The following is a 115,343-nucleotide window of genomic DNA, read 5'->3' as shown; positions in this document are numbered from 1 at the left end:
AGTGACGACGCGGCGACCCCGGCGGCTGCAAGTGCAGTTGCGACGCGGGTGCGGATTGTGTGTCGATGATGCATGGTGTAGTCCTCGATCGGGTTCCGGATGCGAAACGTTGGCGGGAACGCCGCCGCGTCGGGATGTGCGGCGATGCACGACGGTTAATTCGGGCAATACGGCCGAATCGTTAGCTGGAATTGTGAGCTGTGACACGACCGTGACGTGGCAAGCTGAGACCATTCGGCGTCAGCAGCGAGATGAAGGTGGGCGCGACGGGGATGACGACAGAATGAACGCAGACGGGGGCGACGGCGGGCAGTCGGCGGGCAATGAGCGCGATCTGAACCCGAACGTCGTGTGGCAGGCCAGCAAAGTGTCGCGGGAGCAGCGCCCCCACCGTGGTGGGACCCTGTGGATCACCGGATTGTCGGGCTCTGGAAAGTCTTCTGTGGCAATCGAACTCGAGCGTCGACTGGTCACGCAGGGGCGACCTGCGTATCTGATGGACGGAGACAATCTCCGACACGGCCTCAACTCCGACCTCGGTTTCGGCGACGACGATCGGCGCGAGAACATCAGGCGCACAGCAGAAGTCGCGGCACTGTTCGCCGATTCCGGCTCCGTCGCGATTGTCTCGCTGATCTCGCCGTTCGCGGCGGAGCGTCAGCGTGCCCGCGAGATTCACGACGAACGCGCACTGCCGTTCTACGAGATCTTCCTCGACACGTCGTTGCAGGAGTGCGAACGCCGCGACCCCAAGGGCCTGTACGCCCGTGCACGGCGCGGTGAGATCAGTCACTTCACCGGGATCGACTCGCCCTACGAGCGGCCCGAGAAACCAGATGTCGTGATCCGGCCGACCGACGGGCTGCCAGCGGAGACGGCTGCCGCTGTTCTCGAACTTCTCGGGCTATGAGCGCCGAGCTCTCGGTCTACGATCAGCAGGCGTCGGCGTGGCCGGCGCGCGCAGGCGCATCCCGGCGCCTGGGCGAGAGGGTGGAAGGGGCAACGAGTGGACGACCGCAGCCTTGCCGGAGAACTGGCGACCGCAGCAGGTAAACTGCTTCTCGAGATCCGCGCGAACAGCGGCCTGACCGGCCGCGCGCTCGGCGACGAGGGAGATCGACGCTCCAACGACTTCCTGCTCGCCCGCCTCGCCACCGATCGCCCCGACGACGCTGTCCTCTCGGAGGAGTCGACGGACGACAAAGCCCGGCTGATCTCGCCGCGCGTCTGGATCGTCGACCCCGTCGACGGCACACGGGAATACGGGGCCGTCGACGAATCCGGTGAGGGCCGGAAGGACTGGGCTGTGCACGTCGCGCTCTGGTCGTCGACCGGCGGCGGCACGCTCATCGCCGGTGCCGTCGCGCTGCCCGCGCTCGGGATCACCTATGTCGACGACGAGACGCCCGTGGCGCCGACCGAGGGTCTCGCCGAGGTTCCGCGCGGTGACGCCCCGCGCGTCGTCGTCAGTGGCTCTCGTCCGCCCGCTTTCTCGCAGGCCGTCGCCGACGCGATCGGCGGCGAGGTCGTGCAGATGGGTTCAGCGGGCGCGAAGGCGATGGCCGTGGTGCGCGGTGAGGCCGACGCCTACGTGCACGCGGGTGGGCAGTACGAGTGGGATTCCGCGGCACCGGTTGCCGTCGCTCAGGCAAAAGGTCTGTGGTGCAGTCGAATCGATGGCTCGCCGCTGGTCTACAACCAGGACGACACCTATCTGCCCGACCTCGTGATCTGCCTGCCGGAGTTGCGCGACGCGATCATCGAGGTCACGAGTTCAGAGCCAACCCCGACATCAGAGTCGCGATAGCGGCGCGCACGTCGCTTGCTTCGATCCGCATCAGGTCTTCGGCTGACAGCGAGCCCAGATCGCCTGCGGTGAGCCGATATTCGCGCTCTTCCTCGGCAGATTCGACGATGTTCCGCACAAAGCGGCCGTTACCCGCGAGGTCGATTCCCCGCCGCGTTCCCGCACCGGCTTCGCGTACATCCTCATAGAGCGGTGCACACGCCTGCTCGATCTCGGCCGCAGCTTCGGGGGTAAGTATCGAATCACGGCGCCGCGCGAGGTAGTCGCCGATGCTGGCCAACTCCCGCGGGGTGTACGACTCGAAGCGGATGCGTCGGGCGAATCGTGACGCGAGGCCGTCGTTGGAGGCGAGGAACCTGTCGATCTCTGCGTCGTAGCCCGCGATGATCACCACGAGCCGGTCGCGGTTGTCCTCCATGCGAGCCAGCAGGGTGTCGACGGCCTCGCGTCCGAAGGCGTCGCCACCGGAGAGTCCTTGCTGGACAAGGGTGTACGCCTCGTCGATGAACAAGACGCCGTCCATGGCCGAGTCGATCAGCGCCGACGTCTTGATGGCTGTGCTGCCCAGGTGTTCGCCGACCATATCGCGTCTGGTGGCCTCGATGACCTTGTCGGACTTGATGAATCCGAGCCCGCAGTACATCTTGGCGATCACGCGCGCGACAGTTGTCTTGCCGGTGCCGGGCGGCCCGGTGAACGCCAGGTGCAGGCTGCGCGCCGACGTCGAGAGACCCCGGTCGGCGCGGATTCTGGCGACCGTCGCCGCCGACTGCAGTTTGGCGACCTGCTCCTTGACCGATGTCAGTCCGATCTGGGCGTCGAGCTCTGCCTGTGCGGCACTCACCAGATCTTCCGCGGTCTGCGACGCCTCGTCGGACTTGTCCGGTGATGTGAGTGTTGGTGGAGTCGTCGGGGCGGACGCGGGATCCCACGGATCGGTCCGCGCCGCGATCTCGTCGGCGGTGGTGACGGTCAGTCGCGTCGCGGGCGACCGGAGTGCGTCGGCAGCCGCGGTCAACGAGGGATCGCTGGCGAAGGCCTGCTCGAGCATCGATGTGGCCTGCGCCTGTTTGCCCTCGCCGCGCAGTGTGAGCCCGTAGGTGTACATCGCCCGGCTCGCACATGCGGGAATGGCGCATGACATGGCTCGTTCGAGGCGTCGAATGGCTTCGGCGCTCATTCCGAGCTGCGCGCAGGCGGTGCCCGTCAGATAGTCGGCGACGGCGCTCATGTGGGGGTCGTGCCACTGTTCTGAGCGCGCGAGCGTCGACAACACGTCCGGCCATCGCCCGGTGCGGAAGTAGAGCACGGCTTCGATGAACGTCACGATCGGAGTTCGACGCTGCTCGGCAATCGCGTCGACGACGTCACGTGCTCCCGCGAAGTCGTCGCCCGCGATCAGGGTCGCTGCGTAGGCGGCCGCAGCCTCGACGGCGTCGGTAAGCGGGTAGTCGAGGAACATGCCGGTGTACCACCGCCCGACAAGCGTTCGGGGCGGCAGTCCGAGTCTGCGTTGCTCCGCTCCGATGCGGTCGCTGTGTCGATAGAGCGCGAAGAGCACCTCGTTCGACGCGTCGCCGCAGGCCAGGCGACCGAGCCAGGCGTCGGCCATGGTCGGGTCCCACTCGCTGGCGCGCGTGAATGCCTTTGTTGCCTGCGCCTTGTTGTCGACCGGGTCGGTGCCCTCGACGGGGATCCCAAGTGAGAGCACCCCGAGCTCGAAGAGCTGCCGCGCCTTGCGGACGTCGGTCATCATCCCCCCCAAAAGTCCGATTGAACCGCTTCGCGTAGATCAATCACCGTAGCCGTTGTGTCGTGCGCTCGGGTCGCGGTCGACACAGTCCGAGCCCGATGCGGGCCGGGCGGTAGAATCTGGCAGGTGAGCGATCCTGTGGAGACCGTGTCTGTGGATTCAACGTCTGTGGATTCAATCGAACGGGCAGTCGACAGCCCCGATCAGCCCCAGCCCTACAAGGAACTCGGACTCAAGGACGACGAGTACGAGCGGATCAAGCAGATCCTCGGTCGCCGCCCGACCGATTCCGAACTCGCCATGTACTCGGTGATGTGGTCGGAGCACTGCAGCTACAAGTCGTCGAAGGTGCATCTGCGCTACTTCGGTGAGACCACCACCGAGGAGATGCGTTCGGGCATGCTCGCGGGCATCGGTGAGAACGCGGGTGTCGTCGACATCGGCGATGGCTGGGCCGTCACGTTCAAGGTTGAGTCGCACAACCATCCCAGCTACGTCGAGCCGTATCAGGGCGCAGCGACCGGTGTCGGTGGCATCGTCCGCGACATCATGGCGATGGGTGCCCGCCCGATCGCGGTGATGGACCAGCTCCGCTTCGGCAGGGCCGACGCCCCCGATACGCGACGCGTGCTCGACGGAGTGGTCCGCGGTGTCGGCGGCTACGGCAACTCGCTCGGACTGCCCAACATCGGCGGCGAAACGGTCTTCGACTCGAGTTACGCGGGCAACCCCCTGGTCAACGCACTGTGTGCGGGTGCGCTGCGCACCGAAGACCTGCAACTGGCCTTCGCGTCGGGAACCGGGAACAAGATCATCCTGTTCGGTGCTCGCACCGGACTCGACGGCATCGGCGGTGTGTCGGTGCTCGCCTCGGAGACCTTCGACGACACCGGCGAGTCCGGCCCCAATCGCAAGAAGCTGCCGAGCGTGCAGGTGGGCGACCCGTTCACCGAGAAGGTGCTCATCGAGTGCTGCCTCGAGCTCTATCACGCGGGGCTGGTCGTCGGTATCCAGGATCTCGGTGGCGCCGGACTTTCATGTGCCACATCGGAATTGGCATCGGCCGGCGACGGCGGCATGAAGATCGAACTCGAGAAGGTTCCCATGCGCGCGGTGGGGATGACACCCGCGGAGGTGCTCTCCAGCGAGTCGCAGGAACGCATGTGCGCGGTCGTCACCCCGGAGAATGTCGACGCCTTCCTCGCCGTGTGCCGCAAGTGGGATGTGCTCGCCACCGTGATCGGCGAGGTCACCGACGGCGACAACCTGGTGATCACGTGGAACGGTGAGACCGTCGTCGACGTCCCGCCGCGGACCGTCGCGCACGAGGGTCCGGTCTACGAGCGTCCGGTCGCCCGCCCCGACTGGCAGGACGGTGTGGTCGAGTCGACCACGGAGGCCCTGCAACGTCCGTCGACTCCCGACGAACTGCGTCAGACACTCCTCGACCTGCTCGAGTCGCCCGCACTCTGCAGCCGCAAGTTCATCACCGATCAATACGACCGGTACGTGCGCGGCAACACCGTGCTCGCCGAGCATGCCGACTCCGGAGTGATTCGGATCGACGAAAAGACCGGTCGAGGAATCGCTTTGGCCACCGACGCTTCGGGGCGCTACACCTTCCTCGACCCGTACCGGGGTGCACAGCTCGCGTTGGCCGAGGCGTATCGCAACGTGGCGGCGTCGGGTGCAACCCCCCGCGCGGTGACGAACTGCCTGAACTTCGGTTCGCCGGAGGACCCGGCGGTGATGTGGCAGTTCCAGCAGGCTGTGCACGGGTTGGCCGACGGGTGTCGCCAGCTCGGCATTCCGGTCACGGGCGGCAACGTCAGCTTCTACAACCAGACGGGGTCGACGCCGATCCTGCCGACACCGGTCGTCGGTGTACTCGGTGTGATCGACGACGTGCATCGTCGACTCCCGACCGACTTCGGTACCGAGCCCGGCGAGACGCTCATCCTGCTCGGCGAGACGCGCGACGAGTTCGACGGCTCGATCTGGGCGGAGGTCGCCTACGACCATCTCGGCGGTGTGCCGCCGGAGGTCGACCTCGACCACGAGAAACTGCTGGCCGACATTCTGACTGCTGCCTCACGCGACGGCTTGGTCTCGGCTGCGCATGATCTCAGCGAGGGCGGGCTGATCCAGGCCGTCGTCGAATCCGCGCTCGCAGGTGAAACCGGTTGTCGCATCCTGCTTCCCGAAGACGCTGATCCGTTTGTGTGGCTGTTCTCCGAATCGTCGGGACGTGTGCTGGTCGCGGTGCCGCGGACCGAGGAGTCGCGGTTCACCTCGATGCTCACCGCCCGACAGATGCCGTGGACGCGTATCGGTGTCGTCGATCAGGGTTCCGACTCGGTGACCGTGCAGGACCAGTTCGAGGTGACACTCGACGAACTGCGCGCCGTGCACGAGGGCACGCTGCCGAAGCTGTTCGGCTGAGACTGCTCGCCGGGCGTTGTTCCTGCTGTCGGGTCTTCGAATGGAATCGACGGCCCGTATAGGGTGTCCGTTGGCCGTGTCCGTTACGCTCCACTCGACCAAACTCGAGAGGAATCCCGATGACCAACCCGTATGACCCGCAGGGCGACCCGCTGAAGAAGGATGGCGGATACGGTCAGGCGCCCTACGGTGGCCAGCAATATGGGCAGCCCCAATACGATCAGCAACAGTACGGCCAGCAACAGTATGGGCAGCCCCAGTACGGTGGCCAGCCTCCATATGGTGGGCAGCCCTACGGGCAGCAGCCCCAGTACGGCTACGGACCCGCGGCACCCGAAAACAACCTGGTGTGGGCGATCCTGTGCACCGTGCTCTGCTGCTTGCCGCTGGGCATCGTGTCGATCGTCAAGGCGACGTCGGTGAACGGCCTGTGGGCCTCGGGCGATTACGCGGGCGCGCAGCAGGCCGCCGATGATGCCAAGAAGTGGGCCATGTGGGGTGCCATTGCGGGCGTCGCGAGCGTCGTCGTCAGCATCCTCATTTATGTCATCTTCTTCGTCATCCTCGTCGCCAGCGTCCCGTCGAGCTCGTACTGACGACCGCGAACTGACAACCACCGCGACACCGGAATGACCGACCCCGTGATGACCGAACGCGAGCCGGCCGACGGCGCCGCGTCGGACCCGCGCCCCGTGCATCCTCCGCGGGAGCGACTTTCCGCCCGCATCGAGCATGCGGTCCTCGGGACGGTCACCACGGTGTCGCGTCACCGCGTTGCCGGACCCGCGGTGGTTGTCGCCGCAGCGGTTGGCTGCTGTACCGCGATCTGGTTCGCCGATCCCACGACGCCGGGCGGGCCGTTGCCGATGTGTCCGACGAAGGCGTTGCTGCACATCGATTGTCCCGGCTGTGGTTCGCTACGTGCGATCTACTGGCTCATGCACGGCAACCTCGGAGAAGCGTTGCGGTACAACGCAGTCGGCGTCGTCGCCATCGCCTTGCTCGGGTGGGCGTTCGTCGCCTACTGCGTGGGTTTGTGGCGGGGCCGCCGGGTGCGCAGTTGGCAGCACCTGCGGTTCGCCCCGATCGTGACGCTGGTCGTCGTGGGCGTGTGGGTGGTGATCCGCAACATCCCCGTCGCGCCGTTCGACGCGCTGCGGGTCTGACCCACCGTTCGCCGCTGGTCCGACCCTCGGATCTACTCCGGCCGCTCGGATTCGGGCGCGTTCGCGAAGAGTTTCTCCGCGAAGAAGCCCTCCGGATCGTCGGTGGTGATCTGGTCGGCGCCACGTTCGACGAGCCGCGTGAACCTGGCCATCGACGACGCATCGGCGCGCGCGAGGGTGTAGACGTCGACCTCACGCTTCATCGCGTGGAATGCCGCGATCAGATCTGCGGCGCGGAGTACGAGTTCCTGGTCCAGATAGATGATTTCGGCGCGCGATGAGTCGCGGCAGGCGGTGAAGACGAAGCCGCGGAAATCCCCCGAGTGCAGTACACGGCCGATCGCGCCGCGGTGGCACGGGTCGTAGCCCACGTGGATGTCGGGCGCGGCGTCGCAGAGGGCGGTCACGGCGTCGGCGTCGCCGCACGAGAGGATCGCGTTGTCCGCGAAGGGTTCGACGGCCCGCGCGAAGATGCTGAGCGCCTCGTCGTCGAGGGCCGCTGCGTCTTCCTTGAAATCGAGTTGCAGCATTGCGTCGTCGGCTATCTCGATGCCGTCGAGCATGGTCGCGAGGTCTTCGAGGAGCACGACGCTGTCGTCCGTCGGGTCGCCGACATTGTCGGTCAACGTCAGTCCGCGCAGATACGCCGCAGAAGCGTGCGAGACGTCTCCGCGCCCCGTCGTCGAGTGCGCGAGGTCGCGATCGTGCAGCACCGCGAACCCACGCTCGGCATGGATGAGAAGGTCGACTTCGACGCTCGCACCGACCCGCATCGCCTCGACGATCCGCGATGCCGTGAACGGGGTGTCGGATGGTCGTCTCCGTGCCCGATGCCACTTGAGCCTGGTTCGACGGCCCGCGTGCGTGACCGCGATGGGTGGCGGGGCGGATGCGGCGGAGTATTCGGAGCTCGACATCGATGCCGACATTACGCCCGGCAGGGCATTGCCCGAATACCGTCCGCCGATGTGGAACGTGTTCTAGTTTGGTGGGCATGAGTCTGCGCGTGGTCGAGTGGTCGACCGGAACCGTCGGAAAGCATGCGATCGCCGGAATCGACGCCCACCCCGATCTGGAATTGGTCGGAGTGTGGGTATCCGATCCCGCGAAGGTCGGTCGAGATGCCGGTGAGTTGGCAGGCCTCGGGCGCGAACTCGGGGTCGTCGCGACGTCGGACGTCGACGAGCTGTTGGCTCTCGCTCCCGACTGCATCGTGCACACCGCGATGACAGACGATCGCGTCGTCGAGTCGATCAACGACCTGACCAGGTTTCTCGACGCGGGGATCAACGTGGTGTCGAGCGGGCCGGTCGTGCTGCAATTCCCGCACGGCATCCTGCCGGCGTCGATGGTCGAGCAGGTCGAGGCCGCGGCAGCCCGCGGAGGTGCAACGCTGCACGTCAACGGTATCGATCCGGGATTCGCCAACGACGTGCTGCCGCTGTCGATGACGAGCCTCGCGCAGCGTATCGACGAGGTCCGGTGCATGGAGATCGCCGACTACTCGACCTACTACCAACCCGTCGTTATGCGCGACCTGTTCGGATTCGGCCAACCGATGGACAGCACGCCGCTGCTGCTGACGCCGGGTGTGCTGTCGATGGCGTGGGGGAGTGTCGTCCGGCAGCTCGCGGCGGGCCTGGGCATCACGCTCGACGAACCGCTCGTCGAACGCGTCGAGCGGGTGGCTGCTGATCGTGACTACTCGACGGTGTCGGTCGAGATTCCGCAGGGCACGATGGCAGCACTGCGATTCGAGGTCGCGGGACAGGTCGACGGCACCGACCGGATCGTGCTCGAGCACGTCACTCGCACACATCCCGATCAGTGTCCGGAGTGGCCGAAGCCCGCGGAGGGTGACGGCTCGTACCGCATCGTCGTGTCCGGCGAACCGCAGATGCAGGTGGAGTTCACCCATCACGGGGAGAACGGCGATCACAACGTCTCGGGCATGATCGTGACGGCTATGCGTCTTGTCAACGCGGTTCCCGCTGTGGTCGCGGCGTCGGCCGGTCTTGCTACCGCGCTCGATCTGCCGCTCGTCACCGGGCGCGGACTCGTGGCGGGCCAGCCGAAGGCGGTCACAGTCGGCGCATAGCCGTAGTGGAAAAGCCTTCAGGAAAGCGGCCACGCGTGCACGGGTTCGCCCTCGTGCATCAACGTGACGTAGTCGGCGAGCATGCGGTGCAGCGCCGCGTCGCGACTCTCGCCCGCGGCCTCGCGTGCGGCCACCGCGCGACGTTGCCACACCGCTCCCGACTGGCGGGTGATGCAGCGCCCCTCGATCACGGACAGATACCGCGACCGCGCCTTGTCCGACACCCCGAACGAGCGAAGACCCGACTCGGCCAACGGCAGTAGGCGCCGAAGCGTGAGTTCGTCCGGGCGTATCCACCCGACGCTCGGCCAGTACAGCTGACTGTCGAAGCCCGACCGCGCGCCGGCGTGGAGGTTCTCCGCGGCGGCGTCGAACGACATCTGTGACCACAGGGGCAGATCCTGTTCGACGAGTCCGCGCACCACGCCGTAGTAGAAGGCCGCGTTGGCCATGGTGTCGACGACGGTCGGTCCTGCGGGCAACACCCTGTTCTCGACGCGCAGGTGTGCCTGGCCGTCGACGACGTCGTAGACGGGACGGTTCCAGCGGTAGACGGTTCCGTTGTGGAGCCGCAGTTCGTCGAGCGCCGGGATGCCTCCCGCGTCGAGTGTTGCGAGGGGATCCTCGTCGGACGACACGGGTAGCAGCGCGGGGAAGTAGCGGGTGTTCTCGTCGAAGAGGTCGAAGATGGTGTTGATCCAGCGCTCGCCGAACCACACCCGGGGCCGTACGCCCTGGTTCTTCAACTCGAGCGGTCGGGTGTCGGTTGCCTGCTCGAACACGGGGATGCGGCTCTCGTGCCACAGCGCGGTGTCGGCCAGGAACGGGGAATTGCCCGCCAAGGCGACCTGCACACCTGAAATCGCCTGTGCGGCATTCCAATGCGCAGCGAAGTCCTCAGGTGCGACCCGTAGATGTAGTTGCAGGGAGGTGCAGGCGGCCTCGGGGAGAATCGAATCCGTTGCGGTGTGCAGATGTTCGGCGTCGTGGTGCTCGTCGAGGGCGACCCCGGTGATGTCCAGCTCGATGTCCTCACCGCGTGCGTCGAAGATCTGTCGGTTCAACAGGTCGTAGCGCGGGTTGGCCGAAATCCAATGGTGTGCAAAGTGTTCGGCGCGCAGTGTGGGAAGCATGCCGATCATCACGAGATGGCTGTCGGTGGCTGCTGCCCGCTTCTCGGCCCGGTTGAGCGAGGTACGCAGAGCCTGCTCGAGAGAGATGGTGTCGTCAGTGGTGAAGGGGCGGGGCGAGACGTTGATCTCGATGTTGAACTGGCCGAGTTCGGTTTGGTAGTCGGGGTCGGCGATGGCGTCGAGGACCGCGGCGTTTGCCATCGCCGGATTCATCTCGGCGTCGACGAGGTTGAGCTCGACCTCCATGCCCAGCAGGGGTTCGGGGGGTGCGCCGTGATCGGTGAACAGTCCTTCGGAGAGCATGCGCGCGATCGCCTCGGTACCGCGCGAGACCTGGCGTCGGAAACGGACCCGGTCGGCTCCGGTGAACTTCTGATCGGGCACATCGGTTCCCATGCGGTCAATGGTGCCCGAACCGGGTGCTCGCGCACCGGCCATTCGGGTCAACACTGTCCGAGGGCACCGGGATCGGCGTCGACGCGGCGGGTGCATCATTGCGGGGTGCCTGCGCGAAAACCGATCGACCCCGCGGCCGCCCGCGCGGCGGTCCTCGCTGTCGCGCCCTGGTTGCGCGACGACACCCTGCCCGCACCCGGCCGAGCCGAACTCGCAGCTGCCGTGCGGCTGACCGCGCGCACCCTCGAAGACATCGCGCCGGGAAACTCCGTCGAGGTGCGGGTGCCTCCGTTCGTGGCGGTGCAGTGCATCGAGGGGCCGCGCCACACGCGAGGGACACCGCCCAACGTTGTCGAGACCGATCCGAGGTCGTGGCTGCTGCTGGCCGTCGGGGATGCCGATTTCGGCGACCTCGTCGCGCGCGGCGCGGTCGCCTCGTCGGGTAGCAGGGCCGACGAGGTGGCCACGTGGATGCCGCTCGTTCGGGTGTAGATGTGCGCGTGCGCTGGCTCACACGTGGAATAACCGCAGGTGCCACGCCGCTGCACAATTGGAAATCAGGAGCTACCGGCACGTAAACTTGCCGGTGGTTACCTTCGTCACGCGAAGCCCGTGCCGCCACGTTCAGCCCAGGGAGCCCGTCGTATGCCGGATCTTTCGATCACAAGCGCCAACCTGCTGGCTCCTACCCAGCATGCCTGTCCCGCACGGGACGCAATGGACGAACCCGAGAACGAGCCGCGCGAGGAGTGCGGCGTTTTTGGTGTCTGGGCACCAGGCGAAGACGTCGCCAAACTCAGCTACTACGGCCTGTACGCACTGCAGCACCGCGGCCAGGAAGCCGCGGGCATCGCGGTCGGCGACGGTTCGCAGGTCCTTGTCTTCAAGGATCTCGGTCTGGTCAGTCAGGTCTTCGACGAGCAGACGCTCGGCGCCATGGTCGGTCACGTCGCCATCGGCCACTGCCGCTATTCGACGACCGGCTCGACCACCTGGGAGAACTCGCAGCCGATCTTCCGCACCACAGACGCAGGCACCGGAGTTGCCCTGGGGCACAACGGAAACCTCGTCAACACGGCTGATCTGGCAAGTCGCGCCCGTGAGCTGGGAATCGCCAGCGGAGCCGCGACGTCGGATTCCGACATCGTCGGCGCGTTGCTGGCGCACGGCGCGGCCGACAGCAGCATCGAACAGGCCGCGATGGAACTCCTGCCGACGCTGCGCGGTGCGTTCTGCCTGACCTTCATGGACGAGCACACCCTGTACGCGGCTCGCGATCCACACGGTGTGCGACCGCTGTCGCTCGGCCGACTCGACAGGGGATGGGTCGTCGCATCCGAGACCGCGGCGCTCGACATCGTCGGCGCGTCGTTCGTCCGCGACATCGAACCCGGCGAACTGCTGGCCATCGACGCCGACGGTGTGCGCAGCACCCGCTTCGCAGAGCCGACGCCCCGCGGATGCGTCTTCGAGTACGTCTACCTCGCCCGTCCGGACAGCGTGATCCACGGACGGTCGGTGCATTCGACCCGCGTGGAGATCGGTCGGCGACTGGCCAGGGAGTTCCCTGCCGACGGCGACCTGGTGATCCCGGTGCCGGAGTCGGGTACGCCCGCGGCGGTCGGCTACGCCCAGGAATCGGGCATCCCCTACGGCCAGGGACTGATGAAGAACGCCTACGTCGGGCGCACGTTCATCCAGCCATCGCAGACCATTCGCCAACTCGGTATCCGCCTCAAGCTCAACCCGCTCAAGGAAGTGATCCGGGGCAAGCGGCTCGTCGTAGTCGACGATTCGATCGTCCGCGGCAACACCCAGCGCGCGCTGATCCGGATGCTGCGCGAAGCGGGCGCGGCCGAGATCCACGTACGCATCGCGTCGAGTCCGGTGCGGTGGCCCTGCTTCTACGGCATCGACTTCGCGTCGCCCGCGGAGTTGATCGCCAACGGCATGGAGTCCGAGGAGCACATGGTCGAGGGCGTGCGCCAGGCAATCGGTGCCGATTCGCTCGGCTACATCAGCATCGACGAGATGATCGCCGCGACCGACCAGCCGGCGTCGTCGCTGTGCGCGGCCTGCTTCGACGGCAACTATCCCATCGAACTCCCCAAGGAGACCTCGATGGGCAAGGCTGTCCTCGAGCAGATGCTCGCCAGCGCCGCAGGTGACGGCCGCGTCGATCCGCTGACAGTGCCGAACGACAACGCCAGCGCTGTCCTGCGGCCCTGAACTCATCCTCCTGCGACCGCGCTGCGGTGAACCTCACCCCGTGAGCCCCTCTGTGTGAACTGCTGCCTGTGGCGACTGCTTGCGCGCTCTCCGGTAGCGTGTGATCCGACCATCAGCGATTGCGAACAGGGGTGCGCGCCTACATGTCCGAGAAGGATTCGGTAGCCAACGAACCGAGTACGGGCGACTCGACGCCGACGGATGCCGGAGCGTCGTACGCGGCTGCTGGTGTCGACATCGACGCAGGTGAGCGCGCCGTCGAGCTGTTTGCTCCGCACGCAAAGCGCGCCACGCGACCCGAGGTGATGGGCGGACTGGGCGGGTTTGCCGGTTTGTTCGCACTCAAGGGCAACTACCGTGAGCCGGTCCTCGCTGCATCGAGCGACGGTGTGGGTACCAAACTCGCTGTCGCGCAGGCGGTCGGAAAGCACGACACCGTCGGACAAGACCTCGTCGCCATGTGCGTCGACGACCTCGTCGTGTGCGGTGCAGAGCCGCTGTTCCTGCAGGACTACATCGCCATCGGCAAGGTGATCCCGGAGGTCGTCGCAGAAATCGTCGCGGGCATCGCCGACGGCTGTGTGGCCGCCGGGTGTGCGCTGCTCGGCGGCGAGACGGCCGAGCACCCGGGACTGATGCTTCCCGATCATTACGACCTCTCGGCAACCGCTGTCGGGATCGTCGAGGCCGACGAACTGCTGTCGCCCGAACGTGTCCGCGCGGGCGACGTCGTGATCGCGATGGGGGCGTCGGGGCTGCACTCCAACGGATACTCACTCGCGCGCAAGGTGCTGCTCGAATGGGGCCATATGGATCTCAGTGGCCACGTGGAGGAGTTCGGGCGCACGCTGGGCGAGGAGCTCCTCGAACCGACCCGCATCTACGCGCGCGACTGCCTCGCACTGGCTGCGGAGACCGACGTGCGGATCTTCGCGCACATCACCGGCGGAGGACTCGCCGAGAACCTCTCACGCGTCATCCCCGACGGCCTGGTCGCCGAGCTCGAACGTGGAACCTGGACGCCCGCACCGATTTTCGCGCTCATCGCGCAGCGTGGCCGCGTCGAGCAGGCCGAGATGGAACGTACATTCAACATGGGTGTCGGGATGGTCGCCATCGTGGCGCCCGAGGACACCGACCGTGCGCTGGCAGTGCTGACCGCCCGCCACGTCGACAACTGGGTGCTCGGCTCGATCAAGCGTTCACCGGAACCGAAGAACCACGACGTCCCCAAGGTGACGGTCGTCGGAGAGCATCCCCGCTTCTAGAGCCTGGGAGTAAGCATCGTCGGTGATGCGCACGGGACTGCCGAGCGCATCACCGACGTGACTAAAAGGTCGTGCGGGTTACCGCAGGAGAAGGGACGCGTCAGGCGCGCTTCCACTCCTCCTCTTCGGCCCACTCGTCCACAGGATTCGGACGGTCCGCCGAATCGTCCGACCCCGACAGCTCGCGTTGCAAGCTGTCGAAGTCGGTGTGGGGAGTGGAGTACTTGAGCTGACGAGCAACCTTCGTCTGCTTTGCTTTCGCCCGGCCGCGGCCCATATGGGACCCCCTCGCACAATGACGGGGCGGCCAAACTAGTGGCGGCCCCGTTCTCTAGGTAGTGAATCTGTCGTGCTGACCAGTCTAGCGCGCCCAAACGGATTCTGTGGATTGCCCTGCCTATGCGCGAGCCAGCTTCTTGGTGGCTTCGCGGCGAACCTTGGGTGCGAGGTCGTCGTCGGCCAGCAACGCACGCAGTGAATCGCCGTCGGTCCCGGTGATCAGATGACGCACCCGCACACCGTGGTCGGGGCGGAAGACGACGCGGATGTCGTCGCCGGCGCCGACCGTGCCCGGGTGGAGAACCCGCAGGTAGGTGCCGACGTCTGTGCGGTCGAGGAACCGCTTGATCCACTGGGGTTCGTCAGCCCACGCGGCGAAGGTGCGGCACGGGATACGGGGAATCGTGGTTTCGAGGAGCAGCCCGTCGTCGCCGACGGCCCACTGTTCGCCGACCAGGGCGTCGGTCACGGGGAGGCCGGTGACCCGGAGGTTCTCGCCGAACCAGCCGTAAGGAAGTTCACGCCCGAGGGTCGTCGCCCACTCGTGTGCCTCCGCGTGGTCGTACGCGTAGACGGCCTGATCGAGTCCGCCGTGGTGTTTCTTGTCGCAGACGTGATCGGTGATGAGGCCTTCGTCGCCGACGGCCACCCTGCCCTGCTGGGGGCGTTTGTCGATCGCGCTCACTCCGACACGTCCCAGATCGACGTCGCGATCGGCGACGCAGACCGCCAGGACATGTCCGAGCAGTTCCTGCGGCTGATCGTTCGCCGATGCGCTCATCGGCCGCGCAGCTTGTCGATCGCGGCCCGTCCGGCCTGCACCCGGTCGTCGACCTTGATCGAGTCGGGATCGATGCGGGCGGGCAGTCCATCCCCGACCTCGAGCTCGACGTCGGGGCCGATTCCACTCTTGACCAGGGCCAGGGCGATCGGTCCGAGTTCGAAATGGTCGATGACGGTTCCGAGGCGTCCGACGGTGCGGCCGCCCGCGGTCACGGTGGCGCCCGGCTCGGGCTTGTCGTCGGCGCTGCCGTCGAGGTGTAGCAGGACGAGTCGTCGAGGTGGCTTGCCGAGATTGTGGACGCGTGCCACGGTCTCCTGGCCTCGATAGCAACCCTTGTCGAGATGGACGGCGCCGAACTCTTCCGGGCCGCCGATCCAGTTCAGCTCGTGGGGGATCGTTCGTTCGTCGGTGTCGATCCCGAGGCGGGGGTGCATGCCTGCGACGCGCAGCGCGTCGAATGCCCAGCTCCCGGCGGCACGTGCGCCGGCTTCGATCACGGTGTCCCACCAGCTCACGATCTGTGACTCGGGGACGACGAGGTCGACGACGGGCAGTACGCCTGATGCGTGCGGCCCCTCCGACAGCGGCGGCATGATGCGCCAGAAACCGAGCGGCTCTTCTTCGTGGTGGGCTTCGGGGAGGTCGCCCGCGGTGTACGGCGCGGCGTCGGGGTCGATGTCGAGGACTTCGGCGATCGGTCCGCGCAGCACGTCGGGGCCGATGAGGGTCAGCACCTTCATGTCGGGTCGGGCCGCGGGTGCGACGTCGGACCAGAAGATCATCTTGGTGAAGAAGTCGAGAAGCGGAGTTCCGCGATCGCCCTCGGTGTCGATCCAGGTGACCTCGTCGACGTCGGTGACGACGAAGTGGTCTTCGATGCGCCCGTTGATGTCGAGGGACAGCGACTCGGCGCTGAGTCGATCGGCGAGATGGCTCACATGCTGGCTGCTGATGTTGTGCAGCCAGGCGAGGCGATCGGAGCCGGGGACCTCGATCACCGCACGATCGGAGCGGTCGATGATGACGGCACCGCGCACGGCGGCTCGCTGTTCGCCGAGGGGATCGCCGTAATGCCACGCGAGCGTCGTCGACGAATCGTCTGCGGGAGAGTGCGGGTCAGCGACCGCGCCCTTGGTGGAATACCTGGTCAAGATCGGGGAGGGCGCCACCTCACTGATTCTACGCAGCGAACGCACTAGCCTCGTGGACTATGTCGCACTCGATCCTGATGACCCTCGACGGTGAGCGCCACGAGCCTGACGAACCGTTCCTGCACGCCGACGACCTCGCCGCGGTGCGTGGCGACGGCATCTTCGAGACGCTGCTCGTGCGCGGGGGCCGCGCGCGGTGCGTCGGACTGCACCTCGAGCGCCTCACGCGCAGTGCGGCGATGCTCGACCTCCCCGAGCCCGACGTCGACGCGTGGCGTGAGCTGATCGACGTCGCGGCCAAGCAGTGGACCGCCGATGCGCCACAGGGTGCCGAGGGCCTTGCGCGCCTGGTCTATTCGCGAGGCCGGGAGAGTGCGGGCGCGGACGGTCCGCCCACGGCGTATCTGACGGTGGGACCTGTCGCCGATCGGGTGACGGCGGTCCGACGCGACGGTGTCTCGGTTGTGACGCTCGACCGTGGCTATTCGATCGATGCAGCTGCGAGCTCGCCCTGGCAGCTCCTCGGAGCGAAGACGCTGAGTTATGCGACCAATATGGCGGCACTGCGCCACGCGACGGCACAGGGATTCGACGACGTCATCTACCTGAGCGCGGAGGGTGCGGTTCTCGAGGGTCCGCGTTCGACGGTCGTCGCCGTCTATGACAAGACGTTGGTCACGCCTCCCACCGAAGTCGGCATTCTTCCCGGGACCACGGCGAGGGCCACGTTCGCATTGGCCGAGAAGGAGGGCTGGCGCACCGAGACGCGAATTCTGCGGACCGCGGACCTGATTGCTGCGGATTCGTTTTGGCTCGTGAGTAGCGTCACGTTGGCGGCTCGGGTGACCGCACTTAATAGATACGTAACGCCCGTGGCGTCGAATACTGAGCAGTTCGCCGATTTGGTGGACCGTGCCATCTGCGATGACTCAGAATAGGCAGGTCGGCGGCTTTGCCTTGTTGATGTACTCGTCGAGACGCCGGCGACACTGTGAGACACGGCTCATAACTTCATCCTGACGACGGGACCTTTGGCTGCTTGTCCCCAGGATCGGCCCAGCGTAGCGTCGTCGACAACGAGCTACTACGTGGTGTCGTAGCAAGCTCGTGTTTTCGTACCAGGACGCGTCTCCCAGCCCGGGGGCGCGGCTATGAGATTCGAGACGCGATGAACGCTCTGGATTTGTCACGATGGCAGTTCGGAATCACGACTGTCTATCACTTCATTCTTGTTCCGCTGACCATCGGTCTTGCGCCGATGATCGCGATCATGCAAACGGTCTGGTACAAGACCGGGAATGAGCAGTGGCTGAGGGCCACGAAATTCTTCGGGAAGCTCTTCCTGATCAATTTCGCCCTCGGTGTCGCAACCGGCATCGTGCAGGAGTTTCAGTTCGGAATGAACTGGAGTGAATACAGCAGGTACGTCGCCGACGTCTTCGGTGCGCCGCTGGCACTCGAGGGGCTGATCGCCTTCTTCCTCGAATCGACGTTCCTCGGATTGTGGATCTTCGGCTGGAGTCGTTTGCCGCGGGCCATTCACCTCGCGACGATCTGGTTGGTCACGATCGGTGTGACCGCGTCGGCGTACTTCATCATCGCCGCGAACTCGTTCATGCAGCATCCTGTCGGCGTCGAGTGGAGCGACGAGCGGAATCGCCCCGCCATGAACAACTTCTGGGCTGTGATCACCAACAGCACGACTCTTGCCGCGTTCCCACACGTGATCGTGGGTGCGTGGTTGACCGCGGCAACCTTCGTCGCGGCCATCGGCGCGTGGTGGATGGCTCGAAACATGTGGCGCGCCAAGAAGTTGCGCGAGGCCATCAAGACCGGCGACACCTCCGACATGCCCAAGACCACGTCGCCCAGCCAGATCGACGCCACGCCAGAGGATCTGGAACGAGATGCACGACGTCTCTGGCGCCCGGTCACCCGGTTCGCGTGCTGGGTGGCGATCGTCTCGGGAGTACTGCTGATCATCACCGGCGACTACCAGGCGCAGATCATGTTCAAACAGCAGCCGATGAAGATGGCCGCCGCCGAATCACTGTGTGAGACACAGACGAATGCGGGCTTCTCCGTGCTCTCCATCGGTAGGCAGAACAACTGCGACAACATCGACCACGTGATCGAGATCCCCGGCATGTTGTCGTTCATGGCTACTCATCGCTTCAACCAGACCCTCCAGGGTGTCAACGAGTTGCAGCGGGAGTACACCGAGAAGCTGGCGGGCACTCCCGGCGTCCCACCGAATCAGAACTTCGCCCCGAACCTGTTCGTCACCTACTGGGGATTCCGCGCGATGATCACGTGGGCTCTCGGATCGGTCATCGTCGCGTTCGGCGGACTGTGGTTGACACGGAAGAAGAAGGTGATCAGCTCACGCAAATTCGGTTTGATTGCGCTGTGGATGATCCCAACTCCGTTCCTGGCCAACGCATCCGGTTGGATCTTCACCGAGATGGGACGCCAGCCGTGGGTGGTGGCGCCGAACTGGCAGGACAACCTCGACCCGACGCGAATACACATGCTGGTGCAGAACGGCGTCTCCAATCACACGGCCCCGATCGTCTGGGTGACGCTGATCGGCTTCACGCTCCTCTATGGCGCACTCGGCGTCGTCTGGTTCCTGTTGCAGCGCCGCTACATCATCGAGGGCCCCGGTCCACACGACGACGTCCCGCCGGTGCTCGACAACGATGTCACCGACCACGATGCCGATGGTCCCAAGCAACTGTCGTTCGCGTACTGAGGAGTGGGAGAGATGCTCGGAAACCTCTGGTTCATCATCGTCGCCATTCTGTTCGTCGGATACTTCGTCCTCGAAGGCTTCGACTTCGGTGTCGGCATGCTCATGCCGTTCCTGGGACGCAGTCATACCGGCGGCGACAGCAAGGTATCTGCTGACGACGACGCAGCCGACAACGACAAACGACGTCGCGTTCTGCTCAACACGATCGGGCCGGTGTGGGACGGCAACGAGGTCTGGCTGCTGACGGCGGGCGGCGCGCTGTTCGCCGCGTTCGGCGGGTGGTACGCGACCATGTTCTCGGCGCTGTACCTGCCGCTGTTCCTCATCCTGGTCGGCCTGATCGCCCGTGTCGTCTCGATCGAATGGCGCGGCAAGATTAACAATCCCAAGTGGCGGCAGTGGTGCGACATCGGTATCGGACTCGGCTCGTGGATTCCCGCCATTCTGTGGGGCGTCGCATTCGCCAATGTCGTTCGTGGTCTGCCGATCGACGAGGCGCATCAGTACACGGGCGGGTTCTTCAACCTTCTCAACCCCTACGGTCTCTTGGGTGGACTCACGACGCTGCTGGTGTTCCTCACCCACGGTGCGATCTTCCTCAGCCTCAAGACCGGTGGTGTGCTGGAAGAGGATTCGAAGAAGTACGCCAAGGTGCTCGCCATTCCGACGCTGGTCGTCGCGGCAGTCTTCCTGCTGTGGACTCAGTTCGCCTACGGCAACGGCTGGACGTGGATCCCGGTGTTGATCGCGGCCGTCGCAGCGGTTGTCATGGTGATCGCCACGCAGGCCGAGAGAGAGGGAATCGCGTTCACCGCCAACGCGATTGCCATCGCCGGTACGGTTGCCTCGCTCTTCGCGTGCCTGTTCCCGAATGTGCTGCCGTCGACGACCGATTCGGCGTTCAACCTGACCGTCGAGAACACGGCGTCGAGCGACTACACCCTCACGGTGATGACGATCGCCGCGGTGGTCGTCACCCCGATCGTGATCGCGTACCAGGCCTGGACGTACTGGGTGTTCCGCAAGCGGCTGTCGGTTGACCAGATCCCAGAGTCGATCGGGTTGTCGTCGCTGAAGGCGTGGGAGTAAGCCCGGTGGGCGCCCCGGCAGACAGCCGGGGTGGCCCAGCGGCCTCGGGCGCACAGCGTCGTGGGGGTCCGCCTCTCGATCCTCGCCTGCTCAAATATTCGCCGACGACCCGCCGCTACGTTGCGGTGACCGCGATCTCGGCGTCGATCACCACCGTCGCGATGCTCGTCGCCGCGGCGATGACGGCGTCGATCCTGTCGGAGATCATCGTCGATCCGGCGCGCAGGTCGATCTCGGCGCAATCGACGCATCTGTGGATCCTGGCCTGCGCGTTGGCGGTTCGCGTGATCATGTCGTACGCGCATGACCGGTATGCGCACCGCGCGTCGGCGTCGACCATTGCCGAGCTGCGCGCGCGTGCACTGCGTGTGTTGACCGATCCCGACCGCACCCCGACGCGAGAGTTGGTGCGGCGCAGGGAGCATGCGACGACGGTCTTGCTGCGCGGACTCGACGCCCTGGGGCCGTACCTGTCGGGCTACGTCCCGGCATTGATTGTGACCGTGCTGGTGACCCCGACCGTCGTGGTCGTGATCGCACTTGCCGATTGGCCGTCGGCGTTGATCATCATCATCACGTTGCCGCTCATTCCGTTGTTCATGATCCTCATCGGACTGATGACGCGGGATCGAACCGAGCGCAAGCTCAAGACGATGAGCACGTTGAATTCGCAAGTGCTCGACCTGATCGCGGGTCTGCCCACGTTGCGTGCGCTCAATCGTGCGCAGGCGCCCGCGGCGCGGGTTGCCGAGTTGGGGCGAGAACACAAGCGCAGCACCATGTCCGGGCTGCGGGTGGCGTTTCTCTCCGGTGGTGTTCTCGAGTTCTTGGCGACGCTGTGTGTCGCTCTGGTCGCGGTTGGCATCGGATTGCGGCTGGTGTTCGGCGATATGAGCCTCTACGCCGGTGTCTTCGCGCTCATCCTCGCGCCCGAGGCGTATCTGCCCCTACGCCAAGTGGGTGCGCAGTTCCACAACTCGGCCGACGGGGTCGCCGCGGCGGACGAGGTGCTCGAGCTGATCGATTCCGGCGATGTCACGGCACCGTCGACCTCTCGCCGGACGCGCACGTGCACTGTTGCGGGAGAACCGATCCGGCTTCTCGACGTCGGCGTCCACGGGCGTGATGGCTGGGCGCCCTACGGTCTGACCACCACCGTGGAACCCGGACAGTTCACGTTGTTCACCGGTCCTAACGGTGCGGGTAAGTCGACGGCCGTCGCGACGATGCTGGGCCTGATCGCACCCGACGACGGATCGGTGCTTGTCGGTTCGATCCCGGTCGCAGAACTCGAACCGACCGCGTACCACGAGCAGGTCATCTGGCTGCCCCAGCAGCCGGTCATCGTGCCCGGCACGGTCGCCGAGAATCTCGCGCTGTTCGGGCAGGTGCCGCCCGAATCATTCGAGACGGCTGCCGCGGCAACAGGATTCGACGTCGTCGTGGACTCCTTGCCGAACGGGCTCGACACCGAACTCGGGGCTGGTGGTGTCGGTCTGTCGGCCGGCCAGCGTCAACGACTGGCGTTGACACGTGCTTTGGCGTCGCCGGCGCCGCTGCTGTTGCTCGACGAACCGACAGCACACCTCGACGCGGCGTCGGAGGCATCGGTGCTCGGTGCGCTCGCTCGTCGCGCGTGGGCGGGCGACACCGTGGTCGTCGTCGCGCATCGTCCGGTTGCTCGTGCCTATGCCGACAGCATCGTCGAGTTTCCGGAGGTGATCGGCGTTGGCTGACAACAGGACCGGGTGGCGCAGCGATCCGCTTGTCCGTGCGCTGGGTTTCCTGGATCTGAAGTGGAAGCCGGTTGCGCGGTCGCTTCTGCTCGGAGTCGCCGGTGCGCTGTCGGCGTTGGGCTTGGCCGCACTGTCTGCGTGGCTGATCACGCGTGCCTGGCAGATGCCGCCTGTGTTGTTTCTGTCGGTCGCGATCACCGCGGTACGCGCACTGGGTATTTCGCGTGGTCTGTTCCGCTACCTGGAACGGCTGGCGACACACGATCTGGCGCTCGGCGGCATGGCGACGGCGCGGGAACGTCTCTACCTCGCGCTGGCCACCGGCTCGCCCGCGTACTCGGTCACGTTGCGGCGTGGTGATCTGCTCACCCGGACCGGCGACGACATCGACGAATTGGGTAACGCCCTGATCCGTGGGCTGATCCCGATCGGCGTCGGATTCACCACGTCGCTCGCGGCGATCATCATCATGGCGTTCGTATCCGGTTGGGCCGCAGTCGTGTTGGCGGTGGCGCTCATCGTCAGCGGAGTCGTGGCGCCGTGGCTCGCAGCGCGTGGGTCGGCGCGGGCCATCGCCGACAGTGCCGCCGCAACTACACGGGCTGCCGACACCGCGTCCACCGCACTCTGGCATGCGCCGGAACTCATCGTCGGGCGGCGTCGTGACGCGGTGTTGGCCGACGCCCGTGCCGCGGACGAGGATGCCATCGCTGCTGCCGATCGTGGTGTCCGGGTGCAATCACTCGCAGCAGCGGCCACACCGCTTGCGCTGGGGGTGTCGCTGCTGGCTGGCTGCCTGATCGGTATCCACCTGGCGTCGTCGACGTCCGGTTCCCTCGCCGACGTCGCGAGCGGCCACGGACTGACCCCGATGATCCTCGGCGTGCTGATTCTGTTGCCGCTCTCCGCATTCGAATCGACGGCACCGCTGACCGAGGCGGGCATCCAACTGGAGCGCAGCCGCCAGAGCGCGGCGCGTGTGATGGCGCTGGTCGACGGTGCCCGCGCTGAAGGTGCCGACGTCGACCGTGCTCACGTGGACGTTACGGGGGACGCTGCCGACGACATCGACGTGCCGGTACACGTTGGGCCGGTGACGATGCAGCTCGATCAGCTGAGGTGGGGGTGGCCCGCCACGTCCGACGCCACACCGCCGACGCTCGGCCCTGAACAGGGCATCTCCCAGGTGCTGCCGCCGGGATCGCGACTTGCCGTTGTCGGGCCGAGCGGCATCGGGAAGTCGACGCTCCTGCTGACCATCGCCGGTCTGCTCGAGCCGCGTGCCGGTTCGGTGAGTGCCACCGATCAGGACGGTACTCCTGTCGCATTGCGCTCGGCCGCATGCTATTTCGCCGAGGAGGCTCACATCTTCTCGACGACGCTCGGTGAGAACCTGCGCGTGGCGCGCGGCGACGTGACCGACGACGAGATGCGCGCGGCGCTGGGCGCCGTCGGACTCGGTGAGTGGGTGGCCGGTCTACCCGATGGCCTCGACACGGTACTGACCGGTGGGGCGGAGGCGATCAGCGGTGGGCAGCGTCGTCGACTATTGCTTGCCCGCGCACTGCTGCACCGGGCACCGGTGGTGCTGCTCGACGAGCCGACCGAACACCTCGACGCCGCAGACGCCGAGCAGTTGCTCGCCCGACTGCTGACGCCGGTGGGGGGCATGTTCGGACCCGATCGCACTGTGGTGGTCGTGACGCATCAGCCGCCGCGCGCGGAGTCTGCTGACTTCGTGCGGATCGAATGGGAACCGGTCGGCTCCCAGTAGGTTGGCAATTCTCGGTAGGCGATTGCTCAGTAGGGCGGCGGGTTCTCGTCGTTCCAGCGCTTTTCGGCACGTTCGAGTCGACGACGTTTGGCGTCGTGTGCGGCGTTGATTCGTCGATTGGCCGGGTGATCGGGTGGTTTCAGCCTGCGCAGGCCTCGGAAGAGGTTGAAGCCGGTGAACGCATTGCCGACGAAGGTGTGCCCGGTGGGGGAGACGAACAGAGTTGTCCCCATCACGGTCTGCAGGTCGCGCCAGTTGCCGAAGGTCTTGATCCTGTGGTGAAACCTGCACAGCGGCTTGAGGTTTGCCGCTACGGTGGCGCCTCCAGCCTGCGGATTGCTGCGGTTGAAAGCCTCGCCGTGGTCGACGTCGGCGCGCCACACCGGGTTGCTGCACCCGGGGAATGTGCAGCACAGCTCACCCGAGCGGATCAGCGCGTCGAGCTTCTTGCTCGGCGTGTACCGCAGTGCCGATGAGGCGGCACGCTCGTTGATCGTCGCGGGGTCGAGGAAGTCGATCCCGGCATCCGTGAGTAGTTTTCGAATCGTCTCCGCATCGACGACGCCATGTCCGTCGATGAATCCCGGCTTGTCGTCGTCGCCATTGATGGTCGACTCGTTGACGACGACGTGGATGATCGCCCTCGGCGACGGCGGAATCATCTGTGCCGGTGCGGCGGCTTGGTCGGGCAGGTCGTCGGTTGGTTCGCTTACCGCCTCCGAGAGGTCGTCAGACAGCGCGCAGGCCTCGCACCTACACGTGAGGTGGCTCTCGCCGTGCGCGAAGGCGGTCAGGGCGTCGGCTCGACGTTGTGCGTGAGTGCGCGGGTCGGCGTCGTGAACAGCACGGGCCATCGCGTTGAGCCGAGCGTCGATCATGACACCGGACTCGATGGGAAGCGTCCCGCTGATACGGGACTGTCCCGGCTGGTGCCGGTCGGGCCGTACCTGCACGTCGCGGTCGTGTTCGACGAGCTCGCGCTGCCGTTTGACCGCGGGAGGGTCGAGTTGTGCGACGACGCTGTCGACGAGTGCCTTGAGGCGAGTCGTCGACATTTTGTTGCGCGCCAGCAGTGCCGAGGCGATTCGGGCGTCGACGTCGGCGATGGTGTCGGGTCCGCAAAGGGCGGTGCGCGAAAGGACGATGAGGAATTGGGACAAGTCGAGACGTCCGCACGCCAGTACCGAGCCGGTGAGCGGTAGGCGATAGCGGACGGCATGCCCCGCGGTAATCAGCTCACGCGCCTTGGCGGGCGAGACCGAGAGGACCGCGCCGACGTCGGCGATGGTGCGCTCGAGTCCGTCCGGGCCGAACCGGGCGCGCGGATTACCGCCGGATCTGGCCAGCGTCGCCAGCGCGTGCAGATCCTCCGGGGAATCAGCGGGGCCGGGGTGCGCTTCGCCGATCTCTGAGCCGTAGTCTTCCTCGTGCTCTTCGTGAATCAGGCTGATAGCCTGCAGCATTCGATAATCGGCGCTGGCGCGAACGGACGCGCAATGCGCGATGATCTCGACCAGGTCGGTCTTCGACAGTTCTTCGTCCTCGCACATCTGCTCGACGATCGGCGGCATCGTCGGCGCGCCAAAGCGCTCGGGATCCGACGACGCGCCGGGCGCGCCCGCGCCGGCGTCGAGAGTGGTTTCCAAGGACATGAACCAAACATACATTCGAGGTCTGACAAGAATTCTGAACGCAGATCCGACCTCGGCATACGCAGCGAAAAATGCGTTGCGGGCATGTTGTTGCGGGCGTACTTTCGGTCGTACACGAGAAAGGAGGTGGTCTGAAGTTGTATGACATACGGACACGTGAGGTGGCCATCCGCTAACGGCGGACCGCCTGTGACTTAAGCAGTTTCGCCCGTTGGCGAATACCAGATGGTCACCCGACCCCCGCATCCGGCCGTCCGGCCGATGTGCCCGTGCATGACGGGTGATGCGGGGGTCGTTCCATGTCTCGGGCTGTTCCGTGTCTGGGTTCTTTCGCGGCCTGAGGTAGTGCGGCAGCCTCGGCCTGTCGGGCAATTCCGACAACGAGTAGTGCATTACGCATGCGGCCGCCGAGTCCGGGGAGTGAACTTCGTGTCAGTAGCACACCCGTTACCCGTGATTCGTGACAGCCAGGAGGCCGATGATGAGAACAACCAGCGCGGTCAGATCTCTCCACGCGCGCATGCACGAGTCGTCGAATCGCACTGCCGCGGTGCGCAGCCGCTATCTCACCACCGAGGATCCGGAGTGGACCAACGACGGGCCGACCAATTGGATCATCGGGACGGTGGAGAACCTCGGCTACAGCCGACTCGGTATCGCAGGTGCCGCATCTGGCCACCTTGTCTTGCACAATGACGGCCTCGCCGACCTGGCGATCCTCTCCGCCCCCGGCGTCTGCGGGACCGCCGATGCGCTATTCACCTATTTGCCGCGCGGCACGTCGCGCATCCTGCCCGACACCGAGTTCCACATCCTGCAGGGTGAGCGTCGAGGCGGGCGCCCGGTGCTGGTGGGAGAGATCATCGACGACGGCCCGCTCGCGCTCCAGTTCTTCTTCGACGGCCCGCCGCCGCAACTGCGTGGGTGATCAGGCAGCCAATTCGACGATCAGCTGGCAGCCGCGGCACAGCTCGCGGGGTGCGCTGACTATCCGACGAAACGACGCAGCTTCGCGGACAGGCGCGGCGTGAGGTCGCCGTCGGAGTCGACGCGCTCTTCGACGTAGGCGAGGTCGCCGTCGGGAACGATGCCGTAGAGGCGCTTGGCGTTGCCGGCGGGGGCGCTGGTCTCCGAGCGCACGACGGCGTCGGTGGTGAGATTCCACGACGTCTGATTCAGCGGCCGACCGTAGAACAGCTCGACCCATCCCACGGCATGGGCGAGGAGAAGTTCGATGGAGTCGTCCTCGGTGATCCGCCAATAGCCGGTCTCACGCTGGTCGGGACGCAGGAAGTTGGCGTCCTCGTCGATGACCCAGGAGCGCGACTCCCAGTTCAGGAAGTTCTGCCCGTCATGACTGACGACGATCTGCTGTGCGAAGTGGTAGTCGGTGTGGGTGACGGGATCGTGTCCCTCGCCCTCGCCACGCCACACTCCCACGAGCGGTAGTAGCGCGAGAAGTCCCTGGTGGAGGTCCGCACCGAGCCGCAGGTTGGCGGTATCGGCCTTCAGCGGCAGATCGTCCCACGCGGGTACGTTGCGTTCGCGGCTGCCTGACTCGGCAGCGCGCGAATCGGCCTGGCTGATCGCCTCGTCGCCTGATCTACGGGCGGCGACGGCGTCGTCGGGCTGTGCGTCCTCCGGGGAGGTCACGATTCGTCTGTGACCAGTCGGTAGAGCACGTACAGCGCAAACCAGGTGATCAGGACGGCCGCGAGGACCAGCAAGATTTCGAAGAAGATGACCACGGTTAGATTCTAACTCCGATGCGCGGGCGGTAGTTCACTGAGGTCGACCACACTCGGCTGTGTCGCTTGGCGCCCGCGCCGTCGAGTCGGATCACTGTGCCGTGCCGCGTCCGCCCTGGGCCGCAGACGGTGTTGATGGTGGGTCGGCTCCGACCATGGCCCACGCGGCGACGGCGCTATGGGGCCGGTTGCCGCGCAAGCCATGCGCGAACGGCCGCCGTCACCGCAGAAGGGTCTTCGACGGGCGTGAGGTGTCCGACGTCGTCGAGCACGACGACCCCCGGGTGATCTGGGAATCTGGACTGGAGTTCATAGGCCTGCCCGAGCGGTATCCACGGATCATCCCGACCCCAGCCGATACGAACCGGGCTGCGTGTGGCTTCCAGTCGATTTGCCACTGGGCGGGTGTCCGCTGCGCTGAGTGCTGTGATCTGCCGGTAGAACGCCGCCTGTCCGACGGGGCCGAGCCACTGGGAGGCGAGCGCCTCGACGTCTTCGTCGGGTAACGGCCGAAAGGCTGCTGCGGCAATGTATTCCTTGACCAGTGCCGCATGTAGATGTGCTGGGAGCTGCTCGAAGACATGTGCGTTCTCGGCAACCAGCCGGAAGAAGGGCGACCCCCACGGGTCCAGGGTGACGACGTCCCAGAGGAACACGTCTGCGTACTCGACGCCGTTGAGCAGATGTGCGCGGAGTGCGACGGCGCCTCCGATGTCGTGCGCAATGACATGTGGCCGCTGCAATCCCCACAACTCGATGAGCGAGCCCAGTCGTACGGCTTGCGCGGCCAAGTCGGTCGTGACTGCCGCGCTCTTCTCCGACTCGCCATAGCCGGGCATGTCCCAGAGAAAAACTCGGTAGTCGCGACTCAAGTCGGTGGCAACACTGGTCCAGACCTGAGACGACCATGGCGTGCCGTGGCACAGCACGATGTCGCCCGCCGAGGCCGTTGGGGGCTCGAGAATCCTTGTCGCGATAGAGGTTTCGTCCACGGTGATGATCGAAGCGGTTGGCAGCGGATCGTGTGTCATCATGGCGACACGCTAAAACCTCAGGTTGACCTGAGGTCAAGACGGAAGGTCGTACGGAAAGTGAAGATCGGAGAGGCTTCCAGGCGAGTTGGCGTCGACGACCACGTGCTACGCCACTGGCACGACCTCGGTGTGGTCGTACCCGATCGCGCAGCGTCGGGCCACCGTTTGTACACGGAGGAGCACATTCGTCGCATCCGCATAGTTCAGGCCTGCCAGAGCGTCGGCATGAGTCTTGCCGAGATCCGGCTGGTGCTGCACCGCGACGAAGAAGGTCGTACGGAACTGATCGAGCAGAAGCTCCGATGGATACGTTCACAACGCGCCCAGCTGGCGGACGCGGAGAGTTTCCTCGAACACGTCAACGGTTGCAGGCATGATCTGCTCAGCCGGTGCCCCGACTGCACGCGGTACGCATCGACCTATCCGCCGAACAAACAGGCCCGGCCACCCTGCGGGTGACCGGGCCTGCTCTGCGAATCAGCAGCCTCAAAAGCGTTGCGCTACTTCAGAACTGCGCTACTTCGAGATTGCGACTCTTTTGTCTACTTCGAGACGGTGATGTCCTTGTCGTGAACGCCGGGGCCCTCGGGGCTGACGGTCACGTCGCCGTTGCCGACCGACGAGAGGGCGCGCAGCGTCCAGGTGCCGGGGGCGGCGAAGAAGCGGAAGTCGCCGGTGGGGCTTGCGACGACCTCGGCGGTGAACTCACCGGTCGAGTCGAGCAGTCGCACGAACGCGCCCGCAACCGGGTTACCGGATGCGTCGGTGACCTGTCCGGTCAGGACGGTCTCCTTCTCGACGTCGACGCCCGCGGGCAACTTCTGTCCCTGCTTGGGTGCAGCACACATACTTACTTTCCTTCTCCCAGTTCAACCGGAACGCCGACCAGCGAACCGTATTCGGTCCAGCTGCCGTCGTAGTTCTTCACATTCGTCTGTCCGAGCAGCTCCTGCAGCACGAACCAGGTGTGGCTCGAGCGCTCACCGATACGGCAGTACGCGATGGTCTCCTTCGAGCCGTCGAGGCCCGCTTCCTTGTACAGCTCGGCGAGGTCGTCGTCGGACTTGAAGGTGCCGTCTTCGTTGGCAGCCTTGCTCCACGGCACGTTGATGGCGCCGGGGATGTGGCCGGGACGCTGGCTCTGCTCCTGCGGGAGGTGCGCGGGAGCCAGGATCTTGCCGGAGAACTCGTCAGGGCTACGCACGTCGACGAGGTTCTTCACGCCGATGGCGTCGACGACCTCGTCGCGGAAGGCGCGGATCGAGTTGTCGGGATCGGCAGCCTTGTACTCGGTCGCGGGACGCGAGACGGCGTCGGTCGACAGCGGGCGGCCGTCGAGCTCCCACTTCTTGCGTCCACCGTCGAGCAGCTTGACGTCCTGGTGGCCGTAGAGCTTGAAGTACCAGTACGCGTAAGCGGCGAACCAGTTGTTGTTGCCGCCGTAGAGGACGACGGTGTCGTCGTTGGAGATGCCGCGCTCGCTGAGCAGCGCGGAGAACTGCTCGCGGTCGACGAAGTCGCGACGGACCGGATCCTGCAGATCGGTCTTCCAGTCGAGCTTGACGGCGCCTTCGATGTGGCCGCCGTCGTAAGCGCTGGTGTCCTCGTCGACCTCGACGAAGACGACCTTGTCGTTGTTCAGGTTCTGCTCAGCCCAATCAGCGCTGACCAGGACGTCGGAACGTGCCATGTCTGGTTCCTTCCAGAGGTGGGATTTCTCGGTAAGTGTGTCCGGTCACCGGAGTGATGAGAATGGGCCGGACGTCGGTCGAATGACGGTCGAACGATGACGGCGGCATCTGAGGAGATGCGGACTTGCGATGTCACGAGCGCGCACACTGCACACACCGGCCGTCACCTGTGGTGAGCGTGCCGAGGTGGCGCGATCACCGGACTAGAGACAGCAACAGTCGGCGACGCGACAGAAGTCGATCGCCCGCCGACGGGTGAGCAGAAGCTCACGGCGCAGTTGCATGCCAACGAGGGTACAACAGCCACCCCGTGACACTTCAATAGCGGCCCCCGTGATTTCGACTGCGACGACGAGTTGCGCTGGCGCGCGGCGGCGGAGTTACGCTCGCGCGCTGAATGCCGACGGTGGTCAGAAGTCTCTCGGGCGAAGATCGCGCGGACCGGTGTCGGCGACGAGGAGTACGTCGCTTCCCTCGCTGTGCGCACCCGTGGCAGTGATGCCCCACGGTAGGGGGAGGGGTGGCAGCGTCGTCGAAAATCGTTGCAGCACTTGGGCGCGCAGCGCCGCGTTGTCGGGGCCGTCGAGTTCGGGAGCGCTCTCGTGTTCTTCCGGGCCGTCGTAGAAGTCGGTGGCCTGCAGGTGTAGCCGACCGTCGCGGATCGAGAGGTCGACGCTCACGCTCACCTTTGCTTTGCGACCCCGATATTCCGACGCCGACGGGGTGTCCGCGGGGACGGGCGTGGTCTCGGGTCCTGCGGAGGGCAGAGGACTATCGGATGGGGGCAGGGCGACGGTTCCGGTCAGCAGCACCCCGGATGATCGGTGCAGCAGGCCGTCCTGCGGGCCACCGCCGCCTGCCTTGCCCTCGGGAGCGGGAGTGTTCACCGTGAGGTCGAGGATGCCCAGGAATCGGCCGAGATTGACCGAGTCCAGCCGTGTATACGCGTCGACCGACTCGGTGTGCATCGTGTCCGACGGCCCGATGTTCCACCCGTCGGGCACAGACAGCGTCCCGAGACGGGCGCCGAGTTCTGCGGTACACCCGCGTCGGATCTGGCAGCCGGCCACCGCGACGCCGCGCGCGGTGATGGTCGCACCGGAGAACTCGCCGCGTGACGCGTGTGTCACGTAGGGGAATCCGCTGAGCGTGACCTCGGGATCGAAGGTGATCTGCGGCGAGGCCTGCAACGATCGCGACAGGCGGTACTCGCCGCGCGCGGCGGCGCCGAGATCGGCGAGAAACGCCCCGACCAGCACTACGACGACGACACAGACGCCGACGATGAGTGCGCGACGGGCGCGGAATGTGCCGCGCTCGTGGCTGCCCGACGCAGTTGCGCCACCCCCGTCGGCTGCCTTGTTAACAGCAGAACCCGACATTGGCGCTATTCTGTCATCTATCGCGCACACGGTGGTAAGCCGACGTAAACAATGAGGTTCGTTCGTGTGTGATGCTGACGTCCCGGCGAACTTCTGCCCGGCGGTCGCAGTAGTAGTGGTGGAGTTCAGGGCGGGAAGACGAGATCGGAGTATCACGTGGATCTCTTGTTATTGACAGCCGATCCGAATCCGGAGGCGGTGCTGCCATCCCTGTCGCTGCTCGCGCACACGGTCCGTGTGGCACCCACCGAGGTGTCGTCGCTGATGGAGGCCAGTAACGCCGACATCGCCATCGTCGACGCGAGAACAGACCTCGCCGCGGCACGCGGATTGTGCAGACTCCTCGGCAGCACCGGCTCAGCCGTGCCGGTGGCTGCGGTGCTGACCGAAGGCGGGCTCGTCGCGGTCAACGCCGACTGGGGCCTCGACGAATTCCTCCTCCCGGCGACCGGACCAGCCGAACTCGACGCGCGGCTTCGGCTTCTGGTCGTTCGTACCCGTGGGGTGGGCACGGAGGAGGCGTCCGGCAAGGTCACGCTGGGTGAACTCGTGATCGACGAGGGCACGTACACCGCTCGACTGCGAGGGCGCCCGCTCGACCTCACCTACAAGGAGTTCGAACTCCTCAAGTACCTCGCGCAGAACGCGGGCAGGGTGTTCACCCGCGCACAACTACTGCAAGAGGTGTGGGGTTACGACTTCTTCGGCGGCACGCGAACGGTCGACGTCCACGTCCGACGCCTGCGCGCCAAACTCGGCAGCGAGCACGAGTCGCTCATCGGGACCGTGCGCAACGTCGGATATAAAGCAGTACGTCCGACGCGCGGTCGCGGCGCAGGCTCCGGAGCGGCCAGCGACTACCCGGTCGACGATGACATTGCCGACGATGACATTGCCGATGACGGTCTGTCCGACAGCGATATTGCTGAGAATGCAGATCTCGATGACGACCTCGACGGTGGGGACGTGAATGAGGACGCCAGGTCTGCGGGCGACTCCTTCGACGCCTCGGGATTCGGTGAGGAGTTCAGTGCCAGCGGAAGCTGACGCGATCGGAGACACCCCGGTCGTCACCGATCGACTCGACGCCGCCGGTGTCGCGCACGCACGCCGACTGGTGGCCGACGCGACCAGCGCCGACGATGTCGGCCCGCTGTCCGAGCAGTCCGTCCTGTCCATCGACGACGCCGCCGGATCTCACGCGGAGTCGGGCGTGCGTCACGTCGTCTCGACGGCCGGCTACGCCAACATCACCCCCGGACGCGAGGGGGAGCCCTCGATGATCGAGGGGGTCGTCGACCCGGCCCTGCGCCGCCGCGGGCACGGGAAGGCCCTGTTCGACGCAGCATTCGACGCCGCGCGCGCTGTCTCGAATCCCGACGGCCCGACGCCCCGCGCCTGGGCGCACGGCGATCTCCTCGGCGCGCAGGCGCTCGCGGCGAGCATGGGCCTGCACAAGCAGCGGGAGCTGCTACAACTGCGCCGCGACGTCGCAGCCGACGGGTCTGATCTACCACCGCTGGTCGTCGACCCGTCGATCGAGCTGCGCACCTACGCCGGACCCGCCGACGACGCGGAGATCCTCCGGGTCAACAACGCCGCGTTCGCGTGGCACCCGGAGCAGGGCGGATGGTCGTCGGAGCAGATCACCGAACGGACATCGGCCGAGTGGTTCGACCCGGCCGGGCTGTTCCTCGCCTACGACGTCGACGACCCGACGACGCTGCTCGGCTTCCACTGGACCAAGCAGCAGGACGCCGATCTCGGCGAGGTCTACATCGTCGGGGTCGACCCGGCGGCTCAGGGCCGTGGCCTGGGCCGGATGCTCACGCTGGCCGGGCTTCACTACTTTGCCGACCGTCGGATCGGGACTGTGATGCTGTACGTCGAAGGCGACAACACCGCAGCCCTACACACCTACGAGAGGCTCGGGTTTGCCCGATACGCCGTCGACGTCGCGTACGGCTGAGTCGGGCAGGACCGGGTCGAGTCGGCTGCGCCGAGCGCTGACGATCATCGGTTGCCTGCTGGCCGCGGTCGGTCTTCTCGGGGCCGTTGCGCATGCTGTGCCATTCGTCAGCAACACCTGGGCACGATTGGCCGCGGGCACCCCGATCCTGATCGTGATCGGGATCGTCGGTCTGGTGGTGTTGCTCGCGTCGCGGGCATGGATGTGTGCTGTCGTCGCTGCAGTCGTCGTCGCCATCGGGATCGGCACACAGGTACCGCTCTTCGTCGGGACCGACGAAGCGCGCGCGGCGTCGGACATCACCGTCATGCAGGCGAACATCTATCTCGGACAGGCCGACGCCGCGTCGGTGGTGCGGGAGATACGCGACAATCGCGTCGACATCGCCACCGTCGTCGAACTCACCGACGACGCGATCGGCAAGCTCGACGCCGCCGGAATCGCCAGTGCGCTGCCGTATCGGTTCGTGGTTCCGAGGCGGGGTGGGGGCGGGGCCGGCATCTACTCGCGCTACCCGTTGACCGACGAGTTCCGCATCGGCAAGATGGCGATGGCCAATCTGCGGGCCGTCGTCGACCTGCCGGGTGTCGGGCGTCGCGCCATCTATGCGCTTCATCCCATACCGCCGTGGCCGGAGCCGGCGTGGCGGTGGGCGTACGAGGTCGATCTGCTGTCCTCGACGCTGGGTGAGGAGCGACTCCCGCTGATCCTCGGCGCCGATTTCAACTCGACCTACGATCACGCACGCTTTCGGCGGTTGCTCGCGCAACCGCCGGGTCTCGTCGACGCCGCTGACCACCTCGGGGCGGGGATCGTCGCAACGTATCCCGCCAACAGGCGCTTTCCGCCCGTGCTCGCTCTCGATCGGGTGATGACGCGCGGCGGTCCGATGCCGACGAGCTTTCGTCGAGTCGAGTTGCCCGGTTCCGACCACACCGGCGTGATCGCCACGGTCAGGCCCTGACCTCGTCCGCGGCGGTGCCCGACAGGCGCATGGTATCGCGGTTAGGCTACCCTTACGCGGAGTGATTTTGAGGGGAGCGCATCTCGCGATGTTTCAATCCGCCACGAGCCGGACTCGACTGACGATGCAAGACGTGTCGGTGTCTGTTGTCGTGCCGGTCTATCGCAGCGCTGCCTACATCGAGGCATGTGTGCGCTCGATAATCGACCAGCACGCTCCGGTCGACGAGATCGTGCTCGTCGATGATCGCGGCGGTGACGATTCCATCGAACGGGCAGAAGCCGTGCTCGCTGATGGGGAGGTCGCGCATCGGGTCGTGCGTATGCCACACAACAGCGGTGTGGGGCCGGCACGCAACGCGGGACTTGCGGCAGCGTCGGGAAACATCATCTGGTTCTTCGACAGCGACGACATCGCCGACGCGGCGTTCACGGCGACAATGCTGGACCAACTGCTTCGTTCCGACGCCGATTTCGCCACGTGCACAACGCGATTCGTCGACGAGAGTGGGGTACCGACGGGAGATTTCACTCCGGTACTTCCGACCGGCGCGCTCTCCGGCGACGAGTACGCGAACCTATTGCTGCGCAGTAGGGCACGGTCGTATGCCAGTGGAAAACTCTTCCGCCGTGACGTTCTCGGCGACGACCCCTGGGGTACGCGCCGCGCGTACGAGGATTTGTCGACCATCGCGCGGGTGGCGCTGGACTCACGCGCCGTGGCGACGGTGCCAGAGGCGTTGTACCGCTATCGACTTCGCAACGATTCGGTGTCGCACCGTGTCACGGCCGACACGCGCGCGATCTTCGAGATGGGCGACGAGGTCCTCGAGATGCTCGACACCGTTCCCGACACGAGGCAATGGCGTTCGACTGCAAGGTCATTCGTGTATCGAGAGGTTCTGATCCCCGCGGCGCACATGGCGATGCGCGCAGAGCACGAAGGCGGTGCGGGCCCCATGACGAACGAACTGCTGCGCATCGCTCGTGCTCGCGTATCGCGTCGGGACGTGCTCCCGCTGCTCGCGGCGGGTGAGATGCGCTCTGCCGTCTTCGCCGTCGCGATGCTGACAGCACCGCACCGCTACGCGAATGCGTTGCGGCACAGGTGATGCGTCAGGGCAGCGCGTGGAGGAAGTGCCCCACCACCTCGGTGATGTGTGGCTCGCGCACGATCGACATGTGATCGGCCCGAATCCGGGTTATCGTGATGTCGCCCGGGGTGAGATGGTCGGTCCAGACCCGCTCGTCGTGGTGGTTGTCGGCTCCGAGCACGACGAGTACCCGGCCGTGATACGGCGCGGGGCGGTGGAACCGGCCGACACGCCAACCGACCTGCTCCATCGCACGTGCCGACTCGACGGGTTCGTCGGTGAGGAACCCGGCGCGGAGCAACTGAATTCGATTGCGCCACAACTCTGATCGAGACAACTGGGGACCTTCGGTGGTCTCGGTGGTCGCGGGGGTCTGTGCCGACGAGCCGACGGCGCGAGCGGTGTGCTGCGGGACGAACGTGTCGAGCGTCATCACCAACTCGACCTGCTCGCCCGCGTGGCGGAGTCGTCGGGCGACCTCGAGTGCGATCAATCCGCCCAACGAATGGCCAAGCAGCACATAGGGTCCGCTCGGTTGGAGGCGACGCAGATCGCGCAGATGTCTGCGCGCGGCCATACCGACCGTCCAGTCGGGGAAACCGCGATTCTCCAGGCCGTGGGGTTGGAATCCGTAGATCGATCCGATCCGTTCATCGCCGGCGAGGTGATCTGCCAGCGCGACGAACACCAACGCCGACGCGCCCGCGCCCGCGAAGCAGAAGACCGTCTGCCCGTCGCCGCGGCGTAGGGGTACCGTCGTCGGGGAGAGTGAATCGCTACTGCTGGCAACGGAATCCGGTCGCAGGCGTGCATCCAGCGTGCGTGCCATCGCCGCGACCGTCGGTGCCGACGCGGCGTCGGCCTGGGTGAGTGCAACGCCGTGGCGCCGGGTGATTCCGACCAGGATCTGTGCCACCGTCAGCGAGTCGGCACCGAGTGCGTAGATGTTCTCGTCACGTCCGATCTCGTCGAGCCCGAGGGCCTCGGACCAGATCGCTGCCACCGACATCTCGAGATCGCCGACTGGCGGGTCGATGTGTCGGGTCGGCGCGGGTAGTGCGGCCCGGTCGATCTTGCCGCGCGCAGTTCTCGGGAGGGCGGCGAGCTCGACAACGTGTGCGGGAATCATCCACTCGGGCAGTCGTTGTCGCAGTCTGGTGCGGATTTCGGCCGCCGGTGGGGTGCGGCCACCGGGCACTGGTGCGACGTACGCGAGCAGCTCGGTCCTGCCGGAATCGGGCTCCTTCCGTGCGATCACTGCGGCTTCGGCGAGGTCGCCGTCGGACATGATCGCGCGGTGCACCTCCGCGGGCTCGACGAGATAGCCCCTGATCTTCACGGCGTCGTCGACGCGGCCCGTGAGGATGAGCGTCGCGCCGTCCCACGTACCCCTGTCGCCGGTGCGGAAGCTGAGTACTCCGTCGGCGTCGCGGGAGAAGCGGTCCTCGTCGGCGGCCGGGTCGAGATATCCGAGTGCGAGGTGACGCGACGAGACGACGACGCGACCGTCGTCGTCGATGGTGACCGATTTGTGTGGCGCGAGAACGCCTGCGGGAAGCGGGCCGGGAGAGACGTGCTCTCCCGCGCGGAGATCGAAGTAAGCAAGTGCCGACGTCTCCGACGATCCCACCCAGTTCGTCACCGTGGCCTCGGGAGCGTGCGACAGCGCGGCCTGTGCGACGTCGGACGTCAGTGCCTCGCCGGTGGTGATGATGCGACGCAACGATGTCCACGCCGGATGGCCGGTCGCCTCGCGTGCGCTCGTGAGCGCACGCAGCAGTGCCGGGGTGAGAAAGGTGACGTCGGCGGCGCACTCGGCGAGCTCGTCGAGTACCGCAGCTGCGGTGCGGTCACGCGGGTCGACGGCGGTGATGTCGGCCCCGTTGATCAGCGAACCGATCAGGACGTTGAGTCCGGCACCGAAGCTGATCGGCAGGCACAGCGCGACCCGACGTCCCGGCGTGATCGAGAATCCGGTGCGCATCAGCTCGGAATCGCAGAGCCACATGCCATTCGGGTGCAGGACGCCCTTGGGTGTGCCCGTCGAGCCGGACGTGAACTGGATGCTGGTGAGGCTGTCGGGATTGTCGAGACCCGCGGTTGTTCCGGGGCCCGCGGCGGCGCCTCGCTGTGTGATCGCCGCGAGGTCGGTCACCGGAAGCTCGTGGGCGGCAGCGACGGCGCGGGCGGCGTCGAGGTGCTCGGCGTCGGCGATCATGAATTCGGCACGGCGGTCGTGCTTCTCGAGCTCGGCCAGGATCGTCGAGACGCGTTCTGCGGGTAGGTGCGGGTCGAGGGCGACGATCGGATGTCCGGAGAGAAACACCCCGAGAACGAGTGCGACCGCATCGGGTGACAATCCCACCTGCACGACAATCGGATTCGAGGCTCCACTCGCATGCGCGGTGATCGACGCCGCGGCAGACGTGGCTCGGTCGACGAGTTGGCCGTACGTCAGGCTCTGACCCGCCATGCGGATGGCCGGGCGGTCGGTGAAACGTTGTGCGCCTGCGAGGATCGCGGTTCGCACCGAACGGGCCTCGGCGGTGAGCGCCGCGACCCGCGTCGGTGTGTGGCGTGAACGCCACACACCCTGCGGCAGAGTGCGGGTCGCGTACCCACGCTCGGTGGAAAGCGCTGTGTCGGTTGAGGTCAGGCGTGACAGGGTTGCCTTGGAGCGTCCCTCTTCGTAACAGCGACGTGCGAAGTACGCGAAGCGGGCGCGGTCGGGTGACACCGCATGGAGGACACGGAAATGCGTGTCGCGCAGAATCGTCGAATCCGGGAACCTTTGGCGCAGAGCGATTCCCATCAATGTTTCCTCGCAGCCGGCGGGGAGATTGGCGCGCCGACCGAGCGCCGTCGAGAAGCCTCCGACGGCCTCGAGCCGATCGCGCCGCACGGCCATGGCAGCCCCGATCGGATTGCGGATCTGCGCACTGTGCCCTGGTAGGCCGCGATAATCGCAGCCGACGACCCAGCCGAACTCCTCGGGGAACCATGTCGGCCTGGGGGCAAGCCACCGGGCATCGATTGCACCGCCCAGGGCACTGATGTCGTCGTCGGCGAATCGCGATCGAACCGCGGCGAACGACCCGGGTACCGGCTCGGCGTCGTCGTCGATGAAGACCAACACGTCACCGCGTGCCACGCGAGCGCCGGTGTTTCGGGCTCCGGACAGTCCCCGCGGCCCCGATGACGCGACAACCGTGACCGCGGAGTGGTCTGTGGGGAACTGCGCTGTCAGTGAGATGAGCAGGTCGTCGTTGTGATCGACCACGACGAGGAGCTCGTCGACGTCGAGGAGTTGCGCGCGTGTCGCGGTGATGGCGCGCGTGAGAAGCGTTGCGCGATCGGAGGTATAGCAGCAGATGATCGCCGACAGGGTGGGCGTGACGGACTGCTGGTGCGGGTGCGGCAACTTCGACTCCGGACGGCATGCGGGACGGCGGACCTCGGTAGCGTAACCCATAAATATTAGGGAAGGCTAACCAAAGTAGCCTGATGTGATCGACCCACTACCTCGGTGCGGTGATCGTCCCTTCGAGCGCCGCCAGCGCCTGCGCCGGTAGGTCCGCCAGCGCGGCTGTCACCGCGTCGGCGGGAAAGACATCGTCGCGGAAGGTTGCTGTAAGACAAAGGCTTCCGGCGACCGACGTGCTTGTGACCGTGATCCCGGTTGGCGACGGAGGCTCGGCGATGCCGATGACAAGCGCCCTGTCGGTGTCGACGAAATCCCACCCTCGCCCACGTCCCGGTACGACGCCGCCCGACGAGTGCAGTAGGTCGATCGCCGCCTCGCCGGCGGGCGCCCACGACTGTTGGCCGGTCGCCTCCACACTTCGGCCTTCTGTGGACCTCGACCTCCCCGCGGCTCTTGACTCGGCTGCTCTCGACTTTGCTGCTGTCACAAGGAGATTCGCCACGGGGCGACCTATGGACGCCGCCTCTGACAGCTCTACCTGTAGCGCGACCGGCGCGGTGTCGGGAAGCACGGCGAAGTCGAGGCCTGCCGCGAAGTTCGCCATGGTGCCCACTGACCGGGGTAGGTAGGCCCGCGCGTCGAACGGAAGTGTGACCATCGGATTGACCCGCAACCCGGCGGCGGTCAGAGCGCGCACGAGCGCGACGGTGTGCAATGTGAACATCCCGACGCCTGGCGCGCGCGACGTCCGCGCGGCGCGCATCGATTCGACGACGTCGCGCGGCGTCCGCACGAATACGCTCGTCGCCGACCGCGGCGGATCGACCGGCACCAACGCCGAGGGTTGCGATGCCAGATAGTCGCGGGACCGATGCATCCGGGCCAGTGCGATGAGCCGCCGCGGATTCGACAACACGGCCGCACCTGCGAGCGCGAGAGCACGCGTCGGCGTCCACCCGCTCGGAGATGTCGTGATGGTTTCGGGGATCTCCTCGCTGAGTAGAACGTCGACGATGGTGTTGAGGAGCGTGGTGTCGCCGAGGCCGTGGTCGTAGTCGATTGCCAGGTAGCGGCCACTGAGTACGACGCGCAGATGCCGAGGTGGAAGCGCCGCCAATACGTCGAGCAACGCCAGGGGATCGTCGGTCGGTGGCGCGGTGTGGACGGCGTCGGCCAACCTGTCGGGCTCGTATGACCAGGCGCGACGATCGTGTGATGGTACGAGCCCGATGCGTGTGTGGGGGCCACGCTTCGCGAAGCGGATGAGTCGGTGTGACGCGCAGTTCGCGTCCGGGAGATCGAGCGGACCGACGACGACGGCGCTGCGATGGCCACTGTGATGCGCGTCGATGGCCGCGCCTGTGAAAGTGCGCGACGCGTCGGGGGAAGTGGCTGAACTACTCATCTTCCTGGAGACTTTAACAAAGGCTTACCTAATACGCGCAGGCCGCGCCGGAGATGTCCAATTCATCTTCCGTTCACCTTCGGTGCCCGGTACGTCCACCACGGCACCCTACTGTCATTGCGACCGGGCAAAGCCGCTTGGCGGGACTGCCATGTTCTGATGCTGGAGGGAACCAGAAAGTGAAATTGAGTCGTACAGGAGCCGCTGTCGCCGTGATGGCCGCCAGCTCCGCCCTCGTTCTCGGTGCGTGTAGCAGCAATGCTGACAAGGGCGGCACGAGCGCAGCGCCCGCCTCAGCGGTGACTGACATCAAGTGCGAGGGCAAGCAGTCACTCAAGGCGAGTGGTTCGACAGCCCAGGCCAACGCCATGAAGATCTTCTCCACCTCGTTTGCGAAGACCTGCCCCGGTCACGAGCTCGCCTACGGTGGCGGAGGCTCGGGACAGGGTGTCTCCGACTTCACGCAGAATCTCACCGACTTCGGTGGCTCCGACTCGCCGCTGAAGGGCGACGAGATCCAGAAGGCCGCACAGCGCTGTGGCTCGGAAGCATGGCAGCTGCCGCTCGTGTTCGGTCCGATCGCCGTGACCTACAACGTCGATGGTGTCAACGATCTCGCGCTGTCGGGTCCGACGCTCTCCAAGATCTTCAGCGGCGAGGCAAAGACCTGGAACGATCCGGCGATTGCCGCCGACAACCCGGGCAAGACCCTTCCCAGCACTGCGATCAGCGTGATCTACCGCGCTGACCAGTCGGGCACGACGGACAACTTCCAGAAGTACCTGACCGCCGCGGGCGGATGGACCAAGGGTGCGGGCAAGACCTTCAACGGTGGTGTCGGCGAAGGCAAGCAGGGCAACCCCGGCGTTGGTTCCGCAGTGAAGCCGACCCCCGGATCGATCGCCTACGTCGAGTGGGCGTACGCGCAGTCCAACAAGCTGTCGATGGCGAAGATCATCACCGATCAGGACAAGAGCGGTGTGGAGCTGAACTCTGAGACCGGCGGCAAGACCATCGCGGCGGCGACTCTCAAGAACGGTCCGGACAACCACAACATGGTCATCGACACCGAATCGTTCTACAAGCCGACCGAGGCGGGCGCGTACCCGATCATTCTGGCAACATACTCGATCGTCTGCTCGAAGTACGCCGATACTTCGGTTGGCCAGGGTGTCAAGACGTTCCTCTCGGTGGCGTCTGCACCGCAGAACCAGGGCCAGGATCTGATCAACGCGGGCTACATCCCGCTGCCGAGCGAATTCCAGCAGAAGCTGACTTCGTCGATCAACGCCCTTCAGTAACCACACGAAAACACCGACCCGAAGCGATATGAGTTATGTCTGTGGATGACACCACCGGTGTGGGCCGGGGGAAGGCGGAGACCCCGCCCGAACCCGGCACGCAGCCTCCCGAATCGTCCGACCAGTTGCCTCCGGATTCCGAGGAGCAGCTCGAAGAGCAGCTCCACCCGGGCCTGCGCAGCCACCGCGGCGCACTCGGCGACCAGCTTTTCTCCTACCTCGCGCGGGGCACGGGTTTCTTCGTGGTCGTCCTCGTCGCCGGTATCGGCATTGCACTGATCGTCAATGCCATACCGGCGATGCTGGCGAACCACGCCAACTTCATCTTCTCGTCCCAGTGGGACGTCAGTTCGGCGAACTTCGACAACGACACGGTGCGTTTCGGCATCTGGGAGTTGTTCCGAGCGACGGTTCTGACCTCGCTGTTCGCCCTGGTGATCGCCACCCCGATCGCGATCGGCATCGCGGTGTTCCTCGTGGAGTACGCCCCGCGACAGGTCGCCCGCCCGCTCGCCGCGGTCATCGATCTGCTCGCAGCGGTGCCGTCGATCATCTTCGGTCTCTGGGGCATCTACGTCCTCGCTCCGGTGATCGCGCCGTTCGCGGAATGGCTCAACAGCGTGCTCGGCTGGTTCTTCCTCTTCTCCGCCGGTAGCACGTCAGTCAGCGGCGGCGGCACGATCTTCACCGCGGGCATCGTGCTCGCGATCATGATGCTGCCGATCATCACCTCGATCACCCGAGAGGTGCTGCGCCAGACCCCTCCCGGCCAGAAAGAAGCGGCACTGGCCCTCGGTGCGACGAAGTGGGAGGTCATCCGGATGACCTCGTTCCCGTACGGACGCTCCGGCATGATCGCCGCGGCGATGCTGGCGCTCGGACGTGCGCTCGGCGAGACCATCGCCGTCATGATCATCCTGAGTGCCGCCGTCGGCCGCCTCAAGTGGTCGCTGTTCGAAGGCGGCGACACGTTCGCGTCGAAGATCGCTCGCGACGTCGGCGAGTTCGTCGGTAGCCAGGACACCCAGAGCGCCTACATCGCGGCCGGTCTGGTGCTGTTCCTCCTGACATTCGTGGTGAACGCGGTCGCTCGCACGGTCGCAGGCGGAAAGGTCAACGGATGAGCATCGCACTTGATAAGGGCGCAGGCGGCGGCCCGGTCAAACAACATCCGTCGGCATTCCGCGAGATCTCGCTGAGTCGTCGAATCCGCAACAACGGTGCGCGCGCCGCTTTCTTCATCTGCTTCGCGCTCGGCGTCATTCCACTGGTGTGGTTGCTGTGGACGGTGCTCTCGAATGGAGCGAGCGCCATCACCGACCCGAACTGGTGGTTCGGCGACGGCTACGCAGTCGACACCACAACCGACTACGGCGCGGGAATCGCGCCGGCGATCGTCGGTTCGATCATCCAGGCGCTCGTCGCCACGATCATCTCGGTCCCGATCGCGGTGCTCACGGCCGTTCTCCTGGTCGAGTACCCGACGTCGAAGCTGGTCAAACCGGTCAGCTTCATGGTCGACATTCTCGCGGGCGTGCCGTCGATCGTCGCGACGCTGTTCATCTTCACGGTGTTCGTGATCGGACTCTCGATGGGGCAGAGCGCCTTCATGGTCAGTCTCGCGCTCATCCTGCTGATGATCCCGATCGTCGTCCGATCGTCGGAGGAGATGCTCAAGCTCGTACCCGACGAACTGCGCGAAGCGTCGTACGCATTGGGCATCCCCAAGTGGAAGACGATCATGCGTGTCGTGATCCCGACCGCGCTGTCGGGCATGCTCAGCGGCATCTTCCTCGCCATCGCACGCATCATGGGTGAGACCGCCCCAGTCCTGATCCTCGCGGGTCCGGCGAGTTCGCTGGTCAAGACCAACCCCTTCGAGGGCGGTATGAACTCGCTGCCTCTGTTCATCAAGGACATGTGGGCGGCGAGTCAGCCGGCGTCGTCGTTCTACTACTGGGGTGCAGCGCTGACGCTGATCATCATCATCGCCATCCTCAACATCGTCGCAGCGCTGCTCGCGAAGTTCCTGGCACCCAAGTCCAGGTAAGACCGCACGCCCAGCAACAGCGTCGTACATCAACAGCACGAGAGAGTAATGCCATGGCCAAGCGCCTCGACATCAAAGACCTGAATATCTACTACAGCAAGTTCCACGCCGTGAAGGACGTGACTCTTGCAGTGCCGCCGCGCAGCATCACCGCGTTCATCGGTCCGTCGGGCTGCGGCAAGTCGACGGTGCTGCGCACGCTCAATCGCATGCACGAGGAGATCCCCGGAGCCTATGCGGTCGGCAGTGTGCTGCTCGACGGTGAGGACATCTACTCCAAAGAGGTCAACCCGACGAGTGTCCGTACGACGATCGGCATGGTGTTCCAGCGGCCGAATCCCTTCCCGACCATGTCGATCCGAGACAACGTCGTCGCAGGTCTTCGCCTGCAGGGCATTCGCAACAAGAAGCAGCTCAACGAGGTGGCCGAGCGCAGCCTTCGCGGCGCCAACCTGTGGGAAGAGGTCAAGGACCGTCTCGACAAGCCCGGTGGCGGTCTCTCGGGTGGTCAGCAGCAGCGACTGTGCATCGCGCGTGCCATCGCGGTGTCGCCGGACGTCCTGCTGATGGATGAGCCGTGCTCTGCGCTCGATCCGATCTCGACGCTGGCCATCGAGGATCTGATGGGCGAGCTCAAGAAGGACTTCACGATCGTCATCGTCACGCACAACATGCAGCAGGCTGCGCGTGTCAGCGATCAGACCGCGTTCTTCAACCTCGAGGGCGTCGGCCAGCCGGGACAGTTGGTCGAGATCGGCGACACCGAGACCATCTTCACGCACCCCACCAAGCGCGAGACCGAGGACTACATCTCCGGCCGCTTCGGCTGATCACCGGCAGGGCACAACGCACAGGCCCACAAGCAGACAAAGACCCGCGACGAGGAATCGTCGCGGGTCTTTTGCGTTGATGGGGGGCTTACATGTTGAGCAACAGAATGACCAGCAGAGCGACGAGCGACAGCGTCACGCCGACATAGACGAACAGCTGGCGTCGCCGGAGATGTGCTTCGGCTTCGTCGTCGGATTCGGCATTGAAATCAGGTTCTGCCGGATAGTGCACGCCCATGGCGCTCACCCTAGACTGCGCGCCTGGTGTGCGTGAAGTCAGGACGCCCTCCACGACGAGAAACGTCGGTGAATCACATCCGAACCGGGGTGTGATCCACCGACGTCGGTGGTGGGGGTGTGTCGGGAAGCGTCTGTGCTTTAAGAAGCGTCCTGGAACTGCTCGGGCGTCTGGCCGGTGGCCTGGAAGACGACCCGACGGCCGATGAGTACGGCGTGGTCGGCGAAGCGCTCGTAGTAGCGGCCCAGCAGGGTGACGTCGACGGCTGCGGCAACTCCGTGCTGCCAGTCCCGGTCCATCAGCACCGTGAACAGGTGGCGATGCAGATCGTCCATGGCGTCATCGTCTTCTTGCAGACGAACCGCAGCCTCGGGATCTTGCGTGTCGAGGACCTCGCGCGCGTTGGTGGCGAGCTGGACTGCCAGCCTGCCCATCTCGGCGAAGTAGCCGTTGACCTCTTCGGGCAGGGCCTTCGCGGGATGGCGTCGTCGGGCGACCTTGGCGACGTGCAGCGCCAGCGCGCCCATACGGTCGACGTCTGCGACGATCTGGAACCCGCTGACGACTCCGCGCAGGTCGCCTGCGACGGGAGCCTGGAGCGCGAGAAGCGCGAACGCCTGCTCCTCGGCGCGCGCGGACAGTTCGGACAGCTTGTCGTTCTCCGACAGCACTTCCTCGGCAATGGCGAGATCGGCCTGCAAGAGGGCCTGGGTGGCACGGTCCATTGCTGAACCGGCCAGATCGCACATTTCTCCGAGCACCGCATTCAGTGAATGCAGCTGTTCTTGATACGCGGTACGCATACCCTCAAGGGTACTGTGCGTGCCGCAGATCACGATCTTCCGCGTGGTGAACACACCGTGAACGCGCGGTGAGTAGCTCTGCTCGCGGTACGTGCGCCCGTCAGGAGCAGGTGGTGTCTCCCGCGTTGGTCACCGCGAGATCGTTGGGCAGATTGCTGGAGTTCGCCGCTGGAGGCAGTGCCTGCGCCGATAGCGTCTCGCCTGCGGCGGGAGCACTGGTGACGCTGCCGGCGAAGTCGCTGCCGAGAATGACCTCGACGCCCGACTTCACTGTCTTGTCGCTCTGGATCTTGGCGCCGGGGAACATCGCGGCGAGTGTTGCAGCAGAGTCCTGTTCACCCGGCCCGTAGCGCACGACAGTGTCTGTGCGGTTCTCCGACGCATCCGCGACGCCGCGGACGTCGAAGCCCTGGGCGGTCAGCTGGTCGGACGCGTCGGCGGCTTGCCCGGCCTTGCCCGTGCCGTTGAGCACACGCACCCCGACGTTGCTCGGGTTCTGCGCGGTGGCCGAGACCGTCGACGGCGTCTGCGACGTACTCGTGGTGGCGCCCGCAGCCGTGGTCTGCTTCTTCGACGAACTGCTCTGCTTCTTCTTCGCGGCCTGCTCGCCGGGTAGCGGGTCGTCGTCGATGATCGCGTTGAAGATGGCGTTGATGTCGTCGGTGCGCGGGATCTCGTTATTCGAGCCGTCGGTCGCCGTACCCGACGTCGGGATGGTCAGGAACGTCACGCGACCCGCCTCGATACCCTGCATCGAGTCGGCGAGTTTGAGCAGTGACTGCGTGTCGACGCCGTCGACGTAGCTGTTCTTGATGAAGGTGTTGACGATGCTGTTGAGCTTGGCCGGATTGGACAGGACGTTGCCTGAGAGCGTCGACCGCAGCAGTGACGACATGAACAACTGTTGGCGCTTGATGCGTCCGTAGTCGCCGTTGCCCTCCGTCGACACCGTGCGGGCGCGAACGTAGTTGAGCGCCTTGCGACCGGTGATCGTCTGCTTGCCCGGCTTGGAGAGGATCTGGCCGAGTTCGTAGTCGTACACCGGAGTGGTGGAGCACACCTCGACGCCGCCGACAGCGCGCACGATCTTCTCGAAGCCGGAGAAGTCCATCCCGATGAAGTGGTTGATGTTCAGACCACTCATCTCGGTGATGACCTTGACCAGGCACTTCGGTCCGCCGTCGGCGTAGACGCTGTTCAGTTTCACCTGGCTGGCCGCGGGTAGGTCGCCGGTATAGGTTCCGGCGTCGTTGTCCCAATCCTGACATTCGGGTCGGTCGACCTGCAGATCCCGCGGGAACGAGACCGCAACCACGCGGCTGCGGTTGGCGGGGATGTTGACCAGGATCACCGTGTCAGAACGTGCGCCCTCGGCGTCGGCCGTGGTGCCCGCGCCAACCTTGCCGTTCTTGCCGCTGCGTGTGTCGGTGCCGACGATCAGGTAGTTCTCGTCGCCGTACTGGGCGTCCTTGTTGCGAATGTTCGTGTCGTCGGGGTCGACGGCGGCGATGGTCCGCCAATCGCTGTTCTTCGACTTCATGTACCCCCACACGAAGCCGGTCCCGACGAGCGCCATGACGCACGCGATGGCGACCATGATGCGGCCGGTGAACGCGACGTTCTGGCGTGTCGTGCGGTCGTGACGTCGACGCCCCACACGTTGCGGGCGTGAACGCAGCGCGATCGTCTCGGTGAGGTCGGGAGTGGGCTCGAGCGGTGGGGACGCCGGCTCGCGCTCCGGTTCAGGAGCAGCGGGGGTCTGCTCGGGCGTGTCGGGTGCGGCGGCATCTCCGGACGTGGCGGAATTTCCGGATGCGGCGGGCTCGAGGTGTGACCCCTGTGCCCGTGATTCCTCGACGACCCGCTCCGTCGTCGCCCTGTCACTGAGGTCGACGACCGGTTCTGGGGTGGCACCGACGATCGGGATCTTGCGCGTGACCTCGTTGGCCCCTGGCGTGTCGGAGGGGCGATTCGACGGCTTGTCCGTGGCGGCGCGGTCTGTCCCACGCCGAGCTCGACGCAGTCCGGAACGGTAGCCGCCGACTCGTGGGATGGCCTCGGTCGGCGATGAATCACCTCGTGGCTGCGTGCCGGCGCCGGTCGATTCGTCAGAAGCAGACGGCTTGTCGGACGCAGATGGCTTGTTGGATGCAGTCGGCTTGCTAGATGCAGGCGGCTTGTCAGAATCGGTCGCTTTGTCGGCGGGAGCCGCGGTGCCGGACGGGGAATCGGAGCGTGCGCCGGGATCGGCGTTCATCTGCTCCATCAGCTCGCGGACGGTCATGCGACTACGGCCGCGGACGTACCGATCGGCGGAGCGCGGCTCACGAAGCCTGCCGTCATTGGGGTTCGCTGGTCGTGAGGTGCGTGAAGCGCGTGGAGTCGATGAGGACGTCGAATCGTCCCGGTCGCCCGGCTCGTCGCCGTGCGGCTTGGGTGTCCAACGACTCACGTCACATATCCTCGTACCCCGTGGTGACGCTGCCGCCCCGTCGGGGCTGAACGCTGCGGCAAGCAGGAAGAACTCAGATCCCGCCTGCGGGACCTTCGGACATAGTACTGATAGGTCCTGAGAAGCGCCTCAGCCGCCGGAGTGCATCACTTCCGCGCCTGCGGGGACGACATCCTCGTAGGGATCGTCGAGCCAGCCGTCGGGGAGCGCGACCTTGGCGGGCGACCCCTGCCGCCCACGCGGACCGTGCCCGTCCTCGGGGAACGGTGTGTCGGCGGGAAGTGACCCGACGAGGTCGCGGAGTTCGTCGAGCGTCGACACCAGCGACATGCGCGAACGAATCTCCGAACCGGCCGGGAATCCGCGCAGATACCAGGCAACGTGTTTGCGCATCTCGCGCATGCCCTTGTCCTCGCCGTGGTGATCGGCGAGCAACTCGCCGTGCCTGACGATGATCTGTGCGACCTCGCCGAGGTTCGGTGCGGCGGGTGCGGGCAGCCCGTTGAGTTCGGCGGCGAGTTCGGCGAACAGCCACGGCCTACCGAGGCAGCCGCGTCCGACCACGACGCCGTCGCATCCGGTCTGCGCCATCATCGCGACCGCGTCTTTGGGTTCGAAGATGTCGCCGTTACCGAGCACAGGTACGTCGGTCACGTGCTCCTTGAGCCGGGCGATCTCGGCCCAGTCGGCCTCGCCGGAGTACCGCTGTGAAGCCGTACGGGCATGGAGCGCAACAGCTTTCGCGCCCTCGCCCGCGGCGATGCGTCCGGCGTCGAGGTGCGTGTGATGCTCGTCGTCGATTCCGATGCGGAACTTGACGGTGACGGGGATGTCGGTGCCCTCGGTCGCCTTGACCGCGGCTGCGACGATTCGTTGGAACAGGGTGCGCTTGTACGGGATCGCCGAGCCGCCGCCCTTGCGGGTCACCTTCGGGACAGGGCAGCCGAAGTTCATGTCGATGTGGTCGGCGAGATTCTCGTCGACGATCATCTTGGCTGCCTCGTAGGTGTAGCGCGGATCCACCGTGTAGAGCTGCATCGACCGCGGATTCTCGTCCGGGCCGAACGTGGTCATGTGCATCGTGACCGGATGCCGCTCGACGAGCGCGCGGGCGGTGACCATCTCACAGACGTACAGACCCGACACCGTGCCGGTGCGGGCCAATTCGAGTTCGCGACACAGCGTGCGGAACGCCACGTTGGTGACGCCCGCCATGGGTGCGAGCACCACGGGACTGGCGAGCTCGATCGTGCCGATTCGCAAGCGGGTGTCGCGCAGCGGGGTTGCTTGGAGCGGGGTGGCGTGCGCAGCCGACAGCGCACCGGCGCCCTCGTGGATCGTGGAGGGCGCCGGCGCTGCTGGGGTTCGGATCGTCGTCGTCAAGCCAATGGTTGCGTCAGGACGCCTGACGCTCGCGCTTCTTGGCTTCGCGGGCGAGTGCGCGGTCGCGCATCTCCTCGAACTTGATGGTGTCCTTCTCGAGCTGCTCGAGGAAGGCTGCGAGCTCCTCGCGGGTCTGGTCGCCCTCGGCGGAGAAGTCGTCGCGATCGAAGACGTTCCACTTGCGCAGGACGGGCTGGATGACCTCTTCGAGGTGCTGACGCAGGTCGTAGATGCCGTGCTTGGCCATCAACACGCCGTGGCGGCGGAAGTTGGGCATTCCGGCGCCGGGCATCTGGAAGTTGGTGACGATGTCGGTCACGGCACGCAGCGTCTGGTCGGGAGCGATGTCCATACCGGCGCCGCAGATGTTGCGGTAGAAGATCATGTGCAGGTTCTCGTCGGCCGCGATGCGCTGAAGCATCTTGTCGGCGATCGGATCGTTGCACGCCTTGCCGGTGTTGCGGTGGCTGACGCGCGTCGCGAGCTCCTGGAACGTCACGTAGGCGACGGAGTGCAGCAGGCCCATTTCGCCGCCCTTCTCCATCATCTCCTCGACGCGGTCGCCTGCAGCGGACTCGGGCGAGTAACCGTTGGTCATGTGGACCATGCGGTCGGCCTCGAGCTGGGCAGGGTCGACGCCGCGCGTCACCGTGAGGTAATCGCGCATGACGATCGAGTGCCGGTTTTCCTCGGCGGTCCAACGACCGACCCAGAAGCCCCATGCCGAATCCATCGAGAAGTTGTCGGCGATCACCCGGTGATAGGAGGGCAGGTTGTCCTCGGTCAGCAGGTTCGTGATCATCGCGGCCTTCGCAACCTCATCGAGCTGCGACTGCTCAGGGTCGTAGTCGACGCCGCCGAGCGCGGCGAAGTTACGACCCTCGTCCCACGGGACGTAGTCGTGCGGGTTCCAGTTCTTCGCGATCTTCAGGTGCCGGTTGACGTTGTCCTCGGCAACCGGTGCCAGCTCGCGGAGCAGATCAAGCTGAGTGAGCTCACGTGCCATTGTTCGTTCCTCCGAACGGTCCACATCGAAACAGGTCGGACTGTCGTAGTCTCCGACTGTCGTCTCTGGTTGTCATGCCTGGCTCGGTGACCGACATGTATCCAAGTCAGTCAGTAAGGCTACGGCACCGAGCAGGCGTTACCCAAGTACGCACTTACGGTGTCGAAACTTGGCTCGCAAGCGTTACCCCCGAAACGCTCGGCCGAACGTCGACGCCCACGTGGCGGCGTCGTCGTCAAGAGTACCGAGTTCGCGCGCCTTGTCACACCACAGCATCGCGGCGCTGCCGAACTCCATGGGGTTGTAGATGTCCTCCTCGCACCGCCACAGGCCGTCACCCGCGTACGTGATGATCGAAATGTTGGTGGCGGTGATCACGCTTCCGTCGCCGGGATCGCACATCGGATTGTCGACCTCGAAGATCACCCGACCGGTGGGGGCGTCGAACACCTTCCACAGGTTGGGGAAGGCGACCATGTGGTTGCCGGGGAAGCGCGTCATCGTCTTCACGATCCACGGGCGGATCTCGTCCCTGCCGTGCATGGTGCCGAGTGCGTGCTCGATGTAGTCGGCGTCGGGAGTGAAGAGGTCGGCGAATCGGGCCCATGCCGCGGGCGCCTCGGACGGCTGTGCTCGGGCCTCCGCGGCGATGCCCGCGACGGTGGCCTCGAAGACGTCGAACGCCTCCGACAACTCGTCGAGATCGAATGGGGTCGGCGAGAATCGGGCATCCGCGGCAGACGCGGCGTTTTCGGTGCGCATCGGGCTGATCGTAGGGAACTACGGCGGGTGCGCGAAGCGTTATGGAAAAGGAGCGCGACGACGCATCGACGTGGTTCGATTTCATCATCGGCCCGACGACGAAGACGGGCGTGCGCGCGACGGCGCGGGCGAGCAGGATGCGGAGGATTTGCGATGGAGCGGCTGAGCGGTTTGGATGCCTCGTTCCTGTACATGGAGACGCGGTCACAGTTGATGCAGATCATCGGCCTGATCGAAATCGATCCGTCGACGATTCCCGGTGGGTATTCGTTCAGCGGTATCCGTGATCAGATGCGACAGCTCGTCCGTGCTACCCCGAAGTTCCGACGCAAGCTCGACAACTCGCTGATCAACATCGACCACCCCGCCTGGGTGGAGGACGACCATTTCGACATCGACCGGCATGTGCACCGTGTCGCGGTTCCGGCGCCGGGCGGGATCGGCGAGGTCACCGAACTCTGTGGGCATCTGGCCGGGCAGACCCTCGACCGGGCGAAGCCGCTGTGGGAACTGTGGGTCATCGAGGGACTGTCCAACGGGCGGATCATGATCATGCTGCGGATGCACCACGCCGCGGTCGACGGCGTCGGCAGCGCCGAGGTGCTGTCGCAGCTCTTCTCGCTGTCGCCCGAGCAGCCCGACCTCGACGCCGATCTGCTGCATCAGACAGCGGGCGGGTCGTCGCATGCGCTGCTCGCCGCGACGGGAGCGGTGCACTACCTGATCCGACGTCCGATCGCGATGGCTCGATTGCTCCCGGAGACGGTCTCGGTTCCGGTCGCGTGGTTGCGTCGGGCGCGCTCGCACGAGGCGATGCCCGCGCCGTTCGGGGCGCCGCGCACCCGATTCAACGGGCCGATCACCCCGCACCGCTCGATCGCACTGACCCAGCTCTCACTCGCCGACATCAAGCGCGTCAAGAATCGGTTCGGCGTCAAGGTGAACGACGTCGTGCTGGCGATCACCGGCGGGGCGCTGCGCGAGTATCTGCTGGCGCACAACGAGCTGCCGGACAGACCACTCGTCGCGATGGTGCCGGTATCTGTCCACGGCGCCGACGACAGCGGCTTGATGGTGCAGGGCACCAACAAGGTGTCGGGGATGTTCACGCAGTTGGCCTCCGACGTCGCAGATCCCGTCGAACGGATCGAGCGCGCTGCAGAACTCTCGCGGAAAGCAAAGGCACACCACGCCGACATCGACGCGAACATCCTGCGTGCGTGGGCACAGTTCGCGCCAGGAACAACGATGTCGACGTTGATGAAGTTCTACGGCGACCGGAAACTGGCACTCAAGCATCCGCCGATCTTCAACGTGACGGTGTCGAACGTCGCGGGCGCCGACATTCCCGTCTACTTCTGCGGCGCGCGTGTCACCGCGGTCTACCCGCTCGGGCCGATCTTCCACGGGCTCGGCCTCAACATCACGGTGTTCTCGGCCGACGGCGAGCTCAACGTCGGCATCCTCGGGTGTACCGATCAGATCCCCGACGTCGACTTCCTCGCCCACGCCTTCGACGAGCAGCTCAAGACGCTTCTCGAGGTGTGTGGCGACTGAGGTCTTGCGGTGATGGGGTCATCCGGTCACTAAGCTTTGCCCTGTGTCCATCTATCGCCACGGATTTGCCCGAGTAGCGGGCGCGGTCCCGGTCGTCCGTATCGCCGACCCGGTGGCCAACGCGCAGGCCACCGTCGAATTGATGCGGCAGGCGGCCACCGAGGGTGCTGCGCTCGTCGTGTTCCCCGAGATGGGACTCACCGGATACAGCATCGACGATCTTGTCCAACAGGACGCGGTTATCGACGCCGCGCTCGACGCCCTCGCCACCGTCGTCGCCGCGAGTGAGGGTTTGCGCCCGTTGGTGGCGGTCGGCCTGCCGCTCGTCGTCGACGCCGGGCTGTACAACTGCGCCGTCCTGCTGCGTGATGGTCGGATTCTCGGCGTCGTACCGAAGGCGTTCCTGCCGAATTACCGCGAGTTCTACGACAAGCGCTATTTCAGCGCGGCCCGCGACGCACTCGCCGACACGGTGACGCTGCTCGGACAGACGGTTCCGTTCGGCACCGACCTGATCTTCGACGCCGTCGACCTGCCGGGTTTCGCGCTGCATCTCGAGGTCTGCGAGGACGCGTGGGTGCCGATCCCGCCGAGCACCTGGGCCGCCCTGGGAGGTGCGACGGTTCTCGCGAACCTGTCGGGTTCGCCGGTCACGATCGGCAAGGAGTCGTATCGGAAGTCGTTGTGCACCAGTCTTTCCGCCCGGTGCATCGCGGCCTACGTCTACGTTGCCGCCGGATATGGCGAATCCACAACCGATCTCGCGTGGGACGGTGACGCCCTGATCGCCGAGAACGGTGGACTACTCACTCGCAGTACGGGGTTCGCGACGGCCGAGCAACTCGTCGTCGCCGACGTCGACCTGGACCGACTGCGCCAGGAACGCATCCGGATGGGCAGCTTCCACGATCAGGTCGGTGATCTCGAGGATCGTCTGACGTCGTTGCGCCACATCGACTTCGAGTTCGGTGACCTCGACCTCGCCGACGACGATCTGCGACGCTCGGTCGCACGATTCCCATTCGTTCCCGCCGACGCCGGTGATCGTGACGAACGGTGCCGCGAGGTGCGCGACATCCAGGTTCAGGGCCTGGCTGCACGTCTGCGCGCCACCGGCATCGACAAGATCGTCATCGGGGTGTCCGGTGGTCTCGATTCGACGCTCGCACTGCTCGTCGCCGTCGACACCTTCGACCGACTCGGCCTGCCGCGCACCAACATCCTCGCGTACACGATGCCGGGATTCGCCACCGGCGGCGCGACGCTGCGGCGCGCACATGTGCTGATGGATTCTCTCGGCGTCACCGGCACCGAACTCGACATCCGGCCGTCGTGTGAGCAGATGCTCGCCGACATCGGGCATCCATATGCCAAGGGCGAGAAGGTCTTCGACGTCACCTTCGAGAACGTGCAGGCAGGCGAGCGGACCTCGCACCTGTTCCGGTTGGCGAACTTCCACGGCGGAATCGTGCTCGGGACAGGTGATCTGTCCGAGCTCGCTCTGGGTTGGTGTACCTACGGTGTCGGCGATCAGATGTCGCACTACAACGTCAACACCTCGGTCCCGAAGACGTTGATCCAGTACCTGATTCGCTGGATGATCTCGACCGGACAGTACTCGCAGGAGACCACCGACACGCTCGCAGAGATCCTCGACGATGTGATCTCGCCCGAACTCGTCCCGCCGGGCGACGACGGCGCGATCCAGAGCACCGAGGACACCGTCGGCCCCTACGAACTCCACGATTTCTTCCTGTACTACCTGACGCGCTTCGGGTATCGCCCCGACAAGATCGCCTACCTGGCCGGCCAGGCGTGGGGTGACCGGGAACGCGGCGCGTGGTCGGAGTTGATCGCGCCGGAGCGTCGAAACCAGTACGACGCCGCGACGATCGAGCACTGGCTCTCGACGTTCCTGAAGCGATTCATGAGCAACCAGTTCAAGCGCACCGCGATGCCCAACGGGCCGAAAATCGGTTCGGGCGGGTCACTCTCGCCGCGTGGCGACTGGCGCTCGCCGTCGGACGCCTCCGCCCGCACCTGGCTGGACCAACTCAAGGGTCGCTGATGTCGAGGCCCCTCTAGAGCCCCAGGTCCTTGGCGATGATCGTCTTCATCACCTCGTTGGTGCCGCCGTAGATGCGGGAGACGCGGGTGTCGGCGTACAGGCGCGCGATGGGGTACTCGGTGATGTAGCCGTATCCGCCGTGCAATTGCAGGCATTTGTCGATGACGCGGCCGGCGGTCTCGGTGGCGAAGAGCTTGGCGCGCGCGGCGTCGGCCACCGAGAGTTCGCCCCGGTTGTGCAGGATCAGCGCCTGGTCGACGAACTGCTGCACCGCCGCGACGTCGGCTGAGCACTCGGCCAGTACGAACTTGGTGTTCTGGAACGATGCGACGGGCCTGCCGAACACGTCGCGCTCTCGGGTGTAGGCGAGGGCGTGCTGCAGAGCAGCGTTCGCGGTTGCCGACGCTCCGATCGCGATGCTCAGGCGCTCCTGCGCCAGGTTGTGTGTGAGGTAGGAGAACCCCTTACCCTCCTCGCCGAGCCGATCCTCGACGGGTACGCGCACCGACGAGAAGGAGAGTTCTGCGGTATCCGATGCCTTGAGGCCGATCTTCTCCAGCTTCCGTCCGACCGCGAAGCCCTCGGACGTGGTGTCCACCACCAGAATCGAGAGTCCGGCACGACGATTGTCGGGATCGAACGGTGCGGTGCGGCAGACCACCAGAATGCGGTCGGCCAGCGCGCCACCGGTGATGAACGTCTTTGCGCCGTCGAGGATGTAGTGGCTGCCGTCCTCGGAGAGCTTGGCCGTCGTCGAGATGTTCGCGAGGTCGGAGCCGGTGCCCGGTTCGGTCATGGCGATCGCGAACATGATGTCGCCCGAGGCGAATCCGGGTAGCCACCGCTGCTTCTGCTCGTCGGTCGCGTACTCCATCAGGTACGGCAGGATCAGGTTGGTGTGCACCGACTCGCTGCCGAAGGTCACGCCTGCAAGCGAGGTTTCCTCCGACACGACAAGCGAATACGTGAAATCGTGCACGCCTCCGCCGCCGTACTCCTCGGGCACCTCGATGCCGAGCACACCCAACTCGCCGAGCTTGCGGTAGAAGTCACGCGGAGGGTGTCCCTGCTTCTCCCACTCGTGGTGGACCGGCACGACCTCCTTGGCGATGAAGTCGCGGATCGTCTTGCGAAAGGCCTCGTGGTCTTCGGTGAATACGGTGCGCTGCATGGTCTCCAGCATGCACCCGTGGCATACCCGGAAGGAACGGCCGGATCGGCTAACACACCGATAGGGCGAGTCAATGTGTAGAGACGTCAGGGGGACTGGGCGAATCAGGATAGGTCGCGGCTATGGGTCCGTGAACGCGAATCTACTTGTGGTCACCGGGTGAGAAGTGGTCGGCTCGAATGCATGACAGATGCAGTGATCGTCGACGCGGTGCGCACCCCTATCGGACGCCGAAATGGCGCGTTGGCCGGCATCCATCCCGCTGACCTCTCGGCGCACGTGCTCGAAGCACTCGTCGAACGTACCGGGATCGACCCCGCGATCATCGACGACGTCATGTGGGGTTGCGTGAGCCAACATTCCGAGCAGGCGGGAAACATCGCACGTACGGCGGTGCTGGCCGCGGGGTGGCCGACAACGGTCCCGGGAACCACGGTCACACGGGCGTGCGGGTCCAGTCAGCAGGCGCTGGCGATGGCCGCGGCCGCAGTGATCTCCGGACAACTCGACGTCGTCGTGGCGGGCGGAGTCGAGTCCATGAGTCGCGTGCCGATGGGTACGGCGGCGCCCAACGGGGAGAGCCAGCCGGCAACCGTCCTCGACCGCTTCGGCGTCGACCGTTTCAGTCAGGGCATCGGGGCAGAAGAGGTCGCACGACGGTGGGGACTGAGCCGCACTCAACTCGACGAGTACGCGCTTCGATCACACGAACTCGCAGCCGCAGCAACCGATTCGGGTGCATTCGACGCCCAGCTCGCTACGTTGCCCGGTGTGCTCGAGGGTGACGAGGGAATTCGACGCGGCGGTTCACTGGAGTCACTCGGCGCACTCCGGACGGTCTTCGACGAGAACGGCGTCATTCACGCGGGCAACGCATCACAGATCTCCGACGGCGCGGGCGCACTGCTGGTGATGTCGAGCGAGACCGCTGCGGCCCACGGTCTGGTGCCGCTGGTGCGGATTCACACCACCGTCGTCGCAGCCGACGATCCGGTCATCATGCTCACGGGGCCGATCCCCGCGACGGCCAAAGCGCTTGAGCGGTCGGGACTTTCGATCGACGAGATCGGCGCGTTCGAGGTCAACGAGGCTTTCGCGCCGGTGCCGCTGGCCTGGCAGATCGACACGGGCGCGGCGGAGAAGGCACTCAACCCGCTCGGCGGGGCGATCGCCGTCGGCCATCCACTCGGGGGTTCCGGTGCCATCCTTGCCACGCGCCTCGCGCATCACATGCGGGACAACGGTATTCGCTACGGACTGCAGACGATGTGCGAAGCCGGTGGCATGGCCAACGCCACCATCTACGAGCTCATCAGCCCCGAACTCATCAGCTCCGGGCGCTGACGACGTCGACGAAAGCCTGTGCGGCGACCGACAACGCCGTCGGGTCGTACATGAGCGCGAAGTTGCGGACGAATCGCGGTCGAACCGGCCGCACGGTGGTGCGATCGGCAACCGATTGCGCGACACGGCGTTCGAGCAACGTCGCGCCGATTCCTGCCAGCACCATGGGTAGTCGCTCTTCGCGGTCTTCGGCGAGCACCGCGATCGGTGGCCGCACGCCCGCTTCGCGCATGGCGCTCTCGATCTCGTCGGCGACTGTCCCGCCGCGCGGAACGAACACCATCGGGATGTGGGGGAGGTCGGCGATGTCGATCGGACCGTCGGGCAGGACGGTGCCCGACGGACAGACGAGCCAGAACTCCTGCTCGCCGAGCACGATCACCTCGAGAGCGTCGTCGACCGCCGTCTCGACGGGGTGGAGATGCGTGACGACGAAGTCGCAGCGTCCCTCCTCGATCACTGCTGCTGCGAGTGATTCGTCGTCGAGCTCACCCACCCGAATGGTGGCGGTGGGGTGCGCGTCGACGAATGCCGCGACCACCTCGGCGATCGTGGCACCGTCGGCGAACGGTGAGGCGAGTATCTCCACCCGTCCGGTGATCTGATCACTGCCGACGGCAAGCGCGTCGTCGACCGACTCGACGTCGCGCACGATCTGTCGCGCCGAGCCGACGAGTGCACGTCCGGCAGCGCTCGGCACCATCCCGCGGCCGATCCGGTGAAACAACTGCACCCCGAGCTCACGTTCGAGTGCGCGCAGCGCCTGGGACACCGTCGGTTGTGTCACGCCGAGCGACACCGACGCCCCGCCGATGCCGCCGTGCTCGACCACGGCGAGGAAGTACTCGATCTGGCGCAGTTCCACGGGTTACTCGAAGACCGAGTCGTCGACTCGTGTTGGGGCGCCGCATGTCTGGCGTGCAACGGCGACGAAGGCCGCTGCGGCGGGCGACGGTTGGCCCGAGCGCATGATCAGACCGAAGTCTCGTCGTAGCGGAGGGTCCAGGCTGTAGGTCGTGGCGTCCGGGATCTGCTCGGCGACCGACTCCCGCGGTGCAATGGTCGCGCCGACGGCGCGGGTGACCAACTCGCGGATGGTCGGCGGGTGCGAGCAGTCGACCATCACGTTGCGCGCGCCGTCGGAGATGATGTCGGCGAGAAGACCCCCGGTCGACGGATCGGAGAGGTCGAGCAGCAGTGGCAGCGACCGGACGGACTCGCGTGCGACAACACCCTCGTCGGCGTCGACGCTCAGCGATGGCGATGCGGCAAGGACGAGTTCCTGTGTGCCCAGCGGAGTGAATACGAAGGTGGAATGGTCGGCGGTGGAATCGATCAGTCCGATCTCGGCTCGCCCGCTGCGTAGCGACGCGAGGATGCCCGCGGGACCGTCGGCGGCGAGGATTCGCACGATCACCTTGTCGAAGCGGGCACGGAAATCACGCACGATCGCGACGAGGGGTGCGACGGCGAACGCGGATTCGGTGACGATATCCACTGTCCCGGAACGTAATTCGCGGACGGCGCCGACTCGTAGACGTGCTCGCTCGACATCGGCGAGGACGCGCCGCGCGATCACCTCGACGCGTGCGCCCGCCTCGGTGAGTTCGAGTCGACGCCCCGTGCGGTCGAACAGCGTGACGCCGAGCTTGCGTTCGAGCGTACGAATCGCCTGCGACAGCGACGGCTGGGAGATGTAGAGCGCCTGCGCAGCCTTGGTGATACCGCCGTGATCGATGACCGCGACGAAATAGGTGGCAAGGTGCAGGTCCACCTCTCGATCGTAGGCGAGGGGGTACCTCGATCAGTGGCCGGTCCACTTCGGTGCGCGCTTCTCGGCAAAGGCGCGGGCGCCTTCCTGCGCGTCGTCGGAGACGAAGACGGGATCGAGGATGCCGCGCTGCGCCGCGAACAGATCGGGGTCGGTGTAGCGGATCGCCATGCTGACGACCTGCTTGGTGGCACGCACCGCCAGAGGGCCGTTCGCGGCGATCCGCGCGGCGAGTTCACGCGCGCCGTCGAGTGCCCCACCCGACGGCGTCAGGGTGTTCACCAGACCGAACTCGTGGGCGCGGGCGGCGGTGATCGGATCGCCGGTGAGTGCGATCTCCATGGCGAGTTGATAGGGCAGGATCTTGGGGAGTCGTAGCAGACCGCCCGCTGCGGCCGCGAGTCCGCGCTTGACCTCCGGCAGACCGAACTTCGCGTCGTCGGCGGCGACGATCAGGTCGGCCGAGAGCGCCAGTTCGCACCCGCCCGCCAGCGCCCAACCCTCGACGGCCGCGATGAGTGGTTTGCTCGGGGGAGCGGAGGCGATACCGCCGAAGCCACGACCCTCGACGCTGGGCAGCTCACCACGGGTAAACGCTTTGAGATCCATACCGGCACAGAAGGTTCCACCCGCCCCGGTGAGGATGCCGATCGTGATGTCGTCGCGACGTTCGAACTCGTCCATCGCTGCGGCGAGTTGCTGCGCGACCTCCTGATTGACGGCGTTGCGCGCCTCCGGGCGGTCGATGGTGAAAACGGCTACGCCGTCGGCGAATTCGGTGCGTACCGGGGTCATCGCAGAGTTCCTCTCGTGGTTGCGGATTCGATCGTCGCGGATTCGATGCTGTGATCGGCGGGTCGGGTGTCGGTGACCGTCCAGCGCACCGGCTCGTGGCCCGTCGACGAGATGATGCCGCGCGCTTCCAGTACCAAAAGGTGCGCGTTGGTCTCTCGCAATGCCACGCGGGACAGGGGAATCGACAGGTCGGAGAACGGGAGAGACCACGTGACAGCGCGGGTGACGTCCCACGCTGTGGCGCCCGGCTGGTTCCAGATCGCCTCGGCGATCTCGGTGAGTCGCTCCTCGTGGTGCGACAGGAGATCGGTCACCCGATCGGCGAGCCCGCGGAACCGGTACTCGTGACTGGGCATGGCCTCGAGGTCGCCGATGTGCTCGGTGCGCGCGAGCGACGTCAGGTAGTCGGCCAGCGGGCTCGGCGTCTGGAACGGATTGGTCGAGACATTCGGGCTGATCCGGGGGAGCAGATGATCGCCGGTGAAGATGACGCCCGCGTCGTCGTCGGCGAAGCACAGGTGTCCCGCCGTATGGCCGGGGGTCCACACCGCACGCAGATTCCACCCGGGAACGTTCAGCGGAACGTCGTCGTCGAGTTCGACGTCCATCGTGCGACCTCCCGGGAGCCGGACGAATTCGAGGAGGCCGGTGTCGGCGACGTCGGTCGGAGCGCCCAGGACACGCAGGTCCTCCTGAGCGGCTACGAACTCGCCCGCGAGTTCTTCCTCGCTGTGAAACCGCAGGTGACGGGCATCGGCGTTGTGCATCGCGAGTTGCGGGTCGGTGTGCTCCAGCAGGCGCGGGACGAGTCCGAAGTGGTCGGGGTGCAGATGGGTGACGAAGACGTGCGAGACGTCGGCGAGGTCGTGTCCGGTGGAATGGATTCCGTCGACGAGCATCTTCCAGCCCGTGTCGGTGTTCCAGCCGGTGTCGATGAGCGCGAGCCGACCGTCTGCCGTCGCCAATGCGTAGACGAGGATGTAGCGCAGCGGGTTCTCGGGAATGAGAACCGGAATCGACCAGAGGCCCGGCCGGACCTCTTCGACGGGCGGCATCTCCTTACGCACCCAGGCCTCGCGCTGGCGATGGCCGGTGACCACGATCGACGTACTCATCATCTGATCCGACCACGGCGCAACCGAGCGCCACAAACACCCGTCGACTCACAGCCCGTGAGGAAACCCCTATGTGGCTAAATGCCGAAAATCCACCTCATCTGTTGCACGCCACCTTCGGCACTGCCGAAGGTAAATCGACACAGATGAGGTGAACTTTTCTGGTCCTACTCGCCCGCGGGGCTCGGCGGCGCAACCGTCGCCTGGTCCCAGACGGCGAGCAGTTCGTCCATCACGTCGGTCGACATCCCGAACAGGCTCAGATGGCTCTCGCCGTGCAGGCTGAACAGCTTGGCGTCGGGCAGGAGCGAGACCACGTGCTCGCCGTGCGCGTAGGGGACGATGTGGTCGCGGTCCCCGTGCCACCAGCGCACCGGGGTGGAGACGTCGCTGACCGAGAAGCCCCAGTCGCGGGAGAACACCCGGACGTCGTTGAACGGTGCCTCCATGCGATGCGACCCGCCGCTGAGGAGGTCGTCGAGGAACATCGCGCGGAACTCCGGGCGGCTGAGCAACTCGCGGTCGGCGGCGGGGGAGAGCCTGCCGTAGAGCAGGATCGCGGGTTCGGCGATCGGCCGTACGAAGCGCAGTGCGGTGCTGATCACCTGCCCGACGGGTGCCCCGAGGACGGGTAGGACGGGTGCGGCGCGGCGTGCCAACGCGACCGCGCCACCGCCGATCGCCTCCGGTCCCACGGTCGGGGCCACGCCGCCGACGATTCCGGCGACGTGGACGCGTGGACCGAACTCGTGCGCGACGGCCAGCGCGTACGGGCCGCCGCCGGAGACGCCGATGACACCGAAATCGTCGATGCCGAGCGCGTCGAGGACGTCGGTGAGGTCGGCGCAGAAGTCCCGCACGGAGTCGTAGGGGTGGGCCGTCGACGATCCGACACCCGGCCTGTCGATACCGATGAGCCGCACTCCGCGGGCAGCGGCGTACTCGCGGGCTTCGAGCGGGATCTGTCGACGAGCACCCGGCGTGCCGTGGAACCACAGGATCGGGCGTCCGGACGCCGAACCGAACTCGGCGAACCCCATTCGTCGTTTCGTGCGGTCAGTTGCGTGCGTTCCGACAGCTACGGAGCCCTCGATCTTCGGGCGATCGACGTCGATCATGTGACAAGGGTCTCACGTTGCCACCTAGCCGACGAACGGCACCTGTTCAGCACGAACATTCGTTGACGCGCCGAATTCAGCGAACCCGCAGCGTGGGCGCGTACCGTTGACCGGGTGAGTGCAGACGTTTCCCCGACAACCGAGGCTTCGACGCCGTCGTCGATTCAGCGGATCGTGCGCGGCGTTCGTCACGTTGCGACGCCCTACCCGGTACGCGACCTTCCCGCCGGGCGGCATGTCGAATTGCCCGGCCGCGGAACGACTTACGTCACCGATTCCGGGCCGAAAGACGCGCCGGCGGTGTTCCTGCTGCACTCGGTGCTCACCACCGGCCTTCTCTGTTGGTATCCGTCGATTCCGCAGCTCAACGGTCGGTATCGGGTCATCACACTTGATCAGCGGTGGCACGGCCGAGGCATTCAGGCCGAGGGTTTCGATCTGCGCGACTGCGCCGACGACGTCGTCGCGCTCGCCGACGTTCTCGGCATCGACCGGTTCACCGCTGCGGGCTTCTCGATGGGCGGCGGCATCGCACAGCTCGTCTGGCGTCGACACCCGCGCAGGGTGTCAGGACTCGTGCTGTGCTCGACCGGGCCGTTCTTCAGCGAACGCGATCCGCACCGGCGCGACCGCGACGCCCGTATCGGACGAATCCTGCGCCCGATCTACGAGTCGCTGCCCCGCCCGTCCGACGCCAGCCTCGACCGCCCGGCGAAACACACGAGCATCTGGGCCACCAAGCAGTTCCTCTCGACGCCGCTCTCGCACGCGGGCGATTTCGGCGAGGGTCTTGGCAACTTCGACTCCAGCTCGTGGCTGCGCGACATCGACGTGCCCACCTCTGTCGTCGTGTCGACGAGGGATCACACCGTCGAACCCGAGCGTCAGCAACTTCTCGTCGACGGCATCCCCGGTGCACGCCGATTCGACGTCGACGGCGGCCACGCCTGCTGCGTGATCGGCGTCGAGAACTTCCTGCCGCCTTTCGTCGCGGCGGTCGACGCCGTCGCGCTCGAATCCCCGGTGCTCGTAAGCGGCAACTGACGCCATCCGACGTTCCATCTGAGGCCGAATCTCCTACAAGGAGCGCAGATTTGAAATCTTGTGCAAGTCTGTGCCAGATTTCTCGCCAGGAGCGTCACCGGTCCTGACCAGCAGTTACAGTGATCGCATTTCTCGCGCGCGTGCAGTCCGCGAGTCTGAAGGAGATCACGATGACCACGCCTACTCCGCCGCCCGACTGGTATCCCGACCCGGAGAGTCCGCGTAGCGGTCGCTACCGATGGTGGGACGGCCACAAATGGACAACGGATACGCACACTCCCTCAGAGCCGCCGGGGACTGCTGAAGCGCCGGGGATTGATCCGACTTCCAGCGTCGCGCCCCCGCCGGTGGCGACCAAGGAGAAAAATTCTCGGAAGATCTGGTACCTGATAGGGGCGCTGTGTGCAGTTGCGCTGGTAGTCGTGGTCGCCGTCGCCGTATCGGTAGCCGCATCTGACAAAGGGGCGAACAAGACCAACCGTGCATCCTCTGGCGCTGCTCAGTCGACAACAGTCGACCCCGCCGAGCAGTCCAGGGAGGCCGCAGCAGCCCAGTCGGCTCAGCGTGAAATGGAGCAGCAACGGGCCGCAGATCTCGACAAGTCGACCTACCAAGCTACTGATTCGCGTGGTTGGCAACTCGTCGCCAAGAACCCGGACTCCCACGTGGGCGAAAAATACGTGATCTATGGCCACGTCACTCAGGCTGACGCGGCGATGGGGTCTTCGACGATCCGCGCAGATACGGATGGCGCGCAAGTCGACTATTACGAGATGAATATCAACACAATCGCCAAAGCCGGCGCAGCAACCTTTGTCGACATCGTAGAGGACGACCTCGTCACCATGTGGATAGTAGTCAAAGGCTCGAAGACATATGACACCACAGTAGGTGGGAGCGTGACTGCTCCAGAGGTTGAAGTGAACATCATCGAGACCACTGGAAGCTCGAAATAGGTGCGAGCGCAACGAACCTTCGCTGTCTGAGATCTGAGTTCCGTTGAAATTCGGGACGTGAGCCATTGCCGCCCGTAGCGTTGAGTGCGCCCGGAAATCCAACTGGGCGCGGAACCCCAAGTAGGAGTGCATATGTCGCCCGTCATCGTCGTCGCAACGCTATCGCCGAAGCCCGGACAGGAGGCAGCGGTGCGCGAGGCAGTGATCGCGGCGGTCCCCAAGGTGCAGACCGAGCCGGGTTGCCAGCTGTACTCACTGCACGAGGCCACCGGCGATGGCACCGATCTGGTGATGATCGAGAAGTGGGAGTCGTTCGACGCCCTGGCTACGCACGGCAAGGGAGCCGCCCTCGCCGAACTCGGCGCAGCGCTGAACGATCTGCTCGCCGCACCGCTCGACATCAAGACGTTCGACGCCGTGCCCGCGGGTGACCCCGACAAGGGTGCAATCTGACGTAGGGTCTATTACGTGCCCTCCTTCAGCCCATTGGAGTGGCCGGTCTTCCGGCAGTTACGCACCGGCGACAAGTTCGGCCGCGGTCCGGCCGTGCAGTCGGCGCGCACCCGCGCAACCGAACCGAGGACCGCCACCGCCGACCGCGTGGTGCAGAGCGTCTGCCCGTTCTGCGCAGTCGGCTGCGGGCAGAAGGTCTACGTCAAGGACGAACGCGTCATCCAGATCGAGGGCGATCCCGACTCGCCGATCTCGCGCGGACGCCTCTGCCCCAAGGGCGCGTCGAGCGAGCAACTGGTCAACAATCCGATGCGGCAGCGCACCATTCGCTACCGCGCGCCGTACGCGACCGAGTGGACAGACCTCGATCTCGATACCGCCATCGACATGATCGCCGACCGCTTCGTCGAGTCGCGTCGTCGAACCTGGCAGGACACCGACGAGCAGGGGCGCGTACTCCGACGCACCATGGGCATCGCATCGCTCGGCGGCGCGACCCTGGACAACGAAGAGAACTATCTGATCAAGAAGCTCTTCACCGCGGCGGGCGCGATCCAGATCGAGAACCAGGCGCGCATATGACACTCCGCAACCGTTCCCAGTTTGGGAGCTTCATTCGGACGCGGCGGCGCAACGCAATCACTGCAGGACATGGCGAACTCCGACTGCATCGTGCTCATCGGCGGCAACATGGCCGAGGCGCACCCGGTCGGCTTCCAGTGGGTGGTTGAGGCGCGCTCGCGTGGTGCGCGGGTCATCCATGTCGACCCGCGGTTCACCAGGACGTCGGCCAACGCCGACAAGCACATCTCGATCCGTGTCGGCTCCGACGTCGTGCTGCTCGGTGGGCTGATCAACTACATGCTCACCCACGAGCGGTACTTCCGTGAGTACGTCGTCGCGTACACCAACGCCGCGACGATCGTGAACGACGAGTACCGCGACACCGAGGACCTCGGCGGACTGTTCTCCGGCTTCGACCCCGAGACCGGACAGTACGACCCGTCGACGTGGGCCTACGCCGACGCAGAGGACAGCGGCGGCATCGAATCGCCCGGTATCGAATCGCCAGGCGGCGACGAGCACGGCGAGACGGCAGCGGCGCGTGCGGCAGGCGACCAGCACGGTTCGGGCGGTCCGCCTCTCGAACACGCGAACGTGCTCCGCGACGACTCGTTGACCGATGAGCGCACGGTCTTCCAGGTCCTCAAACGCCACTTCTCCCGGTACACGCCGGAGATGGTCCGCGACATGTGCGGGATCTCGGTCGAGGAGTTCACCTACCTCGCCGAGTCGATCGCCGACAACTCCGGCCGTGACCGCACAACGTGTTTCGGCTATGCGACCGGTTGGACGCAGCACACCCTCGGCGCCCAATTCATCCGTACCGCGGCGATCCTGCAGTTGTTGCTCGGCAACGTCGGTCGCCCCGGCAGCGGCATCATGGCGCTGCGCGGACACGCGAGCATCCAGGGTTCCACCGACATCCCGACCCTGTTCAACCTGCTTCCCGGCTATCTGCCGATGCCGTCGGTTGGCAAGCACGACACTCTCGACGAGTACCTCGCGGGCGTCGGATCGCCACAACAGAAGGGGTATTGGGCATACGCCGACACCTACATGGTGAGCCTGCTCAAGGCGTGGTTCGGCGACGCCGCCACTGCCGACAACGACTGGTGCTACGACTACCTGCCCAGGTTGAACGGGCCCGCCGGCACATATCAGACCACCGTGTCGATGCTCGACGACGAGGTCGAGGGCTACTTCGTACTCGGCCAGAACCCTGCCGTCGGATCGGCCAACGGCAGACAGCAGCGCCTGGCGATGAGCCATCTCAAGTGGCTGGTGGTGCGTGACCTCAACATGATCGAGTCGGCGACCTGGTGGAAGGAGGGACCCGAGATCGCCTCCGGCGAATTGCGCACAGAAGACATCGGTACCGAGATCTTCTTCATGCCTGCAGCAACGCACGTCGAGAAGGCCGGCTCGTTCACCCAGACCCAACGCATGGTGCAGTGGCGGCATCAGGCGGTTGCGCCGCCGGGACAGGCGCAGAGCGAACTCGACTTCTTCTACGAACTCGGGCAGCGCATCCGCGCGCGGCTGGCCGACTCCGACGACCCGCGCGACCGACCGCTCCTCGACATGACATGGGACTACCCGCTCGACGAGCACGGCAACCCCGAACCGGAGTCGGTGCTCTCGGAGATCAACGGCTACTTCACATCTGGCGAGCACGCGGGCGAGAATCTCACCAGCTACACGCAGATGAAGGCCGACGGTTCGACGGCGGGCGGCTGCTGGATCTACACCGGCATCTATGCGCACGCGACGAACATGGCCGCGCGGCGGGTACCGCACGGCGGCGACTCGGTGAGCCAGCACGAGTGGGGCTGGGTGTGGCCGGCGGATCGTCGAATTCTCTACAACCGCGCCTCCGCCGACCCCGAGGGCAAACCGTGGAGCGAGCGCAAGCGCTACATCTGGTGGGATGCACAGGCGCGCAAGTGGGTTGGCGACGACGTGCCCGACTTCCCGGTCGACAAGGCGCCCGATGCCCGCCCCGATCCCGATCTCGGGGGAGCTGAGGGACTCGCGGGCGACGACCCGTTCATCATGCAATCCGACGGCAAGGGTTGGCTTTTCGCGCCCAAGGGGCTCGTCGACGGCCCGCTGCCCGCGCATTACGAGCCGCAGGAGTCGCCGGTCGCCAACGCGTTGTACCCGCAGCAGCAGGCCCCCGCACGAATCATGTTCGCGCGTAACGACAATCTCGACGCTCCGAGCGCGGGAGACGAAGGCGTCGACGTCTACCCGTATGTGTTCACCACCTACCGCCTCACCGAGCACCACACCGCGGGCGGGATGAGTCGCTGGTCGCCGTATCTCGCCGAGCTGCAACCGGAGATGTTCTGCGAGGTCTCCCCGGCACTCGCCGCCGAACGCGGGCTGGTCAACGAGGGTTGGGCGACGATCATCTCGCCGCGCGCGGCCATCGAGGCACGTGTACTGGTCACCGATCGGGTGAAGACGTTGCGTATCAACGGACGTGACGTCCATCAGGTCGGTCTGCCCTATCACTGGGGCGTCGGCAGCGACGCCGTCGTCAGTGGCGACGCCGCGAACGACCTGATCGGTGTCACGCTCGACCCCAACGTCCAGATCCAGGAGTCCAAGGTCGGGTCGTGTGAGGTGATCGCGGGGCGTCGACCTCACGGGCAGGCGCTACTCGACCTGGTGCACGACTACCAGCAGCGCGCAGGCGTGACACCCGAGACCGACAACGTGCGCATCACCGATCCCGAGCACGAGACAATCTATCCGCCAACCGATTCCGATGATGCGGACGGAGAGGGGTTCACCCGATGGTGAGGAGTGCGAGATGAGTCATCAACTGTCCGGTCCCACCGATCCCAGTGCAGACGCGCACTGGGGCGACGCCGAACGTCCGCGCAAGGGGTTCTTCACCGACACGTCGATCTGTATCGGCTGCAAGGCATGCGAGGTCGCGTGCAAGGAATGGAACCAGAACCCACGTGACGGCGACCTCGAGCTGACGGGCATGTCGTACGACAACACCGTCGCGCTCGGTGCGAGTACGTGGCGACACGTCGCATTCATCGAGCAGGACCGCGACCGCATCGACAAGGCACGCGAATCCGGCCGTGCCCTGGTCGGTTTGGGGATGCCGACGATGCCCGGGGGTACTATCTCGGCCGACGCCACGATTCCCGACGCCGTGGACACCACCCCGCCCGACACGCCCGAGTTCCGTTGGCTCATGTCGTCGGACGTCTGCAAGCACTGCACGCACGCGGGTTGTCTCGACGTGTGCCCGACCGGCGCGTTGTTCCGCACGGAGTTCGGGACGGTCGTCGTGCAGCACGACGTGTGCAACGGGTGCGGAACCTGTGTCGCAGGTTGCCCTTTCGGCGTCGTCGAACGTCGATCCGACGGCACCGTCGAGCCGACGACGCGCGAGGGGCAGCGCAAGGGCGAGCAGCCTCCAGTGCCCAGACGTGGTGTGGCACAGAAGTGCACGCTCTGTTACGACCGACTCGTCGACGACGAGACGCCCGCATGCGCCAAGACCTGCCCGACGACGTCGATCAAGTTCGGCGATCACGACGACATGGTCGACACCGCGCGCGAACGCGTCGAGCAACTACACGCGCAGGGGATGACCGAAGCCCGGCTCTATGGGGCGAATTCCAACGACGGAGTCGGCGGCACCGGGTCGGTGTTCCTTCTCCTCGACGAGCCCGAGGTCTACGGCCTTCCGCCGGACCCACGCGTGTGCACGGCCGACCTCCCCACCATGTACCGACGAGCGGGCGCTGCCGCCCTCGGAATGGTTGCCGCGGCGGCGGTCTCGTTCCTGACCGGCAGAAAGCGATGACCTCCGACTACGATTCGCTGCGCCCGCCCGAGCCCGGTCGCCGAAAGCGCAAGGGCGGCAAGGGTCGTCGACGCGGCTTGTTCGGCCAGGGCGACGGCGCGCGCGAGATGTCGATGGTGCCCGACGTCGAGTTCGAGAAGGTCGACGTCGAGGGCTACTACGGACACAACGTGGTCAAGCCTGCGCCGTGGGACGACAAGGTCGCGGCGTACCTGTTCCTCGGTGGCGTCGCGGGTGGGTCGGGAGTACTCGCGGCGGGTGCACAGTTCACGGGGCGAGAAGTGTTGCGCCGCAACGCCCGTCTCAGTGGTCTCGCCGCGGCCGGGCTGGGTGGGGTTGCGCTCATCGCCGACCTGGGCCGACCCGATCGGTTCTACAACATGCTGCGCACCTTCAAGGTGACGTCGCCGATGAGCGTCGGGTCATGGATACTGTCCGGCTTCTCCGGCGGCATCGGGGTCGCGGCCGCGGCGGAAGTGGATCGGCTTCTCCGAGAAAGACTTCCGCTCGGACCGTTGCGTACTGTTCTGCACGTCGTGGAGGCGCCGGCGGGACTCGTCGGCGGCGCGATGGGGCCGCTGCTCGCCGTGTACACCGCGGCGCTGCTGGGCGATACGGCCACACCGACGTGGAACGCGATGCACCGCGACCTGCCCTTTGTCTTCGTCAGCTCGGCAAGTCTCGCGGCGAGCGGACTGGCCCTGGTCACCACACCGCTCGACGAGGTGGGCCCGGCACGGACGCTGGCCGTGCTCGGCGTGGTGGGCGATGTGGCGGCCACCCGCGTCATGGAAGCGCGCATGGATCCGATTGCCGCAGAACCGCTCCACCACGGCAAGGCAGGCACGCTGATGCGCTGGGCAGAACGCCTGGCGGTCATCGGGGGAGTGGGCACACTGCTCAGTGGTCGTTCGCGGGTCGCGTCAGCCGCGTCGGGACTCGCCTTGCTCGCGGCGTCGGCCTGTACCAGGTTCGGTGTGTTCCACGCGGGCATCGAGTCGGCGAAGGACCCGCGCTACACGATCGAACCGCAGAAGCGACGCCTCGCCGCTCGCCGCGCCGCCGGATTCACCGACGACTCGATCACGACTGCGGACTGATCGCGTCGTGGCGTTCGCGCCGAGCGTGTCGGGCCAGTGGTCGGTGGTCGTTGGACGGCGCCACCACCACGCGATTCCCGCCCTGTCGTTTCGCGAGGTACATGGCGGCGTCGGCGTCTTCGAGGAGTCGGTCGACGTTCGCCTTGACGTCCGGTGAGGTGACGCTGATTCCGACGCTGACGGTCACCGACGGTGAGGTGTCGGCTGCGACGCCGATGCGGATGCGCTCGGCAAGCGAACGGGCGGTGCGCAGGTCGTCGTCGAGAATCACGGCGAACTCCTCGCCGCCGGTTCGCGAGGCGATGACATTGCGGATGCCTGCCAGCCGATGACACGCCTCCATGATCCGACCTGCCACGCGCACGAGCACCAGGTCGCCGACCTGGTGGCCGTGGGTGTCGTTGATCGCCTTGAATCCGTCGATGTCGATGATGATCACCGAGACCGTTCGGGCTGAGTTGTCGAGCCCACCGACGTATCGCGTAAGGCCTCGCCGATTGGCCAAGCGCGTCAGCGGATCGGTGCCGGCGTCCATGGCGTTGGTGCCCAGAACCCAGAAGAAGTAGTGCATCGAGGGCATGATCAGTGCCACCAGGGCAAGGGGGGCGATGCCCTTGGACATGGCCACCAACAGCATCGGCCGCCCGTCGTCGATAGCCACCAACGTGATCAAACTCACAATGACTGCGGACGCGAATGTCGCGTGCAGGATGTGTGACCGTGGCGTGCAGAAGAACACCGCGAATGCGCTCATGATCGAGAAAAGGGTGACGCCTGCGATGCCGAGCATGCGGTCGTGATGCCCAAAGCATGCGGTTGCGATCACGGCGTCGGCGAACACCAGTACCAGAAGGCTTTCGGTTCGTGTCGGCAGCGGAAGCAGCCACCACCGGAGGACCAGCGTCGCGGCGACGACGGCTGTGACCAGCAGAATGTTCTCGACGAGGGGCGAAAACCCCGAGCTCGACGACGCGGCAGCGGCCGCTGAGGCGAATCCCAACAGGGCCGCGCCCAGCGACAACACGAGCCGTTTGAGGGGTGCATTTCCGAGTTGATCGAAGAGTGCGACGCGCCACTGCAGTGGCGTTGAGTCACGCAGCCATTCCGAGACCGCGATAGCGCTGCGACGCTGCACCCGTCTCCCCCTCGGACTCGACGTGTGTAGAAACAATAGAGCGCCAGGGGGTCAGTGTCAGCGAATGTCGATCCCGGAACCTGGCGTTTCAGTCCCTGCAACTGCAACGATCTCGCCGATGATCGGGTATCCGGGTACTTCGCCGACCAGCAGCAGCCCGCCGGACGTCTGGGCGTCGGCGAGCATCAGGAGGTCGTTCTCGTCGACACCGCGTCCGACGTCGAGGTGGTCGCGAACCCAGTCGAGATTGCGGCGAGTTCCGCCCGAGACGTATCCGTCGTCGAGCGCGTCGCGGGCGCCGTCGACCAGGGGGACGGCAGAAGCGTCGATCACCGCGCGCACCCCCGAGGCCCTCGTCAGTTTGTGGAGGTGCCCGAGCAATCCGAATCCGGTGACGTCGGTGCCCGCGCGGACACCTGCAGCGAGGGCGGCGTCGGCGGCGTCGCGGTTGAGTGTTGTCATGACGTCGATCGCGGCGTCGAATACTTCGCCGGTCTGCTTGTGCCGGTTATTGAGCATCCCGACGCCGATCGGTTTGGTCAGGGTGATCGGCAGTCCGACGGTCGCGGCGTCATTGCGGATGAGCGCGTCTGGCGACGCGACACCGGTGACGGCCATGCCGTACTTCGGCTCGGGGTCGTCGATGCTGTGGCCGCCGATCACCGGGCAATCGGCCTGCGCTGCGACGGCCAGTCCGCCGCGCAGCACCTCGGTCATCAGTTCCATCGGCAGAAGGTCGCGCGGCCAGCCGACGAGGTTGATCGCGACGACGGGCGATCCGCCCATTGCGTAGATGTCGGAGAGTGCGTTCGCGGCTGCGATGCGTCCCCAGTCGTAGGCGTCGTCGACGACAGGGGTAAAGAAGTCGGCGGTGGAGAGGACGGCGAGGTCGTCGCGGATGCGTACGGCTGCGGCGTCGTCGCCGTCGTCGAGGCCGACCAGGATGTTGTCGCCGCTCTGGCCGGTCAACCCCGCGACTGCGGCCTCGAGCTCGCCCGGCGGGATCTTGCACGCACAGCCGCCACCGTGGGCGTAGCCGGTCAACCTGATCGTCGGGCTCTGCGAATCCGGATTCGTCTCGACGGTGCTCATCTCACCGAGGGTAATTGCAGGGGTGATGCCAGATCGGCGGTATGGTCGCCGAGGAGGCGTCTGGGTTCCTGGTGGGCCCCCCGGTCTTCAAAACCGAGGAGGTCGAGTATCTCGGTCTGGCGGGTTCGATTCCCGTCCGCCTCCGCCACAGCTTGTTCTTGAAGGAGGCGCGGTGACCCGATCCGATCCCCGACGGCGGATCCCGCGCACCGACCATCTGCTGGCCGATCCCGAGATCGCCACGGCTGCACGACGACTCGGTGAGCAAGCCGTCCGCGGCGTCGTCCGCGATGTTCAGGAGTCGGCCAGGCGAGGCGACGTCGATCCCGACGACGTGCTGGGAGTCATTCGGGAAACACTCGTCCGACGCCGCGTCGGCACCGGACGGTCGGTGCTGAACGCGACGGGGGTCGTGGTGCACACCAACCTCGGTCGAGCACCGTTGTCGACGGCCGCACGCGATGCGGTCCTCGATGCGTGCGGCTACGTCGACGTCGAACTCGACCTGGAGTCGGGTACGCGCTCGCGTCGCGGCGTCGCGACCCGCGAGGCGTTGCTGCGCGCCTGTCCCGCCGCAGGCGACGCCCTGATGGTGAACAACGGTGCTGCCGCGATGGTGCTGGCCACCACCGCGCTCGCGGCCGGACGCGAGGTGGTCATCAGTCGCGGCGAGATGATCGAGATCGGCGCGGGTTTTCGGCTCACCGACCTCATCGAGTCGACCGGTGCGCGACTGCGCGAGATCGGGACCACCAACCGCACACACCTGCGCGACTACGCCGCAGCACTCGCAGACGGTGACGTCGGCTGCGTACTCAAGGTCCACCCGAGCAACTACCGGGTCAGCGGATTCACCGCGGAGGCGACCATCGCCGAGCTGGCGGAACTGACGGCCTCCCAGGGCGTTCCGCTCATCGCCGACCTCGGGAGCGGACTCCTCGTCCCCGACGCCGCGCTCCCCGACGAACCGGACGCGTCGTCTGCGCTGGCCGCAGGCGCCGATCTGGTGATCGCCAGCGGCGACAAGTTGCTCGGAGGTCCGCAGGCCGGAATCCTGCTCGGCGACGCCGATCTGGTCGGTCGACTGTCGAAACATCCACTCGCGCGGGCGGTTCGTGCCGACAAGCTCGCCCTCGCGGCGATGGAGGCGACGCTCGTCGGACCTCTGCCGCCGGTGGCCGAGTACCTGCACGCCGACAACGGGCGGTTACGTCAGCGGGCCGAGGCGGTCACCGCAAGAGTCGGTGAAGGCGTGAACGTGGTGCCCCACGACGGCAGGGTAGGCGGGGGAGGAGCTCCGGGAGTTCCGTTGCCCGGCTGGGCGATTGCGCTGCCGGAACAGACCGCCAAGGCGTTGCGCGTCGGCACTCCCGCAGTGCTCGCACGTGTCCACGACGGCGTATGTCTCGTCGACCTGCGATGCATCCCGGAGACGGACGACGAGATTCTCGCCGAAGCGGTCGCGCATGCGCTCGGCGTCGTCCGCGTGTCGGGGGCGACTGGCTGAGGTGTACGTCGTCGCCACGGCGGGGCACGTCGATCACGGGAAGAGTGCGTTGGTGCGTGCCCTGACGACGATGGAACCGGACCGCTGGGCCGAAGAGCGACGTCGAGGACTGACGATCGACCTCGGATTCGCCTGGATGGCAACACCATCCGGCGCCGACATCGCATTCGTCGACGTTCCGGGTCACGAGCGATTCCTCGGCAATATGTTGGCGGGAATCGGTCCGGCGCCCGTGGTGGCGTTCGTCGTCGCTGCCGACGAGGGGTGGAGCAGGCAGTCGTCGGATCATCGCGATGCGATCGCCGCGCTCGGCATCGATCGTGGCGTGCTCGTGATCTCGCGGGCAGACCTCGCCGACGCGGAGCGGATCTCCGACGTCGTCGCGCAGGCACGCGACGAATTGTCGGGGACAGGTCTCGCCGACGCACCTGTCGTCGTCACCTCGGCGTTGACGGGGCGTGGGATCGACGAGCTGCGCGAGACGATCGCAGACGTGCTGCAGCGCAACCCGTTTCCCTCAGATGCCGCACCCGTTCGATTCTGGATCGACCGTGCGTTCACCATCAAAGGTGCGGGTGCCGTGGTCACCGGGACGTTGTCGGCCGGGTCGGTGGGACGTGGTGACACGCTGGATGTGTTGACGGGCCGAGGCATTCGATCGGTCACCGTGCGTGGTGTGCAGAGTGAGAACACGCCGCGCGAACGTGTCGGGCCGGTGAGCCGGGTGGCGATCAACTTGCGCGACGTGTCGGCGTCGGACGTCGCGCGGGGTGATCTGCTGTTGAGTCCCGGGGTGTGGCGGCTGACCGACTGTGTCGACATTCGACGTGTCAGTGGTCCTGAGTTCGACTCGGTACCAAGCGCTCTGAGTGTTCATGTCGGCACGGCCGCGCTGCGAGTTCGGCTCCGCCCGTTCGACGCCGACCACGCGCGGATCACGCTCGAGCGAGCCGTTCCGCTGATTCTCGGTGATCGACTGGTGCTCCGCGACGCGGGCAGCGGTCGGATCGGTGGGGGTGTCGTGGTGGATGCGGAGCCACCGCCCCTGCGGCGTCGCGGTGATGCGGCGCGTCGAGCAGATGCGTTGTCGGGCATGAGTGATCGAGGCGACACACGACGTGAGGTCGAGCGTCGCGGTGCCGTAGCCGTCGAGCATCTGCGACGGCTCGGTGTCGTCGGAGCCGAGGCAACGCCGCCCGAGGGCGTGCGCGTTGTCGGGGACTGGTGGGTCGACGAGCAGGCGTGGGCGGAGTGGGTCGAACGGCTCCGCGACGCTGTTGATGCTGTCTATCAACGAGACTCGCTCGCAGAGGGTTTGCCTCGCGCAAGCGTGGGAGGCGTCGTCGGACTACCGTCGGATGCGCTTGTCGCGCCTCTCATCGCCGACGCCGGTCTGGACCATGCGGGCGGGTTCCTGTCGAAACCCGGTGTGGCGCGCGGACTCGGCGATGCGGAGGAAGCCATCGCGGCACTCGAGCGTCGGTTTGCCGACGATGCCTTTGCCGCGCCGGAAGCCGACGACCTCGCCGCACTCGGGCTCGGCCCCAAACAACTGGCGGCAGCCGAGCGCCTCGACAGGCTACTTCGGTTACGTGACGGTGTTGTGCTCTCGCCTCGATCGCCTGCGTTGGCGATGCGGGTTCTGGCTGCTATTGATCAGCCCTTCACGACGAGCGAGGCCCGAAAGGCATTGGGCACCACGCGCCGCGTCGCCATCCCCTTGCTCGAGCACCTCGACGAGCGCGGCTGGACACGACGCCTCGATGCGGGGCATCGCGAAGTGGTTCGGTGATCCTCGGATCGGGTGGCGGTGCAGTCGTCAGGTCCAGGTCTGCGAGAGCAGCATGGCGGTCAGAGCTTGGGCTGTGCGGTCGCAGAACTCGTCGCGCCCGGTCTCACCGAAGGTGAGAGCCTGCAGCAGCGTCTGGCCCACGAGGATGTCGAATGCCACGTCGAGTCTCTGTTCGACCTGGGCCGGATCATCACCACTTACGTGGACAGCCAGTCGCTCGACGAATACCGCTCGTGCGCCCGAATCGGCACGGTCGAGGAGCCGTTGGTACAACTCCGGGTCTTGTTGATAGTCGGAGATCAAGCCCGGTAGGGCTGCTCGGGTCACGGGGTCGGCGAGCGTAGCGAGAAACACTGTCGCCCATGCCCGAAGGTTCCTTTTCAGATCACCCTGGTCCTCGGGTAGCGAGACGCTGTCCGTCTGCCTGAAGGCGGCATCCTCGATGAGCATCTCGCGACGCGGCCAGCGCCGGTAGATCGTAGGTGCACCAACCCCCGAGTGGCGCGCGATCGCCGCGACGGTCGCGCCTCGATATCCCTCGTCGAGCAGTAGCTGTTTGGTCGACGCGATCACCGCACGATCCTTCTCGGGATCGCGGGGGCGGCCGGTGCCGCTGGTCGCTGACGTCATGAAGCGAATCTATCGGAAGCGGCTCCTCGTAGTTACATTACGTGTCAGCATGTAACGATAATCCGACGAAGGGTGTGACCGTTGCTTGTTCCTCACGATGAGATCCTGTGCCACCAAATGGCGACGACGTTCGACCATGTCGGTCAGAGCGACCTGCGCTGGGTCGAGCGGATCGTCATGTACGGCTTCGATATTTCCGGTGACGTCAATGTCATGACCGGGATGGCGAGATATCCCAATCGCAATGTGACGGATGCCTACGCGATGGTCACCCGAAAAGACGGCACCGCGCACGTTGCTCGAATGTCGACCGAATTGCAGCCGGAGAGTGCCGGAGCTCTCGGCGTCTACCAGATCGGACCGTTCACCTACGAGATCGAGGAGCCTCTGCGTGCGGTGCGAGTTCGTCTGGCGCCCAACGAGTCCGGAATCTCGCTGGATCTGAGTCTACGTGGTCGGTTCGACGCGTATGAGCAGACGCCGGCGTTTCATCGCAGTCGTGGACGCGTGCTCGAGGACGCACGACGCTTCTATCAGAATGGTGTGGTCGAGGGATTCTTGTCCATCGGGGACGAGCGCATCGAGATCGATTCGCGGAAATGGTGGTTCGGCCGCGACCACTCGTGGGGTGTGCGTCACGGCGGGGGTGGCGGCAGCATCTCCGAGGGCCCGGAGCGACAGCCCACCGAGATCCCCGACGGGGTCCTCTACTACATGGGAATCTTCGAATTCGACGACCAGCTTGTGCATTTCGCACAGCGCGAGGACAGCGCGGGGCGTCGCACCCAGTTCGAGGGCGAGCTCCTGTATCCGAGTGACACCCAACGCGCTCCCGGCCGCCTCATCGATGTCGAGCACGATCTGACTTTCCGCGATGATCTGCGTGTCGTGAGCGGAGGTAGTTTCTCGATCATTCGCGACGACCGTTCTCGCTCTCAGATCGAAGTCAAGCCGCTGACCGACTTTTGGCCAGGTATCGCGGGCTACGACGACTATCGTGGCTATGCCAGCGGGTATTGGCGTGGAACGGATTTCATCGACAGTTTCACCGTCAATACTCTGGAGATCGACGAGATCCGGCCGGCCTCGATGCTCAGCGAAACGCTGTGTGAGGTTCGGATGGACGGCAAGGTCGGCCACGGGCTCGTCGAGATGGTCTTTCTCGGCGCGTATCCGCGCTACGGCTACACCGGATGGTGAGCGGTATGGAACACGACGTCGAACAGCGTTGCGCTGAAACGGATCTGGCCGAGGTGCTGACTCCCATTCTTCGAGCGAGACTTGCGGAGGCGGCGTCGGCCGATGTGATCTCCTGTGTGCGAACGGAGACGGGGTATTCCACGGAGACGTTCATCGTGACCGTAGACGGGGTTGCCGAGCCGGACACACGGTCGCGCACTCGGCGATACGTCCTGCGACGACCTCCCCGGCTGGCGATCCTGCCCGACTACGACCTCGAAAAGCAGTTCCGTGTGATGCACCGGCTCACCGAATCCGATGTGCCGGTGCCGCGGGTGCGCTTCTTTGAGGCTGACCCTGCCGATCTCGGAACACCGTACTTAGTCATGGATTTCGTCGATTCGGTCTACACCGTCGGTGATGTTCCTCCGTATCATCAGGCGGGAATCTTTGCCGACACCGACGATGCGGGCCGGGCTCGATTGTGGAACGGCTGCGTGGACATGATCGCGCGGATACATCGTGCCGATGTCGGGCGAGACCGTCTGGGCTTCCTCCGTCTGAACACCGATTCGTCACCGGGCCCTGAGGGCCTCGCGCGCTATCTGCGCACGTCTATCGAATGGGCGTATGCGGGTGAGCCCATTCATCCGGGACTGCTGGGCGGGCTCGACTGGCTTGACGCCCATCTCTACGAACCACGTCGAATCGGCCTGTGCTGGGGCGACGCTCGAATGTCGAATCTGTTGTTCGGCAGAGACTTCGAGCCGGTAGCGGCGCTCGACTGGGAGATGGCATACCTCGGAGATCAGGCGGCCGACATTGCATGGATGTTGACCACGGATTGGATCAGCAGCCCGCATGAGGGGCACGCGCCATCGCCGGGTGTACCCACTGCCGCCGAGACCATAGCCCGCTACGAGGATGCGGTTGGTGGGCGGGTTGAGCACATGACATTTCACTTCATCAGTAGCGCGTTGCTGCTCGGACTTCCGCTCATACGCCTCGACAGGTCCATGGGGCTCGGCGGACTGCTTCCCGAGGTGTGTGCCAACAGAATCGAAGCGGTACTCGGCGGTGAATGCGACACTGCAGGGTAGGAGGTGCTCGATGAGTGCGGCAACGCGATTCCGCTTCTACACGGCCACGAGTCTCGACGGTTTCCTCGCCGACACGGCCGACTCGCTCGATTGGTTGCTCAGCCAGCCGATCGACGAGGACGGTCCGATGAATTACGCGGAGTTCATCGGCGACGTCGGAGCCCTGGCGATGGGGTCGACCACGTACGAGTGGCTCGTCGAACATGAAGTGGAACAGGGTAATCCGTGGCCGTACGAGGTCCCGACGTTCGTCTTCAGTACGCGCGACCTGACTGCTGTCGCCGACACCATCCGCGTGGTGTCCGGGTCGCCTGCGGATCATCGCGCTGCACTGGTCGACGCCGCTGCCGGACGTGACGTCTGGATCGTCGGCGGTGGCGACCTGGCCGCGCAGTTCTGGGCGTCGGGAATGCTCGACGAACTCGTGGTGTCGATCGCGCCCGTGCTGCTCGGCTCCGGGCGTCCACTGTTCACCGCGAGGTGCGACCTCGAACTGCGTGACCTCGCGCGCAATCAGGGATTCGTCTGCGCCCGATACGACGTCACGGCGTTCCGCTGAACGTTCCTTGCGCGTCGATATGACGTCGCCCACAGAAATATTGCGAGCAACTAGGTTGTGCACAATCTAAATCGGGCCTAGTCTTCTTCACGTGGGAAAGATTCGCCTCGACGACCATCTGTGCTTCGCGCTCTACACCGCGTCGCGCGCGATCATCGCCGCCGAGCGACCGGGTTTGCGCGAACTCGGACTGACGTATCCGCAGTACCTCGTGATGCTGGTGCTGTGGGAGGAAGAATCTGTCCCGATCGGCCGGCTCGGGGAGCGTCTACAACTGGACTCGGGCACCGTGTCACCACTGGTTCGTCGTTTGGAGTCGATGGGACACGTGGAACGTCACAGGTCTCCCGACGACGAGCGGTCGACGATCGTGTCACTCACCGAATCGGGCGCGGCGCTGGGCGAAAAGTCTGACTGCGTGATGGCCGCCTTGGTCGACGCGTTGACCGATCCTGTGGAATCCGATGCCGACTTCGACGTCGACGCGGCCGTCGAGCTGCGTGCGGCACTGCACCAACTATCTGATGTGTTGCGCGCCAACCAGGCTCGCTGAAAAGAAGGGATGTCACCATGAAGACTCTGTACACAGCCGAGGCGCTTGCGACAGGCGAAGGCCGGGACGGTCACGCCAGGACGAGCGACGGACAACTCGATCTCGACCTCGCTATCCCCAAGGAGCTGGGAGGTCCCGGCGGCGCGACGAATCCGGAGCAGCTCTTCGCAGCCGGCTACGCCGCGTGCTTCCACAGTGCGCTGCGCACCGTTGCGCGGGCTGAGAAGGCCGACGTCAGCGACTCGGCCGTTGGCGCCCGAGTGTCGTTGGGCTCCAACGACTCCGGCGGGTTCGAGCTGGCCGTCGTTTTGGAGATCTCGTTGCCTGCGCTGAGCGCAGACGACGCGCAGGCACTCACCGCTGCGGCCCATCAGGTGTGCCCGTACTCCAACGCCACGCGCGGCAATATCGACGTCACGCTGACACTCGTCGACGAGTAGTCACGACACCGGCGGTCGAACTCCAGATTCTCTGTCGGTGCCCACCGATACTCTGATACTCGAACATGTTGTCGATTGTCAGGGGGCATCGTGAACGCCAGCAGCACAACCATTTTCGACGACGCCGACCCGTCCGGGTTGGAGTTGGATCAGATCGCAGACCGCCTTGTGGGGCACGCCAGTCAGATCGCGAGCCTGACAGGGCGGTTCTTGCTGCTGCTGTCCGAGTTCGATCGCAGGAAAGGGTGGACGGGCGAGGGGATCATTTCTTGTGCGCACTGGTTGACGCTGCGAACCGGCTTGTCGCCGCGGACGGCACAGGAGTACGTGCGGGTGGCGCGCACGCTCGACGGTGTGCCCCGGATTCGGGATGCGTTCGTCGAGGGCCGACTGTCGTATTCGAAGGTGCGTGCGCTGACGCGAGTCGTGATGCCCGACCGCGAGGACGAGTTGCTCAGCGTCGCGTTGTCTGCCGACGCTGCTCAGCTCGAGCGGGTCGTGAGAGCTATTCGTTCGATCGATCAGCGTGAGCGAGAGGCGAGCGAGGGCGAGGTCGAATCGACGGCGTCGTGGGAGTGGAATTCCGACGGCACGTTGTCGGTGCGCATGCGGTTGTCGGCATTGGACGGGGCGTCGTTCCTTGCAGCGACGGTGCGTGCCGAATACGAACGAACGCGCACGTCGCCCGGTGACGCCGGACCGTCGGTGACGGATCTGGTTGCCGCACAGATTGATTCGGCAGGTAATTCTGACCGGGAGGCCGAGATCGAGGAGGCCGGCCTCGAGCCCGCCGATCAACGGTTGTGGCGGCATACCCCTGCCAACATTGCGCCCGCGGTGGTGCTGATGGCGGAGACGATGCAGTCGGCGATCGACGTGCCGACGTTCACTCCCGGGGCCGAGGTGGTCGTGCACAGCCAGTCGTCTGAGGCTGACTCGTACGTCGAGGGTGGGCCTGCGCTCTCAGCGGTCGAGGAGGCGGAGGCGTCGTGTTCGGGCACCAAGACCGAGGTGCGTCACGGAAGGCAGGGCAGCATCACGTCGTGGGGCCGTCGAACGCGGACGCCCTCGACGCGGACGCTGCGCGCGATCCTCGCTCGCGATGGTGGGTGCCGCTACCCGGGGTGTGGACGGACTAAGCATCTACACGCGCATCACGTCCGGTTCTGGTCGCGTGGTGGTGCCACGACTCCCGACAACCTGGTGCTGCTGTGTTCGTCGCATCACCGCGCGCTGCATCGCGGCGAGTTCTCGATCACGGCGCATGCGTTGCAGCAGTTCACATTTCATCGTCAGGATAATGGGCAGCTGATCGAACAGGCGCCGCCGATCAGTGCGCCACACGGTTGGCGGCCCGCGGCGATATCCGACGACGCGGTGGTCCCCGAAAACCCCGGACCGCTCGACCTGGGCTACACAACCGAGGTGCTGTACGCCAGTTGGCGTTTCAAGCAATCCGCCGCGGCCCGCGCCGACCGACCTGCCTCGCTGGCAGCCGCGTGACGACGTTCAGCGGAACGCTCGACGGACTCGCCGCGTGCCAGCGCGGACTCCGTCATGAGTGCCCCCAGTAGGGCTCGAACCTACGACCTGCGGATTAAAAGTCCGTAGCTCTACCAACTGAGCTATAGGGGCGGACGCCTCGGCGCTGCGGCCGACGCAGGAAGTGAGTTTACAGGTCGGCTACGCGGCGGTGCATCGACGGTGGGCTTGCAATTGTCGATGCCGTCGGCGTCGGATACGGGTATGGTGTTCGGAGGGCGTCAACTCGTGCGAAATGCAGTCTGACCAGCTGATTTGTGAATTGCGCGAGCGGTGTCCTAAGCTAAGTCGGCTCCCAACGGAGAACCGGCCCCCTTCGTCTAGCGGCCTAGGACGCCGCCCTTTCAAGGCGGTAGCGCGGGTTCGAATCCCGTAGGGGGTACAACTGGTCCTCTACGGGGGAGCAGGAAAATTGAAGATGGCCCTGTGGCGCAGTTGGTTAGCGCGCCGCCCTGTCACGGCGGAGGTCGCGGGTTCGAGTCCCGTCAGGGTCGCCAAAGGTTTCGGTTTTACGCCGGACCTCCTGGCCAGGTAGCTCAGTTGGTACGAGCGTCCGCCTGAAAAGCGGAAGGTCGCCGGTTCGATCCCGGCCCTGGCCACGAGGACGTTTACGCAGGTCATACGCTGTTTCTCGATTGAGGGATAGCTCGTTGACATTGATTGCAGATTTATTCTAGTCGGCCGCTGGTCGGCCATCGATGGACGTGTCGTCCGCATCGGATACAAGGCGAGCGCTCAAGTTGTCGAGCGCATCGGCCACCGAATCAAGCTCGTCGTCGTAAAGATCGGCGTAAGTGTGCGCCGTCACCGTGATCGACGAATGACCCATTGTCTTCTGGAGCAGGCGCATGTCAGCGCCTGCGGATCGTGCCATAGAGGCATAGGTATGCCGAAGATCATGGACCCGCAGCGACGGACGAGCGATCTCAGCCGCCTTCTTCTTCCACCTGACCGATCGAACCCAATTCTCCCGACTAAGGCGAGCACCCATGGGCGAGCACACCGCAGCTTCGGTTCTCCCACGACCCGCAATGCGGGCCCTCAACAGCTCGCGAACGGTAGCGGGGATCGGGATCGACCGCTGGCCTGCCCGACTCTTGGTCGCACCTGTGACGAGTTTTCCGCCGACCTGTGTCATTGACCGTCGAACGTGAATGCGCCGCCGGTCCAGGTCGATATCCTCCACGTTGAGGCCGGTCAGTTCACCCCACCGAAGCCCGGTGTACGCGAGGATCATGACGATGTCGCCTTGAGCGCCGCACAGCTTCGCCAAGCGATCCACCTCCGACGCGGTGAGGTAGGTATGCGTTGGATGAGCCAGGGGAGGGAAGATCGTCTTGGTGGCTGGATTACGCGCGAGCCAGCCCTCCTCGACTGCGTGCTCAAGCACCATCCGCAAGACCGTATGGCGCCACCGTTTCGTGCGCGGGCCCACCGACATCGAGTTGATCCAGTTCTGCACGCTGGATCGATCCACCTTCGTCACCGGCCAGGCACCGAAAGCTGGCTCGATGTGATTGCGCCAGTTGTCTTCGTAGCCACGCCGAGTCTTCGCTGTCACATCTTGACGGCTCGACAGCCACGACTTGTACGCGTACGCCACCGTGATGGTGTTTCCGAGTCGCGGGTTGTAAACGGTCCCGCGGCTCTTCGCGGCCACCACCTCTGCTTCGAATACACGGGCTTCCCGCTCCGTCCGGAAGGATTTAGTAACCTTCCGTCGGTCGGGGAGCCGCCATTCAACCAGCCAGCGCGGTTCCCCTTTGCTCGTGACCTTCTTTCGGATACTCAATGCGTCCTACTTCACTGTCGATTGGGCGATCCAGGCCTGCACGTCGGACAGTGCCCACCGACGATGGCGTGCAGACAGGCGTAGATGTGGTGGCCCCTCGGCCGGCAATCCGGCCTCGCGCTGAGCCGCCCATTTATGCAGCGTGCTCACGCCAATGCCACCACAGACCTCTGACACTTCTTTGGCCGTCAACAAGACCTCAGTCGTCGTATGGCTCATTGGAACTCACTACCTCTGAGCCGCGCCGTAGCTACACCGGCGTTGGTTCCCCGTGCAGTGAATATCGCTTGAGATACGGCTTCGCGGTATCCGGCGTAGTCGAGATGGCGTGCCTTGAAAGGGGTCGGAGCGATGCCCGCGCCGACCAAAACGCCCTGTCCGGGCCGCGCGCCGAGAATCATCGACACGAGCGATTTGTCCTCGAAGATGACTTCGCTCGCCATCTTGATCGACATCGCGTCGGTCTGAGCCATGCACATGATCTGAGTCAATTGCGATCGCACCCCCTCGAGAAGCTTCGCCTCGGGCCGTTGGACGCTGATCAGCAGGTTGATACGCACCTTGCGGCCCTCCATGCCGATTCTTGCGACTATCCGCTCCGCTTCCAGTCGTTCGGCCCGCGCCAACTGCAGCTGTAGGGCCGCCCATTCTTCGAGCACCACTACGACCAGCGGCAAGTCACGCCCGAGCCAGGAGGAGGGAATGAGATCGATTCCCACCTCGGCTAGGGCCGCGAGTCGCTTGTCTAGTTCTGACTCGATAGCGGACAGCGCCGCGGTTGCCGCAAGTAGTTGCTTTTTGGACGATCCGATAGAGATCCAGCGGTGAGTCCCTAGAGGACCCAGCAAGATGCCGGTCGGGTCCACACCGCACACACAAACGCTCGGCATTCCGACCGCGTGGCGGATTATCTCGTATGTCGCACTTGACTTTCCCGAGCCAGTCACACCGGCGATCAGTGTGTGCTGGTCAAGTCGCATGTGCACGCCACGTCCCTGTGCATCGACGGCAAACGCTATCGCCGGGGTAATCATTGCGCACCGCCGTCGCGCCGTACTTTCGCCAGTGCTTCCATAAACGCGATGCGATCGGCAACTGGATCTGGCCTGCTGGAGGAACTGGCGGATCCCGAGTGCGCCGACGAACGCTGAACATCTGCGAGGGGGTCTCGTGACTCCAGTGCGAAGGTGACGGATCGACGATCACACGCGACAACCGCCATAGGCGCGGCTCCGGGTAGCAAGCCCTCAAGGCGGTGGACGGCGGCAAGGTCTACATGAGAACCCGAAACACCTTCAGGCAATACGATCTTCGCGCGAGGCCCTGTCGGTGACATCCATATCCGATCGACTCGAGGATGTTGAGGTATCGCGTTCGGCGAGGGGTATGACAGTGACTCCAGACCAGGAGCTGCCCAATCGACAGAGCGCCAGCCGCGCATCCATGACGACTCCGCTGGAGACTCATCGGTAAGTTCGTCAGCCATTTCAAGAGCGACTGCGCACGCGGACCAGACGATGGCGGCGACTACTGCCAAGATCGCTAGGACAACAAGGAACGAGATCATGCTAGAACCTCCGCCCGCTCTGCGGGGGCGTGTAGCCCCTGGGATGATGCGGGGTTCTGCCTTTCGACGCTGGACTCAGCGCGGCGCTTGACTCCGTGCGTGGCTGTGCGGCCTACTTCGTGCAGAATGTGCGTGTCGTCACAGCGGATACGCCGCGACTTGAAACTGAGGTTGTACCCGGTCATTGGACGGCCGCCTTCGTCTGTGCGGGCTTGGCTGCCAACTCGATCCCCTCGGGTGCGTCGAACCATAGACCGCTGGAACCATTCGCTGACCACGCGGCCGCATAGAGTTGCCCACGAACACGGATCAGATCTCGACGGTTTAACTTGGGTGGGTCGGCCTGGTAGGTCGTGAGTTTCGCTCGTCGCTCTTCATCGAGTTCTGGCCACCACACCAGTACTTCCAACTCGATTCCCTGAATTCCGTTGCGCATCTTGGGTTCTCGCACGCGACCGTTGGGAGTGTCGCGTTGCTTCTCTGCGGGGCGAATGACCCTCACTTCGATCTCCCATCCTGCCGCATTGACCGGTACCTGGGTGAGTTCGCGTATAGCCATGCGCTTCTAACCTCCGTCTCTTGCTGGACGTCTCATGAGATCCACGGGACGTTGTGATAATACCACGCTTAAAAAAATGAACCACCTAAACTGTGCATCAACGCCCAGTGGTTGGCTGCCTATAATGCGTGCTGTGGGTTACTCGCGTGAGCGTCAGGAGCAGGTGATCGACCTGTGGCGTGAGTTGCGACCAGGGCTCAAGTCGGACCGACAGGCGGCGCTTGAGGTCTCCGACCGGACGGGGGTGCCCGCGGAGACGATTCGTAGGTGGGTCAAACGTGCGGACGCTACGTCGCCTCCGCCTGCGGTCAATGAAGGCGTAGCTGACGCAGCAGACCTCTTTCTGCGGCCTAATAGTGTCAAAGCGCTGGTCGCGCAGCTCGATTCGTACACTGATTCGCTAGAACGGCACCAACGTACTGTTGGAGACCTGCGCGCCAGATTCGCGGAACTGGCTGATACAGGCAACGAATCAAGTCGCGATAACGGCGCGGAGGATCTTGACGCCCTCTTGAGTAGCCTTCGCGACCATCAGAGCGATTTGCGCGACCTCACAGATTCCGTGATGAGCATCGCGGTCGGTACGTACCGGCACTCCTTGCAGGCCGTCGCGAGCAGTGTCGGGATGTCAGCAACAGGGGTCCGCCGTCGAGTCGCAAACTACGACATCGAACGTGCCTACCGATTCCTTGACTCCGGTGACCAGTTGCTAGAACAGGTGGAAGTGCTGATGACCGCGCTGAAGGGCTGCGGTGGTGTTCTGAATTCCGAGGTCGAGAACGCCTTCAAGCTCTACTTTGAACTCCTCACCAACGTTGTCGTTGCAGCTGGTTACGGTCAGCGGTGGATGACCCCGGAGCACGCCCAAGAACCTACGCTTCTGCTGCTAGACAACATGAGGTTGTTGAACAGGTCGGTCTACGATGCGATTGAGAGGGTCGGACTGCGGACTGATCGGCCGCTGCTGCGATCAGCCGTTGAACTCGAGGTAGCGCTCGATTCGATACGCGGACGCTTGGCTGAGGGGGTCCGTTCCGAAGCGGCGGGTTCGGTCCGCAGAGTCTCTAGGCCGCCCGAGGATTAACCGGATGTCGAGCCACGCAGCATCTCTCGACCTCACCAACCGGATCAACCTCGGCCCATAGCGACTTACGTATGAAGTGTCGGCTCAGCTGGCACTTGCTGGACTCAACAGCGCCGTGATCCGACGCAGTCAGGTGTCCGGCTGGTCGCAACACCTCAGCGGCCGACCTAGCTGCCCAACGAATGTCACCAAGTCCTCCAGCCCCGACCTGGGAATGGGGTACTGGCTGTCGAAGCTATCGCGGAGTGGAATGCTTATCGCACTGGTAGTGGTTTCGAGGAGGGTTAACGCGCGTGGTGAGACTGAACCTGAAGGCGGTCGAAGAGCGGGTGGCCCCGCTCGCGCGGCGCGAATCCTACGATCGCGAATTCATCTTCGATCTACTCCTAGCCTATGGGAAGCCCAAGGGTAACGTCACCCGGTTGCGTAACGGGTCGCTCAACGTCGCGGCCGATCCGAGTCGCGAAATCGCACAGAAGAACGTTGTCTACTTCCGCGAGACGGACCGCGAGCCGTTGGCTGACGTCGAGGAGCTGCGGACATCACCGGACGTCGTTCGGTACAACCCACGGTTCGTAATCGCCACCGACTACGACGAGCTGGTCGCGGTCGACATGAAGACCGGCGAGAGCAAGGTCTTCCCGATCCGCGACATCGACAAGCACTTCACGTTCTTCCTTCCCTGGGCTGGCATGGAGAAGGCGCAGTACACCTCCGAGGCCCACGCCGACGTCAAGGCCGCCGAGCGAATGGGCAAGCTGTTCGACGAGCTGTTGCAGGCGAACCCGGACCTCATCGACGAGCAGCATGGCCGTCATGCGCTGAACGTGTTCTTCACCCGACTGCTGTTCTGCTTCTTCGCCGAGGACACCGGGATCTTCGACGACGGTCAGTTCACCACCGCGGTGGGGTCGCACACCCAGGCCGACGGGTCGGACGTGCAGGAGTTCCTGACAGATCTGTTCAACGCCCTGGACACCGAGAATCCCGAGGACAAGGCGAGCTACCTGTCAGCGTTCCCGTACGTCAACGGTCGCCTGTTCGAGGTCACCAACCAGCACGTAGTGCCAGCGTTCACCAAGTCCGCCCGTCGGCTGCTTCTAGATCTGGGAGTTCTGGACTGGAGCGAGATCAACCCCGACATCTTCGGGTCAATGTTCCAGGCGATCGTCACCCCGGGAAAGCGGTCGGACCTCGGGCAGCACTACACATCGGTGCCGAACATCCTCAAGACGATCGAGCCGCTGTTCCTCGATGAACTGAAGGAGGAGTTCGACGCGGGCTTCAGCAGCGTCGGCAAGCTGGAGAAGCTACTGGAGCGGATCGGCGCGATCAAAGTCTTCGACCCCGCCTGCGGGTCGGGGAACTTTTTGGTCATCGCCTACAAGGAATTGCGACGCCTGGAGCACGCGATTCTTGAACGACTTGCCGACTTGAGCCCCAAACACCAAGTGCTGTACGCCGTGTCGAAAATTGACATCGAGAATTTCTATGGCATTGAGATCGATGATTTCGCCGTCGAGGTGGCAATCCTGTCCTTGTGGCTCGCCAAGCATCAGATGAACGCAGAGTTTAGGGAGAAATTCAGAGTTTCCATCCCCCTCATTCCCCTGCGTGATTCTGGTCAGATCAATCAGGGAAACTCCTTGACTGTCGAATGGTCTGAAATCTGCCCGAATAGAGGAGCAGAGGAAATATATGTGCTCGGTAATCCGCCGTATCTTGGGAGTAGGAATCAGTCGGCGAAGCACAAACGTGATCTTGCCACCATTACCAAAAACTATAAGAGTCTCGACTATGTTTCAGGTTGGGTAGTTAAGGGTGCTGAGTACATACGCGGAACGAGGGCAAGACTCGCGTTGGTGACAACCAATTCCATTACGCAAGGAGAGCAGGTGGCACTCCTCTGGCCGGCGGTATTGGGGGATAACTTAGAGATTTCTTATGCATATACCTCATTTCCATGGGCGAATAAAGCACGAAATTCCGCGGGCGTCACATGTGTTGTAATTTCACTTCGGAATAAGTCCATAGATGCTAAGTATCTGTATACAGATCAATTTCGACTCCGTGTTGATACTATAAACGCTTACCTTGCTGGCGGTCCAATGGTCTGGCTGTCGCGTCGCCGAAACCCTCTGAGTCCTCAGATGCCCCGTCTTGGATACGGCTCAATGCCCAATGATGGAGGAAACCTGATCTTATCGGATTCGGAAAAGAATAAACTCCTGGAGAGCCATCCGGAAGTGGAGCGCTACATTAGGGGGTATTGTGGGTCTGATGAGTTCGTTAAAGGTAAGACTAGATGGTGTCTGGTAATTCCCGACGACCATCTGCGACAGGCTTACAATATTCCGGAACTTGCATATCGCCTCGACCGGACAAGGGAGCACCGGTTAAGGAGCACTGAAAAGTCGACCAATGCACTGGCGTCAAGCCCGAATCGATTCTACTACTTCGCACATGTTGATTCGGACTCATTAATTGTTCCCAGCATCTCCTCAGAGCGACGGGAGTATATTCCCATTGGTTATGTCGGCCCCGATGTCATTGGCTCCAATAAGGCACTAGTCATGACCGAGACCAATTTCTGGGCTTTTGCATTGACGACTTCATTAATGCATATGATTTGGATGCGGTCCGTTTCTGGACGTCTTGAGAATCGATATCAGTATTCTAATACAATTGTTTACAATAATTTTCCTGTTCCTGAACTGTCTGCGCAAGTGAAGGAGAAATTGACAGTTGCGGCATTGCGGATACTGGACGTCCGTGAGTATCACTGCGAGAAAACATTGGCCGAACTTTACGATCCGGACAAGATGCCCGATGATCTGCGGGCCGCGCACGCTGAGGTTGACGCATTGGTGGATTCGATCTATTCCAAGCGTGGCTACGAGACGGACGAGGAGCGGTTGTCAGACCTGTTCGCTATGTATGAGGAGATGGCCGCTGCGGAGCAGGCGGCAAAGCCGGCGAAGAGGAGCAAGAAGTGAGTAGCACGGTGAATGTCGTTGACGTGACGTACGCGCAGACCGGTGCATCGGTGAACACTGACGCGTTGGGTATGCGGGAGATGCAGCAGCGCGTGTTCGCCAAGCGGGACGCCCAGCACTTGTTGATCAAGGCTCCACCGGCCTCGGGCAAGTCCCGGGCGTTGATGTTCGTGGGTCTCGACAAGCTATACAACCAGGGTCGCAGAAAGGTGATCGTCGCTGTCCCGGAGCGTTCGATCGGGGCATCTTTCTCGACGACAAAGCTGACCGCGCACGGTTTCTTTGCTGACTGGGAGGTCAAGCCAGAGCGAAACCTGTGCACGCCTGGGTCGTCGGCGGGCAAGGTCGATGCGTTCGTCGACTTCTTAAGCAGCGCTGATCCGATTCTGGTGTGCACGCATGCGACGTTGAGGTTCGCGTTCGAGCGGTTGGCGCCGGATGAGTTCAACGGCACCGTGCTGGCGATCGACGAGTTCCATCACGTCTCGGCCGATACCGAGAATTCCCGTCTGGGGGCACTGTTGAAGGAGGTTATGGTCGGCTCAGACGTGCACATAGTGGCGATGACCGGCTCGTACTTTCGTGGCGACTCGGTGCCGGTCCTCTCGTCCGAGGACGAGGCGCAGTTCACGCCGGTGACGTTCAACTACTACGACCAGCTCAACGGCTACCAGTTTCTGAAGTCGCTGGGGATCGGGCACCACTTCTATCAGGGCCGCTACACCGAAGCGATTGGCGAGGTGCTGGACCTGGACAAGAAGACGATCGTGCACATCCCAAGCGTGAACTCTGGTGAGTCGACCAAAGACAAGATCGAAGAGGTCGGGTTCATTATCGACACGATCGGCGACGTGATCGACACCGAACCCGACACCGGAATCATCCGCATTCGCCGCACCGACACTGGTGAGGTGCTGCGGGTGGCTGATCTCGTCGACGACACCGATCAGAAGAAGCGCGCCGACACGCTGCACTATCTGTCGACCGTCGCGGCGAAGGACCGTGACGGCGTCGACATCATCGTCGCGCTGGGGATGGCGAAGGAGGGCTTCGACTGGCCGTTCGCCGAGCACGCTCTGACCGTCGGGTATCGGGCGTCGTTGACCGAGATTATCCAGATTATCGGCCGGGTCACCCGCGACAGCCCTGGTAAGACGCATGCGCAGTTCACGAACCTGCTGGCCGAGCCCGATGCTGAGCGGGGTGAGGTGACCGTATCGGTGAACAATATGCTCAAGGCGATCACCGCGTCGCTGCTGATGGAGCAAGTGCTAGCACCGAACTTCAACTTCAAGGCCAAACGAGGCAACGACGACGCGCCTGAGCCGGGGACGATCAAGATCAAGGGCTTCAAGGAGCCGTCTAGCGAGCGGGTCAAGCAGATCGTCGAAACTGACCTGAACGATCTGAAAGCAAACATTCTGCAGGACGACACGTTCGCCAAGGCCGCGGCGGGCAGCGTTGACCCGGAGACCACGAACAAGGTCCTGATCCCGAAGATTATCCGCGAACGCTACCCGGACCTGACTGATGAGCAGGTCGAGGAGGTTCGGCAGCACGTTGTGGTGGACTCGGTGATTAAGAATGGCGAGGTTCGTGAGGTCGGCGATAAGCGGTTCATCAAGATGGGCGATACGTTCAGGAACATCGATGAGGTCAGCATCAACCTGATCGACAGGGTCAATCCGTTCCAACGAGCTTTCGAGGTGATGTCGAAGTCGGTGACGCCCTCGGTACTCAAGATCATTTCCGACGCGATCACGAGCACACGCGTGGAGATCAGCGAGGAGGAGGCGCTCGCGCTGTTCCCTAAGATTCAGAGCTGGGTCAAGGTCAACGGTCGACGCCCCGACGTGCGCTCAGACAATCCGACAGAGAAGCGGTACGCCGAAGCGCTGCTGTTTTTGCAACGGCTCAAGCAGCAGCGGCTGGCCCAGAAACAAGCAATCGAGAATGCTCAATGACGACGGATGACAAGACCGCAGGAGGCGACGATCAACCAGCGCCTGACGCGTTCCAGCAGCTCCTTGACGCCGATATTGACGGCCTTCTGGACACGCCGGAAAAGGCCAAGAAGATCACGTCCAGTGATCGGTTGGAGCGAGCGTTCTTAGAGATCGTGGAGTTCCGACGGGCACAGGCCCGGCTCCCGAGCTCGACCACAAGGGAAATTTCTGAGCGCAAACTTGGAGCACGTCTGGAGGGTATTCTTGCTGACGACAGCAAGATCGAGGCACTCAAGCATCTTGACGAGTTCGGCCTTCTCGACGTACCCGCCGCGCCTGGCTCAATTGACGAACTCCTTGAGGGCGATCCACTCGATCTTTTGGATGACGAGACCGGTATCTTCGACGTCTCCACCCTGCCCGTCCGCAAGCAGCACTTCGAGACCGAGGAAACGGCACGTCGCCAGCCCGCGAACGATTTCGCAGATTTCGCGCCGCTGTTTCAGCAGAAGCATGACGAGCTGCGTAACGGCGCAAGCCAGCTACTGCCGTATCCCGGGTTGAAGCACATCGCACCAGGTGCCTTCTTCGTCCTCAACGGAGTAATGTTGTTCATCGCTGAAGTCGGCGAGACTGAGTACAAGAAGTCGACCGTTCGCGAGAACAAGCGGGAACGCCTCCGCTGCATCTTCGAGAACGGCACCGAATCACGGATGTACCGCCAATCCTTGGCGATTCGGTTGGGTGATGAGGATGGCCAGATTGTTGTGCCCCGGCTGGGACCGGACATCCTTACAGACGATGAGGTCAGTGGCTACATCTACGTCTTGCGCTCTCAGAGCTCCGATCCGCAGATCGCCGGGATCGCCGACTTGCATAAGATTGGCTTCTCGCGTGGGCCGGTCGAAACAAGGATCAAGAACGCCGACAAGTCGCCCACATATCTGATGGCGCCGGTTGAGGTTGTCGCGACCTACCGGATCTATAACACGCGCGCCTCAGCGCTGGAGAACCTCCTCCATCGTGTCTTTGCCGACGTCCGTCTGAATCTGACCCAGATCGACAAGAACGGCCGCAACTATGATCCCTCCGAGTGGTTTGTCGTGCCGCGCAGGATTATTGACCAAGCGATCGAGCTGATCATCTCGGGAGAGATCGTTCACTACCGGTATGACGCGACCACCCGCCGACTAGTCGGACGACAGGAGTGCTAGACACGATCTCCTTGGCGAACCGCTCGCAGGCGGAGGCCGGAACTGGCGTCTTGCCCCGTCACCCTTCATGCTGCTTGAACCTCCCCAGTTTGAGTGGACACCTGAGATAGCGGGGCGAAGGGTCCTGCTGGGAGGATGTCTACATGTCCAGGACGCGTCGGTCGTTTACGCCTGAGTTCAAGGCGGAGGCTGCTCGTCGGGTGATCGACGGGGGACGGCCGGTCACCGAGGTCGCACGTGAACTCAACGTGCACGAGAACTTGTTGGGCAAATGGGTTCGCGCTGAACGGATGCGCGATGGTGTCGCCGACGAGATGCGCAATGCCCCACCGGACCGGGATCTGTCGGCTGGTGAGCACGCGGAGTTGACCCGGTTACGCGCGGAGCTCGCCGAGAAGGATCGCGATCTAGCGTTCCTGAAAAAAGTATCGGCGTACTTTGCGGCGCAGCAACATCGGTGAGCAAGTTCGAGCTCATCGCCGCGGAGTGCGCCGACCACGACATCACGAAACTCACTGAACTGCTCGGTGTTTCACGATCCGGATTCTACGCGTGGGTGGATCGGCAACGCCGCACTGAACTGACAGCGCGACAGCAGTGGCGTCGCGATTTGGAGGTGAAGATCCTCGCCCACTGGCAGGCATCCACGCGCACCTATGGTTCACCGCGGATCACCGCCGACCTGCACGCCGAGGGTGTCGCGGTCTCGGAGAACACCGTCGCCAAGATTATGGCCGAGATGGGTATCGAGGGCATCAGCCCACGCACCTTCAAGGTCAAGACCACCCAGGTCGATCCGACCGCGACGTTCCCACCGGACCGGGTCGGGCGGGTGTTCGACCAGGGTGGCATCGACCTGGTCTGGACCTCCGACATCACGTATCTGACCTGCGGTGAAGGGGATGCGTATCTGTGTGCGATTCGTGATGAGCACTCGCGGCGGGTGCTGGGCTGGTCACTGGCCGATCACATGCGCACCGAGCTGGTCGAGACGGCCGTGGACGCCGCGGTGTTCACCCGCGGGGGGTCAGTGGCCGGCACCATCCTGCACAGCGACCGCGGCAGCCAGTACACCAGCCACGACATGGCCGCAGCATGCGGCAAGTACGACCTCAAGCGCTCGATGGGCGCGACGGGGATCTGCTGGGACAACGCCGGCGCCGAGTCGCTGTGGTCAACGGTCAAGCACGAGTACTACAAGCGGCACGCGTTCACCAGCTACACGAATCTTACTGCAGGACTTGACAATTACGTACGCTTCTACAATCATGACAGGAGGCACAGCTCGCTGGGAATGATCTCGCCCATCGCCTTCGAGATCAAGTCACTGACCAGTCAGCAATCAAGCTAACCGTGTCCACTTTTTCGGGGGAGCCTCAGCTTGTATCGAGACGGCCACCCGTCTAAGACGGGCGAGTCTCGTCACTTCCAGAGAGTTCTTCGTTCAGGTCGACCAGTAGTGATCCGCTTGGCGTGCCCGCTGTGTTACAAAACGCCGACCGAAGCCATCAAGCACAAGAAGTCACCCTTTCGGAGTACCTTAAGCGCCAGTATCCGAACAGACGGCTACTCCAGATGGAGTACGAGCGTGCGGCGGGTCCGCTGGCATCGGTGAGTGCAGTCGAGTCGTTACCGCCCTCAATGGAACCCCACAAAGGAGCCTAAAGATGAGCTACCGCAACAAGACTTATGTGGCCTTCGCAAGTGAAGACATCCACTATTACCGATTGATGACGGCTTGGAGGGAAAACAAGTCAATTGATTTCGACTTCGTCAATGCACACGACATCTACACTGCGCGTGACACCAGCACGCCTGACACCATCAAGCGCCGCCTGCGTGAGCGGTTGAATAACACAAAACAAGTCGTGCTACTCGGAAGCTCAGACGCCCGGCGTAAAGGCGGGAACGGGACGTCATTTCTTGCCTATGAAGTGGGAGCGATCCTCGCTCTGAACCTGCCCGTGGTCGTTGCGAACCTGAACGGATCCCGAGTAGGTGTCAGCGGCAACATTCCTGCCCCGTTCTCCGCGAACGACTACTTCACGATGTCGGTCTCGTTCGGCCCCACAATCATTAAATATGCACTGGACCACTATGTTCCCGACTTCGCCAGTTCGGACAAGACCGGCTCCTATCACTACAAAGAGTCGGTATACGAGAGCCTGGGATTGAATAACTAGTGCGATACAAATGGTCGGTGAGACGGTACGCCGAAGGACTGGCCCGGCGATTCCTCGAAGCATTGGGCGCGTTGGCTGTTCTGGCCGGGGCGGTCGCTCTTTTCGCTCCAGATCTGATCAAGGGCCAATGGTGGCTTCTTATCGTTGCCGGAGCGATCGCCGCCGCGTGGGCGCTGATCTTCCTGCGGCAGAAGGACCCCGAGCAGCGGTTTCCTGCAGAGAACATCGTCATCAGGCTTATCACGGGCGACTTGTTCGACCAGAAGGAGTCATCGCTGATCGGGATGACCACAACTTTCGACACCGAACCGGGCATCATCGATAGGGGGAGTGTCCAGGGCAACATGCTTCGGGTGATCTACGGCGATTCGCAATCGCGACTCGATGCCGAGCTAGCATCTGCGCTGGCAGGGACAGCGACCGTTGGAACGATTACGAAGCCGGGCAAGAAGGACGTCTATCCGGTCGGCACCGTCGCGGTCCTTCGGGGCCAGGGTACATCGCACTACTACTGTGTTGCCTACACAACCATGGACGAACACAACCGAGCCAAGGGGACGATCCGGGGAATTCTGGACAGCCTCGACAGCGTGTGGGACGCTGCCGACCGCTGCGGAAACGGCGAACCGATCTGCGTGCCGCTGCTCGGTCAAGGCCAGTCCCGAATACCCGAACTCACGGCAGAAGTTGCTGTCAGACTCATTGCCTTCTCTTTCCTGCTTCGCACTCGTCGGTCGCGATTCTCCAAAGAGTTGCGTATCGTCGTACATCCCAATGAGATCGGCAAGATCGACCGTACCGAGTTTCAGGCGTTCCTACGCTCGTTGGTCGCCGGATGAACGACACCGACAGCAGTCTCGACATCCCAGATCAGAAACCCTGCGCGTTCTGTGACTACCTCAGTGGGGCAAGGCCATTCACCATCCTATGCCGCAACAACCTGATTGCCGTGCTTGTCACAAGAGAGCAGCGCGGCATCGGGCACCTGCTCGTACTTCCGGTGCGCCACTACCCGACTCTGCTTGAGTCTGAACCTGACGAACGCCACGCGATGATGGACACCCTTGCTTGGGCGGCCGCGGCAATCGATGCTGCGTTCGAGCGTCCGGGAATCGCGGTTTGGCAGAACAATGGCACGGCAGCCCACCAAGCGATTCCACACCTCCACTTTCACATCGCCGGCACTCTGCCCGGCGGTGGCACTGACTTCGATGACGTTCCCGAACTCTCGGTGGAGCAAACCGATCAGATCGCCGCACAGATCCTGGCGGCAGCACCAATTAGCTCCGAACTCGGATTCACTACCGGGTAGATATTCGCACCACAGCGATGACAGGCACTACAACCTTGAGTTCACGTCATGCTGGTCGCGGGAGGGTGGCTGATTCGCCAGCTAATCCTCTTGCGACTCAGTCACCGCCAGCGATGCGCACGCCCCTAGTCCGTCAAGGTTGAAAATCGAGTGCAGATAAGGTCAGGCCGGGTCACACAAGACGATATCGTGGACCCACAGTGGGCGTGCGTCCGCGAGAAACCCATGTTGATGACGAGGTTCATGGATCGGCCCACCGCGAGTCATGGGTCGATCGCAAGTCGAACGGAGTGGCGTAACACGATGTCAGATCCAGATCGCTGGAAGAGCTTTTCTGAGGAAGAACTTCTCGAATATATTTCCGACCGCTTGCCCGAAATCAAACATTACATCAAGAATGCTGACTGGCGTGGTGGTCTGCAGAAGTCAGAGAGCGTTGCCTCCGCGGCCGACGAGCTCCTGGCGAGATTTAAAAACTACGACGGTGCAAAGTAACGTTGATTAATTCGTGAGGGCCTTAACGCCGAATTCAGCCAAGTTGCGTTCATTCCTTGAACTCGGAGTTGGATTGGTCTGATCGTTTGTAGTACCAGTTTCAACTGGTAACCTGTGCCGATGCAAGGGGATATGGACACCGAGCGACCGTCTGGCGATGACGATGTGAGTAAGCTCGCTGAAGCTTCACGCCGGGTGGCCGCGAGTAGGGCGGTCTCTCACCAGGTGACCGCCCTCCTTCAAGAGCAGGTCGAGGCGGCGTTGGCGAAGACGGATCGCAAGGCAGATATGCCGTGGGTAACGTACGTCAGTGTCACCAGCGGGTTGACGGGCGGCAATCTGGAGCGTCTGATGCCGCCGTGTGAGGCTCGGAGACCGGCTCCAGCGAGTGACGAGAAGCCGCGCACTCCTAAGCCGAAGAAGAGAGACGCTACCGCACCTAACGATCGCCCGGCCAAGTCCTTGACCGCAGACCGCGCCGAGGTCGATGGCTACCGCGAGGCCATGGAACCAGAGGCCGCAGAGTGCCGACTCCGTGAACTGCGAAAGGACGCAGGTTACACACAGACCGCCCTGGCGAAGCTCATCGGTGTGGGAAAAAAGCACGTCTCGCAGATGGAGCACGGGCAAATCGCCGCCGCGCGGATCGCGACTCTCCGCAAATATGTCGAAGCCACCGGCGGTGAACTGGAGGTGACCGTCAAACGATCCGACGGCAGTCGGGTTCCTCTAGCCATCTGAGCTGTGGCCCGTTAGTCCGCCTATTGATTGTTCAAGGCTTTCGCTCCAGGTACCGCATCCTCTGCTCCTCGAACTCCCAAAGTCCGAGAGCGGCGTCGTCGGTCAACAACTCCACGCCGAGCGTTGTGCACGTCAGCTGCAGTGCCGACATCCCCTGAGCTTCGAGCACAGCACCCAGACTCTCTACGCACTTCCCGCCGCTGATCAGCTTTCGCACCGACTCCGCGGGCATGACTGCAACGACCTCAGCATCGTCGACTGAGGCATCCTGAGCCAAAACGTCGTCGTCGACATCCGCATCCTTCAGCTTCAACAGCTTGACTAGGCCCTTCTTGCCCGTACGTTTGTCCTCGCGACTCATCGTCACCTGACGCCGGTTCAGGCTAAACGTCTCCCATTCCTCCCAATGAGCCTTGGCCCAGCCCCACATCTTGCGTAGCTTCGCGCTGCTCGCCACACCTAGCTTCGCGTTCATACTCATCATGTCTTCCAGCTCACGAACCATCCCGAGGAGCGCGAACGGCGTGTAGCCGCCTTGCGACGTCTTGCCCGTATGAGCCAACGCCTCCAACGCGAGACGCCGACCATCGGCCAACTGCGCTGCCGATCGCGCTCCACTCTTGGCGAGATAGTCTGCAAGACTTGGATTTTCGAGCATGGCCTTCTCGATGTCGCCTTCGTGGGCGGCGAGGTTCTCCAACTTCATTGCGCGCACATCAATGCCGTGCTCCCAACCCGCATCGAATCCAGCTCGACGAAGACCGGCCGTCCAGCGCTCAAACAGCCGAACTTTCAGCGAGGCACGCTCAATCGCCGTGAGCAGTCGCTGCTCAATGAAGTACAGGACGTGAAAGTGCACGTGCCAACCATTCTCCCAGGACAGTGTGCACTCCGTGGTCCTGTGGTATCCGGCGATAGCGAAGTCCGCCTGATCCCTCTTCCATGCGCGACCACTCACCACTCGTCGCTGCGCCGTCATCAACGCGTTCCAGACATCCTCCAGGGCGTCGTCCCGGTCATGCCGAACGGTGAAAGTCACCATCACGACCGAGTTCCCCGCAGACACCCAGCGCGCAATCCCGCGACCGAGATCCATCGCGCGCTTCACCGCAATCCTGTGCGCGCACACCGGACACGCCCACACGCTGCCGCACGTCGATAACCCCGCAACAGAGACATTCCCAGCCGAACCCACTTTGAACGCCGCACCATGCGGAAACGGAGTACCGCATTTGCGCACCCGGTCCAGAGTCGTGATCCGGCGGGCTGTCGCACGCCCCTTACCTCGCTCGTCGCGTGCCTCCGCACGAGCCCGACGTCGACTCCGCGCGTTGCCGTTGTGGTTGCGATCCGATCCGCGGAAACGTTGTCCGCGTTTAGTACCCAGGTCCACCCGGCCATTGCGCTGAACGCTCCGATTGCCTGCGCTCCCGCCGCTTCCGGCCTCCCGGCTCCCACTACGGCCCTGCCCCTCCCGGCCTCCCGCTCCCGCGCGGCCGTCGGGGCCCCACCCTCCGGGCACCCCACCGTCCGCGCTCCCGCTCCCGGCCTCCCGGCTCCGGTCCTGCGTTCCCGCCGTCCGGCCTCCACCGGCTCCCGCTCCGGCCAACTCCATGCCAGGAAGGGCGGGCTCAAAACAACCTGCGCTGCCGCCCGACCCCTCCGGGGATCGGTTGCCACTGGAATTGTTCTTCCGTGGCTCGTGCGCAGATACACTGGTAGTCGGAATCGACCGCATCTCGGCTCCCGTACCCCCGGCCAGTTACCGCTGGCGCGGGGGCTCCTATTTCGGGAGCTATCCATCAATCTGGGTCGGCCAAAGGTCGGCCAACCAGTGAAACGAGACAGTTCTCACCCGTCTCGTACGACGCGTAAGAACACCTATGACGTGCGAAAACCGTTCTAGCTCAGATGATCAACCATCTGAAAAGTGGAAGGTCGTCGGTTCGATCCCGACTCTGGCCACCAGTTAGCTACTCGAAAAAGACCATCCGGCTTGCCGGATGGTCTTTTGCTTTCGATGACGGTAGCCCGAACCCTTGAGTGCCTGGGACCGATTCAGCGGGTGACCCCAGGCCCGTAGCGCTCCGCCATTCCGACAAGCCATTCCACTCCGACGGGGTTCGAGCTGTGCACGCGCACGATCGGAGGCCATTGGTCGTGCTCGGACAGGTAGAGGGCGATCGGCCGCGTCGTGTCGTCGCCGCCGAGGTCGTGATCCAAGGACAACTCTTCTACGACCGCCTCGCTCCGCAAGATCGCCAAGGCTTCGGCGCTCGATCGGGCAACGGTCCAGGTGTCGTCGGGCGGGTCGCGTAAGTCATCGACGTAGAGGCGCATCGCCGTGACGCTACGGGCGGGAATGACTAGGGGCTACAGAATTTCGCTCGCGCTCATCCCCGCAAGCCGCCCCCGAGTCGCGCCATCGCGGCCAAGTATCGCCGGGTCATCAGCCGCTGAGCGAGACGCGCGACGGGACCGCCGAGGCGGGTGTACCAGCGGGCAGGACGAGAGAAGGCGCGGACCGTCGCGACCACCGAGCCGTCGGCTCGTAGCTCGACCGCGAACAACTCCTCGCCACTCTCCGGATGCCCGGGAAGTGTGCCGTAGGCGAACCCGGCACGATCCGGCTCGTCGACGACGTACACCACCCGACAAGGAATGCGAACCGGCCCGAGAAACCACGCGGTGAGGACGATGACGGTGCCGACCTGCGCCGACGTCGTACTCGCGTGAACCTGCAGCCCGGCACCTCGCTGCATGCCGTACCGGAGAACCGCGTCGCTGATCGTGTCGAAGTCGGACTGGCCGTGACCGACGAGGCGCTCAGCCCGTACGACGTGAGCACGCGCCGGAGGCGTGCCGCGGGTCGCGCCGACCTCGTCGTACGTGAACGGCTCAAGCTCCCAACGGCCGAGGTCGGACATCACGCCATTCTAGTGACCGAGTCCGATTTCGAACTCACGCTGCACCGTCACGCGCAACAATCGCCTCATGTCGGCTCGGCAAACAACCGTCCTCGTGCGCAGCGTCTACGGAACAGCGGCGGTGCAGTGGTTCCTCATCTTCGCGATCGGCACGATCCTCGTGACGCGTGCCTACCTGCGTCTGACCGGCTACCCGCAGATCGGAAACGGCACGCTGCACATCGCCCACGCACTGTGGGGCGGGGCGCTCATGATGCTCGCGCTGGTCTTCGGTTGGCTCCTGCTCGGTTCGACGCCTCGCGTCGTCGCGGTGGTGATGGGCGGTATCGGATTCGGGCTGTTCCTCGACGAAGTGGGCAAGTTCGTCACCAAGGACAACGACTACTTCTACGGTCCATCGGCCGAGATCATGTACCTGCTGGTGGTGCTGATCTTGCTGATCAGTCGGTTCGTCCGCGATCTCAAGCGACCATCGGTGCCCGAGGCGATCGCGAACGCAGCGGTGATCGCGGCCGACGGTGTGGCGCACGGACTTCCGGAGAGTCGACGCCGCCAGGCCGCCGACCTTCTTGACTTCGCCGAGGCGCGCGACGCCGATCCTGCACTCGTGGCGCACATTCGCGGTCTACTCGACGCGAGCGTCGACACCCCGGACCGGTTGACCCGGGTGCGTGCGCGTGCGCTCGCGTTGATCCCGAGCTTCTTCCGACGACGCTGGTGGTTGACGCTGATCGGCTGGCTGCTGGTCATCAGCTCCGCACTGACGGTCATCGTGGGTGCGCTCGCGCTGTACGTGAATCACCGTGACTACGGGATCTATCTCGAACTCAGTCGCGACCCCACCGCGGCATGGATTCTCTTCGTGAGCGGCGTGGTGACGCTCGCGTGCTCGGCGTCGGCGATGATCGGTCGCCGCCACACCGACCGCGTCTGGCCGCTGCGCGCGCTACGGATGGCGGCGCTCGTCTTCACTATGGCCAACGCCCTCGTCGACTTCGCGCTCGACGGCTTCGGAGCGCTCTACAACCTGGCGCTCGGTCTGTTCGCGCTGGCGATCATCGACTATCACCTGCGAGCGGCAGTCGCGCGGGCGAGCGCGAACCACGAGCACGGACAGCTACGCGTTTAGCGCCCCGAACCGCCCATGCTGCGCGCATAGAAGTTCAACCCCGGTCGGTTGCTCAGCGCGGCGAGAAGAACCAGGACGATGAGGGTGACAACGATCGCGGACATGATCTGCCTTGTCTGGGAGAAGTTTTCGATTCGCAAGTGCGTCAATGGTGGCCGATCGTCGTGGTGGAGAAAAGGTTCGCCGATGCAGATCACGCGTGCGTCGCCAGTGTGTGTGCAGGCACATCGGTTAGCGATTCTTCGACCGTGGTGAACTGAATGTGTGACATCCATCGATCGCACGATCGCCACCGATCGCATCGCAGCACTTGAACGTCGCGTCGTCGACGATCCGGAAGCCCGACCTGCCGCGGTCGCCATCGTGATCTCGAATCAAGCCGACCGACAGGGGATCTGGGTTCTGCGCCGCCCACTGACCATGCGTCGCCATGCCGCACAGTTCGCAGTTCCCGGCGGACGCCTCGACCCGGGAGAGGGGATCGTCGACGCCGCGCTACGGGAACTGCACGAGGAACTCGGGGTAGCGCTCGACACCGACGACGTACTCGGACTGCTCGACGACTATCCGACGCGATCGGGCTTCGTGATGACGCCCGTCGTCTGCTGGGCGCCGGACGACGCGCCGCCTCCGACGCCGAGCCCCGACGAGGTGTCGGAACTGTTCTTCGTGCCTCTCGACGACCTACTCGACGAACCACGGTTCATCGCGATCCCCGAATCGCCGCGTCCGGTCATCCAACTCCGTATCCCAGGGCTGCGCCGCGACCCCGACGACTACTCGCCGAGCGGTCACTCCGCGTTGCTCCACGCACCGACAGCAGCGGTGATCTATCAGTTCGTCGAGGTCGTCCTGCGAGGTCGCGACACCCGCGTCGACGGCTTTGAGCAGCCAGTATTCGCCTGGAAATAAAAACTTTGCCCCGGTGGAATGAAATCGGACCGCGGTCCGTTTAGAATGAGCGATGGGCCGAGAAGACGGTCCACGGACCACAACCCGAAACGACAAGAAGCCGAGGAGTTTCACCATGACCACAAGCACCGTCAAGGCCCCCATCGAGGCCGGCGTCTGGAACATCGATCCCACCCACTCGACCGTCGGCTTCGTCGTGAAGCACCTGATGGTGAGCAAGGTTCGCGGCAAGTTCGAGTCGTTCAGCGGAACCATCACCGTCGCCGAGGACGGCACCCCTTCGGTGCAGGCCGAGATCGACGTCACGACCATCACCACCGGAAACCCGCAGCGTGACGGCCACATCAAGTCGGCCGACTTCTTCGACGCCGATCAGTTCCCCAAGGCGACCTTCGTCTCGACCAGCGTGCGCCCCGACGGTGACAACTTCGTGCTCACCGGCGACTTCACCCTGCACGGCGTGACCAAGTCGGTCGACCTCGCACTCGAGTTCAACGGATCGAACCCGGGCATGGGCCAGGGCGCTGTTGCCGGCTTCGAGGCAACCACCGTGATCAACCGCAAGGACTTCGGCATCGACATCGAGATGCCCCTCGAGGGTGGCGGCGTCGTCGTCGGCGACAAGGTCACCATCAACCTCGAGATCGAGGCGCTCAAGGCGCAGGCCTGATCCCTTCAAGACCACTCGTGCGATGAGTCGATGACCTCGACATGACGTACGAGTCCACGGCCGGTGCCGTTCCCGTTAGTCCCCCGGGTGCGGCGCCGGCCTTTTTGGCGTTTCGGCTTGCGTCGTCACACACGATCGAGTTCTGATCGCGGCATTTCGCCTGTCACAATGAACTGTCTTATGTGACACAACAGGCAGAAAGGCGCCTCGGTGCATCCGCAACGCTCCCGCGACCACGATGACAGGTGGTCTCGCGCGCGGCGTCGGTACTCCACATTCGTGTGGGGCGTCGAGCGACCTCCGACGTTGCGCGAATGGGGTGGCATCGGCCGGGCGGAGCGTATTCGGCTCGCCCGCCGCGCGAGCGTGATCGCCGGTTCGGCAATCGTCGGCAGCAACGTGCTCGTCGGCCTCGAGACGTTCCTGCTGGTCCAGCTCGCGTACAACGGTGGCCAGATGACGTTCGCCACGACGCTGGGCGCACCGAACTTCCCGGCCGTCGTCGCAGCGATCGGTGTTGGCCTCGTGGTCAATGTGGTGCTGGTCTTCGCGGTGATGGTGCCGCAGTTGCGCTGGTTCATCAGCGGCGAGCAGGCCGATCGGGAGCGTCGACGATCCGTCCAACGAATTCCGTTCGCGCAGGCTGCGGCGACGATTGTCGGCTGGCTACTGGCCGTGCTCAGCTACGTGTTGCTGTCGTTGGACAGGCTCAGCGCCGACGACCTGCTCGGCGTCGCGGTCGCCTTCGCGCTTGCCGGTCTGTCGATCGGATGCCTCACCTACCTCTTCGCCGAACGCTCGGCCCGCCCGCTACTGATCATTGCGCTGCAGGATCACCCGGCGACCCATGCGGTGCAGGGCGTGCGAGCCCGTATGGCAGCGGTGTGGGCGATCAGTTGCCTCGTGCCGATGAGCGGATTGCTGATCATCAACCTCGGGAGGGGATCGGGACTGTTGCCCCCGGCTGCCGGCCGGATCGATTGGACGACGGTGGTGCTGGCCGCAGTCGGCCTCGCTGCGGGAGTGCGCGTCATCATGCTGGTCGGGCAGGCCATCATCGATCCGCTCACCGAACTGCGGCACGCGGTGCAGCGGGTCCAGGATGGCGACCTCACCACCCACGTCGACGTGTACGACTCGTCGGAGCTCGGCGTGCTGCAGCACGGCTTCAACGAGATGGTGGAGGGCCTCGACGAACGTGAGCGGATGCGTGAACTGTTCGCGCGGCACGTCGGCGACACCGTCGCGCAACTCGCCATCGAACACGGCGCAGGGATGCACGGATCGAACTGTCAGGTCGGGGTGCTGTTCGTCGACATCGTCGGATCCACGACGCTGGCCGAGCATCGGGCGCCGGAAGATACCGCGGCGCTGCTCAACTCGTTCTTCTCCGTTGTCGCCGATGTGGTCGATAGACACGGCGGCTTCGTCAACAAATTCGAGGGCGACGCGGCGCTTGCTGTGTTCGGTGCCCCTGTCGAACTCGACGACCCCGCGGCCGCGGCACTCGCCGCCGCGCGCGACCTCGCCAGGGGCCTGACCGAGGCGCTCGAGATCCGGTGGGGGATCGGGGTTTCCTACGGAACCGTGTTCGCCGGCAACATCGGTGCCGAACGGCGCTACGAGTACACCGTGATCGGCGACCCGGTCAACGAGTGTGCCCGTCTGTCGGAGGCGGCCCGCAGCGGTCGGTATCCGGTTCTTGCCAGCGGCGACGCGATAAACGCGTCGGAGGACGAGAGCGAACACTGGACGGCGGTTGATCGTCGAGTGGTGCGCGGGCGCAGTGAGATCACCGAGATGTATGCCCCGATCGGCCTCGACGGCCAGACCCCGTTGTCGATCGGCGGGTTGATCTCCGGACTGCTCGGCCCCGCGATCCGGATGGCGACGGGCTCGTCCAAACACTCCGATAAGTGAACGCGCGCAGCTTATTTCGGTAGGCGCAGCGGGATGTCGGGAAGGCCGAGCACGTCGATCAGGACCGCGGGCGGCAGGTGCTTCAGTGCCCCGACGAGGGGCATGTCTGGTGCTCGATAGACGTACGGTGTTGGTTGCTCGCCGACGATGACGCGCGCGATGTTGTTGAAGGCATCGGAGTTCGGGTCGTCCCAGTAGTCGCCGTGGCCTGCGGTGCCTTCCACGAGCCGCCGGGGATGCTGTCCGTCACCACCGAAATAACCCGAATCCATGCGCGTCACACCAGGGGCGGTGTCGGGATCGGCGCCGTGCGGGTTGCCGGGTAGCGACTGGATGCCCTGGATGAGGTCGCCCGGTGCGGTCATCGAGAACCGCTCGACGCGCGGATTGGCGTTGTCCCACCCGCCCTCGAACACTCCGGTGCCCGCCGACGACGCATAGATCACCCGATCGGCGCGCAGTCCCAACTGTTCGGCCGATCCGACGACCGAACCCCCGTAGGAGTGGCCGATGAACGTGGTCTTCGCGTCGGGGGCGTGGCGGGCGATCTCGGCGTCGAGTTCACGACCGAAATCGACGAGTCCCGGTGCCATGCTGCGAGCGAAGACGGGGTCGGCTGCAGAATTGTCCAAGGACTTCTCCATCCCCGACCGGATGCCGTCCCGCGCACCCGGCATGCCGTCGCGCAGCCCGCCCTCCAGTCCGTCGAGCGCGGCGGAGGGCGCACCCTCGTAACCCATCTTCTGCGGCAGTTCACCGTTCATATAGACGAAGACCGGCCCGTCGGTTTGCTTTGCGAGGTTCCACGCGGAGTTGCTGTTGCGCAGGCTGCCATTCATGTTGCTGTTCGTTCCGGGTACCACCACCGCAGCGTTACGTGTGTCCTTGTTGAAAGTGCCGATCATCTCGATGAACCGGCCGTTGCCGGTGTTGTCGAATGCGATGAATCTGCGCTCGGTCTTGTTGTCGTCGGCGAGGTAGGCGCCTGCGTTGTCGCGGTCGATCGCGGAGGCAGGGTCGTTCTTCTGTCGCAGGAAGTCGGTCAGCATCTGTGCGCGTTGACCCTCACCACGTCCGGCTGCGATCTCCGCTGCCAGTGCGGTGCGGATGTTGATCTCGTTGGCATCGGCGCGGGTGTCGAACGGCACGCCGTCGAGGTTGCCCATGACGTTCGGATCGGCCTGGATCAGACGACGCACGTCGGTGGGACTCATTGACTCCAGGTACTGGCGTCGGTGTTCGGCGGGTAGGTTACGCAGATCGGCGACCACCCGGTCCGGGTCGGCGCGGGTGCCGCCGGGCAGCGTGACGTCGGGCTGTCCGTTGACCATGGCTGCGATGTCGGATGCCAATTCGCCGATCCGACGGCCGTAGTCGGTGTCGAATTCGGTGAGGGTGTCGATGCCGATGGCGATCCGGTTCTCGCGGACGAAGGCGTTCATGTCCTCGTCGGGATCGGCGTGGGTCACCTCGCCGGTGTCGGACACGGTGAACCCGTCGGCGATCGCGTTGTCGACCTCGCGGATCAGATACGCCCGTGCATGGGCGATGTCTGTGGCGGCGTCCTTGGCCTCGTCGGCGATCTGGTTCAGCACATTACGTACCTCGGAGGCGTGGTCGCGTTCTTCGGTGATCCGCATCTGCGCGGCGTCGTGGGTTGCGCCTCGCCACGAGGCGGCGTCGTTCAGTGATCGCTCGACTGCCGCGAGGGACGTGTCGAGCGTCTGAGCCGCGGCCTGTGCGGCCGCGCCTGCGGCCGAGATCGCGTTGGTACTCCATCCGCGCACCGCTGAGATGGTCGGTTTCATCAGCGGGTCGGCACACTGCGTAGGGATGCCGCTGCGCGATCGTCGCGATCGATCGCCATGGCGTTGAACGTGACGAGCGAATCGGCCAGTGTCGCAAGTCGAGCCGAGATCGAGGCGATCGTCGGAACCGCCGAGGTCGACGCCGAGTGAAGTGCCGTCGTCACGTCACTCATCGCACCGGACACCGACGACAGCGCGTCGAGTTTCAGATCCGCCACGACCTTCGATTCACGTCGCCATGCACTCGCGGTCTGTTCGATCTCCTCGGGTCGAACACCGAAAGGTGCTCGGGCAGAGGAGGATTGGTCAGTGTCTGATCGATTAGGGCCGGGTCCAGGAGTAGGGGTGCTGTCCTCGCGGTCCGGCTTCCTCGCTCTGTTGAGGAGTTCGGCCAAACCTTCTCCGATGACATCCGCCATGCCATCGAGCGGCAGTTGAGGTGCTGTCACGTGTCGGTCCCCCTGATGTCACGGTCAGATGTTCCCGTCGGCTGGCACCGACGGCACAGACTCTGACGCACCCAAGGGGGCAAAGGTTCCAAAAATCTTTGGGTTCCAAAGATCTTCTGGGAGTCTCCCGCTCACCACACGCCGGGTGGGCGGAACTGCACGCTCATTCGCGCCCCGACGCCGCGGACTTTCGGCACCGCGTGCTCCCAGGTGCGTTGACAACTCCCGCCCATCACCAACAGATCGCCCGCCGACAACGTGAATTTCAACGACGCTCCGCCTCCGCGCGGACGCAGTGCCAACGGGCGCGGTGAGCCGAGGGAGACGATCGCGACCATCGTGTCGTGCGTGGCGCCACGCCCGAACCGGTCGCCGTGCCACGCAACCGAATCCGACCCGTCGCGATACAGGCACAGGCCCGCGGTCACGAAGCCCTCGCGCAACTCGTCGCGGTAATGCGCTGTCAGGGCCGCTCGCGCGTCGGCGAGTAACGGGTCGGGGAGTTCGTCACTCGCCTGGTAATTGCAGACCAGACGCGGGACGTCGACAACCCTGTCGTACATCCGACGACGCTCTGCCCGCCACGGAACGACGTCGCGCAGAGCGTCGAAGAGGTCGGTGCTGCCTGCGATCCATCCCGGCCGCAGATCTACCCACGCGCCGTTGGTCAGGACTCGACGCTCGACGTGCGATCCGAGATCGCGCAGCCGCGGTGACTCGGCGTCGAGGTCGAAGATCGATCCCTGGACTCCTGCGCTCATGGACGTCAGCCTACACCGATATCGAACGTGTGTTCGCAATGTAGTCGCAGGCGCTCGCGTGGGACGTCGCTCACAATCGCGGCTCGGAGGTGGCACATCGGCCGGAACGATCTGTATACCGGAGCACAAGTGTTAGCAACTAACACTTCTTAGTTGCTACCGGAATGTCGGAGTCTTCTCGAGGGAGTGCACAGATGGCGTCGTTGTTGTTTCGGGTGGGACGGTTCTCGTTCCGCCACAAGTGGTGGGTGATCGGGGCCTGGGTGGTCATCGCCGCGTTGCTCATCGGGCTAGTGGGCGCGTTGAATCCGAAGTTCGCGAAAGACTTCGAGCTTCCAGGAACCGACTCCGGGACCGCGACCTCGCAGGTCGAGGAGTACTTCCCCGAGGCGATGAAGCAGCAATCGCAGGCGTCGACCAGCGTCCTCGTCGCCGCGGACGACGGGCTGGCCGCCCATTCCGGTCAGATCGACGCACTCGTCGCCGACCTGCACACCCTGCCCGACCTCACCGACAAGGCAACGGTGCTGAACCCGGTCACCGTCGCCGCGGCCAAACCCGAGCTCGCGTCGTCGGTTCTCGGTGACGGCGGCAAGGTCGGTTTGATCCAGGTGCGGCAGAACATCGAGCTGACCGACCTCACCGTCGAGAACAAGAAGCAGTTGACCGACATCCTCGAGAAGCATCGGGGCAATGGCCTGCAGGTCGAGGCCACGGGCTCGCTGATGAGTGTCATGGAGGCGGGCGGCAAGGCCGAGCTGATCGGTTTCGCTGTCGCCTTCGTGGTGATGATCGTCGCCTTCGGGGCGCTGGTCGCCGCGTTCATCCCGCTGATCACCGGACTGATGGGCGTGATGATCACCATCATGCTGCTGCGGCTGAGCGCCGAGGTCATGACGGTCAACGAGACCGCGACCGCGATCGTCACCATGCTCGGCATCGCCGTGTCGATCGACTACGCGCTGTTCATCGTCTCGCGCTACCGCGGCGAGGTGAAACGCGGCGGAGACAGGGCCGACGCCGCGGGTCGCGCGGTCGGTACGGCAGGCTCCGCGGTGGTCTTCGCCGGTTTGACCGTGATCATCGCTGTCGTCGCGCTGATGGTGGTCGGGATCCCGCTGATCACCCAGATGGGGGCGGGCGCCGCCGTCGCGGTGTTCATGGCCGTGATCGCCGCGCTCACCCTGATCCCCGCGCTGCTCGGCGCCGTCGGACGTTTCGCGTTCACCCCGCGCATCCCGTGGATCAAGCACGCAGAAGAATCCGACACCGCCGACACCAACGGAGTTCGCTTCGGCCGCATGGTGGTTCGACGACCGATCCCGTTCATCGTCGCGGGTCTCGCGGTGCTGGTGCTCGCGGCGATCCCGGTCGGCAAGCTGCAACTGGGACTCTCGCTCTCCAGCGACGACGAGGCCCCCGCCCAGGCGCTGCTGCAGCGCGGCTTCGGTGAGGGCATCAACGGCCCGCTGCTCGTCGTGCTGCACTCCGAGGACGGCACGGTGGAGAAGGCTGCCACCGAGACCGTCGCGCACATCAAGTCGCTGCCCGACGTCGCCAATGCGTCGACGATGACGTGGCTGGGCAACGGCACACCGCAGCCGAATGTCGGGGCAACCGCCGCGCTGATCTCGGTGACGCCCGAGAGCGCGCCGTCGGATCAGGCGACGCACGACCTCATGGAGCAGATCCGCGCGTTCAGCCCCGAGGCTCAGCGGGCGGGGGCAGAGCTGCACGTCGGTGGCCAGACGGCGATCATGTCCGACCTGTCCGCCAAACTCGACAAGGCGCTGATCCCATATCTGATCGTGGTGGTCGGGTTGGCATTCCTGATCATGATCGCGGTGTTCCGGTCGATCTGGGTCCCGCTGATCGGAACGATCGGCTTCATCTTCTCGGTGTTGGCGACGTTCGGTGTGACGGTCGCGATCTTCCAAGAGGGTTGGTTCGGTCTGATCGACAACACCAAGCCGATCCTGTCGTTCCTCCCGATCTTCCTGATCGGCGTGGTGTTCGGCCTCGCGATGGACTACCAGGTGTTCCTGGTGACGCGAATACGCGAGGAGTACATCCACGGGATGAGTGCGAAGGACGCGATCATCGCCGGCTACCGGCACGGTGCGCGTGTCGTCACATCGGCGGCGATCATCATGATCAGCGTGTTCGCCGCGTTCATGCTCTCGCCCGACACGACGGCCAAGATGCTCGGCTTCTCGCTGGCAACAGCGGTCCTGTTCGACGCCTTCATCATTCGCATGATGGTCGTGCCCGCTGTGATCACTTTGCTGGGCGATAGGGCATGGGGTCTGCCACGATGGCTGGACAAGCTGGTTCCCAACCTCGACATCGAGGGTGAGAAGGTGCGCGACCGAGGCATCCCGCAGGCGAGCACCGACGAACCTCGCGAGGTGGCCGCGGCGTCGAGTTGAGCGGACTGGGATAAAGAGTAGATAGGGAGAGCACTGCGATGACCGAGGCGACGAGTACGGCAGCGATGGCTTCCGCGCCCGCCTCGGTCTCGCATGCGCCAGCCGCCCCGGTGCCGCCGATCGGGTTGCGCGAGAAGCACAAACGTCGTACCAGGGCGGCGATTCGGGCGGCGGCGATGGAACTCTTCGACGCCAACGGCTACGCCCAGACGACGGTCGCCCAGATCGCCGAGGCGGCCGACGTCTCGCACACCACCTTCTTCCGTTACTTCCAATCCAAGGAGCAGGTGGTCATCAGCGATGACCTCGACGACGAGTGGCAGGCGGTCCTCGAGGCAATCCCGCCGGGGCTCGGCCGATTCGATCTGCTCCGCGCGATGGTGCGGGGACTGGTCGAGTTGGTGTTGGCCGACGACTGGGCGTCGGACCCGGCTCGCATGAAGCTCATCCAGTCCGAGCCCGCGCTGCTGCTGGTCAATCAGATCGAATCCGACCGCGCGATCTCGGAGGCGGCAGATTTCATCGCCGACTATCTCGGCGTGGAGCGCGACAATCCACGGTTACGCGTCTTCATCGCGGCGGTCGGCGGCATGATATTCCACATCGCCAACGGCACCGAGGACGTGCGCGACGGCAGATTCCTCGAGACGCTTCTCGAGGCGATCGACCTGCTGGAGCAGGGCCTACCGCTGTGAGTTCGCGCGCTACGCAGACGTGCCGAGTGCGCTGGTCGCTGCGTCGACCGTGCGTGCCGCTTCGTCGGGATTGATGCGCGCGAGGCACTGCGCAGCGATGATCGCGGCGACGGTGAGTCGTGTGTGATGGTCGACGATGTTCGACGACGCGTCGGGCATGCGTGCCGCGATGCCGCGTCGGACAGCGTCGGACAACATCGCCCGATAGTTCTCGATGACGCTGTGCACCGCATCGTCGGCGCCGATCGGTGTCGCCGACGCGGTGAGTATGAGGCATCCCGACGGCGTCGCAGCGTCGGCCGCCGACGCTGCCGTGATGGCGTCGCGCAGTTCCGAGAGGTACGAGCAGATGGCGTCGGGGTGCACGTCGTCGCGGTTCAGCTCGGTCAGCAGCGGTGTGACGATGGTGGTCAGGTAGTCGTCGACCGCGGCGTCGAACAGTCCGCGCATGCTGCCGAACGCGTGATAGATGCTGGAGCGGCCGACACCTGACGCGGACTCGACGTCGGCAACCGAGACGTCGCTGAAACCCTTCTGCCAGAACAGGTCTCGAGCAGAAGCGATGAGTTCGGTCGAATCGAACGTTGCTGTGCGTCCCACGGCTGCCTCCTCGCACTGATTTTGCAACGATCATTCTACTATGCCTATAGTGCAATGAACAGTCCAGAATGTGCCCTGAACCAGAATGTGCCTTGACTGCGCACGCACACCGAGGAGAGTGGAGACATGACCGCAACCAGTACCCAGATCCAGTTGGTGTCCCGTCCGGTCGGATGGCCGAAGCAGTCCGATTTCCGCACCGTGACAGTCGTTCTCGACGATCTCGAGCCGGGTGAGGTGCGCGTGGCCAACGAGTTCATGTCCGTCGACCCGTACATGCGCGGGCGGATGATCGACACCCGCAGCTATGTTCCGCCTTTCAAGCTCGACGAGACGATGACCGGGGGCGCTGTGGGGCGCGTCGTCGAATCTCGCTCCGATGACGTGCCGGTCGGCGCGTTGGTGCTGCATCAGTACGGTTGGCGCGACGTCGCGCAAGGTCCGGCGAAGGCGTTCACCGTGCTACCGGAGCCGCCGTCAGATGCCAACGGCGACAGGGCGTTCGACTCGTCGCTCTATCTCGGTGTGCTCGGCATGACGGGTCTGACCGCCTACGTCGGCCTGACCGAGATCGCGAAGATGAAGCCGGGCGACATCGTGTTCATCTCCGGCGCCGCGGGTGCCGTGGGGACCGCCGCGGGCCAGATCGCACGACTGCTCGGCGCCAAGGCGGTCATCGGCTCGGCGGGTAGCGACGAGAAGGTCGAATTGCTCACCGGCCGTTACGGATTCGATGCTGCGGTCAACTACAAGGACGGCCCGATCCGCAAGCAGCTGCGCGCAGCCGCTCCCGACGGCATCGACGTCTACTTCGACAACGTCGGCGGCGACCACCTCGAGGCAGCCCTCGACGCATTCAACGACGGCGGGCGTGCGGCGCTCTGCGGGGCGATCGTCAGCTACAACTCCACCGAGCGGGTCCCCGGCCCGGACAACATGTCCAACATCATCACCCGCGCACTGACGCTGACCGGCTTCACCGTGGGGCATCACTTCGACAAGGCTCCGGAGTTCACCGCCAAGATGTCGGAGTGGCTTGCGGCCGGCGACGTGGTCTTCGACGAGACCGTCGTCGACGGCATCGACCACGCGATCGACGCCTTCCTCGACATGATGCGCGGCGCGAACGTCGGAAAGATGGTCGTGCGTCTGTAGGTGAGGGCTGTCGGGTGACGGTCAGAGTGTCCGCAGCCGCCGCGCGGCCTCGGCGATGACGTCGTCGCGTTTGGAGAATGCGAAGCGCACCATGTGTTTCCACGGCTCCTTGTCGTCGGCGAAGACGCTGACCGGCACCGCCGCGACCCCGATCCGCTCGGGTAGTGTGCGGCAGAACTCGACGCCATCGTCGTACCCGAGCGGCCGCGGGTCGGCGCAGACGAAATAGGTTGCCTCGCTGCGATGTACGTCGAACCCGGAGTCGACGAGCGCGGAGGTGAGGAGGTCACGCTTGGCCTCGAGCTCTGCCGCGGACTTGCGCACCCACTCCATCTCGTTGTCGAGTGCGACGGCAACCGCGGGCTGAAAGGGTCCCGACCCGACGTAGGTCATGAACTGCTTGGCCGCGCGTGCCGCCGCGACCAGTTCGGGCGGGCCGCTGATCCAGCCGACCTTCCAGCCGGTGCAGTTGAATGTCTTTGCGGCGCTGGAGATTCGCAGGGTTCGTTCGCGCATTCCGGGTAGCGTCGCCAGCGGGGTGTGGGTGCGGCCGTCGAACAGGAGGTGCTCGTACACTTCGTCGGTCACAGCGACGACGTCGTGCTCGATGCACAGGCGCGCGATCTCGGCGAGGTCATCGTCGGAAAGCACCGTCCCGGTGGGGTTGTGCGGTGAATTGACCAGCACGACAGAGGTGTTCGGTCCGAAAGCGTCGGCAAGCCGTTCGCGGTCGAGCCGGAATCCGTCGCCGTCGGCGATGAGCGGGACGACGCGTCGAACCCCTCCCGCCATCGCAACCGTTGCGGCATAGGAGTCGTAGTACGGCTCGATCATCACCACTTCGCGCCCGGGCTCGACCAGCCCGACGATCGCGCCCGCGATGGCCTCGGTGGCGCCGACGGTGATGAGCACCTCGGAGTCGGCGTCGTAGTCGAGACCGTAGTGCTCACGCTGGTGCCGCGCGACGGCGTGACGCAGCGCGGGGACACCGATGCCCGGCGGGTACTGGTTGTGTCCGGTCGAGATCGCGTCCTTCGCGGCGGCCAACATCGATGCGGGCCCGTCGGTGTCGGGGAAACCCTGGCCGAGGTTCACTGCATCGTGAGCCACGGCCAGCGCCGACATCTCGGCGAAGATCGTGCTGGAGAACGGACGAAGGCGCTCGACGGTCATGGGGTCAAGGCTAACCGTGGATCAGTCCACGGACTCCTCGCCGATGGCCGGGCCGAGCAGGTCGTCGGCGTCGGTGATGCGGTACGCGTAACCCTGCTCGGCGAGGAAACGCTGCCGGTGGGCGGCGTAGTCGGCGTCGAGGGTGTCGCGCGACACCACCGAATAGAAGTGCGCCTGGCCCCCATCCTTCTTGGGGCGCAACAGACGACCGAGTCGCTGTGCCTCCTCCTGGCGAGACCCGAACGTGCCCGACACCTGCACCGCGACCGACGCCTCCGGCAAATCGATCGAGAAGTTCGCGACCTTCGAGACGACGAGCGTCTGCAGCTCTCCCGAGCGGAAGCGGTCGAACAGCGCCTCGCGCTCCTTGTTCTTAGTCGAACCCTGGATCACCGGGGCGTCGAGTTCACGGCCGAGTTCTTCGAGCTGGTCGATGTACGCGCCGATGACCAGCGTCGGCGACCCCGCATGCTTGGCGAGGATCGACTTCACGACGTTGACCTTGGTGTGCGCCGTCGAGCAGAGCTTGTACTTCTCCTCGTTCTCGGCGACCGCGTACTGCAGGCGTTCCTCGTCGGTGAGCGTCACGCGCACCTCGACACAGTCGGCGGGCGCGATCCAGCCCTGCGCCTCGATGTCCTTCCACGGAGCGTCGTAGCGCTTGGGTCCGATGAGGCTGAATACGTCGCCCTCACGGCCGTCCTCGCGCACGAGCGTCGCGGTCAAACCGAGTCGACGCCGCGACTGCAGGTCGGCGGTCATGCGGAACACGGGCGCGGGCAGCAGATGCACCTCGTCGTAGACGATGAGGCCCCAGTCGCGGGAGTCGAACAGATCGAGATTCTTGTACTCGCCCTTCGACTTTCGCGTCATCACCTGATAGGTCGCGATGGTGACGGGACGAATCTCCTTGCGCTCACCCGAATACTCGCCGATCTCCTCCTCGGTGAGCGACGTACGCGCGATGAGCTCACGCTTCCACTGCCGTCCCGCAACGGTATTCGTCACCAGGATGAGCGTCGTCGCCTGCGCTTTGGCCATCGCCGCGGCACCGACCATCGTCTTGCCCGCACCACAGGGCAGCACGACGACGCCCGAGCCGCCCGCCCAGAACGAGTCGGCGGCCATCTCCTGATAGTCGCGCAGATGCCACTCGTCCTGCTCCAGCTCGATCGGATGTGCCTCACCGTCGACGTAGCCGGCGAGATCCTCCGCGGGCCAGCCCACCTTCAGCAGCACCTGCTTGAGCCGACCACGCTCCGACGGATGCACCACGACGGTGTCGTCGTCGATCCGCGCACCGAGCATCGGCGCGACCTTCTTGTTGCGCAGGATCTCCTCGAGGACCGCGCGGTCGAA

The 115,343-nt window shown here is 64.7% G+C and carries 100 protein-coding genes, 5 tRNA genes and 1 pseudogene (2 of these 106 only partly in view); 63 read left to right on the top strand and 43 right to left on the bottom strand.

The genetic code is table 11. From position 1 onward, the window contains the following. Positions 1 to 74, bottom strand: partial view of a hypothetical protein gene (locus A5788_RS19770; protein ID WP_049697741.1) — the start only. Its footprint begins 409 nt before the window's first position; 74 of the gene's 483 nt are visible here — the first part of the coding sequence; the start codon lies at positions 72 to 74; the stop codon falls past the left edge of the window. Positions 75 to 340: 266 nt separating this feature from the next. Here A5788_RS19770 and cysC point away from each other — a divergent pair. Then, a pseudogene (gene cysC / locus A5788_RS19765) lies at positions 341 to 910 on the top strand (adenylyl-sulfate kinase); the annotation flags it as partial. 96 nt (positions 911 to 1,006) lie between these two features. Continuing rightward, a complete protein-coding gene (locus A5788_RS19760; RefSeq protein ID WP_049697743.1) occupies positions 1,007 to 1,807 on the top strand; it encodes a 3'(2'),5'-bisphosphate nucleotidase CysQ in 801 nt (266 codons plus the stop codon). Here A5788_RS19760 and eccA read toward each other — a convergent pair. Further along, positions 1,767 to 3,560 (bottom strand): type VII secretion AAA-ATPase EccA, encoded by a 1,794-nt coding sequence (gene eccA / locus A5788_RS19755; protein WP_049698043.1) that lies wholly within the window; start codon positions 3,558 to 3,560, stop codon positions 1,767 to 1,769. The two genes, A5788_RS19760 and eccA, sit on opposite strands and share 41 nt — an antisense overlap. 138 nt (positions 3,561 to 3,698) lie before the next feature. On the opposite strand from eccA, the gene purL reads away from it, so the two are divergent. From purL to A5788_RS19740, 3 genes are all read left to right on the top strand, one after another. After that, a complete protein-coding gene (gene purL, locus A5788_RS19750; protein WP_049698044.1) occupies positions 3,699 to 6,002 on the top strand; it encodes a phosphoribosylformylglycinamidine synthase subunit PurL in 2,304 nt (767 codons plus the stop codon). Positions 6,003 to 6,121: 119 nt separating this feature from the next. Beyond that, positions 6,122 to 6,598, top strand: coding sequence for a CD225/dispanin family protein (locus tag A5788_RS19745; RefSeq protein WP_082938029.1), 477 nt, complete (start codon positions 6,122 to 6,124; stop codon positions 6,596 to 6,598). A gap of 48 nt (positions 6,599 to 6,646) precedes the next feature. Then, on the top strand, positions 6,647 to 7,168 hold the full coding sequence (locus A5788_RS19740) for a DUF2752 domain-containing protein (RefSeq protein WP_414651988.1): 522 nt from the start codon (positions 6,647 to 6,649) through the stop codon (positions 7,166 to 7,168). A gap of 32 nt (positions 7,169 to 7,200) precedes the next feature. Here the strand turns inward: A5788_RS19740 and A5788_RS19735 are convergent, their stop codons facing one another. Further along, positions 7,201 to 8,085: a glycerophosphodiester phosphodiesterase gene (locus A5788_RS19735; RefSeq protein WP_064866280.1), complete on the bottom strand. Its 885-nt coding sequence runs from the start codon at positions 8,083 to 8,085 to the stop codon at positions 7,201 to 7,203. 77 nt (positions 8,086 to 8,162) lie between these two features. On the opposite strand from A5788_RS19735, the gene A5788_RS19730 reads away from it, so the two are divergent. Beyond that, a complete protein-coding gene (locus A5788_RS19730; RefSeq protein ID WP_049697744.1) occupies positions 8,163 to 9,266 on the top strand; it encodes an NAD(P)H-dependent amine dehydrogenase family protein in 1,104 nt (367 codons plus the stop codon). Positions 9,267 to 9,283: 17 nt separating this feature from the next. Here A5788_RS19730 and A5788_RS19725 read toward each other — a convergent pair whose 3' ends face one another. Then, positions 9,284 to 10,795, bottom strand: coding sequence for a glutamate--cysteine ligase (locus tag A5788_RS19725; protein WP_049698046.1), 1,512 nt, complete (start codon positions 10,793 to 10,795; stop codon positions 9,284 to 9,286). 105 nt (positions 10,796 to 10,900) lie between these two features. Here A5788_RS19725 and A5788_RS19720 point away from each other — a divergent pair, with 105 nt between their 5' ends. The 3 genes from A5788_RS19720 (at position 10,901) to purM (ending at position 14,292) form a co-directional block, all read left to right on the top strand. Beyond that, positions 10,901 to 11,287: a sterol carrier family protein gene (locus A5788_RS19720; protein ID WP_049697745.1), complete on the top strand. Its 387-nt coding sequence runs from the start codon at positions 10,901 to 10,903 to the stop codon at positions 11,285 to 11,287. Positions 11,288 to 11,440: 153 nt separating this feature from the next. Next, a complete protein-coding gene (gene purF, locus A5788_RS19715; protein WP_005204188.1) occupies positions 11,441 to 13,024 on the top strand; it encodes an amidophosphoribosyltransferase in 1,584 nt (527 codons plus the stop codon). Between the two features lie 143 nt (positions 13,025 to 13,167). Beyond that, positions 13,168 to 14,292, top strand: coding sequence for a phosphoribosylformylglycinamidine cyclo-ligase (gene purM, locus A5788_RS19710; RefSeq protein WP_049698047.1), 1,125 nt, complete (start codon positions 13,168 to 13,170; stop codon positions 14,290 to 14,292). A gap of 100 nt (positions 14,293 to 14,392) precedes the next feature. Here purM and A5788_RS23620 read toward each other — a convergent pair whose 3' ends face one another. The 3 genes from A5788_RS23620 to ygfZ all read right to left on the bottom strand — a co-directional run bounded on the left by A5788_RS23620 (position 14,393) and on the right by ygfZ (position 16,524). Continuing rightward, positions 14,393 to 14,569 (bottom strand): DUF3073 domain-containing protein, encoded by a 177-nt coding sequence (locus A5788_RS23620; protein ID WP_005204191.1) that lies wholly within the window; start codon positions 14,567 to 14,569, stop codon positions 14,393 to 14,395. Between the two features lie 120 nt (positions 14,570 to 14,689). Beyond that, complete coding sequence (locus A5788_RS19705) at positions 14,690 to 15,352, bottom strand: MOSC domain-containing protein (RefSeq protein ID WP_049697746.1); 663 nt, start codon at positions 15,350 to 15,352, stop codon at positions 14,690 to 14,692. Continuing rightward, positions 15,349 to 16,524: a CAF17-like 4Fe-4S cluster assembly/insertion protein YgfZ gene (ygfZ, locus tag A5788_RS19700; protein ID WP_049698048.1), complete on the bottom strand. Its 1,176-nt coding sequence runs from the start codon at positions 16,522 to 16,524 to the stop codon at positions 15,349 to 15,351. Before ygfZ ends, A5788_RS19705 begins: the two co-directional genes overlap by 4 nt. Before the next feature lie 41 nt (positions 16,525 to 16,565). Here ygfZ and A5788_RS19695 point away from each other — a divergent pair, with 41 nt between their 5' ends. The 5 genes from A5788_RS19695 (at position 16,566) to cydC (ending at position 23,860) form a co-directional block, all read left to right on the top strand. Then, entirely contained in the window at positions 16,566 to 17,444 is an 879-nt protein-coding gene (locus tag A5788_RS19695; protein ID WP_049697747.1) for an aminodeoxychorismate lyase, read from the top strand. A gap of 230 nt (positions 17,445 to 17,674) precedes the next feature. Then, positions 17,675 to 19,261: a cytochrome ubiquinol oxidase subunit I gene (locus A5788_RS19690; RefSeq protein ID WP_049697748.1), complete on the top strand. Its 1,587-nt coding sequence runs from the start codon at positions 17,675 to 17,677 to the stop codon at positions 19,259 to 19,261. Between the two features lie 12 nt (positions 19,262 to 19,273). Next, positions 19,274 to 20,350 carry a cytochrome d ubiquinol oxidase subunit II gene (cydB, locus tag A5788_RS19685; RefSeq protein ID WP_049698049.1) on the top strand — a complete coding sequence of 359 codons (1,077 nt, stop codon included), beginning with the start codon at positions 19,274 to 19,276 and terminating at the stop codon, positions 20,348 to 20,350. Positions 20,351 to 20,355: 5 nt separating this feature from the next. Then, on the top strand, positions 20,356 to 22,086 hold the full coding sequence (cydD, locus tag A5788_RS19680; RefSeq protein WP_197494558.1) for a thiol reductant ABC exporter subunit CydD: 1,731 nt from the start codon (positions 20,356 to 20,358) through the stop codon (positions 22,084 to 22,086). Beyond that, positions 22,079 to 23,860 (top strand): thiol reductant ABC exporter subunit CydC, encoded by a 1,782-nt coding sequence (cydC, locus tag A5788_RS19675; RefSeq protein ID WP_049697749.1) that lies wholly within the window; start codon positions 22,079 to 22,081, stop codon positions 23,858 to 23,860. The genes cydD and cydC overlap by 8 nt, the downstream gene beginning before the upstream one ends. Positions 23,861 to 23,886: 26 nt before the next feature. Here the strand turns inward: cydC and A5788_RS19670 are convergent, their stop codons facing one another. Further along, positions 23,887 to 25,512, bottom strand: coding sequence for an HNH endonuclease signature motif containing protein (locus A5788_RS19670; protein ID WP_064866257.1), 1,626 nt, complete (start codon positions 25,510 to 25,512; stop codon positions 23,887 to 23,889). Positions 25,513 to 25,993: 481 nt separating this feature from the next. Here A5788_RS19670 and A5788_RS19665 point away from each other — a divergent pair, with 481 nt between their 5' ends. Then, the gene (locus A5788_RS19665; RefSeq protein WP_049698052.1) at positions 25,994 to 26,440 is read left to right on the top strand and encodes a hypothetical protein; all 447 of its coding nucleotides are present in this window, start codon (positions 25,994 to 25,996) and stop codon (positions 26,438 to 26,440) included. A gap of 59 nt (positions 26,441 to 26,499) precedes the next feature. Here A5788_RS19665 and A5788_RS19660 read toward each other — a convergent pair whose 3' ends face one another. Further along, positions 26,500 to 27,165, bottom strand: a complete 666-nt coding sequence (locus A5788_RS19660; RefSeq protein ID WP_064866255.1) for an FABP family protein — start codon at positions 27,163 to 27,165, stop codon at positions 26,500 to 26,502. A 271-nt stretch (positions 27,166 to 27,436) separates the two neighbouring features. Continuing rightward, complete coding sequence (locus tag A5788_RS19655; protein ID WP_049697751.1) at positions 27,437 to 28,294, bottom strand: alpha/beta fold hydrolase; 858 nt, start codon at positions 28,292 to 28,294, stop codon at positions 27,437 to 27,439. A 57-nt stretch (positions 28,295 to 28,351) separates the two neighbouring features. Between A5788_RS19655 and A5788_RS19650 the strand changes: the two genes are divergently transcribed. Beyond that, complete coding sequence (locus A5788_RS19650) at positions 28,352 to 28,753, top strand: helix-turn-helix domain-containing protein (RefSeq protein ID WP_064870124.1); 402 nt, start codon at positions 28,352 to 28,354, stop codon at positions 28,751 to 28,753. A gap of 83 nt (positions 28,754 to 28,836) precedes the next feature. On the opposite strand, the gene A5788_RS19645 is transcribed toward A5788_RS19650, so the two are convergent. The 3 genes from A5788_RS19645 to A5788_RS19635 all read right to left on the bottom strand — a co-directional run bounded on the left by A5788_RS19645 (position 28,837) and on the right by A5788_RS19635 (position 31,367). Further along, entirely contained in the window at positions 28,837 to 29,142 is a 306-nt protein-coding gene (locus A5788_RS19645; protein ID WP_005204217.1) for a DUF1416 domain-containing protein, read from the bottom strand. A gap of 2 nt (positions 29,143 to 29,144) precedes the next feature. Continuing rightward, positions 29,145 to 29,984, bottom strand: a complete 840-nt coding sequence (locus A5788_RS19640) for a sulfurtransferase (protein WP_005204219.1) — start codon at positions 29,982 to 29,984, stop codon at positions 29,145 to 29,147. A 411-nt stretch (positions 29,985 to 30,395) separates the two neighbouring features. Next, positions 30,396 to 31,367 carry an LmeA family phospholipid-binding protein gene (locus A5788_RS19635; RefSeq protein ID WP_082938028.1) on the bottom strand — a complete coding sequence of 324 codons (972 nt, stop codon included), beginning with the start codon at positions 31,365 to 31,367 and terminating at the stop codon, positions 30,396 to 30,398. 156 nt (positions 31,368 to 31,523) lie between these two features. On the opposite strand from A5788_RS19635, the gene A5788_RS19630 reads away from it, so the two are divergent. The 4 genes from A5788_RS19630 to A5788_RS19615 all read left to right on the top strand — a co-directional run bounded on the left by A5788_RS19630 (position 31,524) and on the right by A5788_RS19615 (position 35,411). Beyond that, positions 31,524 to 32,414, top strand: coding sequence for a winged helix-turn-helix transcriptional regulator (locus A5788_RS19630; protein ID WP_049697753.1), 891 nt, complete (start codon positions 31,524 to 31,526; stop codon positions 32,412 to 32,414). Further along, on the top strand, positions 32,398 to 33,336 hold the full coding sequence (mshD, locus tag A5788_RS19625) for a mycothiol synthase (RefSeq protein ID WP_049697754.1): 939 nt from the start codon (positions 32,398 to 32,400) through the stop codon (positions 33,334 to 33,336). The genes A5788_RS19630 and mshD overlap by 17 nt, the downstream gene beginning before the upstream one ends. Then, complete coding sequence (locus A5788_RS19620; RefSeq protein WP_049697755.1) at positions 33,302 to 34,300, top strand: endonuclease/exonuclease/phosphatase family protein; 999 nt, start codon at positions 33,302 to 33,304, stop codon at positions 34,298 to 34,300. The genes mshD and A5788_RS19620 overlap by 35 nt, the downstream gene beginning before the upstream one ends. A gap of 124 nt (positions 34,301 to 34,424) precedes the next feature. Then, positions 34,425 to 35,411 carry a glycosyltransferase family 2 protein gene (locus A5788_RS19615; RefSeq protein WP_231894258.1) on the top strand — a complete coding sequence of 329 codons (987 nt, stop codon included), beginning with the start codon at positions 34,425 to 34,427 and terminating at the stop codon, positions 35,409 to 35,411. Between the two features lie 4 nt (positions 35,412 to 35,415). Here the strand turns inward: A5788_RS19615 and A5788_RS19610 are convergent, their stop codons facing one another. Together A5788_RS19610 and A5788_RS19600 are read right to left on the bottom strand one after the other, a co-directional pair. Beyond that, positions 35,416 to 38,865 carry an AMP-binding protein gene (locus tag A5788_RS19610; protein WP_082938027.1) on the bottom strand — a complete coding sequence of 1,150 codons (3,450 nt, stop codon included), beginning with the start codon at positions 38,863 to 38,865 and terminating at the stop codon, positions 35,416 to 35,418. A gap of 46 nt (positions 38,866 to 38,911) precedes the next feature. Next, positions 38,912 to 40,222, bottom strand: coding sequence for a hypothetical protein (locus A5788_RS19600; RefSeq protein WP_049697757.1), 1,311 nt, complete (start codon positions 40,220 to 40,222; stop codon positions 38,912 to 38,914). Between the two features lie 179 nt (positions 40,223 to 40,401). Here A5788_RS19600 and pstS point away from each other — a divergent pair, with 179 nt between their 5' ends. From pstS to pstB, 4 genes are read left to right on the top strand one after another with little or no spacing between them, the layout of a single operon-like run. Further along, positions 40,402 to 41,523 (top strand): phosphate ABC transporter substrate-binding protein PstS, encoded by a 1,122-nt coding sequence (gene pstS, locus A5788_RS19595; protein ID WP_197494557.1) that lies wholly within the window; start codon positions 40,402 to 40,404, stop codon positions 41,521 to 41,523. A gap of 35 nt (positions 41,524 to 41,558) precedes the next feature. After that, positions 41,559 to 42,647 (top strand): phosphate ABC transporter permease subunit PstC, encoded by a 1,089-nt coding sequence (gene pstC, locus A5788_RS19590; RefSeq protein ID WP_049697759.1) that lies wholly within the window; start codon positions 41,559 to 41,561, stop codon positions 42,645 to 42,647. Further along, positions 42,644 to 43,573: a phosphate ABC transporter permease PstA gene (pstA, locus tag A5788_RS19585; RefSeq protein WP_005204269.1), complete on the top strand. Its 930-nt coding sequence runs from the start codon at positions 42,644 to 42,646 to the stop codon at positions 43,571 to 43,573. Before pstC ends, pstA begins: the two co-directional genes overlap by 4 nt. A gap of 53 nt (positions 43,574 to 43,626) precedes the next feature. Beyond that, positions 43,627 to 44,403, top strand: coding sequence for a phosphate ABC transporter ATP-binding protein PstB (gene pstB / locus A5788_RS19580; protein WP_049697760.1), 777 nt, complete (start codon positions 43,627 to 43,629; stop codon positions 44,401 to 44,403). A gap of 88 nt (positions 44,404 to 44,491) precedes the next feature. On the opposite strand, the gene A5788_RS24125 is transcribed toward pstB, so the two are convergent. The 6 genes from A5788_RS24125 to A5788_RS19555 form a co-directional block, all read right to left on the bottom strand. After that, the gene (locus A5788_RS24125) at positions 44,492 to 44,641 is read right to left on the bottom strand and encodes a hypothetical protein (protein ID WP_168431243.1); all 150 of its coding nucleotides are present in this window, start codon (positions 44,639 to 44,641) and stop codon (positions 44,492 to 44,494) included. A 140-nt stretch (positions 44,642 to 44,781) separates the two neighbouring features. Next, a complete protein-coding gene (phoU, locus tag A5788_RS19575) occupies positions 44,782 to 45,444 on the bottom strand; it encodes a phosphate signaling complex protein PhoU (RefSeq protein ID WP_049698056.1) in 663 nt (220 codons plus the stop codon). 100 nt (positions 45,445 to 45,544) lie between these two features. Beyond that, on the bottom strand, positions 45,545 to 47,896 hold the full coding sequence (locus tag A5788_RS19570; RefSeq protein ID WP_064870122.1) for an LCP family protein: 2,352 nt from the start codon (positions 47,894 to 47,896) through the stop codon (positions 45,545 to 45,547). 129 nt (positions 47,897 to 48,025) lie between these two features. Then, the gene (dusB, locus tag A5788_RS19565; RefSeq protein ID WP_268760657.1) at positions 48,026 to 49,159 is read right to left on the bottom strand and encodes a tRNA dihydrouridine synthase DusB; all 1,134 of its coding nucleotides are present in this window, start codon (positions 49,157 to 49,159) and stop codon (positions 48,026 to 48,028) included. Positions 49,160 to 49,292: 133 nt separating this feature from the next. Beyond that, a complete protein-coding gene (locus A5788_RS19560; protein ID WP_049697762.1) occupies positions 49,293 to 50,285 on the bottom strand; it encodes an acyl-ACP desaturase in 993 nt (330 codons plus the stop codon). 183 nt (positions 50,286 to 50,468) lie between these two features. Continuing rightward, positions 50,469 to 51,047, bottom strand: a complete 579-nt coding sequence (locus tag A5788_RS19555; RefSeq protein WP_049697763.1) for a nuclear transport factor 2 family protein — start codon at positions 51,045 to 51,047, stop codon at positions 50,469 to 50,471. 153 nt (positions 51,048 to 51,200) lie between these two features. On the opposite strand from A5788_RS19555, the gene A5788_RS19550 reads away from it, so the two are divergent. Together A5788_RS19550 and A5788_RS19545 are read left to right on the top strand one after the other, a co-directional pair. Beyond that, positions 51,201 to 52,604 carry a WS/DGAT/MGAT family O-acyltransferase gene (locus A5788_RS19550; RefSeq protein WP_049697764.1) on the top strand — a complete coding sequence of 468 codons (1,404 nt, stop codon included), beginning with the start codon at positions 51,201 to 51,203 and terminating at the stop codon, positions 52,602 to 52,604. A gap of 43 nt (positions 52,605 to 52,647) precedes the next feature. Continuing rightward, positions 52,648 to 54,672 (top strand): NAD(+) synthase, encoded by a 2,025-nt coding sequence (locus A5788_RS19545; RefSeq protein ID WP_049697765.1) that lies wholly within the window; start codon positions 52,648 to 52,650, stop codon positions 54,670 to 54,672. 13 nt (positions 54,673 to 54,685) lie between these two features. On the opposite strand, the gene A5788_RS19540 is transcribed toward A5788_RS19545, so the two are convergent. Continuing rightward, positions 54,686 to 55,843 (bottom strand): acyl-CoA dehydrogenase family protein, encoded by a 1,158-nt coding sequence (locus A5788_RS19540; protein ID WP_049698058.1) that lies wholly within the window; start codon positions 55,841 to 55,843, stop codon positions 54,686 to 54,688. A 183-nt stretch (positions 55,844 to 56,026) separates the two neighbouring features. Here A5788_RS19540 and A5788_RS19535 point away from each other — a divergent pair, with 183 nt between their 5' ends. Continuing rightward, positions 56,027 to 57,187 (top strand): thiolase family protein, encoded by a 1,161-nt coding sequence (locus A5788_RS19535; RefSeq protein WP_049697766.1) that lies wholly within the window; start codon positions 56,027 to 56,029, stop codon positions 57,185 to 57,187. On the opposite strand, the gene A5788_RS19530 is transcribed toward A5788_RS19535, so the two are convergent. The 5 genes from A5788_RS19530 to A5788_RS19510 all read right to left on the bottom strand — a co-directional run bounded on the left by A5788_RS19530 (position 57,171) and on the right by A5788_RS19510 (position 61,986). Beyond that, positions 57,171 to 58,052, bottom strand: a complete 882-nt coding sequence (locus A5788_RS19530; RefSeq protein WP_049697767.1) for a LysR family transcriptional regulator — start codon at positions 58,050 to 58,052, stop codon at positions 57,171 to 57,173. The genes A5788_RS19535 and A5788_RS19530 overlap by 17 nt on opposite strands. Before the next feature lie 3 nt (positions 58,053 to 58,055). Beyond that, positions 58,056 to 58,961, bottom strand: coding sequence for a LysR family transcriptional regulator (locus A5788_RS19525; RefSeq protein WP_049697768.1), 906 nt, complete (start codon positions 58,959 to 58,961; stop codon positions 58,056 to 58,058). 30 nt (positions 58,962 to 58,991) lie between these two features. Further along, entirely contained in the window at positions 58,992 to 59,753 is a 762-nt protein-coding gene (locus A5788_RS19520) for a crotonase/enoyl-CoA hydratase family protein (protein ID WP_049697769.1), read from the bottom strand. Then, complete coding sequence (locus A5788_RS19515; protein WP_197494562.1) at positions 59,750 to 60,868, bottom strand: MBL fold metallo-hydrolase; 1,119 nt, start codon at positions 60,866 to 60,868, stop codon at positions 59,750 to 59,752. Before A5788_RS19515 ends, A5788_RS19520 begins: the two co-directional genes overlap by 4 nt. 167 nt (positions 60,869 to 61,035) lie before the next feature. Then, a complete protein-coding gene (locus tag A5788_RS19510; RefSeq protein ID WP_049697771.1) occupies positions 61,036 to 61,986 on the bottom strand; it encodes an alpha/beta fold hydrolase in 951 nt (316 codons plus the stop codon). 174 nt (positions 61,987 to 62,160) lie between these two features. Between A5788_RS19510 and A5788_RS19505 the strand changes: the two genes are divergently transcribed. From A5788_RS19505 to nrfD, 6 genes are all read left to right on the top strand, one after another. Further along, positions 62,161 to 63,030 carry an alpha/beta fold hydrolase gene (locus tag A5788_RS19505; RefSeq protein ID WP_082938034.1) on the top strand — a complete coding sequence of 290 codons (870 nt, stop codon included), beginning with the start codon at positions 62,161 to 62,163 and terminating at the stop codon, positions 63,028 to 63,030. Between the two features lie 170 nt (positions 63,031 to 63,200). Further along, positions 63,201 to 63,986: a DUF2510 domain-containing protein gene (locus A5788_RS19500; RefSeq protein ID WP_064866269.1), complete on the top strand. Its 786-nt coding sequence runs from the start codon at positions 63,201 to 63,203 to the stop codon at positions 63,984 to 63,986. 132 nt (positions 63,987 to 64,118) lie between these two features. Continuing rightward, entirely contained in the window at positions 64,119 to 64,439 is a 321-nt protein-coding gene (locus A5788_RS19495) for a putative quinol monooxygenase (protein WP_049697773.1), read from the top strand. Positions 64,440 to 64,454: 15 nt separating this feature from the next. Next, positions 64,455 to 67,811 carry a formate dehydrogenase gene (gene fdh / locus A5788_RS19485; RefSeq protein WP_197494556.1) on the top strand — a complete coding sequence of 1,119 codons (3,357 nt, stop codon included), beginning with the start codon at positions 64,455 to 64,457 and terminating at the stop codon, positions 67,809 to 67,811. A gap of 10 nt (positions 67,812 to 67,821) precedes the next feature. Further along, positions 67,822 to 68,838 carry a 4Fe-4S dicluster domain-containing protein gene (locus A5788_RS19480; protein ID WP_049697776.1) on the top strand — a complete coding sequence of 339 codons (1,017 nt, stop codon included), beginning with the start codon at positions 67,822 to 67,824 and terminating at the stop codon, positions 68,836 to 68,838. Next, positions 68,835 to 69,938 (top strand): NrfD/PsrC family molybdoenzyme membrane anchor subunit, encoded by a 1,104-nt coding sequence (gene nrfD / locus A5788_RS19475; protein WP_064866251.1) that lies wholly within the window; start codon positions 68,835 to 68,837, stop codon positions 69,936 to 69,938. The genes A5788_RS19480 and nrfD overlap by 4 nt, the downstream gene beginning before the upstream one ends. Here nrfD and A5788_RS19470 read toward each other — a convergent pair. Together A5788_RS19470 and selD are read right to left on the bottom strand one after the other, a co-directional pair. Further along, entirely contained in the window at positions 69,922 to 71,073 is a 1,152-nt protein-coding gene (locus A5788_RS19470; RefSeq protein WP_049697778.1) for a GGDEF domain-containing protein, read from the bottom strand. The two genes, nrfD and A5788_RS19470, sit on opposite strands and share 17 nt — an antisense overlap. Positions 71,074 to 71,130: 57 nt before the next feature. Then, positions 71,131 to 72,165 carry a selenide, water dikinase SelD gene (gene selD / locus A5788_RS19465; protein WP_049697779.1) on the bottom strand — a complete coding sequence of 345 codons (1,035 nt, stop codon included), beginning with the start codon at positions 72,163 to 72,165 and terminating at the stop codon, positions 71,131 to 71,133. A gap of 52 nt (positions 72,166 to 72,217) precedes the next feature. On the opposite strand from selD, the gene A5788_RS19460 reads away from it, so the two are divergent. From A5788_RS19460 to selB, 3 genes are all read left to right on the top strand, one after another. Continuing rightward, positions 72,218 to 72,313, top strand: a tRNA-Sec gene (locus tag A5788_RS19460). Between the two features lie 24 nt (positions 72,314 to 72,337). After that, complete coding sequence (gene selA / locus A5788_RS19455) at positions 72,338 to 73,672, top strand: L-seryl-tRNA(Sec) selenium transferase (RefSeq protein ID WP_049697780.1); 1,335 nt, start codon at positions 72,338 to 72,340, stop codon at positions 73,670 to 73,672. 1 nt (position 73,673) lies between these two features. Beyond that, complete coding sequence (gene selB, locus A5788_RS19450; protein ID WP_049698060.1) at positions 73,674 to 75,464, top strand: selenocysteine-specific translation elongation factor; 1,791 nt, start codon at positions 73,674 to 73,676, stop codon at positions 75,462 to 75,464. A 27-nt stretch (positions 75,465 to 75,491) separates the two neighbouring features. On the opposite strand, the gene A5788_RS19445 is transcribed toward selB, so the two are convergent. After that, positions 75,492 to 76,094: a TetR/AcrR family transcriptional regulator gene (locus tag A5788_RS19445; RefSeq protein ID WP_049697781.1), complete on the bottom strand. Its 603-nt coding sequence runs from the start codon at positions 76,092 to 76,094 to the stop codon at positions 75,492 to 75,494. Positions 76,095 to 76,175: 81 nt separating this feature from the next. Here A5788_RS19445 and A5788_RS19440 point away from each other — a divergent pair, with 81 nt between their 5' ends. The 6 genes from A5788_RS19440 to A5788_RS19415 all read left to right on the top strand — a co-directional run bounded on the left by A5788_RS19440 (position 76,176) and on the right by A5788_RS19415 (position 81,428). Beyond that, positions 76,176 to 77,294 carry a hypothetical protein gene (locus A5788_RS19440; protein ID WP_049697782.1) on the top strand — a complete coding sequence of 373 codons (1,119 nt, stop codon included), beginning with the start codon at positions 76,176 to 76,178 and terminating at the stop codon, positions 77,292 to 77,294. 5 nt (positions 77,295 to 77,299) lie between these two features. Then, the gene (locus A5788_RS19435; RefSeq protein ID WP_049698061.1) at positions 77,300 to 78,373 is read left to right on the top strand and encodes a phosphotransferase family protein; all 1,074 of its coding nucleotides are present in this window, start codon (positions 77,300 to 77,302) and stop codon (positions 78,371 to 78,373) included. 10 nt (positions 78,374 to 78,383) lie between these two features. Further along, positions 78,384 to 78,932, top strand: coding sequence for a dihydrofolate reductase family protein (locus A5788_RS19430; RefSeq protein WP_049697783.1), 549 nt, complete (start codon positions 78,384 to 78,386; stop codon positions 78,930 to 78,932). A 91-nt stretch (positions 78,933 to 79,023) separates the two neighbouring features. After that, positions 79,024 to 79,485 (top strand): MarR family winged helix-turn-helix transcriptional regulator, encoded by a 462-nt coding sequence (locus tag A5788_RS19425; RefSeq protein ID WP_049697784.1) that lies wholly within the window; start codon positions 79,024 to 79,026, stop codon positions 79,483 to 79,485. Positions 79,486 to 79,502: 17 nt separating this feature from the next. Then, positions 79,503 to 79,925 carry an organic hydroperoxide resistance protein gene (locus A5788_RS19420; RefSeq protein ID WP_005204332.1) on the top strand — a complete coding sequence of 141 codons (423 nt, stop codon included), beginning with the start codon at positions 79,503 to 79,505 and terminating at the stop codon, positions 79,923 to 79,925. Positions 79,926 to 80,015: 90 nt separating this feature from the next. After that, on the top strand, positions 80,016 to 81,428 hold the full coding sequence (locus A5788_RS19415) for an HNH endonuclease (RefSeq protein ID WP_231894250.1): 1,413 nt from the start codon (positions 80,016 to 80,018) through the stop codon (positions 81,426 to 81,428). 59 nt (positions 81,429 to 81,487) lie between these two features. Here A5788_RS19415 and A5788_RS19410 read toward each other — a convergent pair. Next, positions 81,488 to 81,560: transfer RNA gene (locus A5788_RS19410), tRNA-Lys, on the bottom strand. A gap of 216 nt (positions 81,561 to 81,776) precedes the next feature. Here A5788_RS19410 and A5788_RS19405 point away from each other — a divergent pair. The 3 genes from A5788_RS19405 (at position 81,777) to A5788_RS19395 (ending at position 82,066) form a co-directional block, all read left to right on the top strand. Then, a tRNA-Glu gene (locus tag A5788_RS19405) sits at positions 81,777 to 81,849 on the top strand. Between the two features lie 38 nt (positions 81,850 to 81,887). Then, positions 81,888 to 81,964: transfer RNA gene (locus A5788_RS19400), tRNA-Asp, on the top strand. 28 nt (positions 81,965 to 81,992) lie between these two features. Then, positions 81,993 to 82,066 (top strand) — tRNA-Phe (locus A5788_RS19395). A 74-nt stretch (positions 82,067 to 82,140) separates the two neighbouring features. Here the strand turns inward: A5788_RS19395 and A5788_RS19390 are convergent. The 3 genes from A5788_RS19390 to A5788_RS24120 all read right to left on the bottom strand — a co-directional run bounded on the left by A5788_RS19390 (position 82,141) and on the right by A5788_RS24120 (position 85,385). Next, complete coding sequence (locus A5788_RS19390) at positions 82,141 to 83,127, bottom strand: tyrosine-type recombinase/integrase (protein WP_231895605.1); 987 nt, start codon at positions 83,125 to 83,127, stop codon at positions 82,141 to 82,143. Positions 83,128 to 83,474: 347 nt separating this feature from the next. Next, positions 83,475 to 84,293 carry a hypothetical protein gene (locus A5788_RS19385; protein WP_005172716.1) on the bottom strand — a complete coding sequence of 273 codons (819 nt, stop codon included), beginning with the start codon at positions 84,291 to 84,293 and terminating at the stop codon, positions 83,475 to 83,477. 714 nt (positions 84,294 to 85,007) lie between these two features. Next, a complete protein-coding gene (locus tag A5788_RS24120) occupies positions 85,008 to 85,385 on the bottom strand; it encodes a hypothetical protein (protein WP_005172721.1) in 378 nt (125 codons plus the stop codon). Positions 85,386 to 85,518: 133 nt separating this feature from the next. Here A5788_RS24120 and A5788_RS19375 point away from each other — a divergent pair, with 133 nt between their 5' ends. The 11 genes from A5788_RS19375 to A5788_RS24380 all read left to right on the top strand — a co-directional run bounded on the left by A5788_RS19375 (position 85,519) and on the right by A5788_RS24380 (position 97,356). Further along, positions 85,519 to 86,469: a hypothetical protein gene (locus A5788_RS19375; RefSeq protein ID WP_040517856.1), complete on the top strand. Its 951-nt coding sequence runs from the start codon at positions 85,519 to 85,521 to the stop codon at positions 86,467 to 86,469. Between the two features lie 293 nt (positions 86,470 to 86,762). Continuing rightward, entirely contained in the window at positions 86,763 to 89,465 is a 2,703-nt protein-coding gene (locus A5788_RS19370; protein ID WP_005172726.1) for a DNA methyltransferase, read from the top strand. Further along, positions 89,462 to 91,429: a DEAD/DEAH box helicase gene (locus A5788_RS19365; protein ID WP_005172735.1), complete on the top strand. Its 1,968-nt coding sequence runs from the start codon at positions 89,462 to 89,464 to the stop codon at positions 91,427 to 91,429. The genes A5788_RS19370 and A5788_RS19365 overlap by 4 nt, the downstream gene beginning before the upstream one ends. Then, positions 91,426 to 92,625 (top strand): GIY-YIG nuclease family protein, encoded by a 1,200-nt coding sequence (locus tag A5788_RS19360; protein ID WP_005172738.1) that lies wholly within the window; start codon positions 91,426 to 91,428, stop codon positions 92,623 to 92,625. Before A5788_RS19365 ends, A5788_RS19360 begins: the two co-directional genes overlap by 4 nt. A 143-nt stretch (positions 92,626 to 92,768) precedes the next feature. Continuing rightward, positions 92,769 to 93,086 (top strand): transposase, encoded by a 318-nt coding sequence (locus A5788_RS19355; RefSeq protein ID WP_005172740.1) that lies wholly within the window; start codon positions 92,769 to 92,771, stop codon positions 93,084 to 93,086. Next, a complete protein-coding gene (locus A5788_RS19350; RefSeq protein ID WP_005172744.1) occupies positions 93,083 to 93,976 on the top strand; it encodes an IS3 family transposase in 894 nt (297 codons plus the stop codon). The genes A5788_RS19355 and A5788_RS19350 overlap by 4 nt, the downstream gene beginning before the upstream one ends. A gap of 316 nt (positions 93,977 to 94,292) precedes the next feature. Further along, positions 94,293 to 94,808, top strand: a complete 516-nt coding sequence (locus A5788_RS19345; protein WP_005174202.1) for a TIR domain-containing protein — start codon at positions 94,293 to 94,295, stop codon at positions 94,806 to 94,808. A 62-nt stretch (positions 94,809 to 94,870) separates the two neighbouring features. Beyond that, a complete protein-coding gene (locus A5788_RS19340; protein ID WP_157227664.1) occupies positions 94,871 to 95,647 on the top strand; it encodes a macro domain-containing protein in 777 nt (258 codons plus the stop codon). Next, entirely contained in the window at positions 95,644 to 96,120 is a 477-nt protein-coding gene (locus A5788_RS19335) for an HIT family protein (RefSeq protein ID WP_005174206.1), read from the top strand. Before A5788_RS19340 ends, A5788_RS19335 begins: the two co-directional genes overlap by 4 nt. A gap of 303 nt (positions 96,121 to 96,423) precedes the next feature. Beyond that, positions 96,424 to 96,615 carry a hypothetical protein gene (locus tag A5788_RS23915; RefSeq protein ID WP_156525565.1) on the top strand — a complete coding sequence of 64 codons (192 nt, stop codon included), beginning with the start codon at positions 96,424 to 96,426 and terminating at the stop codon, positions 96,613 to 96,615. Positions 96,616 to 96,840: 225 nt separating this feature from the next. Further along, positions 96,841 to 97,356, top strand: coding sequence for a helix-turn-helix domain-containing protein (locus A5788_RS24380; RefSeq protein ID WP_231895604.1), 516 nt, complete (start codon positions 96,841 to 96,843; stop codon positions 97,354 to 97,356). A 31-nt stretch (positions 97,357 to 97,387) separates the two neighbouring features. On the opposite strand, the gene A5788_RS23905 is transcribed toward A5788_RS24380, so the two are convergent. From A5788_RS23905 to A5788_RS19310, 3 genes are all read right to left on the bottom strand, one after another. Continuing rightward, positions 97,388 to 98,971, bottom strand: a complete 1,584-nt coding sequence (locus A5788_RS23905; RefSeq protein ID WP_169330865.1) for a protein rep — start codon at positions 98,969 to 98,971, stop codon at positions 97,388 to 97,390. A 443-nt stretch (positions 98,972 to 99,414) separates the two neighbouring features. Next, positions 99,415 to 99,696 carry a cyclic-phosphate processing receiver domain-containing protein gene (locus A5788_RS19315; RefSeq protein WP_049697786.1) on the bottom strand — a complete coding sequence of 94 codons (282 nt, stop codon included), beginning with the start codon at positions 99,694 to 99,696 and terminating at the stop codon, positions 99,415 to 99,417. A gap of 53 nt (positions 99,697 to 99,749) precedes the next feature. Beyond that, positions 99,750 to 100,283: a DUF1990 family protein gene (locus tag A5788_RS19310; RefSeq protein WP_049697787.1), complete on the bottom strand. Its 534-nt coding sequence runs from the start codon at positions 100,281 to 100,283 to the stop codon at positions 99,750 to 99,752. A gap of 67 nt (positions 100,284 to 100,350) precedes the next feature. On the opposite strand from A5788_RS19310, the gene A5788_RS19305 reads away from it, so the two are divergent. From A5788_RS19305 to A5788_RS19285, 4 genes are all read left to right on the top strand, one after another. Continuing rightward, on the top strand, positions 100,351 to 101,412 hold the full coding sequence (locus tag A5788_RS19305) for a hypothetical protein (protein WP_049697788.1): 1,062 nt from the start codon (positions 100,351 to 100,353) through the stop codon (positions 101,410 to 101,412). A gap of 264 nt (positions 101,413 to 101,676) precedes the next feature. Beyond that, positions 101,677 to 102,324, top strand: coding sequence for an NUDIX hydrolase (locus A5788_RS19295; RefSeq protein WP_049697790.1), 648 nt, complete (start codon positions 101,677 to 101,679; stop codon positions 102,322 to 102,324). A gap of 115 nt (positions 102,325 to 102,439) precedes the next feature. Next, entirely contained in the window at positions 102,440 to 102,994 is a 555-nt protein-coding gene (locus A5788_RS19290; protein ID WP_049697791.1) for a YceI family protein, read from the top strand. 210 nt (positions 102,995 to 103,204) lie between these two features. Then, on the top strand, positions 103,205 to 104,914 hold the full coding sequence (locus A5788_RS19285; RefSeq protein ID WP_197494555.1) for an adenylate/guanylate cyclase domain-containing protein: 1,710 nt from the start codon (positions 103,205 to 103,207) through the stop codon (positions 104,912 to 104,914). A gap of 11 nt (positions 104,915 to 104,925) precedes the next feature. Here the strand turns inward: A5788_RS19285 and A5788_RS19280 are convergent, their stop codons facing one another. From A5788_RS19280 to A5788_RS19270, 3 genes are all read right to left on the bottom strand, one after another. After that, positions 104,926 to 106,722, bottom strand: a complete 1,797-nt coding sequence (locus A5788_RS19280; protein WP_049697793.1) for an alpha/beta hydrolase — start codon at positions 106,720 to 106,722, stop codon at positions 104,926 to 104,928. Continuing rightward, complete coding sequence (locus A5788_RS19275; RefSeq protein WP_053117365.1) at positions 106,722 to 106,940, bottom strand: hypothetical protein; 219 nt, start codon at positions 106,938 to 106,940, stop codon at positions 106,722 to 106,724. The genes A5788_RS19280 and A5788_RS19275 overlap by 1 nt, the downstream gene beginning before the upstream one ends. 362 nt (positions 106,941 to 107,302) lie before the next feature. After that, on the bottom strand, positions 107,303 to 107,932 hold the full coding sequence (locus A5788_RS19270; RefSeq protein ID WP_049697794.1) for an alpha-ketoglutarate-dependent dioxygenase AlkB: 630 nt from the start codon (positions 107,930 to 107,932) through the stop codon (positions 107,303 to 107,305). A 194-nt stretch (positions 107,933 to 108,126) separates the two neighbouring features. Between A5788_RS19270 and A5788_RS19265 the strand changes: the two genes are divergently transcribed. Continuing rightward, positions 108,127 to 110,361, top strand: coding sequence for an MMPL family transporter (locus A5788_RS19265; protein ID WP_049697795.1), 2,235 nt, complete (start codon positions 108,127 to 108,129; stop codon positions 110,359 to 110,361). Positions 110,362 to 110,399: 38 nt separating this feature from the next. Then, complete coding sequence (locus tag A5788_RS19260) at positions 110,400 to 111,056, top strand: TetR family transcriptional regulator (protein WP_156525563.1); 657 nt, start codon at positions 110,400 to 110,402, stop codon at positions 111,054 to 111,056. Positions 111,057 to 111,065: 9 nt separating this feature from the next. Here the strand turns inward: A5788_RS19260 and A5788_RS19255 are convergent, their stop codons facing one another. Beyond that, entirely contained in the window at positions 111,066 to 111,656 is a 591-nt protein-coding gene (locus A5788_RS19255; protein ID WP_049697797.1) for a TetR/AcrR family transcriptional regulator, read from the bottom strand. Positions 111,657 to 111,782: 126 nt separating this feature from the next. On the opposite strand from A5788_RS19255, the gene A5788_RS19250 reads away from it, so the two are divergent. Continuing rightward, positions 111,783 to 112,811: an NADP-dependent oxidoreductase gene (locus A5788_RS19250; RefSeq protein ID WP_049697798.1), complete on the top strand. Its 1,029-nt coding sequence runs from the start codon at positions 111,783 to 111,785 to the stop codon at positions 112,809 to 112,811. A 21-nt stretch (positions 112,812 to 112,832) separates the two neighbouring features. Here the strand turns inward: A5788_RS19250 and A5788_RS19245 are convergent, their stop codons facing one another. Beyond that, positions 112,833 to 113,984 (bottom strand): pyridoxal phosphate-dependent aminotransferase, encoded by a 1,152-nt coding sequence (locus A5788_RS19245; RefSeq protein WP_049697799.1) that lies wholly within the window; start codon positions 113,982 to 113,984, stop codon positions 112,833 to 112,835. A gap of 21 nt (positions 113,985 to 114,005) precedes the next feature. Next, on the bottom strand, positions 114,006 to 115,343 hold the 3' portion of the coding sequence (locus A5788_RS19240) for a DNA repair helicase XPB (RefSeq protein WP_324288136.1). 330 nt of this gene lie beyond the right edge of the window; only the last 1,338 of its 1,668 coding nucleotides appear in the window; its start codon lies off the right edge, out of view; it ends in the stop codon at positions 114,006 to 114,008.

The sequence above is a fragment of the Gordonia sp. 852002-50816_SCH5313054-c genome (assembly GCF_001665925.1).
GTDB classification, from domain to species: Bacteria; Actinomycetota; Actinomycetes; order Mycobacteriales; family Mycobacteriaceae; genus Gordonia; species Gordonia jacobaea.
This window is presented reverse-complemented; position numbering and strand designations above follow the sequence as displayed.

Coding starts and splice junctions, on each gene's coding strand:
- A5788_RS19360 (WP_005172738.1), top strand. CDS start 91,426: ATGACGACGGATGACAAGACCGCAGGAGGCGACGATCAACCAGCGCCT.
- A5788_RS23915 (WP_156525565.1), top strand. CDS start 96,424: ATGTCAGATCCAGATCGCTGGAAGAGCTTTTCTGAGGAAGAACTTCTC.
- eccA (WP_049698043.1), bottom strand. CDS start 3,560: ATGACCGACGTCCGCAAGGCGCGGCAGCTCTTCGAGCTCGGGGTGCTC.
- A5788_RS19690 (WP_049697748.1), top strand. CDS start 17,675: ATGAACGCTCTGGATTTGTCACGATGGCAGTTCGGAATCACGACTGTC.
- purM (WP_049698047.1), top strand. CDS start 13,168: ATGTCCGAGAAGGATTCGGTAGCCAACGAACCGAGTACGGGCGACTCG.
- A5788_RS19555 (WP_049697763.1), bottom strand. CDS start 51,047: ATGCGCACCGAAAACGCCGCGTCTGCCGCGGATGCCCGATTCTCGCCG.
- A5788_RS19245 (WP_049697799.1), bottom strand. CDS start 113,984: ATGACCGTCGAGCGCCTTCGTCCGTTCTCCAGCACGATCTTCGCCGAG.
- A5788_RS19250 (WP_049697798.1), top strand. CDS start 111,783: ATGACCGCAACCAGTACCCAGATCCAGTTGGTGTCCCGTCCGGTCGGA.
- pstB (WP_049697760.1), top strand. CDS start 43,627: ATGGCCAAGCGCCTCGACATCAAAGACCTGAATATCTACTACAGCAAG.
- A5788_RS19385 (WP_005172716.1), bottom strand. CDS start 84,293: ATGATTACCCCGGCGATAGCGTTTGCCGTCGATGCACAGGGACGTGGC.
- A5788_RS19665 (WP_049698052.1), top strand. CDS start 25,994: ATGAGAACAACCAGCGCGGTCAGATCTCTCCACGCGCGCATGCACGAG.
- phoU (WP_049698056.1), bottom strand. CDS start 45,444: ATGCGTACCGCGTATCAAGAACAGCTGCATTCACTGAATGCGGTGCTC.
- A5788_RS19435 (WP_049698061.1), top strand. CDS start 77,300: ATGGAACACGACGTCGAACAGCGTTGCGCTGAAACGGATCTGGCCGAG.
- nrfD (WP_064866251.1), top strand. CDS start 68,835: ATGACCTCCGACTACGATTCGCTGCGCCCGCCCGAGCCCGGTCGCCGA.
- A5788_RS19305 (WP_049697788.1), top strand. CDS start 100,351: ATGTCGGCTCGGCAAACAACCGTCCTCGTGCGCAGCGTCTACGGAACA.
- A5788_RS19730 (WP_049697744.1), top strand. CDS start 8,163: ATGAGTCTGCGCGTGGTCGAGTGGTCGACCGGAACCGTCGGAAAGCAT.
- A5788_RS19745 (WP_082938029.1), top strand. CDS start 6,122: ATGACCAACCCGTATGACCCGCAGGGCGACCCGCTGAAGAAGGATGGC.
- A5788_RS19515 (WP_197494562.1), bottom strand. CDS start 60,868: ATGAGTACGTCGATCGTGGTCACCGGCCATCGCCAGCGCGAGGCCTGG.
- A5788_RS19560 (WP_049697762.1), bottom strand. CDS start 50,285: ATGGCACGTGAGCTCACTCAGCTTGATCTGCTCCGCGAGCTGGCACCG.
- purF (WP_005204188.1), top strand. CDS start 11,441: ATGCCGGATCTTTCGATCACAAGCGCCAACCTGCTGGCTCCTACCCAG.
- A5788_RS19345 (WP_005174202.1), top strand. CDS start 94,293: ATGAGCTACCGCAACAAGACTTATGTGGCCTTCGCAAGTGAAGACATC.
- A5788_RS19705 (WP_049697746.1), bottom strand. CDS start 15,352: ATGAGCGCATCGGCGAACGATCAGCCGCAGGAACTGCTCGGACATGTC.
- A5788_RS19635 (WP_082938028.1), bottom strand. CDS start 31,367: ATGTCGGGTTCTGCTGTTAACAAGGCAGCCGACGGGGGTGGCGCAACT.
- A5788_RS19335 (WP_005174206.1), top strand. CDS start 95,644: ATGAACGACACCGACAGCAGTCTCGACATCCCAGATCAGAAACCCTGC.
- A5788_RS19270 (WP_049697794.1), bottom strand. CDS start 107,932: ATGAGCGCAGGAGTCCAGGGATCGATCTTCGACCTCGACGCCGAGTCA.
- pstC (WP_049697759.1), top strand. CDS start 41,559: ATGTCTGTGGATGACACCACCGGTGTGGGCCGGGGGAAGGCGGAGACC.
- A5788_RS19315 (WP_049697786.1), bottom strand. CDS start 99,696: ATGCGCCTCTACGTCGATGACTTACGCGACCCGCCCGACGACACCTGG.
- A5788_RS19495 (WP_049697773.1), top strand. CDS start 64,119: ATGTCGCCCGTCATCGTCGTCGCAACGCTATCGCCGAAGCCCGGACAG.
- A5788_RS19430 (WP_049697783.1), top strand. CDS start 78,384: ATGAGTGCGGCAACGCGATTCCGCTTCTACACGGCCACGAGTCTCGAC.
- A5788_RS19655 (WP_049697751.1), bottom strand. CDS start 28,294: ATGATGACACACGATCCGCTGCCAACCGCTTCGATCATCACCGTGGAC.
- A5788_RS19535 (WP_049697766.1), top strand. CDS start 56,027: ATGACAGATGCAGTGATCGTCGACGCGGTGCGCACCCCTATCGGACGC.
- A5788_RS23620 (WP_005204191.1), bottom strand. CDS start 14,569: ATGGGCCGCGGCCGGGCGAAAGCAAAGCAGACGAAGGTTGCTCGTCAG.
- A5788_RS24120 (WP_005172721.1), bottom strand. CDS start 85,385: ATGGCTATACGCGAACTCACCCAGGTACCGGTCAATGCGGCAGGATGG.
- A5788_RS23905 (WP_169330865.1), bottom strand. CDS start 98,971: ATGGAGTTGGCCGGAGCGGGAGCCGGTGGAGGCCGGACGGCGGGAACG.
- A5788_RS19520 (WP_049697769.1), bottom strand. CDS start 59,753: ATGACCCCGGTACGCACCGAATTCGCCGACGGCGTAGCCGTTTTCACC.
- A5788_RS19540 (WP_049698058.1), bottom strand. CDS start 55,843: ATGCAGCGCACCGTATTCACCGAAGACCACGAGGCCTTTCGCAAGACG.
- A5788_RS19695 (WP_049697747.1), top strand. CDS start 16,566: ATGTCGCACTCGATCCTGATGACCCTCGACGGTGAGCGCCACGAGCCT.
- A5788_RS19640 (WP_005204219.1), bottom strand. CDS start 29,984: ATGGCACGTTCCGACGTCCTGGTCAGCGCTGATTGGGCTGAGCAGAAC.
- selD (WP_049697779.1), bottom strand. CDS start 72,165: ATGAGCACCGTCGAGACGAATCCGGATTCGCAGAGCCCGACGATCAGG.
- pstA (WP_005204269.1), top strand. CDS start 42,644: ATGAGCATCGCACTTGATAAGGGCGCAGGCGGCGGCCCGGTCAAACAA.
- A5788_RS19500 (WP_064866269.1), top strand. CDS start 63,201: ATGACCACGCCTACTCCGCCGCCCGACTGGTATCCCGACCCGGAGAGT.
- A5788_RS19670 (WP_064866257.1), bottom strand. CDS start 25,512: ATGTCCTTGGAAACCACTCTCGACGCCGGCGCGGGCGCGCCCGGCGCG.
- A5788_RS19480 (WP_049697776.1), top strand. CDS start 67,822: ATGAGTCATCAACTGTCCGGTCCCACCGATCCCAGTGCAGACGCGCAC.
- A5788_RS19280 (WP_049697793.1), bottom strand. CDS start 106,722: ATGAAACCGACCATCTCAGCGGTGCGCGGATGGAGTACCAACGCGATC.
- A5788_RS19445 (WP_049697781.1), bottom strand. CDS start 76,094: ATGACGTCAGCGACCAGCGGCACCGGCCGCCCCCGCGATCCCGAGAAG.
- A5788_RS24125 (WP_168431243.1), bottom strand. CDS start 44,641: ATGGGCGTGCACTATCCGGCAGAACCTGATTTCAATGCCGAATCCGAC.
- A5788_RS19645 (WP_005204217.1), bottom strand. CDS start 29,142: ATGTGTGCTGCACCCAAGCAGGGACAGAAGTTGCCCGCGGGCGTCGAC.
- A5788_RS19735 (WP_064866280.1), bottom strand. CDS start 8,085: ATGTCGAGCTCCGAATACTCCGCCGCATCCGCCCCGCCACCCATCGCG.
- A5788_RS19310 (WP_049697787.1), bottom strand. CDS start 100,283: ATGTCCGACCTCGGCCGTTGGGAGCTTGAGCCGTTCACGTACGACGAG.
- A5788_RS19740 (WP_414651988.1), top strand. CDS start 6,647: ATGACCGAACGCGAGCCGGCCGACGGCGCCGCGTCGGACCCGCGCCCC.
- A5788_RS19510 (WP_049697771.1), bottom strand. CDS start 61,986: ATGATCGACGTCGATCGCCCGAAGATCGAGGGCTCCGTAGCTGTCGGA.
- cydB (WP_049698049.1), top strand. CDS start 19,274: ATGCTCGGAAACCTCTGGTTCATCATCGTCGCCATTCTGTTCGTCGGA.
- A5788_RS19290 (WP_049697791.1), top strand. CDS start 102,440: ATGACCACAAGCACCGTCAAGGCCCCCATCGAGGCCGGCGTCTGGAAC.
- A5788_RS19265 (WP_049697795.1), top strand. CDS start 108,127: ATGGCGTCGTTGTTGTTTCGGGTGGGACGGTTCTCGTTCCGCCACAAG.
- A5788_RS19615 (WP_231894258.1), top strand. CDS start 34,425: ATGCAAGACGTGTCGGTGTCTGTTGTCGTGCCGGTCTATCGCAGCGCT.
- A5788_RS19355 (WP_005172740.1), top strand. CDS start 92,769: ATGTCCAGGACGCGTCGGTCGTTTACGCCTGAGTTCAAGGCGGAGGCT.
- A5788_RS19260 (WP_156525563.1), top strand. CDS start 110,400: ATGACCGAGGCGACGAGTACGGCAGCGATGGCTTCCGCGCCCGCCTCG.
- A5788_RS19420 (WP_005204332.1), top strand. CDS start 79,503: ATGAAGACTCTGTACACAGCCGAGGCGCTTGCGACAGGCGAAGGCCGG.
- A5788_RS19610 (WP_082938027.1), bottom strand. CDS start 38,865: ATGGGTTACGCTACCGAGGTCCGCCGTCCCGCATGCCGTCCGGAGTCG.
- A5788_RS19725 (WP_049698046.1), bottom strand. CDS start 10,795: ATGGGAACCGATGTGCCCGATCAGAAGTTCACCGGAGCCGACCGGGTC.
- A5788_RS19550 (WP_049697764.1), top strand. CDS start 51,201: ATGGAGCGGCTGAGCGGTTTGGATGCCTCGTTCCTGTACATGGAGACG.
- A5788_RS19600 (WP_049697757.1), bottom strand. CDS start 40,222: ATGAGTAGTTCAGCCACTTCCCCCGACGCGTCGCGCACTTTCACAGGC.